The following is a 114,505-nucleotide window of genomic DNA, read 5'->3' on the forward strand; positions in this document are numbered from 1 at the left end:
AATCTTAAGTACGTCTCGAAAAGTGACGCTTGGATTCGGGCTTGCGATGGGCGTGTTTTCAATTTTATTGTTTTACTTAGGAATTAGCCTTGGGTTTGTGTATATGGCCATGGGCATTTTCGTCAGCGGAGCCGTTATTCCCGTTACGCTTGGACTAATGTGGAGAAAAGCGACGAACACAGGTGCATTTTACGGCGCTTTATTAGGGATGATTGGTGGCGTTGTTGCATGGAATACATCTGCTTACTTGATTAACGGCCACATTAATGTAGAAGCCCTTGGCGGACTGTATCCAATGCTTATTGGAAATTCTACTGTTTTTATCATCAGCGGGATTATATCAATCGGACACGGCTTACTTGCTAAAAAAGAATTTGACTTTGATGAACTAAAAGACAAATTCAAAAGCTTTGATGAACATGGAGATGAACCATTAAGAGAGGAAGTGGCTTATGGATCCACAACAACAGTTAAATAAAGACGCAAAGCTATGTACGCGCTGGGCGCTGGGACTTACATTCTTATTTGTCCTCTTGTTTCCAGGCGTCATGTTTTTAACAGGCTATCAATATACGCTTTCATTTTTTAAAGGCTGGACGTATCTTGCGTTTGGCTGGCTGATTATCGCAGGGATTTGTATTATTGTGGGGCCTGTGGTGGAGTTTGTGAGGGAGAAGAAGGATTCAGAGTAGCACATCAAAGGCAGTCCATTTGATTCGGACTGCCTTTTACATTTGCTTTACGATCTAATATCACGTGTACAGTGGTACGTCATTTTCATGAGCTGTCACAATATTTTTAGGGGAAGCAAATTCATCATAAATATGCCTTTCCTGTGAGCCGATATCTGTTCCATAAAGATGAATAGTAATAGCTGGTTCAGCAAATGGATTACGTACACTATGTATATCTGCATTTGGTGGATACACATACGAAATATCCTGAGCTTTGGCTGTCACTACCTCCACTTTCTCTAAGGTGTAGTCGCCTTGAGAGCCTTTAACTCTTCTATATCTGGTTTCCTCAATTGCTCCCTCATATATCCCAACCAATCCCCATACTAAATGATCGTGTATAGGAGCGGTTTGTCCAGATCCCCATACGAAACCAACGATTGAAAAAGCTTCATCCTCTGGTTTGTACAACAAGAACTGGCTATATTTATTTTTCTTAGGCTGTTTATATGTAGCGGGCAATAAATCTTTTGTTTTTAAAAATAAGTCAAAGTGAGGTTTGAGTTGCTTCACAATTTCTTTTTCTAAGCTTGTTTGCTGTAAGATGTTACGAATAGCAATTTCTAATTCTGTAATGTGTGTTGAAACAGTCATTGATCTTCCTCCAAGTCAAAATATTTTTTGTGATTTTGCAGCGTCCAGGTGCCAAGGCGTTGAATTTCATAATCGATAGGTGCGTGCAGAGATAGGGTTCTAATATTTCTCCAGAAGCGATCGTAGCGGTACGTGTTAGACGTTGCTCTGCTACCCATGACGTCAAAGATTCTTGAGGTAATATCTAATCCTGCTGTAGTAATAAATGCTTTAGCTATGCCTATAGAATTTTGAATGCTGGTTTTTTCTTTTTCTGTAATGCTCCAACCTTTTTCCCAAGCCTCTTGAAATGCAGTAGTAGTTTGGGAAATTAACGATTCAGCTGCTTTATATTGAATATGGAATTGTCCAAGGTGTCTTTGAATGTAAGGGTCATCTATGGCAGATGAATGTTGGGCAAAACGAGCTCTCGTCTTCGTTGAAATGTATTGAAGGGCTTCGTTGATGGCGCTTTTTGTAATCCCTAACATAATGTGTGTGATAAGAAAATTAGCGATGGTCGATCGAATGCTTAAAAATTCATCATTCGGTGGAACAGCTGCTAGAATATCTTCTTTATAAACAGGCACATCTTTAAATGTAATGGACCCACTGTCTGTTTGCCTCTGTCCAAAATGATCCCAATCATCGTTAATTTCAATGCCTTGACGGTTAGTTGGGATGACTGCAATTAATGGAACCTCGGCCTCTTCAAAAATACTAGATACAATTAAATAATCAGAATTTGCACTTCCGGAACAAAAGGTCTTTTTGCCGTTTAACATAATGCTTGAATTCTTTTTTAAAGCAAAAAGATTTAAATCAATGGGGTTAAAGGCATTGCCCCAAAAGAGATTTTGTTGAAGTGTTTGTTGGTAATAGAAATCTGATTGTTCGGGTGTTCCATAAAAATAAGGAGTTGTCAGGTTAAGAAAATGATATCCGTATACATGCGCTAACGAGCTGTCTGCTTGGGCAAAAATCTGTACAACTTCACACACATCTTCCCAAGTTTTCCCTATCCCGCCCAGTCTTTCGGGAATTAAGAGATTCAGCAGCCCACTTTTTCGAATAAGGTCTCGCTCCCACCTCGGATTTCCACCTTTTTTATCGCGCTGAATGGCCGTTTTCTTAAATTCAGCTGCTAATAAATAAGCTTGTTCTTGTATTGATCTTTTCATAGGGGAATGAATTGGCATATGTTATTCCTCCTTAAACTTTAATGAGTAGAAATGTGTCATGTGAAACCAAAAACTTAGTTAATATGATAAAGGGAAAAGAACCTTTTGTATAATTGAAAAAAAAGAATTGATTATTCAATAAAAATGAATTGTTTTATTTCAATACCTAATTCAAATGTAATTTTTATAGACATCAAAGGGGTTGGACTTATAAAGTAAATAGCTAAAGAAGTGATAAAACTTACTTGCTAGATAACTAGTAACGAAGTAGTTGCTGTAGGTTTTTGAGCTAGCTATAAAGGAGGAGGTAGCAAGTAAATGGATTTACGAACGATTAAAACATTCCAAACTATTGCGCGCTTAGGAAGTTTTCAAAAAGCAGCAGAAGAGCTGAAGTACGTACAATCAACGGTTACGATGCAAATACAAAAACTCGAAGCAGATTTGGGCGTAAAGCTCATTGAACGAGGAAAAAAAATACATTTAACAGAAGCTGGGAGGCTCTTTCATGAGAAAGCAGATCTTTTATTAAGAGATTTGGAGTACGTACAAAATACCATGCAGCAATGGCTTCATGGAGAGGCTGGTAAAGTACGGGTAGGAGCTATTGAGCCCATGGCAATTTTTCGTTTGCCGAGCATTTTACTGCCGTTTAACGAAAAATATCCGAACGTTCAGCTAAGCATCCAAATTGATAATACACAGAACTTAACGAAGATGATTAAAGAAGGGGAGCTTGATTTGGCTATCTGCAATACGCCTAATTTGGATCATACGACACTATTTGAACCGCTTTTTATTGAAGAAGTATCCTTGTTAGTGCCTAAAAACCATCCGTTAGCTGCGAAAAATCAAGTAGAGCTTGCTGATTTCAAAGGAGAACGCCTTCTTTTGAGCGGGTTTGTGTGCAATTACCGAATCAGCTTGGAGAAATCGTTGGTGGAAGCTGGTGTTAGTCCTGACATTCGGCTTGAAGTAAACAGCATGTCCGCATTAAAAGAATATGTACAAGCTGGATTTGGAATTGCTGTAGTACCTGATGTAATGGTGAGGATTCCGCCGCCAGAGACGACACTAAAAAAGGTTTGTGATCTAAAAATTGGTGTTACAACAGGTATTTTAAGAAAAATCAATACTGTAACCAATGGGACAGCCATTGAGAATTTAATTCGGCTCATAAAGAATAACTTTTAATGCCATCATTTTTTGTCAATTCATTTTTTTTGAATCAACTATTCGTTTTTATCAATTATACAAATCTAAAAAAGTGAGATATACTTTGTGAAAACATAGTAAGTTGATTGATTAAGTTGAATTAAAAAGCTAGTGAAATTATGAAAAGAAAGGAAAAGTGAAATGAATTTATCTAGTAACCAACCACTATCTGGTATACGCGTTCTCGAATTCGGTCAAATTGCAGCCGGTCCATATACTGGAATGCTGTTAGCTGATTTAGGGGCCGATGTTGTCAAGGTCGAAAATCCAAATGGAGGAGACGGCATGAGGCTTTGGCCACCATTTGTAAGTAGTGAAGAAGAAGCGTACAGTGCTAACTTTTCATCTCTAAACCGGAATAAAAGAAGTATATGCATTGACTTTAAAGATAAAGAGCAATTAGCAACTTTAAGGGAGCTTTGTTTACAATCTGATGTAATTGTAGAGAATTTTCGTCCAGGAGTATTAAAGAAGTTTCGGCTAGATTACGAGAGTTTATCCAGCGTTCATCACAAATTAATTTATTGCTCAATTTCAGGTTATGGACAAGAAGGTCCTTATGCTCATAAAGGGGCTTTTGATGTAACAGTTCAAGCAATAAGCGGGTTAATGAGCGTCACAGGTAAAGAAGACGGAGAAGCAGTTAAATGCGGTGTGCCGATAGCCGATTTTGCTGTTGGATTGTACGCTGCCTACACAATTACAGCAGCTGTTTTAAATGTTCAAAAAGGAGGAGAAGGTACTCATATTGATTGCTCCATGTTAGGAAGTGTGCTAGGTATTTCAGCTTTGCAAACGAGTGAATACTTTGGCAACAAGCAGCCGCCGAAACGGTTAGGAACTGCGCACCCTCGCAATGCTCCTTATCAAGGATTCTACGGAAGTGACAAACCATTTGTCATTGCGGCTGGTAATAATAAACTTTGGAAAGAAGTATGCGAAGCAACTGGATTAGAAGAGTTGTTTACGGATCCTAGATTTGTGAATCAAACCGCACGTGCTAAAAATCAAAAAGAGCTGGCAGCCCTCTTGCAAAAGGTATTCAGCACAAAGCCAGCTGAAGTGTGGATTGCTGAATTTGATCAAAGAGGCGTTCCATCAGCTCCGGTAAATGATTTTTCTGAAGCATTAGCTAGCCCTATGGCACAGTCATTGAATATCGTTAGAGATTTGCCTTTACCAAACGGTTCATCTATACCGACAGTAGGATTTCCCGTGAAAGTTAAAGGCTATGAATTTCATGTGTATCGAAAGCCACCTTTACTAGGTGAACACACAAATGAGGTCCTACAAGAATGGAAGAAAGTATCCGTAAAGGCCTAAATTTGTTTTAAAACACACTATTTTTATAGAAAAAATAAGATATTGGAGGAATAAAAATGGTTGAAATCCTTACAATGTCTCCTACAGCAGGAGACGGAAAATATGTTGGAGTGCCCTGGGACATTGAGCCTTCTTTTGAATACAATCATCAAATTGCTCAAATGGCCGAGCAGACAGGTTTTTCAGCGCTACTTCTCCCGGTAGGAGCAGAATGCTTAGATGCATCAATTGTAGCTTCATCTTTGATACAATCGACTGAAAATTTAAAATTCTTATATGCAGCAAGACCAGGCTTTATCAGCCCAACAGTCTTTGCAAAGCAATTTGCTACACTCGATTATTTATCGAATGGAAGAGCTATTATTAATGTGGTTACAGGAGGTTCGCAGGCTGATTTAGAAAGAGATGGAGATAGTCTTCCTCATCATTTACGCTACAAAAGAACCGAAGAATTTGTTCATATTTTAAAACGTTTATTTACCGAAGACGTGGTAAATCATCAAGGAGACTATTACTCCATTAAAAATGCATCTCTTTTTCCAAAGCCGGTCCAACACCCAAGACCTGAGATTTTTATGGGCGGAGCATCTGAAGCTGGTAAACAAGTAGCTGCTAAATTAGCAGATGTCTACATGATGTGGGGAGAAACATTGGAAAATACAAAGCTTCGAATTGAAGAAATGAAACACTTGGCAGCCAAAGAAGGAAGAACGCTGAAGTACTCAGTTTCTCTTCAAGTTATTACAGCAGATACGGAAGAGAAGGCATGGGAGAAAGCCCACAATCTAATTAGCAAAGTAAGTGAAAGTAGCTTAGAAAGTAAAAAGAAATTTAGATTAAAAGATGAATCTGTCGGTCATAAAAGGTTAGAAGATTTAATGCAAGAATCAAAAGAAAAAGATTTTATTATCGGACCCAATCTTTGGGCAGGATTAACCCAAGTTTTAAGCGGTAACTCTATTGCATTAGTTGGAACGTCAGAGCAAATAGCCGATCGCGTGGTAGAGTATGTAGATTTGGGGTTTGAAAAAGTATTGCTAAGAGGATTTCCTCATTTAGAAGTAATTGAAGCTATTGGGAAAGAAATTATTCCAAAAGTGAAAGGTCGATTAAAAGAAAAGCAAGCAAGTGTTCGCTTGTAAGATAGTAAAGCAAAGGAGGTCTAATTGTGAATAACAAGCAAGCAAACATTTATAGCAAACGAATAGCTCCTTGGGTTTTACCAATTCTATTAGTTGCATTCTGGGAACTATTTTCGGTTACAGGCATTGTATCAAAAGAAACACTTCCTTCTCCATTAGATATTTTATATAGTGCAATTCATCTAGTTCAAACTGGAGAGCTGTTTAATCATATCAAAGTAAGCTTTAGCAGAGCGTTTATTGGTTTTGCTATTGGAGGAAGTATTGGTCTTATTTTGGGAATTGTAAACGGAGTATATCCCGTTGCGGAAAAACATTTGGATACAACTATCCAAATGTTTCGGAATATTCCACATTTGGCTCTTATTCCACTCGTGATTTTATGGTTAGGAATTGGAGAAGAAGCGAAGATTTTTTTAGTAGCGATTGGCGTATTTTTCCCTATCTATGTAAATACGTACCATGGAATCATTTCAGTTGATAAATCGTTAATTGAAATGGGGAAAGTATATGGTTTAAGCAAAAACAAACTTCTAGTACGAGTGATTTTTAAAGGAGCTCTTCCATCCGTTTTAGTTGGTATTCGCTATTCGTTAGGGATTATGTGGCTGACATTAATTGTAGCAGAAACTGTAGCAGCTGATTCTGGCATTGGTTATATGGCGATGAACGCCCGCGAATTCATGCAAATTGATATTGTTATTGTTGCTATTTTGCTATATGCCATTTTAGGAAAAGTAGCTGATTCTTTAGCAAAGCTATTAGAAGTAAAGCTATTGAAATGGAATCCAAACTATCAAAAATCGTAAAGTAAGGAGTGAGCGAATATGAAATATAAAGGTGGAGGAATTCAATTACAAATACAGCATTTAAAAAAAGTTTTTGGAGATGTCGAAGTCTTGAAAGGGATTGATTTAGACATAGCGCCCGGTGAATTCGTCGCCATCGTCGGGCAAAGCGGTTGCGGAAAAAGCACGTTATTAAGACACATTGCAGGACTAGAAAAAGAAACAAGTGGGCAAATCACGCAAGATGGAGAAAGATTACATTCAATCAATCCCTATGCTCGGTTTATGTTCCAAGATTCAAGGCTGCTGCCGTGGGAGAAAATCGTCGCCAATGTAGGTGTTAGTTTAGGGTTAAAAGGCGAGTGGAAAGAGCAGGCGTTAACTTCTCTTAAGCAAGTGGGACTAGAAAGCAGAGCAAATGAGTGGCCATCTGTTTTATCCGGTGGGCAGCGTCAGCGAGTAGCACTCGCTCGAGCGTTAGCCACTCAGCCTAAGCTGCTGCTATTGGATGAGCCGCTAGGTGCATTAGATGCGTTAACGCGTATCGAAATGCAGGAATTAATCGAAGGAATTTGGCAAGAACAGCGCTTCACGGCTCTTTTAGTGACTCATGACGTTTCAGAAGCTATTACGCTGGCCGATCGAGTTATTTTAATTGAACAAGGAAAGATTGCGATGGATTTACGTATACCTCTTCCGAGACCTCGTGAAAGGGGTAGTCATTCGTTTGGAAAACTAGAAAGTAAAGTGCTAGCAAGAGTCATGAAAAAAGAAACGTCGTCGCTTTTAGAAGATGCTACGACCGTATAAAAGGAGAAGATTGTAATGCGAGTGGCCGTTGTATTAAACAGCAAGACAGAAAAAATTGTTCCTATTGTGGAAGGAGATATCATCCGGTTATACGATACGGAAACAGAAGAAACAGAAGATGTTACAAATCCCTCTATTCATTTAAGTGAAGGAAAGAGAGGAGCGGTTGTTAAATGGGCTGAAAGTCGAGGCATAACGGTTCTAGCGGCACCGCCTAGTATGCTGTGTGAATTATCTTATGACAGCGCCAAGTCAAAAGGTTTTCATTATTACCGAGTAAGTTCCGACACCGGTTTTGCAGAGTTTCAGCAGCATTTAAAAAACAAGAATATCGAGTTAGTCACAGACTTGCCATCAACTGAAATTGAACCTAGTGCAGTTGTGCTGCCCAGCGAGTAAAGGTTGAGAAGGAGAAGCTATGAAATATGTAAATATAACAGTTAATTGTCAGCTGTCATCTAAGAAAATCGTCACTCTATCCTTGCACGCACCTCATAACCTTAATGCTATTAATCAAGAATTATACGAAGAGCTCAAGCAATCCTTGCAGGATATTTCAAAGGATAAAGCAATAGGTGCACTGATTTTAAACAGTGAAGTATCTAAAGTTTTCAGTGCAGGCGTGGATTTACAGTTTATTCAAAGTTTAAGCAATGAAGAAGCGAGCGATTTTTTTACTAATCTATCGAGGCTGCTAGATACGCTTATCCATTTTCCAGTTCCCACGATTTCTTTCGTCAATAGATATGCCTTCGGAGCAGGAGCTGATCTTGCTATTTCATGCGATGTACGCATTGCCACTGAATCAGCATACTTTCGATTTCCCGGTCCGCAGTTTGGCTTGGTTTTAGGGACACAGCGGTTGGTTAACGAAATCGGTTCTTCCAGAGCTCGGTTTTTAGCATTGTCAGGTAAGAAGATAAATGGACAAACTGCTTTGGATTACGGTTTAGTTCATGAACTAAGTGCGAATGAAGAAGCTGGCCAAAAGAGTGCTTTGAAATGGGCGAGCATCTTAGCAAACGTTCCATCATATACGACTCAGACAATAAAAGAAGTTTGTCATCCAGGTGAGTCTTTTCATGAACTGACGCGTGCTTCAGTGCTAGAAGGAGATTTTATGAACCGATTCGGTCAGTATGTGCAAAGTAATAAGAAAAAAGTACGTCATTAGGCAAAATAAATGCTGAAAAAGCTAGAGGAGATTTAAGATGATTCGAAAAAAAAGGTTTTATGCAACAACCATTATTTTGCTGTTGCTCCTAGCTTTAAGCGGATGTGGAGGAAGTAAAGAGACAGCAGGCAATCAGTCAGTAGAAGGAAAAGGTGTCGTAAAAGTAGGATATCAAAAGTCTGCACCTATGCTGCTATTAAAGAAAAAGCAGCTGCTGGAAAAGAACTTAGGAAAATTAGGATATGAAGTAAAGTGGTATGAGTTCAATACAGGAATTGCAGTAGCAGAGGCGTTGAATGCAGGGGGTATCGATATTGGTGGTTTAGGTGATTCTCCTTCTTTATTTGGAAAAGCAAGAGGGCTTGATTTTGTATATATTGCAAGTGAACCTTCTGTACCTGAATCTGAAGGCATTTTAGTAAAGAAAGATTCGTCTATCAAAACTATTAAGGATCTTAAAGGTAAGAAAATTGCGTTTAATAAAGCTTCAATCTCCCAATACTTGCTGTTAAAAACGCTGAAGTCGGAAGGGTTGAAAGAGGATGATATAAAGCCAGTCTATCTTAATCCGCCGGAAGCAAGTGTTGCTTTTTCACAAGGGCAGGTAGATGCATGGGTTATATGGGAACCATACTTTACAACAACTGCAAATAAGGGGAACCGCGTGTTATCAGATGCTACTGGTCTTGTTTCCTTTCGTTCTTTCTATGTGGCTGGTGAAAAATTTGTGAAAGATAATCCGAAAGCAACAAAACAAATTGTATTAGAACTTCAAAAGGTTGGAAAAGAAATTAATAAAAATCCTCAGGAAGCAGCTGAATTAGTATCAGATGCTACCAAGATTCCAGTTGATACTTGGAAAGAGATCCTGAAGAAAAAGCCAGCTGACGTTCAATTTATGAATCAAAAAGCTGCAGATGACCTTCAAGAGCAGGCAAATGACCTCTTAGAAATGAAATTAATTACAAAACAAATTGACGTTCAAAACTCGTACTGGTCTCCTTAAAAATGAGAAGAGAATATGAAAGGAGCGTGTAAAAAGATATGAAGGTTAAGGGGTGGGCCAGTGGTCAAATGAAAAAACGAGCTTTTCGTCTTCGGTTCGTGCTTCTCTTACTTACTATAGTCATAGGATGCTTGATGACCGCTTGTGATCAAAAAAGCTCCGCTAGCGCACCAGAAAAAAGTGAGCTCTCTGATGTAACGCTACGAGTAGCGCAAACAGGATGGAGCAGTATTGAAGAAGAGTTAAAAGCAGCAGGGCTGGATAATACGCCATATAAGATTAATTATAGTGTATTTCAAGGTGGAAACCTTCAGCTTGAAGCGATGGCAGGAGGTCATATTGATTTTTCACTATCGAGCGAAATTCCTCCTATCTTTGCTAATTTATCTGAAGGCAATGGAAACTTCAAGGTAGTTGCGGTGCAAGAAGGTAATACATTAAATCAAGAAGTGGTTGTTCCCAAAAATTCTTCAATAAAAACCGTAGCCGACTTAAAAGGGAAAAAGGTTGCTTATGTGAAAAATACAACCGCTCATTATTTTTTGCTCAAGCTGCTAAAAGAAGCGGGATTAGAGTGGAAAGACATTAAGCCAGTGGAACTTTCTACATCCGATGGGCTCACAGCGCTTTTAGGAGGAAATGTGGATGCATTTGCAAGCTATGGTGTCTCTATTATATCTGCTCATGAAAAGGGGGCAAAAACGATAGCAAGCGGTAAAGACATTTTATCAGGAAACTTCCTCATTACCGTGCCGCCTAAGCTCCTTGAGGATAAAAACAAAAAAGCGGCATTGGTTGACTTGCTAAATCGATTGCAAAAAGCGCATAAATGGACACGAGAAAACCAAGAGCAGTGGGCGAAGGTTGTCGCAACGAATACACATCAGCCTGTTAGTCAGGCACTAACAACACTAAAAGAAGGTGAAGAACAGCGTCCAAGTATTATTACTCCTATTACCACTCAGCAAATTAAATCAGAGCAAGATGTGGCAGATACGTTTTATTCAGAATCACTTTTAAATGAAAAAATAGATGTCAAAAAGTTTTGGACAAAGGTATTAAATCGTGACGTAGAAAAAATAGTGCCAAAATAAAAAAACTGAATATTCGGAAAGGTAGATGAGATATGTCAACAAAAACAGCGTCTATTTATAAGGAGCCAACATTTCAAAACGTAGAGGAGGAACGTCAGCACCGTAAGGAAAGATTAGCAGGTGCATTTCGGATTTTTAATCAATTTGGATTTAATGAAGGGGTGGCGGGGCATATAACAGTTCGAGATCCTGAGAAAAAAGATCATTACTGGGTGAATCCGTTAGGTGTACATTTTGGACAAATGAAGGTCAGTGATTTGCATCTTGTTAATCACAGCGGAGATGTTGTCGTAGGGGATCGTCCGATTAATAAAGCGGCGATTGCGATTCACTCGCAAATTCATCAAGCAAGACCAGATGTAATCGCTGCTGCCCACTCTCACTCTCTTTATGGTAAAGCATGGTCATCTTTGGGAAGGTTGCTTGATCCGCTTACGCAAGACTCATGTGTATTCTATCAAGATCACGGCTTATTTGATGATTTTACGGGAGTAGTTTTAGAAAAAAGTGAAGGTGAACGCATTGCAGATGCACTTCAGCAATATAAAGGCGTTATTTTGAGAAATCATGGACTTCTCACCGTTGGAAATAGCGTAGACGAAGCGGCTTATTGGTTTATTGCCATGGACCGAGCTTGCCATGCTCAGCTTCTTGCTGAAGCAGCAGGAAGCCCTATTCCCATTGATCATAAAACGGCTGTTCTGACGCACTCACAAGTAAGCAGTCCATCGGGAGGCTGGTTCAACTTTCAACAGCTATGGTACAAGCTGCTTGACGAAGAGCCGGATGTTTTAAACTAAATAAAAAAGCTTAGGCATTGATACAAATGTATGAATGCCTAAGTAAATATGATGAAAAGGGGAATGTGTACATATGACAACCTTGCAAAAAGCTTCAGATTTTATGAAGAGGAACCTATGTAAGCGGATTTTAGTAGCAAGCATTCTTACTATAGGAAGTGCATCTATTTTATCCGGCTGCAGTGAGGCAAATGAAACAGCAGGAAAAGAGAAGGTAGATTTGTCCAAAGTAACGATTGTATTAGGAGATCAAGCTGGAATGACAAAGGCAAAAGTAGAGGCTTCTAAAGTACTTGAAGGTACGCCTTACAAAGTAAAATGGGCAAGCTTTCAGGGAGCAGCTCCTTTATTTGAAGCAGTAAAAGCAGGGTCAGTAGATACAGCTCCTGCCGGAGATACGCCTGTATTAGCCGCCGCTGCATCTGACGTACCAATAAAGATTATTGCCACGAGCGTTTCTTCTCCGAAAGCTGTTGGAATATTAGTTAAGAAAAATTCATCAATCAAAACAATAAAGGATTTAAAAGGAAAAACGGTCGTCGTTTCTTCTGCAAAAGGCAGTATTGCACAATATTTATTAATTGAAGCGTTAAAAGAAGAGGGGCTGTCCACGAAAGATGTTAATATTAGGTTTGTTCTCCCTACTGATGCCGCAGCAGCTTTCAAGGCAGGACAGCTAGAAGCATGGGCTACTTTTGATCCGTACTTAGCGATTGCTGAGAAGAACGGCGGAAGAGTATTGCGTACAGGCGAAGGAATTAATACGGGGTTAGGGTTTATCACGGCCTCAGAAAAAGCACTGCAGGATCCTGGGAAAAAAGCAGCGCTTCAAGACGTAATTAAAAGAATTTCTAAAGCATGGGAGTGGGAAAACCAAAATAAAGAAAAATATGTTAAATTATATTCCGATATCACCAGATTACCTAATGATGTTTCGAAAACAATTAATGGACGGGTAAATGCTGAGGTAAGACCTGTTAAAGAAAAAGATATACGTGCTGTACAGAAAGTAGCGGATGTATTTAAAGAAGAAAATGTATTGTCAAAAGAAGTGGATGTTGATAAGTTAGTGGATAAAGAAATTTTTACTGCTAAATAAGATGAAGAAGCCTTTATTCTCTAAAGGCTTTTTATTATTTTCCTCTCCAGCTTACACACCCACTTGTAATACTGCACCACCATCCAAAACAAAACTGGGTTTAAGAAAAGCGAATACCACCACGTCCACCATCCGTAGTGAAAATACCCCCAAGGAGCAGGAAGAAGAGCTATCATTTCGTAAAGTAAAACAGCAACCGACCAAAGTAAAATATAGGAAGCTTTTTTGGTGAGTGTCCCGGCGAAAGGATAATAGGTAATCAAAAGCATGTTCACCGGCGGAATGAGAACGGTATAAGCAAAAATACCTTGCCAGTCTGTATCAGGTGTAAAATACCAGTAGCCGTGAAGCTTGAAATTAATAAAGATGTCAAAGATATGCTGAGCAGCAATGGTGAACATCCAAATGTGAACAATTTGACTTGCTGTTAAGCGCTTGTTCATTTTAAAGGCAAGAACGTTAAATACTAAAATAGAAAGAATTAATCCAATCATAGTGTTGCTCCTTTTGGCTTCTTGACTATATTGGATAATTTCAGGAGATTAAAACCAATAGAGGAATTAAAATATTATGAATTTTCTGCGATGCTTTCCACAGTGATGGATTGTACATTCTTTCGATTTCTTAAAAATACGATTACGAGCAAAAGAGCAGGTATGACGATGTGAAACGGAAGGTGTACAGTAAGAGGCACGATTTTTAACCCTTCACATACCATGTTCCAAATAGTTTTGAGCAAGAGACAATGAATAAAACAAAACGATTAAGCCAATGAGAAACACTAGCGGTGATGGGTTTTTAAGCTTAAAAACGTGAGAAAGGCCCAGCACAGTGGCATAGAAAAACAGACCGACTTTAAAGAACCTTCCAATAATTAAAGCGAAAGCGTTGGTAAATAAATAGGAATATTTTGTTAAAAAATTAAGTGTGTTAGCCGAAGATATAAAAGAGAAGGACATAAAAGGAGAGAGCGTGTTGGATTTATTTGAAGTTATATTAAGTATACATATTGGGCTCGGCATGATTTGTTTGCTTTCAGGAGCGGTGTCTATGCTAGCGCCTAAGACAAAAGGACGGCATACAAAATGGGGAGAAGTGTATCATGGTGCTTATGCAGCCCTAGCCGCTACCGCTATCATCTTATCAATTTGGAAATGGAATGAAATTGCTTATTTATTTTATATCGCGGTGTTTTCATATGGATTAGCGATGTATGGCTATGCAGCACGTAAGAGAAAATGGAAAAGTTGGCTTCAACACCATATTCGCGGTATGCTGGGGTCTTATATCGGAGCGGTTACCGCACTGCTTGTGAATATTGGAGATAGTATTCCGCTGTTAAATAAGCTTCCGGCTCTTTCTTACTGGTTTTTGCCAACGATTATTGGCAGTCCGCTTATTTACATAGTTGGAAGACGCTATAGAAAAAAACCTTCAGTTTCTAAAAAAACATCATACTAGCCTAAAAGCCTTTTACCGCAAAAGGCTTTTTTCTGTTGCGAACATTTGTGCTATGATAGAGAAGCAAGGAGGGCACAGCATGAAAGAAAATCATCAGTTTACAATACATACAAATAAAGAAAAGCTTGATATAGATGTCGTTTACTCGTACCTTCATCATGAATCGTACTGGGCAAAAGGAATTCCATTGCACCTTGTTCAAACGTCCATCAAACACTCCGTTTGTTTTGGGGTGTATGATGATTGTGATAAGCAAGTAGGGTTCGGACGGATTATTTCAGATTTTGCGACGTTTGCTTATTTGGCGGATGTGTTTATTCTTCCGCATGCACGAGGCAATGGACTCGGAAAAGCGCTGATACAAGAAATGATTCGCTATCAGCCGATTCAAAACGTACGGAAAATTTTATTGGCGACAAAAGATGCCCATGGTTTGTACAGTCAGTACGGATTCAAAGAAGTCAAAAATAAGCAGCTGTTTATGCAAATTTTTAAAAAAGGCATGTACGAGCGAGCGCTTCATTTAGAAGAAAATAAAATGGTACCGGGAAAAGAGGGATAGATATGGCTGAAGAGTTACGTAAAAGCGTGTTTAATGAAGAATTGGTTACGCACTTGAGTGACGCTTTTTCACGTGAAATGAGCTCATTTGATAAAAAAGCGTTTCATGAGCTGGTTTTCCAACAAGATTGGGAAGACTTAGCTCTTAAGCAGCGCATGAGAAGGATTACACTTTCCATGCATGAAGTGCTGCCGGCGGATTATGAAGAAGCACTTCATATTTTATATAAAGCGGCTCCAACGGTAGGAGGACTTCAAGGCACTATTTTTCCAGATTACGTTGAACTTTACGGGTTGAATGCTTGGGAAGCTTCAATGAAAGCACTCGCTTTTTTTACGCCGTTTTCCACGTCAGAATTTGCAGTGCGTCCGTTTTTAATTCAAGATAAAAATCGAATGCTTGAGCAAATGATTGATTGGGCGGAGCATCAAAATCATCATATTCGAAGATTAGCAAGCGAAGGGAGTCGTCCTAGACTTCCATGGGGACAATCAGTACCTGAATTAAAGCAGGACCCGAAGCAAACGCTGCCGATTTTAGAACAGCTAAAACGCGATGAATCACTATATGTCCGCAAAAGCGTAGCCAATCACTTAAATGATATTTCATACATAGAGAAAAATTGGATGCTTGATGTTATGAAAAGATGGTACGGTGAAGACGTTAAAACTGACTGGATTGTCAAACATGCGTGTCGTTCACTGCTGAAAAAAGGAGATCCTGAAGCTCTGTCTCTTTTTGGCTATGGAGATGATCCGGGAGTGAATGTCACACAGCTTAGCTTGCAGCCGCATACTATTACGATTGGTGATAGCATTGACTTTTCCTTTGAATTATCGGTAGAAAAAAACATGCCGCTTCGAATAGAGTATGGAATTCATTACATAAAAGCAAAAGGAAATCGCAGTCAAAAAGTGTTTATGCTAAAAAATGTTCAAGCGAAAGCAGGCCAAACGCTTACAGTCACAAAAAAGCATGCGTTTAAAGATTTAAGTACAAGAAAACATTATAGGGGTACGCATACGCTTTCCGTTATTGTAAACGGAGTGGTAAAAGCAGAAGCGGACTTTGTTATAGAATAACTCTTTCCTCATGGAGAGAGTTTTTTTATAAAACCGCATTAGTATCACAAACTAAAAATAGTCAAAAAGGTTCAGCTCTCTCATCTTGAAGTTATTTCCTTAAACGGTATAATTATTTATGTAACATTTTAAATATTTAAAAAATTTAAAATGTCTAGCCAAGGGGATGGGGAGGAGTAAATGAATGAAAAAACGTGTAAAACGGACAGCCGTGCCGGCTCTTTTGTCGATTGGGTTATTGCTGTCGCCGCTTGCGGTACAAGCTGAGATGCCTTATTACGGAAAAGACTATAGCCAGCCGGAAAAAATTAAAGCGCTTTATCCAGAAATAAAGGTTGATGAAGAGACGCCGGCATTTATAAAAGGACAAGACGCATTTACGACTCAAGAAGAAATGATGAGCTATGTCCAAAAGCTTGCTCATAAAAGTCCTTACGTAAAGCTTAAGATCATCGGAAAGTCACAGCAAGGACGAGAAATTCCAGTACTGTACTTTTCGAAAGAAAAGAAATTTGCGGATGGAAAACCATCCAAAAAGCCAACGATTTGGCTTCAAAGTCAAATTCACGGAAATGAACCGGCAAGCGGTGAATCCGTACTAGCCATGGCGACGCGTTTGACAGAAGGCTTTGGAAAAGATGTGCTAAATAAAGTGAACATTGTCATTGTGCCGCGCATTAATCCAGACGGGTCTTATGCATTCAAGCGTCAGTTAGCGAATAATTTAGATGGCAACCGCGACTACATAAAGCTTGAAAGCCCGGAAGTGCAGAGCATACGAGCTGAATTTAACCGTTTTTCACCAGAAGTCGTCATTGACGCTCATGAATATACGCCTTACAGCAGCGGATTTAAAAATATCGGTAAAGAAGGCGTGTGGAAGTATCACGATATTTTACTGCAGTCCGGCCGAAACTTAAATATTCCGCAGCAAATTCGAGACGTGTCTGATGAGCTGTTTGTAAACAGCACGCTTCAGGCGATTGAAAAGCAAGGATATTCAGGAGAGGTATATTATACGTCTCAAGTGAATAAACAAGGACAGCTTGAAGTGGAAGAAGGCTCAGTTGAACCGCGGATCGGCCGAAATTCATTGGGCTTGTATCCATCGTTTTCGTTTTTAGTCGAAAGCAGGGGAATCGGTATTGGACGAGAAGATTTTTCGCGGCGAGTGAGTGCGCAAATTGCTACGCAAGAAAAGCTGATTACTCAAACAGCCGCTCACGCAAAACAAATTAAAGCGCTGATTGCGAAAGAAAAAGCTGCGCTTGTCCGAAAAGGAAAAAATGCAAATGATCATGATCCAATTGTTGTGAACAGTGAAAATAAAAAAATACCAAATTCCACGTTAGAAATGGTCGATGTGGAAAGCGCGTCTGTTAAAGAGATTCCTGTGACGTACTACAGTGCAAAGAAAGCAACGCCGACGCTTGTCCGCGAACGTCCGACTGCTTATATTTTAAAACCAGGACATGAAGATTTAGCAGAAAAACTGCAGAGACAAGGAGTAAAAGGCTTCAAGTTAACGAAAGAAACGGCTCTTTCAGTAGAGGCGTATAACGTCAGCAGCCGCATTGAAAATGAAGCCTACGAAAACAAACCCAATGTAGACGTACAAACAATCATCAAGCCAAAAACAGTGACGTTCCCAAAAGGAAGCTACGTCTTCTTAACGTCTCAACCGCAAAACAATTTATTGTCTCTATCGCTTGAACCGGAATCTGTGGATAGCTTCACGACGTTTGGGTATTTGTCTTCAGAAGTAGGACAAGAACTTGATGTTTACCGGTTTACCCGTTCAATTGAACAATCACCTTTGCAAAAAGAATCCCATAAATAATAAAAAAGCGTGGAGCCTGGCTTCACGCTTTTTTATATCCAGCTGCTTAAGAAGAAACCCACTCTCCGCCGTTTACATGCAGCGTTTGCCCTGTGACAAACCGTGAGTCGTCGCTTGCGAGATATACGTAGGTCGGAGCGAGTTCAAACGGCTGTCCTTGGCGTTCCATCGGATTGTCCACTTGTGTCACTTGGTCAGCTGAAAAGCTTGCTGGAATGAGCGGTGTCCAAATGCGGCCCGGCGCTACTGCGTTTACGCGAATGCCGTCTTTAATCACACTATTGGAAAGCGCTCGAGTGAAACCGACAATGGCTCCTTTGGTTGCCGTATAGTCAATTAACTGCTCATAGCCTTTATACGTCACAATTGAGGCGGTATTGATAATCGAACTGCCAGCTTTTAAATGCGGCAGAGCGGCACGCGTCGTGTAAAAGTGCGAGTAGATATTGACTTTGAACGTATGATCAAACTGTTCATCGGTGATGTCTAAAAGACTCAGCTGCTGAAACTGAATGCCTACGTTATTGCACAAAATATCAAGCTGGCCGAACGTTTCTACCGTTTTTTCTACGATGTCTTTGCAGTGCTGCTTTTCCCGCACGTCGCCTGGAAGCAGCATACATTTTTGACTGAGTTCTTCAATGCGTGCTTTCGTTCGATTCGCGTCTTCATGTTCATCTAAATAAGCAATGGCGACGTTTGCTCCTTCTTTAGCGAAGGCAATTGCAGCGGCAGCTCCGATTCCGCTGTCACCTCCTGTGATGAGAGCAACCTTTCCTTTTAATTTGCCGCTGCCTTTGTAATGCGGATTTTCGATAATGGGACGCGGAACCATCAAACTTTCTAACCCTGGCTGGCGAAGCTGTCGCTGTTCAGGAACCGTAATCGGCACGTCTTCATAGCGCGTAATTTTCCCGTAATTCGGCTGCATCGGATACCCTTGCTTGTCTTGATAAAATTCATTGTTTGGGCACATAAAAGAACCTCCTTAAAGAGCATCACTCTTTCACTCTATGACATAGATCTTTCTCTCATGCATACGTATAAAGAGTGTAGAATGCGAGAAAGAAGGTGAGTTCATGCGATATTACTACAGTGAAGAAGTGAAGCTATTGCTAATCGACGGGTCAAATCAGACGGTGGAAGTAATCTATAACTCTGATCCTCAACCTTTTATGCTGCCGCTTTTAGGACCTCGTCCGCCTTTTTATGTAAACCCTCGCTATGAGAAGTATCTGCCTGTTTTATAGTACAAAGAGCCCTTCTGCATGAAGGGCTTTTAAATTGACATTCTCTTTTATTTTCCGCGTGATTGCTCACGTGATTCCTGGCGGTTTTTTCTTCTTCTGGAGAGGAAATAAATGAAAAAGCCGATTAATACAAGAAACGTGATAAGCAAAATACTGGTAGGAAAGTAAAGAGAGCCTATCTGAATTCCCAAATAGTTTAACATCGTTATAACTTCCTTTCTTGATAGACAATGGTTTATTTTAATAAATACCCTTATAAACTAATAAAAAACGTTTCAGCTGTTTTAGTAGGGAATTGATTGACTCTGTGCGCCAATAACCACGATATGTCCTTGTTTCATTTCTTCTTTATACCGATTTGCTTCTTGATTGGATAAGCCGAGAGAAGCCATCTTTGAAAGAAGCTCATCTTCTCTTGAAAGAAGCATATTTACCGCCGTTTCAAAAATACCTTGCTCTGCCATTCTGTATTTTTTTGTATGTGTTGCCTCCGTTAAATCGTGAGCCCATTCTTTATCGTAGGCCAGCAGATAAATATCTTTGCTGGTAAATCCTTTCTCTAAAAAAGAACGGATGACGCAGGCTACCTCCTCTTGGTTTTCTGCTACTTGAATGTGTTTCATACACCAACCAAATCTCCTAATAAAAAGATATTTCTGAAATACATCTTCTACTCATCATGTAGCCTTTGTTTCCAACTTTAAACTTGTTTTCTATGGATTTTCCAAGATAATAAAAAAGAATAGAAATATAATAAATTTTAAAAAAGATGTTTGAACTTCCAAACAGAAGGCTAAACGTAGACTATACTAAAAAGTTCCATCAAAAATAGGAGGAGATTAAAATGAATTTACAAGAGCAACAAACACAAGGTCAGCCTGAACAAACGCAAGACCGCCAGCCGGGTATTGAAAGTGAGATGAATCCTCTCCCTATTTATGAGGATGACAATTACATTGGTACAGGAAAATTAAAAGGAAAAGTAGCGCTAGTTACCGGAGGAGACAGCGGAATTGGACGAGCTGTATCCATTGCTTATGCTAAAGAAGGAGCGGACGTAGCAATCGTTTACTTAAACGAACATAGCGATGCGGAGGAAACAAAAGCCCGTATTGAAGAAGAAGGTGTAAGATGCTTGCTGATTGCAGGAGACGTAGGAGACGAATCATTCTGTAATGAAGCGGTAGAAAAAACGGTGAGTGAGCTCGGAAAGCTTGATATCCTTGTGAACAATGCAGGAGAGCAGCATCCAAAAGAAAGCATTAAGGAAATTACGAGTGAACAGCTTGAACGAACGTTCAAAACGAACTTCTATTCATACTTTTATTTTACGAAAAAAGCACTTGATTACTTAGGAAAAGGCAGTGCGATCATTAATACAACGTCAATTAATCCTTACCGTGGAAATCCTCAGCTGATCGATTATACGGCGACAAAAGGAGCAATCAACGGCTTTACGCGTAGTATGGCGCAAGCGCTTGTCAAAGATGGCATTCGCGTTAACGCTGTAGCGCCGGGACCAATCTGGACACCGCTTATCCCGTCTACTTTCTCAAGTGATAAAGTAGGAGAATTCGGTACAGATACGCCGATGGGCAGACCTGGGCATCCTGTAGAACACGTAGGCTGCTATGTACTGCTAGCTTCAAATGATTCATCTTATATGACGGGTCAAACGCTTCATGTTAACGGCGGAGATTTCATGAACACATAATTGCTTCACCTATAGTAAAGGAGGAGAAAAGATGGGAGAACGCCAGAAAAGATCTATTTCAAATACACCAAAAAAAAGAGATGAAACGGAACAGCGTGTAACAGATCAAGATGAAACGTTATTTGAACGTTTCAAAGAAGAAGAAACGGTGGATCCTATGCCATTGGAAGACATAAGACTTGAACAAAAGGAAGAGAAAAATAAAGAGAAAACGAAAGATGAATCGGGTTCTGAAAACATTCATCATAGAAAATAAAAAACAGCCTTCTCGGGCTGTTTTTTGTCTGTATCAATATTAATGAGCACTAGAAGCAATCACAATTTTTGAATCATCTTCTAATGCTTGAGCAAGATTTGATTTAATACGTATATGATCAAATTTCAGCCCTAGCTGCATCGCAGTAGTGGCTAATTCAGGACGAATGCCCGATAAAATCGATTTAACGCCGATTAAATCAAGCGCATTTATCAGCTGAAACAGCTCGTGCGCGACCATTGTATCGATCATCACGACTCCTGATAAATCAATATACAAATGAGAGATTTGCTTCTCTGCACACTGTTTTAACGTGCTTTCTAGGATCATTTTGGCTCTTGCCGTATCAATATCGCCGACTAACGGTAAAAGAGCAACGTCTTTTTTAATCACAATAACAGGGGAACTTAATTCATGAATCATTTCCTGCTGAGAGCGGAGGCGGTTGGATGCATATTCCTGCGCTTCTGTGATGAATTTCAAAATAATAATATCAAATACCCTTACTACTTTTTCATTCCACATATCGATATGCTGCTGAGTAACGTCATCATGAAGTTCTGCAAATCGGCGAATATACTCACAGTATTGTTTGCGGACGTTCATAAATTCTTTAATAATACTTTGAATGGGAGTCCTGATATGCTGCTGGTCTTTGGCAACTTTATTTAGCCACGTGTTAAAAGATTCAAAAAAGCTTTTTTCGTCTTCTATAAAGACGTTGCTAATATATAAATGAAATTCATAGTTTTGCGCTTTTAAGTGTTTAATGACGTCGGGGTCACTAGAGGTGTATACGCCTTCAGAAGACTTTTTGTCCAAAGACTCATACCATTCTTCTGTCATATTTGGTGCATTTTCTAGCAGATAAGAACGTAAAGCGATATCTTTGTTCACTGTTATTCTCCTCTCAAACTGATAAAGCATCGCGCATGTGCACAACGTATTTATTATAGCACCTTTTTTATAAAGATAGATATGAAATGTATGTTTATTTTGCGTGTTAGGTTTTAAGTGATTGTATATAGGGAAAAATTCTAATAAAAGGGGAAAGAGGGAAAGTATGAATACCGTGACGAACGATCATTGGAAATGGTATCAGTTTGATTTAGAAAAAGCAGATGAAATAGCTGATGTCATCAAACACTATCAGTATCCAAGAAATGAATGGTTTTGCCATCAGCTGCAAAAGAAAAATTCTAATCATATACAAGTAGATGTAATAGGAGAAAGTGAGCTCATTTATGGTTCACTGATTTATCATAAAGAGTCGTTTGATCAAAAAAATTACGATTCGTTTCATTTTTATATCACCGAGGAGTTAATTATAACGGCGGGACTTGATTTAGAAATTCTACAAGACACTCATCATAAACAAATGATTGAACGCATGAAGCAGTCTTCTAACACGGCAGAAAGCTTTTTTATTCTTTTAGGTGAAATTATGAAAAAGCACTTAAATGGATTTGATCAGTTTGAAAGTCATTTCAGAGAGCTTCTGTGGGAAGTGCGTCATAACAACAACACGGATGTGTTAGATGATATTCATAAAGCGCGGTATGACCTGCTTATATGGACAAATTTAATCAGCTCTATTCGAGAAGTGACAATGGGGATAGAAGAAGCGTTTCATAAAAAAATTAACCAAACGCTTGAATATGAGCGGATGTGTAAAAAAATTAAAATCGGTCTAACGCTGATTGAACAGTACCAAAAAGAATTTGACGCGTTAATTAAATTAGAAGAAGTTGTGTCTACTCATAGAGGAAATGAGATTATGAAAGCTTTAACACTGCTAACAGCCATTAGTACGCCTTTAACGGCTTTTGGAGCACTGTGGGGAATGAACTTTAAAGGGATGCCCGAGCTTGACTGGAAGTTTGGCTATGTCTATGCGCTTATTTTAATTGTTCTGTCGACCGTTGCCATTTATCTTTATTTAAAAATGAAAGGCTGGACGGGTGACCTGTTAAAAGGAAAAAAAAAGAATTCATTTTTCAAATAAAAAAACCGCTTATAAAAGCGGCTTTTTTATTGCGTGTCATCCGCGCCTCCACGTCGTAGGTTCACCTGAACGAAGGCATCTTGGAAATAAATCATTTTCTTTTAGCTTTACTTGATTGCCGTTTTCGTCCGTATAGCGTCCGGTTTGCGGAACAAGTTCTCCTGTTGAAAAGGCTTCATCTACAGGTTTCCACGTCGTGGATTCACGCGTGTGAGGACATGGTGTAAAAAGGTCATCTTTTTGAAAAAGCTTAATTTCACCTTCTTCGCAAATGTAAGCACCGGATTCTGGTACAGCTTCACTCGTTCGATAAACGTTCTGTACAGTTTTCACTCGCATCCAACCTTTCGTTTTCCATCAGTTGTATTTTAGTGTTCCAGTCGTGGCATCCATGTACGTACGGTCTTCTATGATATCTGACTCATCTAGCTTTCTAAATGGGGCACAGTAGCATACAACACCCGTCTCGATTTCAATTTCTTGAAATCCGTACGTACGGCAAAGGTATTCACCAACATCTGCCGGAGCTGGATGCGTATCCAACTCATCTAACGCTTCATTAAACATCTCTAAAAATTCTTTTTTCGAAAACTTTTTTGTATGATGCAGTGTGACCGGGTCTCCAGAGTCTGTTCCTTGTGCTAACGCATAAAAATACATCATCTTCACTCCTTGCATATATATAGTCGTGCTTTTTCTAAAATGTATAAACAATGATTGTTAGTAAGTAAATTCCCTTAAATAAACAAAATAAACGCATCTAGAAGAAAACGGTTTCTTTATTATCATAATCTTAGCGAGAATTTAGGGCTATCAGCGTTTGATAGCAAGCTGCAACAGGGTGGTAATCGGTTTTAGGAGCCGGGCTTTTTTTCGAGCTGTAGCGTTCATTTTGCTGATTCAACAGCTGATACCAGCCTCCATATGTGTGATCGATAAAATGCTTTTGACAGTAGGAAAACAGCGCGTCGTATGCTTTCCAATATCCGCTGTCTCCGGTTTTAACGCCAAGCAGAGAAGCCGCAGAAATGGCTTCTGCCATCACCCAGTAGTTTTTATCCCTATCAATGACTTCTTCCTGAGGGGATAGCGCAAAGTAAAGACCTCCGTACTCAGCATCCCAGCCTCGGTTCCAGCCCTTATCAAATAAATATTTTGCACGCTCTGTCATCCAGTTTTCCGAACGGTGCCGGTCAAGCCATAAAAGCAGCTTGCTCCATTCAAACTGATGTCCTGGTATAAAGCCGTACGGGCGAAATTCATCTTTTGTATTGTTTTTATTGTAGTTCCAATCCGGCTGCCAGTCTGTATCATAGTGCTCCCAAATCATACCGCCAGATCGTTCAGCAAGCTGCTGGGTAACACCTTTTGCAAGCGTGTACGCTCGGTCTAAGTATTTTTTATCTCTGGTGGCTTCAAACGCAGAAAGCATCGCTTCACACATATGCATATTTGCATTTTGTCCGCGATATAAAGAAGAAGTTGACCATGACACGTCCCATTCGTCTCGGTAAAAGCCGTGCACGTCTTCCCAAAAGTACTCTTCCATCACGTCATATATTTGTTCAATGGTTTCTTTTGCTTCTTGAATGCCGGCTTGATACGCGATGGAAGAAGCTAAAAGAGCAAAAGCGTGTCCGTATGCTTGTTTGGAATCATCGTTGACTTTTCCGTCATCGGCTACTTCAAAAAAGTACCCGCCGTGATCTTTGTCATAGTGGTTGGTTTGTAAAAAACGAATGCCGTGCCAAGCTGCTTCTTTGCACCACTCAGGTCCGTCTAAAAGAGCACCTACACTAAAAATATAAATAAAGCGCGCCGTACTTACCAAGTGCTTTGAATGCGTGTTGTTAACGGTGCCGTCGTCGTAGTATTCATGGATATACCCGCCGTTTTTTTGGTCGATGCAAGCGGGGTAGTAAAAATGAAGAGTATCAAAAATATGCTGTTTTAATATATGAGGTTCTCGAAACGCGGTTGAGGGAAAATCCGTTGTCGTATCCATTTTATCACCATCTCCATCTTTGTTTTTAGTTATTTTTTACCCTAAGCAGTTGGGAATAAACGTAAGGGTTTTTTTGCTGTTTCTGCTCTATTATTCTATTTTTGTTGAAAATGTATCAGTTTGGAAACAAGTTTGATATAACTTTGAAATGATTATCCGGTATTCTAAAAGTACGTGCTAGTTGGAACGAAGGAATGGTACAAAGCCTCTAGACGTCGAATGATTTTATTTAATGTTGTTTGTTTAAGGTTTAGCTTAAACATCGGATCCTGTTTTTACTTAACCTATTAAACTAACAGCATGTATTTCTATTATATTTTGCAAATGAGGTATAAAAAATGACAGAAGTGAACAAACACACATTTTACAAAAAGTTAATGGTAACAGGCCTTGCTTTTACACTTGTAGGAGCAGGAACTCTAGGTCTTCATTCTTCAAAATTCATGAGTGAGCCGGCTGTAGCAAGCGCAGCGGCGGAAACGTATACAACAACGGCGAATTTAAACATTCGAAGCGGCCCATCCACGTCGAACGCGATTATTGCAACGGTCAAACAAGGCACACAGCTAACGGTAGTTGGACAAGCATCAAGCGGCTGGCTGAAAGTAAGCTATCAAGGCAAAACGGGCTACGTAAGCAGTCAGTATGTTAAAAAATCCGTAAGTTCAACTACAAAAACTTATGTAACTACGGCGAATTTAAACATTCGAAGCGGTCCCTCGACATCCAATGCAATTGTTGCAACGGTCAAGCAAGGCACGCAGCTAACAGCGGCGGGAGAACCAGCAAACGGCTGGTTAAAAGTGAGCTATCAAGGCAAGACGGGCTACGTAAGCACGCAGTACGTAAAGGAATCAACAGGTTCTTCTGAAACGGCTCCAGCACCTTCTGTGTATGTGGCGACAGCGAATTTAAATGTTCGAACAACTCCTTCAACTGCTGGTGCCGTTATGGCAACACTTAAAGCCGGAACACAGGTAGACGTGACGGCTAAAGCAGCAAACGGTTGGCTGAAAATTACCTATCAAGGTAAGATTGGCTATGTAAGTGGTCAATACGTACGAGCATTAGCGGGCATGAAAGTGGTTTCGAACCCTGAAAGTATACAAGTTGTCGTGAATAAACAAAACAAGCTTCCGGAAAACTATGTTCCGAAAGATTTAGTATATACAACGATTCCGTTTACATTCAAAGAACAAACGGAAAAGAAAAAAATGCGAAGTGAAGCTGCGGCTGCTATTGCACAGTTATTTGCGGGTGCCAAAAAACAAGGCGTTACGCTTCTTGGCGTATCGGCTTATCGTTCACATGCAACGCAAAGCGCGCTTTTTAGCTCGTATGTTCAAAGAGACGGGTATGATAAAGCGGCAACTTACAGCGCATTGCCAGGCACGAGTGAACATGAAACGGGTCTTGGAATTGATGTGACAAAAGGAGACGGTACATGTGCTGCTCAAGACTGCTTTGGCGGAACAAAAGAAGCAAATTGGCTCGATGCTCACGCAGCAGAATATGGATTTATTATTCGTTATCCAAAAGGAAAAGAAGCGGTAACCGGCTATAAATATGAGCCGTGGCATTTACGATATGTAGGCAAAACAGTGGCGCAGGCGATTAAGAGTAAAGGAATCACGCTTGAAGAATATTACGGCATCAACTAGTTTCTCAAAAAAAGCAAGCTCCGTACACGGAGCTTGCTTTTTTTATCATGTGTATCCTTATTCTTAATAGCGATGAAGCTATCTAGAAGAAGAGATCTCTAAAAAGCGACATTCAGCTTCTTTAGTCGTTTGTTGGAGAAGGAAATCTCGCTGCTTCAAAATGTGAACCATCTTCGGACGTGACGATTGTACCTGGTATACTGCTTTGAACAAAAACTTCAACTCGATCTCCAGCTTCTAAATTATAAATAGTAGACACGGATACCGCATTAACAAACGGTGTGTTCCCGCCAAAGAAATCGTTATCGATAGCTATAGCGGTTGTCCCATTTACACGTATTTCTATGCGAGTTCTATAATCTAGCATCTGGTCGTTAGGGGAGAATCCAACTGTAGCAATAAGGGAATATACGCCATCTTTTTTGGGGCGGAAGGTAGAAGTAATCGGGTTATATTCATTTGCTAAATCAAATTGTTCAGTTGGGAAAACTGCTTTTACAAACGTATCTGCAGGAACATTTTGAGGCATAGTTAAATTGAGTGCTCTAAATGCTGACTCCCGCGTGCTTCCTTTTTTGCCTTTATCTTCTTTATATTTACAAGCCCAATCGTGTGATTCCTCATAGAGATCTTCTTCGCGTCCATAAGTCCAAACATGTGATTCCTCAGAGCTATCTTCTTCGCGTCCATAAGCCCAGCCGCGTGATTCCTCAGGGTCATCTTCTTGATGTTGCTCTTTTTTATATTTAAGGAAATCATCGTGAGATTTCTTCTTGCAAGGATAAGCTTTTTCTACATAATATTTGTCATCTTTATCATTGTAATGGAAATAATACTTTTTTATAATAATCACCCTTTCTTTGAAGTACTCTATACTGTATTCATCCATAGAGGAAATGTTTGGATGCTTGTCTCACAACTTTAGAACTGTTTTTTAAAATAGATAATAATAATTAATTTTGGATGTAGATTTATTTGCATCATATACAAAAACACCTCTTTCGAACAAAAGTCGAAGAGGTGTTTTTGTATTCGAAGAGTATTTGATGGGATAGTCCACTCATAACTCTTTGTATGTGGAGTAATAAGCTGTAAGTAAATGGTCACTCTATCAGTCTACGGGGTGTACTTTTATAGCGCTGGGTCCTTTAGCGCCTTCTTGGATTTCAAACTCTACTTTTTGTCCTTCTGATAGATTTTTATATTCCTCACGTTCGATCGCATTAGAGTGAACGAACACTTCTTTTGATCCATCCTCGGGTGTGATAAATCCAGATCCTTTTGATTCGTTGAACGATTTAACGGTTCCTTTATGTTTACTCATTTAAAAATCCTCCTCATAAGTATAGAAATAAATTCATAGTAGTTTTTTACCCAAACGATAAAATTTCAATCATTTCTATGTTAGTTATACCTATTAGCAGAGTACCTATAACAGTAAATAGTGATGGCTTAACAATTTTTTCATTTCGGTTATATTTTTATATTGTATGTGATATAACTATTGTTATAAAATGTAATCGTTAATTCTGCTAACTAAAGGAGATAAAGAAAAAAATGAGGGATGAGTTGTTATATATAGGGAAGAAAATTATCGGTAATAAACGGGAATTAGCGATACAATTTTCTGATCTGATGGACTCTGAATATAAGCGGAAGCTTGTTTACCAAGAAGAAAGCGAAGTTTTAAAATGGAGAGCAGAACTCATTGAATATTTAGGCGAGTCGCTATTCGAAGAGCACTCGGTCGTTTTAAAGAAAATTGTCCAGTGGGGTACAGACATAGGGAAAGTGGCTGTGGAAAACGGACTCTCTTTGAGTCAAACGTTAAAATCACTCGCGCTGTTTCGAACAGTGATATGGGGTGTTTTTACAGAAGAGTTGCAGCAGAAGCAGTTTGCTCCTATTACGATGCTTGATGTAAGTAAAAAAATTGATCCGATGCTTGATCAGCTTAATCATATATTTGTCGAAATCTATGAAGAACATAACACGGATACAATAAAACGCGCCTATGCAGCGCTAGAAGAATTATCCGTTCCTATAGTTCCTCTTTCTGAAGGGATCGCTGTGATGCCAATCGTTGGACAAATTGATACGCATCGTTCACAGCTTATTATGGAAACGGCTTTAGAAAAAAGTGCTCAGCTGCAGTTGAGTTATTTAATATTTGATATTTCAGGTGTTCTTATCGTCGATACGATGGTAGCAGACAATATTTTTCAAATTGTAAAAGCCTTACAGCTTATCGGCACCAAAACGATGATTACAGGAATACGTCCGGAAATCGCACAAACCGTTGTTGATTTAGGCGTCGATTTTGGAACGATAAAAACAAGAGCGACGTTAGAAAAAGGTCTAGAAGAAATAGGTTTTAGTAAACTGCAAGAAAATCCACAAAGAAAAAAAGACAAATGGCGTTATCAATAAATAAAAAAGCCAAGCCGTGTCGTAAAGATACGGCTTGGCTTTTTTCGTGTATCTACAAGGTGAAAAGAAGGCTTCTATTGCGAGAAATTTAGGCACAAATCACAGCGTCATATGTTACATTTACTTTAAAGATGGGTATTGGTAAAAAGAAGCATTTTAAGCGCTTTTCAATCACATTAGCCGTTTAAAATTAATTAATTGTCAATTTTGAATAACATAAATTATTTAAATACTTAGACAAACAAAAGAGGAAAATATATACTTGTTAGTGTTGTCACGAAAAGATAAAGGGGAGAAATAAGGATGGATATAAAACGTCAGAACGTTGATTTTGGTAACTCAATTTTTCAAACGCTAGTGGATGGTTATTACTATGAAATTCCTACAAACGTAGTAGAAATAACAAAAGATCAGGCGGAGGGTCATTTTCCTTCAAGTGTACATGAACCTGAATTACTTCTTCAAAATTTACTAATCTCTACTGTAATTGAAGGCGTAGAAAAGTATTATTTAGTAGGAGACGCGGCAGAGAAGCACGTGCTAGGCAATATCCATATTAATAAGTTACATAATAAAACTGAATCTGACATTCCTTATGTGATGTTTTTAGCTTCGGTTGCTTATTACAATATACTTAAAGGAAAAGACAAAGAGGATAATAGTGTGACGATCAATTATTTCTCAACTATGCTTCCGATTTGGCTGCTTAAGAAAACAAATAAGTTCAGTGAAATGCAGCATAAGATGGCCGAACGTTTTCAAGGAGAGCACACGGTTACGGTATTGACTCCTGGTTTAGAAAAAACGGTAACTGTTAACGTTGAAACTAGTAAATGCCGCATTGAAAGCGAAGTTGCTCGCTGGGCGATCAAAAAAGATTTCGAATTACAAGATAAAGAAGAAGCAAATGCATTCAAAAATTTTGAAACATTAATTGTAGATTTGGGCGGAGGCACCGTTGACCTTGCACTGCTTCCTGCAGGACTTCAAGCTCCTAAAAGCAGAAATTCGTTGAAGTGTCTGACTGATATTTCATATTTGAAGCATATTGAAAAGCTAAGAAATGAAAAACTGCTTGAGTATTTTGATGATGTTCGCTCATTAGAAGAATTTATTATTACAAATATTCATAAAGCAAAAATGGAGCAAAGAGACGGCAATAGCGGGAAAAAAGTAGATCTCACGGAGCCTATTCACGCTTCGCTTAGAGAGTATACGCAAATTTTATTAACGAAAGTTGAAAATCTATTTCCATCGCCAAAAGATAAAGTCTATAAATATATTTATATTGGAGGACTAGCTCCTATCCTTAAACAGTTTATTCAAGAGCTGATTGATGACATGTACGGGGAAGAAATCAGAGAAGAAAATCATCTTTTCCTGCCAGATACAAGAAAATTAAATTTATACGGCCTTGAAATCTTAAGTAGACATGAAACAAACGCAGTTCACGTTTAAAAAGGGGGAGCATAAATGAGCAATCAAAACACTCGCCTTAAGGAAGCATTAGACGATTGGTACGGTCAGCTAAGTTCCCAAATGGCTGCACCATTTTACGTACTATCAAATGCATTTCTGACAGCTGGAAATCTATCAACAGATATGATAGGAGTAAGGAAACAGACCGTAAATAATGAAGATGAACGTGCAGGTTTTACGATTGAAACCTCTGACATTCCTTCAGAAGTGTCTTCATTTCTGGCGCAAAAACAGCAGGCAAACGAGCTGCAGGACTATATAGTAAGATTGATACAACAAGACTTGCAAAAAATGAGCAAAGAAGATGAAGTAGAGACGTTAGTTCATTCCCTTCGAAAAGAGCTGTTAGGCGAAATTGACTTACTAAAAAAAGAATTGGATTCACGTCTTGCTGCAAGCCGCCAAGAGCATGAATCCACACAGGCAAATGAACTTCAGGATTATGTAGCGAAACTTGTGCAGCAAAACGGGCAGAAAAATACCCAGGAAGAAGAGTTTCGAACGTTATTTAATTCCTTGAGAACCGAGCTGTTAGGCGAAATTAATTTGCTTAAGAAAGAACTTGGCTCTGCTTCAGCGCCTTCTTATAAGCAGCTGAAACCCGTTAGGAATGAGGAAGAAGAAACGTTTAAAGAAGGTCAATTAATTAAAAGTGAAAAAGTGATCGGAACTATTCAAGAAGAAATCGATGTAGATTTCTAAACAGAAAGTAGAGGCGTTATGCCTCTACTTTTATTTGTTTTCTATTTAAAATGAGGCTGGGGCAAAAGTATTTTACTTAAAGGAAGATCCGAACGATGAATCTAGATTCTTGATGGAAAATCAAACTCGTTGGGATTTTTTCATTGGTATGGTGAACGTAGGTTTCAGGTGTTTAGTTGCTTCTAGCTGTTGAGTGGAGGGCAAGGCGAAGAACCCTGCGGGAAAAGTGGAACAGGGGAGACCCGCAGGAGCGTAAGCGACGAGAAGGCTCACCGGCCGCCCGCGGCGGAAAGCGAAGTCTTGCACGGAAATCAGCAGCGGGCCAATGTAAAAGCTTTAGCGTATGAATCATAAAGCTCTTTTGTTTCTTTTTTGCTTTTTTCTAAAGTATAAGCAAAGGTCAAATGTAACGATGGTACAAATACTGCACTTTATCATAAACCAAAATAACGATTCGTTGATGCCAAATCCGCCAATCGAAGCTTTTAGTTCATTTAACTGTCGAAAAATTAAATTTATGTCATTTATAGATAATGCTTTTTTCTCAACTATATTTTAAGGATTCTTGTTCGAGAAGGTAAATGAGTAGGATGTAGTTACTACATAAAAAGAGGCTGGTTAGAAAACGTGATGCACCAATTTTCTAGCCAGCCTCTTGTAGTCAAAATCCATCTATTTACTTAGCATTTATTTTGAAAAAGCCTTCCAATACTGCATAACTCCTTGCTCATCTTTAATGTTCTTCAGCCAAGGCATTTGCTTTTGTCACATGAACCGTACCAAATGGATGGTTTGGGGGAGCATATATGGAGTAAAGTTTTAGCGGGGTGGTACCCGTATTTGTTACATCATGCCATGTTCCGGCAGGGATAAATATCGCATCATCATCGTAGACCTTTCGTTTAAAGGTTAGATTGTTTTTACTTTTGCCCATTTGAACAACGCCTTGCCCCTGTTCAATACGCAGGAATTGATCAACGTTAGGATGGATTTCTAAGCCAATATCTTCACCGGGCTTGAGACTCATTAACGTCACTTGTAAATGTGTTCCAGTCCATAAAGCAGTGCGGTAAGTATTGTTTTGCTTTGTCGCTTCATTAATGTTAATAACAAATGGCCTTGGCCCATAGTCCTTTAATTTACCGTTTCTTTGCTGAAAATGTTCGTTGGTGTGATAGTGATTCGGCAAATAATAACTATATGGCTGCCAACTATAGTATACTGGGTTCTGCCACTGATGATAATAAGGCGTATAGTGCATACTCATTCTCCTTTTATCGTTTAATTTTTCTTTTCATCCTATGCTTTTGTTAAAACGGTTGATACCATTTGCCTTTTTGTCCGCGGTCTTTATCCACTTATTTTTTGCTAAAATCGTATCATTAAAGAAGTGCTCAATGAGTGACATAAGAGCAAGAGTTGGAACGTGGAGATTCTGTGATTAACGATTTATCTGAGCCTTTTGATTGTTGTAAGATCATTAAAAAATAACGTTATCACTTTAATGCAATAATTCATTAGATTTATATCGTATGAAAACGTTTTATCTGATATAATTTTAGTAGATGAAAATTATTTTAAAGGGTGACGTTCATTGAAAGAAAAAAAACTTCAAGAATTAACTGAACATCTTAATAATTTATTCAACAGTTTAATTCATGGATCTATCACAGAAGGTGAATTTAATGAGCTGTCTGAAGAGCTTTATAGAAAGCAAACGAGACTGCGCTATGAAATAGAGTGTGAGAAAGGTTCGTATTACCGAGAACATTTTAGAGGCTAAGGATTTGCATGAGGATTATTTTATAAGTATAGTAATATATTTACTTCATAAAAAAACACAGCTGTTAAAGCGCTAAAACTCGCTATTCACCCCCAAAAACCTGTATGATAGGTTTAGGATTACCGCATATGAGCAATATGTATAGTAAAAAGGGGTGTTGAGCTGTGAAGTGGTATAAAGGCGTTGTCATGCAAGTCTTAATGACAGAAAACGAAACAGCAAGAGAGCATATGGTTATGTTAGGACTTACAGAAGGTTTTACAAGTCGTAATACAGTTCGAATCAGTCAAGCCCTTGATTATTTGTTAAATGAACTAAGTAAAGTAATGGCTGCAGATTAAATAGTATTTTCTATATAAAAATGAAAAGAGCTGCTGATTTCACGACAGCTCTTTATAAGTTGCTTTAACGTTTACTTTAATGTCTATAATACTATTAAAGCGAAATATACAGTTAAAATTTAGAAAATCAGTTGAAGGTGCCCGTGAAATGGGAAGCTGAGATACATAAAGAAAATGGCGTATCAAAAATAGCGATGGAGGGTATAGTGGAATGGAATATCATATTAAAGAGGCTGCTGCAAAGGTAGGGCTACCTACGCATACGCTTCGATACTACGAGCAGCAAGGGCTTTTACCTTTTATAAAAAGAGATGAGAATGGAAACCGTATTTTTAGTGAGTCCGATATAGAGTGGCTGGAATTTATTATTTGCTTACGAAAAACGGACATCGCTCTTTTAGAGTTACGTAAGATTGTTGAATTAACACAAGAAGGTGATGATACAATCGGTTTGCGCAAGCAAATATTTGAAAAGCATAGAGAGAAAATGATGGAAAAACAAAGAGAACTGGATGCAGCTTTTAGAAAAGTTGAAACCAAAATCCATTATTATGATAAATTAGAGCAAAAGTACCAAGAAGAACTTTCATCTAAAACCTAATTTATCGTTTGCTTTTTTTATGTTAAAGTATTGAGGTTCGATTTTATAAAGAAGCAAAAAGCGGGCAGCTAATGGAATTAGCGCCCGCTTTTCTCTAAACTTACAGTGTAGAAATGTCAATAACAAATCGATAGCGAACATCGCTGCGAAGAACGCGCTCGTACGCTTCATCTACTTGATTAGCATTGATAACTTCAATCATAGGAGCAACACCGTGTTCAGCTGCAAAATCAAGCATTTCTTGTGTTTCACGAATGCCACCTACAAGTGAACCAGCAATGCTGCGGCGGCCCATGATGAGGGAGAATACGCTGTATTGATCTGGGTTAGCCGGTGCGCCAACGTTAACAAGCGTTCCATCTACACGAAGTAAAGATAAATATTGATCTACGTTCAAATTAGCCGATACCGTGTTTAAGATAAGGTCAAAGCGACCGGCTAATTCAGTGAACGTCGTCTCATCACTTGTCGCAAAATAATGATCTGCGCCAAAGCTTAGAGCTTCTTCTTTTTTATTGTTAGAACGGCTCAATACCGTAACTTCAGCACCCATTGCATGCGCAAATTGAATGGCTACATGTCCAAGACCGCCCATTCCCACGATCGCAACTTTTTTGCCAGGACCAGCATTCCAGTGCTTTAATGGAGAAAATGTCGTAATCCCCGCACATAGAAGCGGACTTGCTGCATCCATACTTAAATTATCAGGAATACGAACAACAAACCCTTCTTTTACGACGATTTTTTGGCTGTAGCCGCCGTATGTAGGGTTTCCGTCGTAATCCAACGAATTATACGTTTGAACAACGCCTTTTGTACAGTATTGTTCGTCTCCGTTCAGGCAGTACTCGCACTCTCCGCAAGAGTCAACGAAACATCCAACGCCCACGCGATCACCAACCGCGTATTTTGTTACGTTTTCTCCAACTGCTTCAACTACTCCCGCGATTTCGTGACCAGGAACCATCGGGAACATTCCGCCGCCCCACTCATCAAATGCACTATGAATATCAGAGTGACAGATACCGCTAAACTTAATATCAATTAAAACGTCGTCTGCTCGCAGTTCTCTGTGTTCAATTGTCGTGTTCTCGAATTTTGCCTTTGCATGTGGCGCACTTAGAACACGTGATGTTGTTGTATGTTGATTACACATAATTAAAAACACATTCCTTTCGTACTAAATATAATCAGTTTGCTAATACAATAAAGTTCACCAACTATATTTGATGTATTTAAAAGATACAACATTAGCTTAAACGTTAAAGTCGACTTTAAAGCAAGCCCTTTCTTGAAAAAATTTTTTCTTTCTATGATTTTATTAAAAAGGAGAGTGAGGAATAGCAAAGCAGCTTCCTATCTATGTTTAGTTAAAAGAAATTTTTCAAGGGTGCGAGCGGCGGCCTGTTCATCAACTCCATCTGTCAGTAACGTCATTTCATCTCCTTTTTTAACTGCCAAAGCTATTACCTTCATGATGCTTTTTCCATTTGCAGATTTTCCATCTTTCGCAAGAAAAATTTCACTTTGAAACGAACAAGCTTCACGCGCAAATAAAGCTGTATGTCTAGCTTGAAGTCCGCCAGAAAGTTGCACCGTCATTCTTTTAATCAGCATACTGTTTCTCCTTTTTTTGGATTTTTAAAAGCTATACAACTAGCTTAAACGTTAAAGTTGACTTTAATGCAAGAGATAATTTTGATAAAAAGGGAAGAAAAGCTGAACTTGATGTCAATGTCCATAGTCATTCCACTGCCGGTATGAGAGGATGGGAAAAGAGCCTGATGCCGCTTTTAAAGAACAGCTTCCATAACTCCTTTTGCTGGATGAGCAAAGCGTGTGAGAAGAGATCCTGAAAAACAAAGAAAAATGATGAAATACTAAGCAAATGAGAATATTTGACTCTTTTAACAGACATGTGTACGTTTTCATGCTGAATGTTTGCGTTTCCACTGACTTTGTCAAATGCGAGACAATTGTTGATAATAGAACTATATAAGAGGCAAAGGGGACGATGAAGTGAAAAAGTCGATTTTAAAGGTAGAAAAATTCATAACTGAATTTAAAACGTCAATGACAAGCTACGGAGAAGCTATTATAAAAGTAAAAGGAAACTGATGATAAAAAGGTGTAGGCCATTCTTTTTATACATTTATTCCATAAAGTCATACTAAATAACGACACTATTAAAATAAGAAATATAACTTTGCTAATAAAAGCTTTATCTATTATTGGAATAACAGTGGATAAAGCTTTTTTGTGCGGTTATATAAGTGGATGTTATGGTTTCTATAGACTGCATTTTTAGAATCAATAAATTTTTAGGTAGACGCAGTATATAAAAGATTCTGAAATTTTAATATTGACTGAAAGCGTTTTTAATATTAATATTAATTCAAACTTAACCAATATTTAACCAACACATAACAAAAGAGTTCCTTTATCTACAAATGAAATCGATTTCATTTGTAGAGTTATACGATTGGTAAGTTTTATCACTATCTATTGCTAGTGAGGCAACATTACACAATAAGGGGAAAAGAGGAATCAAAATGGGAAACGAAAATATTCTGTGGGGAATTGCTCCAATCGGCTGGAGAAATGATGATATTCCTGAAATTGGTGCAGAAAACACATTGCAGCATCTTTTAAGCGATATCGTCGTAGCGGGCTTTCAAGGAACAGAGGTGGGAGGTTTTTTTCCTGAACCAAGCATATTAAACAAAGAGCTTAAGCTTCGAAATTTAAGAATTGCAGGGCAGTGGTTTAGTAGTTTTATCATTCGTGATGGCATACAGGAAACGTCAAGTTTATTTCATAAACATTGTCAGTATCTACAGGAAGTTCATGCTGATGTGGCGGTCGTATCAGAGCAAACTTATAGTGTTCAAGGAATTGAAAAGAATGTTTTTGCTGAAAAACCATATTTCAGTGATCAAGAATGGGAAGCATTATGTACAGGATTAAATGAGCTCGGAAAAATCGCAGCAGAATACGGTTTACATCTTGTCTACCATCACCATATGGGAACAGGTGTACAAACATTAGCTGAAATTGATCGGTTAATGGATGGAACGGACGCAAATCATGTTCATCTCCTATATGATACAGGACATATTTATGTTTCTGACGGAGATTATATGGAGCTATTACATAAACATATAGATCGTATCAAGCACGTTCACTTTAAGGATGCAAGAAGAAACGTACTGGAGCAATGCAAAAAAGAAGGAAAGTCATTTTTGCAATCGTTTCTAGCAGGTATGTTTACCGTGCCAGGTGATGGATGTGTAGATTTTACAAACGTGTATAAAGCGTTAGTTGATTATAACTACAAAGGATGGATTGTAGTTGAGGCTGAACAGGACCCTTCAATTGCGCATCCACTGGAATATGCTTTAATGGCCCGCAAGTACATTAACGAAAAGTTAGTTATTCATTCTTAAAATAAGACGGGGGAATTAGCATGGGTAAACAGGGAAATCAACATTCATTTTTACGTACGATTATTTTAGTCTCTACGTTTGGTGGACTGCTTTTTGGATATGACACGGGAGTTATTAACGGGGCATTGCCTTATATGTCTGAATCTGATCAATTGAATCTTAACTCTTTTACTCAAGGTCTTGTAACAAGCGCTCTTTTATTTGGTGCTGCATTTGGTGCGGTAGTAGGCGGCAGGTTAGCAGATTATAACGGGCGGCGTAAAACGATTCTGTATCTCGCGATTCTATTTTTTGTCTCCACAATTGGATGTGCGATTTCGCCAAACGCAGCCATTATGATTCTTTGCCGTTTTCTATTAGGACTTGCTGTAGGCGGCGCATCTGTTACCGTACCGACATATTTAGCTGAAATGTCACCAGCTGAAAGCCGAGGGAAAATGGTAACTCAAAATGAACTCATGATTGTTACTGGCCAGCTTCTAGCTTTTACGTTTAACGCGATTATCGGAAATATGCTAGGCGAAACCCCTCACGTTTGGCGTTATATGCTGCCAATTGCTGCAATTCCAGCTGTCTTTTTATTCTTTGGCATGCTTAGAGTACCAGAAAGTCCCCGCTGGCTTGTGTCAAAAGGGAAAAATAATGAAGCGCTAACGGTTCTTCAAAAGATAAGGGAAAGCAAAAGAGCCAAATCAGAGCTGCAGGAGATTGAGAGCGCTTACGAGCAAGAAGCAAAAGTGGAAAAAGCAACGTTTAAAGACTTAACAACTCCATGGGTGCGAAGAGTCGTTTTCCTTGGTATTGGAATTGCTGTGGTGCAGCAAATTACCGGCGTAAACTCCATTATGTATTACGGCACTGAAATTTTAAAAGATGCAGGTTTTCAAACAGAAGCTGCTCTTATTGGAAATATTGGAAATGGCGTGATATCTGTTTTAGCAACTTTTGTAGGGATTTGGCTGCTAGGTAAAGTTGGACGCAGGCCAATGCTTATAACGGGATTGGTGGGAACCACTACTGCCCTACTGCTGATTGGTATATTTTCTCTTGTATTTGAAGGATCTGCGGCACTTCCATATATCGTATTAGCATTAACGATTACGTTCCTCGCGTTTCAGCAAGGAGCTATATCTCCGGTAACGTGGCTAATGCTTTCAGAAATCTTCCCTTTACGACTAAGAGGCTTAGGGATGGGTGTTACCGTGTTTTGTCTGTGGGGAATCAACTTCCTTGTAGGCTTAACGTTTCCTGTTTTACTAGCCAGCATTGGCTTATCTACTACGTTCTTTGTCTTTGTTGTACTCGGAATCGGAGCGATTCTATTTGTTAAAAAGTTTTTACCGGAAACAAAAGGACTTACACTTGAAGAATTGGAGCAAAGATTCCGCAGCTATGATAACGAAGACTCTGACGTAATGAATGACAATAAAGTTATTTAAGTAAGGAATGGAGAGAATCAATATGAAACTATGTTTTAACGAAGCAACAACATTAGAAAATTCGAATCTGGCAAAAGACCTGGAGTATTGCAACAAGCACGGATATGACTATATTGAAATTCGTACAATGGATAAACTGCCTGAGTATTTAGAAAGTCACTCAATGGATGATTTAGCGCAGTTTTTTAATACAAATCATATTAAACCACTAGCGCTGAATGCTTTAGTCTTCTTTAATAACCGCAGTGAAAAAGAGTACAAGGAAGTTATAGAAGAGTTTAAGGGTATGCTAGAAACCGCTCAAAAGATAGGTGCTCAATATATCGTAGCCGTTCCTTTAGTAACGGAACAAAAAATAGTAAAAGCAGAGATTAAAGATAGCTGTGTACAAGTGCTGAATGAATTATCGGAATTGGCTGAACCTTACGGAGTTAAAATCGCGGTTGAATTTGTAGGGCATCCTCAGTGTACGGTTAATACGTTTGATCAAGCTTATGATATTGTACAAACTGTGAACCGAGATAACGTAGGTTTAGTCTTTGACTGCTTCCACTTCCATGCGATGGGCTCGAAATTAGAAGACTTAAAACAAGCGGATATTTCTAAAATATTTATCGTTCATATTGATGACACGGAAGATTTTCCTATTGGCTTCTTAACAGATGAAGATAGAGTATGGCCAGGTCTAGGAGCAATTGATTTAGATGCTATTTTCTCAACATTAAAAGAAAAAGGCTACAAAGACGCGGTATCTGTAGAGCTATTCCGACCTGAATATTATCAATTAAGTACGGAAGAAGCAATTAAGACAGCTAAAGAGACAACCATTAAGGCTATCTCAGAATACTACAGCTTTAAAACAACAAAATCATATTCATGATAAGGAGTGTCAGTCGGTGACGTTAGTATCTTCAAAACTAGTATCAATGAAAGATATGCTTCATGCTGCTAAAAAAGGAAACTATGCGGTTGGTCAGTATAATATTAACAGTCTGCAGTGGGCACAGGCTATTTTACAAGCTGCCGAAGAGGAAAAAGCGCCTGTCATTGCAGCCGTTTCAGACAGGCTTGTGGACTATTTAGGTGGATTTAAAACCATTGTAGGGATGATCGAAGGTTTGTTAGAGGAAATGAACATTACAGTTCCTGTTGCACTTCACTTAGATCATGGTATGAGTATAGAAAGATGTAAAAAAGCTATCGACGCTGGATTTAGCTCGGTCATGTTTGACGGTTCTCATTATCCAATTGATGAAAATATTGCAATGACTAAGCAAGTAGTAGACTATGCTGGTGCTCAATATGTTTCCGTTGAAGCTGAAGTCGGAACAGTCGGGGGCATGGAAGACGGGCTCATTGGCAACATCGTGTACGCAGACCCGGCCGAGTGCCTGCGTCTTGTAAAAGAAACGGGAGTAGATGCTTTAGCAGCTGCTTTAGGTTCAGTTCACGGACAGTACCAAGGGGAACCACAGTTAGGCTTTGATGAAATGAAAGAAATAGCTGATTTAACAGATGTGCCGCTAGTTTTACACGGAGGTTCCGGTATACCAAACTACCAAATTCAAAAAGCAATAGCTCTTGGACATGCTAAAATTAATGTGAATACTGAGTGCCTTCAGGCCTGGGCACGCGCTGTTCGTCAAACGTTGGAAAGCGACAGTGAAGTGTATGATCCGCGAACAATTCTTACACCGGGAAAAGAAGCGGTTATGGCGACTGTAAAAGAGAAAATGAGAGAGTTTCATACGAGTAATAAAGCTTAATAAAAAAGGGATATCTTATGTGGAGTGATAAGATATCCCTCTTTGTTTTAGCAGTTATCTCTCTAGAAAATGCCTTTTGCAAGGGTTATAATAGTAGGTAACGAAAAAAGATAAACGAGGGAGGTAGAAATGTTAAAAACGAAGAGAATTCAACAAATTCAAGAGTATGTTTTTGAACATGAATCTGTCTCATTAGATGATTTGGTTTCGGTGTTTGAAGTCTCTAAAAACACGATTCGACGCGATGTTCAAAAGTTAGTGGATGAAGGGCATATTAAAAAAGTATACGGCGGAGTAGCTGTTAACCATGTGAAGCTTGAATCATTTAATGAAAGACAAACAAGAAACCAGTTTCAAAAGCGTTTAATTGCCAAAACGGCAGCTCAGTATGTAGAAGACGGAGATGTCATCTTTATTGATTCAGGAACCACCACGTTAGGGATGATTGAATTTCTAAAAGACAAATCGATAACGATTGTTACCAATAGTTTAGATGTTATTATCAAAGCCCTGCCTTTTGATGCGTTAAAGGTAATTTCTACGGGTGGCTACCTTGAACGTGAAACTCAATCATTTTCTAGCTTTAACCATGTCAATCCTGTAAAAAACTATAACTTTGATAAAGTATTTATGGCTTCTACGGGTATTTCCATATCAAATGGCGTTACCAATTCATCGCCCGTTGAAAGTGAAATCAAAGAAACCGTGATAAAAAGAAGTACAAAAGTGTTTTTATTAGCAGATCATACGAAATTTGATAAGTATGCAATGATTACGTATTGTGAGCTGCATGAAGTTGATTATTTAATCACAGATAAAGTGGACGTTAGCTATCAGCACTATGCCCAAGAAAATGAGGTTAGCCTTATCCTTGCGGAAGAATAAGTGTTTTTGAGCTATTATACATATGCTTAGATCTAGAGCCAGTAGGCATACGAAGAGGTATGCCTTTTCTTTTTTCTTCACTCCGTGCACATCTATAAAGCGATTATGGTGAATAAAAATATAAACTAACAAAATTTTTAAAAAAGTGTTTACAAAGTAAACTGAATATTATAAACTAGGTTCATAGACAAGAAAGCGCTTTTAAAACTAGATGAAATCGATTTCATTAAACGAAGCTAAATGTATAATGAGAAAGGTTTTACAGGCAAGACAGAGAATGAAAAAATGATGGGGAAGTTAAGGATGAAGTTTGAAAAATATTTTTTTAACACCAAATGAAATCGATTTCATTTGAAAGTGGAATTTATGATGGATTTCCGACCTTTTTCCAACCTTCAAGCGTTAAAAAGTGCAGGAGATGAAAGTATTTGTCTCATCACTAAATGGCAGCTAGAATCAAGGAGAAAGCTAGGAAATAAGAGGGGTAGAACCTCATTTATCACATTGGATGAAATCGATTTCATCCTAAAATGAGAACATAGTGTAGAAAAATCAATCTGTTGGTGATTAATTTCAGAAGATAAGGTAGGAAGGTATATGAAAACGATAAGGTTAACAACTAGTCAAGCTATAGTTAAATTTCTAAATCAGCAATATGTAGAGTTTGATGGAAAAAAAGAGCGTTTCATCAAAGGAGTATTCACTATTTTTGGACATGGAAATGTGGTGGGTATCGGGCAAGCGCTGCAGGAAAACCCAGGGGAGCTTGAAGTATATCAAGGCAGAAACGAACAGGGAATGGCTCATGCTGCAGTAGCTTTTGCAAAACAAAAACATCGAAAACAGATCATGGCCTGCTCTTCTTCCGTTGGTCCAGGCTCAGCGAATATGGTTACATCGGCTGCTACAGCTACTGCAAACAATATTCCGGTACTGCTTTTGCCAAGCGATGTGTTTGCCACTCGCCAGCCGGACCCGGTTCTTCAACAAATTGAACAAACACATGATTTATCTCTTTCTACAAATGATGCCTTCCGGTCCGTCAGCAAGTATTGGGATCGAGTCAGCCGTCCAGAACAGCTGATGTCGGCTATGATCAATGCGATGCGTGTATTAACAGATCCGGCAGATACAGGAGCCGTTACAATCGCGCTGCCGCAGGATGTACAAGGAGAAGCGTGGGATTTTCCAGAAAGTTTCTTCCGTGAGCGTACCCACCTGATTGAACGCCGCGAGCCTTCGCAAGAAAGTATCAGAAATGCAGTTAAGCTGATTAAATCGAAGAAAAAGCCTCTTCTTATTTTAGGCGGCGGCGTTCGTTATTCAGAGGCTGCGGATGCATTTGCTGCATTTGCTGAAAAGTTTCATATTCCATTTAGCGAAACGCAAGCTGGAAAAAGCGGGCTTGAAAGCAATCATCCTTTAAATCTAGGAGGAGTTGGCGTAACGGGTAACAGCGCTGCTAATAAAATAGCGCAATCTGCGGATTTAATTATTGGTGTTGGTACACGCTTCACAGATTTTACGACTTCTTCAAAACTGTTTTACGCTGAAACGGATGTATTAACCATTAACATTTCTGAATTTCACGCATCAAAATTGGAGGCTACTAAAATTGTCGCGGATGCTAAAGTGGGTCTTGAAGCTCTTTCGTCTGCATTAGAAGGCTATAAATCAGGCTATGAAACTGAAATTGAACAAGCCAAATCAGAATGGAATCAAGAGCTGACTCGTTTAAAAAATATTGCATACACAGGCGAAGAATTTATTCCGGAAATTAAAGGACATTTTGATCAAAGCCTGTCGGAGTATAAAGATAGCCTAAGCACCGAACTTGTCCAAACGACTGTGCTTGGTAAAGTAAATGAACTAATTGCACCTGATTCTATTATTACATGTGCAGCGGGAAGCCTCCCGGGTGACCTTCAGCGTATGTGGATCTCAAATGAACGTAATACGTATCACCTTGAATACGGATATTCATGTATGGGCTATGAAATTGCCTCTGCCTTGGGTGCTAAGATGGCTGAGCCGAATAAAGAAGTGTATGCGATGGTAGGAGACGGAAGCTACTTAATGCTTCATAGTGAGCTGGTAACCAGCATTCAAGAAGGAATTAAAATAAATATTGTTCTTTTTGATAATTCCGGCTTTGGCTGCATCAATAACTTGCAAATGGATAATGGAATTGAAAGCTTTGGCACAGAATTCCGTGTTCGTAATCCACGGACGGGGCAGCTTGATGGAGATATTATGCGCATCAACTTTGCTCAATCTGCAGCTGCGTACGGAGCAAAAACATACGAAGTGTATACGATGGAAGAGCTTGAATATGCCATTGAAGATTCCAAAAAGCAAAGTGTTAGTACATTGATTGACATTAAAGTTCTTCCAAAAACAATGACGGACGGCTACGATTCTTGGTGGCATGTAGGAGTAGCATCCGTATCTGAAAGCTCAAAAGTTCAAACGGCATTTGAAGGAAAAGAAAGCCATTTACAAAAAGCAAGAAAATATTAATTTCTCAAAAAGATAGAAGCTTTAGCTCACTCGGCTAAAGGGTGTTTCTAGCATAAATACGTTAAAAAATAAGAAATAGAAAGGCGTGGAAACGAATGGCTGATTTAATCGTACCAACAAAAATAGCTGACAGTGATGGAAACGTACTAAGCATCACGCCGGAATCTGCGGGATGGGAGTACATTGGCTTTGAAGTTTATTCATTAAAAAAAGGGCAAACACTTAAAAAGAACACGGAAAATCAAGAGATTTGTATTGTGATCTTAACCGGTAAGTCCAACATTTCTACGAAAGAAGAGAAATGGGAAAACATCGGACAGCGAATGGATATTTTTGAAAAGATTCCGCCGTACTCCGTATATGTATCGAGTGATGATCACTATGAAGTAGAAGCTGTAACGGACTTGGAAATTGCGGTATGCGCAGCGCCTGGAAAAGGTACATATCCTGCTCGTTTAATTACGCCGCAGGATGTAGGCGTAGAACATCGCGGAGCAGGAAATATTGCGAGACAAGTCCATAATATTCTTCCTGAACAAAAGGCGGCCGATAGTCTGCTAGTAGTGGAAGTGTTTACGCCGGAAGGAAACTGGTCAAGCTATCCGCCTCATAAGCACGATCAAGATAACTTGCCGCATGAATCGTATTTAGAGGAGACGTATTATCATAAAGTCAACCCAGGACATGGATTTGCCGTTCAGCGGGTATATACGGACGATCAATCTCTAGATGAAACAATGATTATTAAAGATGGAGATGCAGTCTTGGTTCCTAAAGGCTATCACCCGGTATCAGCGCCTCCAGGTTATGAAGTTTATTATTTAAACGTCATGGCTGGTCCTGTGCGAACATGGAAATTTAACAATAGCAAAGACCATGAATGGATTATGGAAGAAAAATTAGCATTAAAGTAAGGAGACGACGTGACTATGAGTTATTTAACATTCGATTCGCAAAAGCGATTTGACCTTCTTGCAGTAGGAAGGCTTTGCATCGACTTAAATGCAAATGAATTTAATCGCCCGATGGAAGACACGATGACGTTTACAAAATACGTAGGAGGATCTCCTGCTAACATCGCTATCGGTCTTTCAAGGCTTGGAATGAAGACAGGCTTTATTGGAAAAGTGTCAGACGACCAAATGGGCCGCTTCAGCACCCGGTATTTAAATCAACATAACATTAACACGGAAGGCATTGTAGTTGATCAAACAGGAGCCGTAACGGGACTGGCCTTTACTGAAATTAAAAGTCCTGAAGAGTGCAGCATCCTGATGTACCGTGATAATGTGGCAGACTTAAAGCTTGATCCAACAGAAGTTTCTGAAGAGTATATCAAGCAATCAAAAGCGCTCCTTATCTCTGGAACGGCTCTTGCTAAAAGTCCTTCAAGAGAAGCCGTGTTTCTTGCTCTTGAATATGCGCGAAAACATAGAGTAGTTGTATTTTTTGACGTTGACTACCGTCCGTACACGTGGGAGTCAGAAGCTGAGACTGCCGTCTACTATAATTTAGCGGCAGAAAAATCAGACGTGATTATCGGTACGCGAGAAGAATTCGATATGATGGAAAAGCTTTTAAATTATGAAGAATCAAATGACCAAGTTACAGCTGAACGATGGTTTTCTCATCATGCTAAGATTGTTGTCATCAAGCACGGAGGAGAAGGATCGATTGCTTATACAAAAGACGGCCAGTCTCATCGAGGCGGCATCTTTAAAACGAAAGTGCTCAAAACATTTGGAGCTGGCGACTCCTACGCATCTGCCTTTATCTACGGGTTAATGCAAGGGTTTACAATTCCTGAAGCGATGAGATTTGGCGGTGCTTCTGCTTCCATCGTTATTTCAAAACACAGTTCTTCAGATGCAATGCCAACGGTAGAAGAAATTAAGCAGTTTATGGAGACAGCTGAAGAAGTTCTGCAACAAGCGTAATCAAAAATTGAGAGGAGAATGAACATGACACAAACAACAGTAAAAACAGTAAAAAACTATATTGGCGGCGAATGGGTGGATTCATCTACAAGTCTAACAGAACCAGTTTATAACCCTGCAACGGGTGAAGTCATTGCAGAGGTGCCTCTTTCAACAAAAGAAGATGTAGATCAAGCGGTACAAGCTGCGAATGAAGCATTCAAAGGATGGGCAAAAACTGCGGTGCCAAAACGTGCGCGTATTCTATTTAAATATCAGCAGCTATTAGTAGATAACTGGGACGAATTAGCGAAACTTGTGACGCTTGAAAACGGAAAGAGCTTTAATGAAGCGCGCGGAGAAGTGCAGCGCGGAATTGAATGCGTAGAATTTGCAGCAGGTGCTCCTACGTTAATGATGGGAAAACAGCTTCCTGATATCGCTACGGGCATTGAGTCTGGCATGTATCGCTATCCAATCGGTGTTATTGGCGGAATTACGCCGTTCAACTTCCCGATGATGGTTCCTTGCTGGATGTTCCCTCTTGCGATTGCTTGCGGTAATACGTTTGTATTAAAGCCGTCTGAGCGCACGCCGCTTTTAGCAGCAAGATTAGTAGAATTATTTGAAGAAGCTGGATTGCCAAAAGGCGTATTAAACATTGTAAACGGCGCGCATGATGTGGTAAATGGCCTTCTTGAACATAAATTAGTGAAAGCAATTTCGTTTGTAGGTTCACAGCCAGTAGCTGAGTATGTGTATAAAAAAGGTACAGAAAACTTAAAGCGTGTTCAAGCATTAGCGGGTGCTAAAAACCACTCAATCGTATTAAACGATGCGGACTTAAACGTAGCAACAAAACAAATTATCGGAGCTGCTTTCGGCTCAGCAGGTGAACGCTGCATGGCAGCATCTGTCGTAACGGTGCAAGAAGGCGTGGCAGATGAATTAATTTCACGACTCGTTCAAGAGTCAAACAACATCGTCATTGGAAACGGATTAGAAGAAGATGTTTTCTTAGGACCGGTTATTCGTGAAAACCATAAAGAACGTACGCTTAGCTATATTGAATCTGGCGTAGAAGAAGGAGCTCGCTTAGTTCGTGACGGCCGTGAAGATCATGCGGTAAAAGATAACGGCTATTTTGTTGGACCAACTATTTTTGATAACGTTACACAAGAAATGAAAATCTGGCAAGACGAAATCTTTGCACCGGTGCTTTCTATCGTGCGTGTAAAAACGTTAGAAGAAGCAATTGACGTTGCCAATAACTCTCGATTCGCAAACGGAGCTTGTATCTATACAGACAGCGGCGCAAGCGTACGTGAGTTCCGTGAAAATATTGAGTCAGGCATGCTAGGAGTGAACGTAGGGGTGCCAGCACCTATGGCGTTCTTCCCATTCTCAGGCTGGAAAGACTCTTTCTACGGCGATCTTCATGCCAACGGTACGGACGGCGTAGAGTTCTATACAAGAAAGAAAATGGTTACGGCACGCTACTAAGAATTCACTTATCGTACTATGTACTATGGGATACTAGCGCCATTTGCTAGTACCCTGTAGTACAATCGTATAAAAAAATAAAAGTCGGTTTTTTCACAGTAACAAAATGGAAGTGATTAGTTGAGTGCTATAAGTAGCGTCAAAGATAAGTATCTTTTTGCAGCTGTTTCGTTTATCTTTTGGTTCTCGCAGTTTATTTACGTACCTATTTTGTCTCCTTATATGGAAGGGCTAGGAGGCAAGTATGCCTTTATTGGTTTAGTGTTAAGCAGCTATGGACTCATGCAGCTATTATGTCGCCTTCCGCTCGGGATCTTTTCAGACTTCGTGAAAATGAGAAAACCGTTTGTTATCTTCGGCATGGTAGCCAGCATGTCAAGCTGCCTTCTATTTTCGTTGACCGATAGCTTAATAGGCGTGTTTATATCACGCTGTTTGGCTGGATTGGCAGCGGCAACGTGGGTTGCCTTTACGATTTTATATTCAAGCTACTTTGAACGTGAAAAAACAACTCGTGCTATGAACATTATTTCGTTTATAGTGGTTTTGGCCCAGCTTTTGGGCATGAGTTTAAGCGGTTACATTGTAAGTGAGTGGGGATGGCACGCTCCGTTTTGGATAGGGACGATTTTGAGTATAATAGGCGCCGTTCTTTCCTTTTTCATTTACGAACCTAAAGAGAGCGTAAGCCGCTCGCCTATAAAGCTTAAGGAATTAATCAGCGTAATGAAAGAGCCGTCGCTATTAAAAATTTCGCTGCTGTCTATTTTAGCACACAGCGTTATTTTCACTACCATGTTTGGTTTTACTCCTACGTACGCATTAAGCGCAGGATTTAAAGAGAGTGAGCTGAGTTTGATTGTCTTTTCCTTTATGATCCCTCATGCAGCTGCTTCTCTTATTATGGAGAAGCTATTTGTTTGGCGATTTGGAAAATGGACGATCTTGAAGGCGGCATTTTTTCTGGCTGCATTTTTTACCTGTATGATACCTATGACAGAAAATAAAATCTTGCTTTGTGTCATTCAAAGTTTGAACGGGTTTTCATTAGGATTAGTGTTTCCTCTTATGTTAGGAATGTCTATTGAAAAAATAGCTGTAGAAAAGAGAGCTACGGCGATGGGAGGCTACCAAGCGCTGTATGCGTTAGGAATATTCGGAGGTCCTTTTGCTGCAGGAATATTAAATTCTTGGGTGGGACTTAAAGCAGGCTTCTTTTTTGCAGCAGCATTAGGGTTAACCGCTACCGTTTTTGCAGCGGCATGGGACAAAAAAACAGCGTCATATAAAATGTTTAAAGCAAAATAAAACGTATGGCAGTAAGCATTTATTTCTATTTTTAAGCACTATTATTTAAGTTCAGATATTAAAGGAGGCCATAGATTATGGTGTTAAAAATTGGCGTTATTGGAACGGGAGCAATCGGACAAGATCATATTAGAAGAATTACAAATACATTATCAGGCGGCAAAATTGTTGCGGTTACGGATGTAAATCAAGAACAAGCAAAAGCAGTTGTAAAAAATCAAAACTTAGATGCCGTTATTTATGACGACGGACATGAGTTAATTAAGTCAGAAGGTGTAGATGCAGTTGTTGTTACTTCTTGGGGACCGACGCATGAAGAGTTTGTGCTAACAGCGATTCAAGCTGGAAAACCTGTATTTTGCGAAAAGCCGCTTGCTACAACAGCAGAAGGCTGCAAAAGAATCGTTGACGCTGAGATTACACACGGCAAGCCATTGGTGCAAGTCGGCTATATGCGCCGCTATGATACAGGGTATCGTGCTTTAAAGAAAGTGATTGAAAGCGGGCAAATTGGTGAAGCATTAATGGTTCACTGCGCACACAGAAACCCTACGGTACCTGATACATATACAGGTGATATGTCAATCGTTGATACATTCATCCACGAAATTGACGTTTTGCGCTGGTTATTAAATGACGATTATGTATCTGTTCAAATCGTGGCACCGAGAAAAACGAGCAAGGCACTTGAACATCTGCAAGATCCAATCATGGTGCTACTCGAAACGAAGCAAGGCGTTCGAATTGATGCTGAGGTCTTTGTAAACTGCCAGTACGGCTATGATATTCAATGTCAAGTAGTAGGAGAAGCAGGAATTGCCAACTTACCTGAACCTTCAAGCGTCGTTTTACGCAGCGAAGCAAAGAAATCTACTGAAATTTTAGTAGATTGGAAAGATCGATTCATCGACTCTTATGATACTGAACTTCAAGACTGGATTAATTCAACGCTTAAAGGCGAAGTGAATGGACCAACAGCATGGGATGGTTACGTTGCGGCCGTTACTTCAGATGCTTGCTTAGAAGCGAAAAAATCAGGAAACATTGTTCCTATTTCTTTAGGCGAACGTCCTGATTTCTATCATAAAACATTAAGCGCAGCAGGCAAAATGTAAGCGTAAGAACGCTCTGTTTATGAAACAGCTTACTCATAGATCACATTAAAATACTGGGGGATGGGCACGTCTAGTGTGCATAAAAGAAAGGGGAGCTTTAAATTGCGTTTAGCATATGATCCGTCACATTACCGTGATAATACAAGTTTAAAAGATACGATTGATACAGTTGCAAGATTAGGTTATGAATACGTAGAGTTATCTCCGCGCAAAGATTTTATTTGGTTTTATGAATACCCAAAAGTTGATAAACAGCGTATAAAAGACTTAAAAAGATATTGTGCCGATGCTGGTGTGAAAATTTCTTCTGTGCTTCCGGTACAGCAGTGGTCTTCACCAAATGAGCAGGAACGTGAAGCGGCAGTAAGGAACTGGAAGCGTACCATCGAAATTACTTCTGAGCTGGAAGTAGATTTAATGAACAGTGAATTCAGCGGTGACAAGAGCCGACCTGTTGAAAGCGAAGCGGCTTTTGTTAAATCAATGGAAGAGCTGATGCCGATTTTTGAAAGAGAAGGAATTAAGCTTAACCTACAATCGCATCCAAATGATTTTATCGAATTAAACACAGAAGCTATTGCAATGATTCGTGCGCTGGATAAAGACTGGATTAAATTAGTTTATTCTGTCCCTCATGCTTTCTTTTATGACGATGGCATTGGTGATGTAGCGAAGCATATCGATGAAGCAGGTGATTTGCTTGCACACGTTCTAATAGCCGATACGCTTAACCATAAAGCAGCGTTTGGACTGCGCTATATTGTAAATCCGCCTGATGCGAATGTAACGATTCACCAGCATTTAAATCCTGGTGAAGGAGAAATTGATTTTGATGCATTGTATCGCAAGTTAAGAGAAATTAAATTTGATGGCATCGTAACAAACTCTGTATTTGCCTACCCTGATCGACCAGAATGGTCAAACGAAGTAACGTTAAAGTCGATTAGAGAAGGATTAAATATTAAAGAAGGCCTAAACATTTAACGTGATCGACTGAAGTGATGCGAAACATAAAAAGATATGTTTTGCATCACTTTTCATGGTTTATGCTTGAAATAAGATCAGAACTTGTGGGCATAGCTAGTTTAAAATAGTCTTAATTGTTCTATTCAGACCCCCATCATGATGATAAAGAGAGGCTTTATTATGCTAGTAAGGTATAATAGAGATGGATGCAAAACGGATAGAACTTTTCATTATAAAATGTTAATTACTACAGATAAAGGTGAGTGAACGTATGTCAGTTAAAATGAGTGATGTGGCCAAACTAGCTAATGTAGCTCCAGCTACTGTCTCGCGAGTTCTTAGTCAGCCCCACCTAGTAAGCAAAGAAACGCAGGAAAAAGTCTTAAAGGCCATTGAAGAATTAAATTATCAGCCCCATATTATCGCTAGACAGTTCAGGAAAAAAGAAACAAAAACCATTTTAGTAGTTGTTCCGGATATTACCCACCCGTTTTTTTCGGAAGTTCTTAAAGGAATTCAGCATACGGCCATTAAAAGCGGCTACCGAGTGATTTTAGGAGATACAGAAAACGATATTGAGCGAGAAGGAGAGTTTGTTGATTTATTATTCCAAAAGCAAGCGGACGGCATGATCCTGTTAACAGCCCGCATGGATAAAGATAGAATTGAACAAGTCTCCAGACAGTTCCCTACGGTTCTTGCATGCGAATACATTGATGGCTTAGATATCTCTACCGTATCTATTGATAATATTAGCGGGGCGCGAAAAATAACGGAGCATTTAATAAGCCTTGGGCATACCAAAATCGCGCATATCACTGGTCCTATGAATGTTATCTTAAGCCGTGACCGATTAAAAGGGTACCGCCAAGCTATGATTAGTCACGATTTACCCGTGGATTCCGCTTTTATTCAAGAAGGAGATTTCAGCTTAGAGTCCGGTTATCATCAAATGATTCGCTTATTATCGTTAGAACAACGACCAACTTCCGTATTTGTTTTTAATGATGAAATGGCGATAGGAGCGATAAAAGCTGCAAAAGACAGCGGGTTAAAAGTGCCTGAAGATATAGCTGTAGTAGGGTTTGATAACTCAAAAATGTCGGATATCATTGAACCTCATATTACAACGATTGAGCAGCCTAAATATGAAATTGGAAAAAAAGCGATGGAATTATTACTTGGATTAATGAGCGGAAAAGCGTTAGAACGAAAAAAGTTTGTATTAAAAGATGAACTAATCGTACGCGAGTCTTGCGGAAGTAAATCTACAGTGAAAAATTTTATACAGCTTGAAGGCTCAGCTGCGAAACTTAAGAATTAAATAGTATGATTCAAGCGCTATGCTATGACGTTTTCTGCTGAGAAGTAAACAAGAGAAACAGTCATTTTTGCCTTCTCTTGTTTACAGCAAAGTGGAATTAATAACCTGATAGAAAAGAGAAGGTGGCTTTAGTGAGGATTACGGGAACGGTATTCAAAAAAAGGACATATCCAAAGCATCACTATAAAAGAATGGATCACCTCTCTTTTTTGGAGGTGAAAGATAACATCCAGTTTGATGGCGATGTGCTGAAGATCATTCCTGTTCTTAGTCAAAAAGCCATGGAATCTTGGAATATAGGAGATGAAATTGATGTGGAAGGTGAAATGAAGTATATTCGCATCATTACGTCATTAGGAAAGCTCAGCCTGCTGCCTGTCCCTGTGTTTATCGTAAAAACAATTAGGGAAATAAAACCTTCTTCTATAACTCGTTAAGCTGTTAGCCATTAAAAAGTTGTTGGTGGTCATAAACCGCATTTACATTTTAACGGGGATTAAATTCTGAAATTTCTTATAAATCACATATTCATTCAAGTCTATTTTTAAAAGGAATTTCTACGTTCTAACCAGAAAAATAATATATATCATTTTCTGGAGGAATACGATGAAAGAGCTAAAAAGAGTAGAGCCACTACAAGCAGCTAAACAATTTATTTTCACCCATTATCCTAATTGTCCAGGCGCATTACTCGCCGGGAGCGTGATTAGAGGAGAAGCTACGCACACGTCTGATCTTGATCTTGTTATTTTTGATGATAGTCTTACTTCTTCTTTTAGAGAGTCACTCATTGAATTTGGATGGGCAATAGAGGTTTTTGCCCATAATCTGACTTCATACCAAGCTTTTTTTAAAAGCGACTTCGAAAGGGCTAGACCTTCACTGCCGAGAATGATTTCCGAGGGAATTATTTTAGTGGATAATGGGATTGTCCAGTCTATAAAAAAAGAAGCGAAACAATTACTAGAAAAAGGCCCGGAAAAATGGACAGAAGAGACGATTACACTAAAAAGATATTTTATAAGTGATGCCTTGGATGATTTAATTGGTTCTTCAAATAAAAGTGAAGCACTTTTTATTGCCAGCACGCTCGCTTACATAACGCATGAATTTGTTTTAAGAACAAATGGTCACTGGATTGGGGATTCTAAATGGATTGTACGATCTTTGAATCACTATAATGAAAGCTTCAGTAAAGAGTTTGTAGAGGCATTTGATACCTTTTATAAAACAAGGAATAAAGATAAAGTGATTCAACTAGTTGATAAAGTGTTAGAACCATATGGAGGCCGGCTATTTGAAGGATTTTCACTTGGGAAAGAGCGATTAAATGAGTAGCATAGTGCTTGTTAGAAGCTAAGTTTATACATCGTAACCCCACTACTGTTTCTTGCTAGTAGTGGGGTTTGTTTTTTAGGAATATTCACGTATGCTACGTGTGATATTAAAGAGTTTGTCCGCTATCAATCGTGAACACTTGGCCCGTCACAGATTCTTGCTTTAGCTGAAACAAAATAGCATCTGCAATATCTTCAGGGGAAGAAATGCGCTGAAGAGGTAAATTTCCTGCAAGCTGATACATCTTATCTTCGTTGCCAGACCACCATCTTGTGTTGACTGCACCAGGAGAGATGCAGTTTACACGAATATCGGGTGCCAATGCAATTGCTAACGACTTAGTCATCGTATGAATCGCTGCTTTACTTGCTGCATAGGGAATAGATGACCCGATTCCAGTTGTACCCGCAACACTTCCTACATTAACAATCGCTCCTGACTTTTGCTTTTTCATATGTGGAACGACTGCTTTTACACAGTGAAACATGCCTTTTACGTTTACATCATATAACGAGTCCCATACGTCATCAGTTGCAGCCTCTAAGTCATCCATAGGAATTTGAGCTGTAATACTAGCGTTATTAACTAATCCATCTAACCGTCCGAATTGTGCAATCGTTTGATTGATCATTTCATTAACTTCATGCTCTATGGCTACATTCGCTTTAAAAGCAAATGCAATGCTTCCTTTTTCTAAAATTTCCTCAACAACATTTTTTGCTTCTTTTTCTGATTTACTGTAGTTTATAACAAGTTTTGCGCCTCTATCGGCTAACTTTAAAGTTGTTGCTTTACCAACACCAGTGCCGCCGCCGGTAATAATAAATACTTTATTTGTAAAATCATTCATTTCTCTAAACCTTCCTTTCTCTTAACATCTTTTATTATATATTCCATCAAAAAAAGGATATAATAGGTAATACTAAGAGAGGTATCATTTAAAATGATATCAACGGAGGAATTGAAATTGGAAAGCCCAGACTTACGAATTTTTAAATGTGTTGCAGAAACAAAATCACTCTCAAAAGCTGCAGAGGTATTAGGATATGTTCAGCCGCACATCAGCCAGCGAATGAAAAACTTAGAGGAAGAGTTAGGTACTAAATTATTGACACGTACGAATAGAGGCGTCACGTTAACAGATGAAGGGGAGGCTTTGTTTAACTATGCCCAGCGTATTTTACGTTTAATGGACGAAGCTAAAGCAGAAGTTAATCCAAATAAGTTTAGAAAATCTTTAATCATTGGTGCTTCGCAGACGGTCTCTGCTATTAAAGTTCCTTCTTTATTTTCGTCTTTTCTTAAAGAATATCAAAATATTGAGGTTAAGATAAAAACAGATAGAAAACAAGCTTTACAAGAAATGCTTTCGTACGGAGAAATTGATGGACTTTTTCTTAGCGGAACTTATAACGAGGCGCAGTTTGATTCGGTTTATCACTATGTAGAAAAGATGGTACTCATTTTACCTCCATATGAAGATAGAGAAGAAAACGATCAACCAACGCTACTCATCAATAGTGATGTGAACTGCATCTATAGAAACAGACTATTAGCGTTTTCTAGAGAACATCACATAAACAAGGGAAATATCATGGAATTTGATTCATTAGAAGCTATTTTACAAGGTGTCCGTGATGGACTTGGAATGAGTGTAGTGCCAGCTAGTATAGTAAATTCTCGTAGTGATATGCAAAGCATTCAATATCAAGAGCTTTCAGAAGACGTTCAAATTGATTTTGTGGTAAAGAAAGGAAAGCAGCGCTCGCAAAGTCTTAAAAAGTTTATTAGCTTTTTAGGCAGTCTATAAATCGAGTATTTATCTTAGGTTCAAATCGTATAGGATTTGAACTTTTATTTTTGTCTATATTTTGATTAAATGTACCTTCTTTTAGAATCTACTTTTATATATTGAATATATGTTTTTTATAGCCTGAATACTCGTCATGATTTGAAAGATAAATGGATGATACACCAAGGACTTGTATTTTAAAGACCGAAATAGTTTATATAAAAATAAAAGGAGTAGGTTCTATGAAGATTTCCCTTTCAAATTGTATAGAAAATGTTGAATGGTCGAGGATGAAAGAAATTTACCACTCCGTAGGGTGGAAGAAACATGATGAAGAAAAGATCAAAAAAGTATTTCAATCAAGCCATGCAGTAGCGATCGCTTATGAAGAAGATAACATAGTAGGGTTTGGCAGAGCTCTTTCAGACGGTGTTTTTAATGCTGCCATCTATGATGTTGTGGTTGAAGAGCATTATCAGAATAAAGGAATCGGACAGCAAATTATAAGAAACCTGCTTACTCAGCTTAAAGATATTTCCTGCATACATCTTGTTTCCACAGCAGGCAATGAAGAGTTTTATAGAAAAGCAGGGTTTCGTAAAATGAAAACTGGTATGGCTCGTTATTTAAATCGTACTTTAGCGGAAGAATATTTAGAATGAGTTATGTCTAAGAGTATCAACCAGGTGACATTTTAGAGTATGTACCAAATGAATAATAAAGAGGACGTAGAAAAATCTAGGTCCTCTTTTTCTTTTTGATGTTGAGACTTTGTAATCTGTGTATTTTAACTTAGTAATATATGGTATTATTTTCTTTAGTTAGGAGGTATTTGAAATGAGTATTCCAAAAGAAAATAAACCAATTTTATTAACGGTTATTTTGCTAGCGGCTGCGGTTGTTGTGTTTTTTGCGGATTGGCTATTTCCGCAAAATTCAACTTTCCCAAGTAGAAGGGGTGATTTGACCATTCCGCTGTGGCTGTTTTTTGCGATAGACGTTGGTTTTATTGTTGCATTAGTTTTAGGAGTCCGAACGAAGAAGCCGAGCGTTGTATGGTTTAGCATTATAGCTAACAGTATCTTTTTTGTTTTGCTTTCTGGCGTGATGATTTTATTGATGATTGCGAATGGAATTTCTGAGCAGTAAGCTGCTTTTTAAATAATCATTTTATAGATTGTGATAGTAAAAGCTTTCTTAATTAGGAGAGCTTTTTTATTTTTGTAAATAAAAACCACAACTTTTTTTTCTAGATTACGTCTAAGTAACGAATATTAGTTAAAAGGATGGTCAGGACATTGGAAAATACGAAAAAAGAAGAGATTGAGCGTTGGTATGACGAACATAGTGACGCTTTATTAAAATTTATTTTGATGCTCGTAAAAGATTATCAGCAAGCTGAAGATTTGACCCATGAAACATTCGTAAAAGCCTATCTTTCCTATGATTTATTTCAGCAAAACTCTAGTGAAAAGACGTGGTTATTTCGTATTGCTCATAATGTAACGATCGATTATTTTAGAAAACAGAAGCCTACTAGTCTTTTAAAAGACTTTCTTCTTTCGAAAAAGGATCAGGATCGTTTACCTCAAGAAATGATTGAGCTTAAAGAAACCTCTCTAGAACTGTATCAAGCGTTAGGAAAGCTAAAAGATTCACATCGTAAAGTTATTTTGCTGCGCAAAGTTCAAGGTTTTTCCGTTAAAGATACAGCTACTATTTTAGGCTGGTCTGAAAGCAAAGTGAAATCAGCGCAGTTCAGGGCAATTCCTGCTTTAAGAAAGCAGTTAGTAAAGGATGGATATGTATATGAAGAAACCGTTTAATTCTTATATAGATGACAGTTCACTAGAAAAATTGAATGAGGAGTTGATTTGGAAACCAACGAGGAAGCAAAAACATAAACAAAGGCTTTTAGAAACAATTAATCAATTAGAATCTGCACAACCAGTGAAATATAAAGGAAATCTATTTTCTATAAAACAAAATCGTCTTCTAAGAAATGTTGTATATTGTGGTATTGCACTTTTTATTTTGAGCGGTGCATTCATTAGTTTAGCATTTGTTTCTCCAGCAATGGCGCAAGTAGCTGCTAAAATCCCTTATTTAGGACAGCTTTTTAAGCAAAAGCCTGTATCCGATGTATTGTATCAAGAGCTTGAGAAAAAGGGATATAAAACGGCTAGTGTGGGGCAGACCTATTATGGAGGAAAAAAAGAATTAGTTGTATCGGTAGAAGGATCGGAGAAGTATTTTAATAAGGTACGAGAAGATATAACTGATATTGCAAGCAAAATTTTATCCAAAAGGCAATATGATGCCTATACTTTTAAGATTGAAAGAATGGAACCCTATGTATATACAGAGCCGAATGCGCAAGAGAAAAAAATTGAAAAAATTCAAACTGATATTTCTACAGAATTGGAGAAGCATCAATACAAATTTTTATTAGCTAACGTTAGTTTTGACTCTCCACCAAGAGTAGAGCTGGAAATTCCTAATACAGAAAAGAGAGTGGAAGAAATAAAAGCCGTTATTCATGCTGTTCTGGCTGAAAATAAGACAGAGAATGCTTCAATAAAAATAAAGAAAATAAACCTTAAGAAACGTGATCAAGACGGTCGATGGGGAAATATTGTTACTGATGTCGGTGAAGATTTATTAGGAAAAGAGAAGTATCATGTAAAGATGGTAGGCTATTCTGTTCATCCTGAACCACAAGTGCTTATCTACACTTCATTAAGCATTTCCGAGGACAATAAAAAATTTGCGAGTGAACTTGAAGAAATGATTAATGAATTTCTTGAAACAAAAGAAATGAAAAATAAGGTGAAAGATGATTCTTATCAAGTGTTGATTTACGGAAAGGGGAAGAAAAAGCTAAATTAAACACAGTATCTAAGTATCTTTCTCTATACGTTGATTAATAACAGATATCTTGAAAGGTTGATAGATTATGATGATTGGTGGGCCTTTACTTATTGCACTGCTACCAGGTGTATTTGTACTCGTATTAACTTGGCTGTTCAGAAGGATGAAATGGAACAAGGTCATTAGAATGCTTCCTTCAATGTTAACTGTTATCGCTGCCGTTGTTCTTTTTTATATTGGTTATGTAGAAGTAAGAGGTTTTGAAGGTGCTGGCTATTTGTTCTTATCCGTATGTTTACTTTTGTTCGCGATTGCATCCTTTATCATCGCTAAAAAGCCTGTAAGATAATTTTTATAAACTTTATAAATTCTTTATAAATCCCTTCTATACTACGTGTAGGAGGGATTTATATGAATAATATCATTTTAGATGTAAAGAGTGTTTCTAAAAAAGTAAAGCGTCGTCACTTAGTAAAAGAAGTATCTTTTCAAATTAACGAAGGAGAAATATGCGGACTATTAGGGCCAAACGGTGCTGGTAAAACAACATTAATTCGTTTGTTGACGGGGTTAATTAAGCCAACTGAGGGAGATATTTTCATTAATAACAAAACGATTCTTTCACAAAGAAAAGAAGCGTTGCAAAGCGTTGGCGCAATTGTGGAGTCTCCTATCTTTTTTCCTTATATGACGGGAAAAGAAAATCTAACAAATTTAGCTCGCCTGCATTCATTTCGCACAAAACAAGAAAGGCAACAAAGAGTAAAAGAAGTGCTTGAAATTGTGGGATTAACCGGCAGAGAAAACGATAAAGTTCGAACGTATTCTCTTGGGATGAAGCAAAGACTTGGCATTGCTCAAGCACTAATAGGTAACCCGGACTTATTAATATTAGATGAACCGGCCAACGGCTTAGATCCAATGGGCGTACGTGAACTGCGCGAACTGCTTTTTACCTTAAAACGTGACTATAACAAAACCATTCTTATCTCTAGCCATTTACTAGATGAATTACAAAGAGTATGTGATCAAATTGTCGTGATGAGAGAAGGAGAGCTAATGTGGGACGGGGCTTTGGATCAGCTGGCTTCTGGTAAAAATCTTGAAGATGCGTTTGTAGAGCTGGTGTCACAATGAAGGAGCTGTTACTAGCGGAGTGGGAAAGACTTTGGAAAAGAAAAGTGACGTGGCTGGCCTTTCTATTAGTGCCGGTGGTGCTGTTAGTCGCTTCTTCCTATCTCCAAAAACAAAATGGAGTAATTACAGTGGATTTACCTCAGTATACGTTTGCGGGAAACTTTCCTGTACTGAGCTTAGCCGAAATGTTATTCACCGTTTTTAATGCCATGTTCTTAATTTTTATTACGCTTGTCGTTACCGGAGAGTACCGATCGGGACAGCTACGAATGGTCATGATACGCTCGTATTCTTTTAAAGAAATCATCATAGCGAAAGCCGCAGTGCTTCTGCTGTTTAATTTACTGTTTTTTATTACGTATTTTTGCATGAGCTATGCGATAGGCTTTCTTATGTTTGAACACCCTCAAACATACTCTGTGTTCTACCAGAGTCATGCTTTCAACGCAAAAGAAGCATTCGTATATAATCTTTCATTTTACGGTTATGCCTATTTAACGACTATTGCGATATGCTGTGTTTTGTTTTTTATTTCTGTCATCAGCAAAACGACCACTACGGCTGTTGGAATTGGTGTTGCTTTTATACTGATCTCGTTTTCGTATCCTACTTTATTAACAGGATTTAAGCAGTGGATAAGTCAAGAGCTCTTTGGACAGCTGTTTTTCACTTCTGTACCAATGATTCAATGGCAAGGCATCACAGTAATGATGGCAGAAAAGCCGCAGTTTGTAGGTTGGAATTTCGGTGTTTTAGGTTTTTATATTTTACTTTTTGGCAGCCTGACGTTTTTAGCTGTTCGAAAAAAAGAATCATTTTTATAAAAAGGAGAGAAGAAATTATGACAGGACTTTTTATCAGTGAATTAGAGCGAACGTTTAAACGAAAAAAGACAGCGGTTGTATTAGCCGTGTACGCAGGGTTACTTGTTTTTATTTGGTTCTTTTTATTTCGAATGGGAGGCATTTCTTTTTTTGATGCAGACCATGCTGTGAAAATTGATTCCTTAAATTCGGCACCTTTGTTTCTTCGAGAGCTATCGTTTGTTATTACGTTTATTGTCATTCCTATGTTTACTGTAGATAGCTTTAATGGAGAGTACACGTCGGGAGCTCTACGCATGGTATTAATTCGATCACATCATCGTTTGACGCTGTTTTTCGTGAAATGGACAGTTCAATGTTTACTGATTTTTCTTATTCTTTGTATAACTTGGCTAGTGGGAACATGCCTTGGCAAGGTAGCTATGCCTCATGTAAACGAGACAACGTTTTTGGGAGGACAGACTGTAGGGACTGTAGAAGCATTTTTATATTCGCTAAAATTTTATGGCATTTGTTTTTGTATCTTCATAGCGGTTATTAGTATCGCCAGCATTATTAGTGTCCTAATGCCTAACTCTATTTTATCTTACGTTGCAACCATTGGTGCTTTAATTGGAAGTGTCTATGTTTCAGATAAACTAAGCTTCTTTTTTTCCATAACAGATTCTGTTTTCCATGAATTAAGCAGCTCAAACTCAGAATTTTTAGTAAACCTATTATTTCCAATTTTGTTCATTAGCCTTATAATAAACCTATTCGTATGGAAAAAGAAAGAATGGATAGGATGAGTTGGAGATGAACAAAAAAATTTTACTAGTGGATGATGAAAAAGACATTATTTCATTTATGAAAGATGCGCTGCATGATGAAGGATACGAGGTTTTGTTTGCTTACGAAGGGAAAGAGGCGTTAAAAAAGTTAAAAATAAATCCAGATTTAATTGTCCTAGATGTGATGATGCCTGGAATGGACGGCTTTGAACTTTGCGAACTTATCCGAAAAAGCATATCATGTCCTATCATCTTTTTAAGTGCAAAACAAACGGAGCAAGATCGAGTAAAAGGACTATTAGTGGGTGGAGATGATTATTTAGTTAAACCTTTTAGCATGAAAGAACTAAAAGCCCGAATTTATGCCCATCTGCGCCGAGAACAGAGAATCAGCAATAATTCGTACAACAGGCTTCATTTTGGACAGCTAACCATTGATTTAAACGGATATCAAATTCTACATAACAATGAAGTTATTCCGTTTACTTCGAGAGAATTCGAGATTATTCACTTTTTGGCTCTTCATCCAGGGCAAGTTTTCACACGTGAGCAGCTGTATGAAAAAGTTTGGGGCTACGACGCGGAAGGGGATTCATCTACCATTACAGAACACGTAAAGAAAATTAGAGCAAAACTATTAAAATATGACGCAACACCTTATATCTCGACCGTTTGGGGAATTGGCTACAAATGGGTAAAATAAAAAAATGGATGCACCGAGCAACGTTAAAGGCTCAGTTTGTTTTATCTTTTCATTTGATCTTGCTGTATAGCTTGCTTGCTACGCTTTTAACGTGGGGTATTGTCATAACAGTAAACTGGGTTCTTATGCCCGGAGCACTGAATCCAGCAAATTATTATGAAAAACAAATTCCCGATATTCTTCAGTTCGTTAAAGAAAAAGAAGATACGCTCCTTTCTACACGTGTTAAAAAACAAGTGGAATCTGTTATTCCGCTAGAAGGAATGGATTATCAAGTTATAAATAAAGAAGGGCAAATTCTTTATGGATCAATGGCTACTCAATACATTAAGAATAAACGTGATTTTTATTCTCAAGTCAATACAAATATACATGCAGGTAAATATATTATAAAGGTTTATCCTCTTTTTAATTCAAAAGACGAAGTAAATGGTGCAATTGCGTTAAGGTATCAATTAAATATGGCTTCTACTAATCCAAATATTAAATGGATTGTTGCGCTTGTAACGTTTTTATCGTTAGCCAGCCCTTTTCTTTACTTTTATTTGTTTGCTTATTTGTTTGGAAGACGATTTAGTAGAAGAATAGAAAGACCTTTTAACGAGCTTATGACAGCCGCAAAAAATATTCAAAATAATAATTTAGATTTTTCACTGTCAATGACCCAAGACGCAAAAGAATTAAGTCAGCTCTTACATGCATTTGAAGAAATGCGAAAAGAATTAAAGCAATCACTATCTAAACAATGGCAGCTAGAAGAAGACCGGAAAGAGATGACTGCTGCGATTGCTCATGATTTGAGGACTCCTCTTACTATTATTCATGGCCATACAGAAATTTTAGTAGAAGGGAGCAAAAAGGACCCAGAGAGGCTCAATAGATATTTACATACCATTTACACGAACACACTTCGGTCTATTCAACTATTAAACCAGCTGCAAGAAGTCTCGGTCATAGAAAATCCGGGATTTACTGTAAAACGAGAACCTATCGATATTAACACATTTGTTCATGAGAAAGCAGACGAACTTCAGCTTTTATGTCAAAAAAAAGAGATTACATTTTTATCTTCGGTTAGTGAATCACAAGCACCCATCCAATTTCATGGAGATCCTCAGCGCATTTCTCAAGTGTTAGATAATATCATCACAAACTGTATCCGCTACACGCCTGAAAGAGGAGAAATAGTTTGGAATACCGTGATTCATCACAAAGAAATAATTTTTGAAATACATGATACGGGTCCTGGCTTTGCGTTATCGAACAAAGAACAGTTATTTAAAAAGTTTTACAGAGAAGATACGTCAAGAACAGGCGGCCACGGAAACTTGGGACTAGGCCTTTATATTGCTCATTCCATTGTTAAAAACCATGGAGGAAGTATCATGGCCGATAATAAGGACACTGGAGGAGCTTTTATCAAGGTCGTTCTTCCAATGGGGGAAGAAGTAAACTCGTAAAAAAGAACTCTCCAAAAGGAGAGTTCTTTCACATAACCGTCTTTTAACATTTTACTCAACCTTTCTCTTTTAACGTTTACTATAGAGAAACTTTACTCCTTATTATTTGATGCATCAAATAATAAGGTTTTTTCACGTAATAAATGAGCTATAAAACCTTTTAAAAACCCTTATTTTGGTTATTGTTTGTGAAAAATAACCCCAGTCATATTTTAAATAATCGTAATCTATTAGAAAAACTTGGAATTTAAAAGAGTATGTAATAAGATAGTATATGATAAATATTTCCATATATAGGAGGAGACATATGCAAAAGAAAATTCTACATACGGTGCTTTCGCTTGCAGTAGGAGCTGGAATACTTTCCGTTGGTGGAGTTCCTACTCAAGCTAAGGGTCAAGATCAAAAGATAAGTAACACATACGCAATTGCTTTTAAAAATGGATTGCCAGACAACTATCAAGAGATCATTCAAAAAGCTGGTGGCAAAGTGACTAAAGCGCTTCCTGAAGTGGGAGGAATAGAAGCTCAATCTGAACAGGCTTCTTTTCTTAACAATTTAAAAGGAAATTCTTCAATCGAAGCTGCTAACAGAGAAATTCCTCTAACCTTGGACAAAACAGCAGTTAGTCCTTATAACTATCAATCTAGTATTAGCAGCTCACAGAATTCAGAGAATTATTGGGACTCTCAGTGGGATATTCAACGAGTGACAAATGACGGAAAATCTTATGAGGTAGAAACAGGCGGGTATAAAAATAAAGATGGTAGTACCACTCATAAAGCAGTGGTAGGAGTAATTGATACGGGTATTGATGAGTCTCATCCTGATTTAAAAGATAATATACTAGGTGGACGTAATCTTGTTCCTGCTGGAATGGATGAATCTGAAACAGGGGATCCTGCGGATATAAAAGATCGTAATGGACACGGTACGCATGTTGCCGGAATCATTGGAGCCAATGGAAAAGTAAAAGGAGTGGGACCGGAACTCGGAATACGTTCTTATCGCGTACTGTACTCAGAGCAAGCTCTTGGGCTGCCAGCTTGGATTATAGACGGAATTATTGCCGCAACAAATGATGATGTTGATGTTATTAATATGTCTCTTCGTTTCTATAATAATAACAAGATGACTATTGAAGGAGAAAGTTATAAATCAATCGCTGAAACGCTGCTTTGGAAAAGAGCCATTCAGTATGCTGTAAGAAATGGCGTAACAGTCGTAGCCGGTAGCGGGAATGAAAGTTTGAATTTGGATAATAAAAAAGAAGTAAACGACTTTTTAAATAACATGTATGAACCATATGGAATAAGTGTTAAAGGGCCTGCAACTGTCGTACCGGCACAAATGCCAGGAGTGATTAATGTGTCGGCTTCCACAAAATGGTCAACTCAGCAGCTTGCTTTCTATTCTAATTATGGAAACAGTGCCATTGACGTAGCGGCTCCAGGAGGGGATTTTGGAGAGAAATATGCTAAAACCAATGATCCTGCAGCGGCTGATCCAAGCAATTTAATCCTAAGTACATGGCCCACTTATTTAGGGACTTCTTATGAGCTGAACGCCGGTACTTCTATGGCCACTCCTCAAGTAGCTGGAATTGCAGGAGTTCTTAAAGCGGCTCACCCTGAATACAAACCTGCTCAAGTAACAGCCCGTATTAAGCAAACAGCTTTTGACTATGGAAAAAAAGGACACGACGCTTTATTTGGTTCAGGAGAAGCAAATGCCTATCGAGCGTTAAAAGATATAAAGAACTAGCGCTTGTAATGAATACAGCAAAAAAGCCTCTCTAAAAATTGCTTTTAGAGAGGCTTTTTTTAAAAATCACCGGCTTTGGCAATTCCTAAATTAGATTCGAAATCTGTAATGTAAATACAGGCATTTGTATACTTTTCAGATGCTTTATAGCTAAAGCCTCTACTTACACTATAATCTTCACCTATAGGTTTATAAGCTTGAATAGACTTAATTTGGTTGTCTAAAGACAAATCAAAATTATGAGTGGCTTTTTTTAACTGTTCGAGCTGCAGTTTTGTAAAACTGTCGCGATGTTTTTGAATTTCGTCTTGCATGAGTTCTATTTTATATTTAGACAGGGTGTTAATATGATCGATTGCAGGACCCATATCTTTTTTTATTTGTGCTTCAGAAGAACGCATATGTTTATTATCAAATAAGGCCAATTCGTTATTGTCTTCATCCCAATCTTTTGTTGCATTTATCATGTCATGCATATTGTTCATTAGCGTCACTTCATAGATGGTCTTGCTTGAATTAAATCTTTTATAGGATTTTACATACTCTTTTTCGGTTAAAGCATCTACATCTTTTTCTAATTGCGATATGCTTTCTTTTAGCTCGTTATTACTTTGTGTTTTTACTTTTGACATACTATTAATAGACGCAGACAGCAAGTTAAAATCATTTTTATAGCTTTGAAACGTTTTATCTTCTATCTTTGCGTCTTTATTGATTAAGCGTTCGGACTCGTTTTGCAGGAATTTCAGCTCTATGGCTAACTCTTTTTTTGCCTCACTTCCATCTATGCTTTCATTGCTTGAACGCGCGGGACTGCACCCCATTAATCCAAGCGCCAAGGCGATTGTAATAGTTCCTGTTGTTACCTTGCTTATGTTCCTCATGTTGAAACTCCATTTCTACTTGTTTATTACTTACATATAAAAGACTATATCATAAAAATGGAATATTTATCTTACTGTACTATTAAATGTTATATTTTGTGTGGATAAACTAAAAAAGTATTATAATGGAATTTATAAAAGTAATGCTAAAGATAATAGAAAATATACTTTTTTCATTATTAAGTTGACTTATAAAGGAGGAAATCAATATGGCTGGAATTGTCAAAACCCCCGAACCGCCTTATTATGCCGTTATTTTTGCTTCTGAAAGAACAGAAGGTGAGAAGGGATATGGAATAATGGCAGATAAAATGGTAGAGCTTGCATCTAAACAAAAAGGCTTTTTAGGAATAGAAAGTGCCAGAGATAAAGATTTAGGTATTACCGTTTCATACTGGGATTCTTTAGAATCAATAAGGATGTGGAAACAAAACTCAGCCCACCGCGCAGCACAGCACAAAGGGAAAACAGAATGGTATCAAAAGTTTTCGCTTAGAGTGTGCAAAGTGGAGAGGCATAGCTTTTTTGAGATGTAGGGAGTAATATATGATAAGCATTTTCTATCGGTGGCTGTTGGAGAAGATTTGACTTAGGAAGTTACACGTCGGAGCAATTAAAGAAAAAGAGCAGAATCTTTTGGACTACGTTTATTTTTAAACGAAGCGAAGGGCTAAAGAAAATAGTAGATGCTGCTTATCAAAGAAAACTGTTATAACATTCCATATTAGATTGGATGGGTTCGTATATGGTTGATTGTTTTAAAAAAGGGGAGAAGCCGTTATGTTTTTAGCTATTATAGAATTTATAGCCGTTTTTATCACTTTGTGTTCATTAGAAGCAAAGCTAAGAACGATCGTCCAACAAAATGAAAGAAGCAGTGCATTCAAAATGAAGTTTGCGATTTTTTCTTGCAGCGTTTAAAAACAGACTTAAAATAAATACTTCAAGATGTTTTTAAACAGAGAGATTTTAAAGAGGAAGGAGGCTAATTGAAGTGGCACGCATCATCAACTTCTGGTCATTTACGTTTGCATTACTGTGCGGGGGTTTGTTTTTTCTCGCTTTTAATCACCCTTCATTATTGTATATAAATTTTTGTTTAGCAATTATTCTATTTTTTATCGGTATCGCAGGGTTCTTTAGAATAAACAATTGGGCATCGGCTCTAAGAAGTGTGTTGACAGTGGTAATTGGTGGTATATTAATTCTAGTTACAAGATTTATTATCTTTATCCAAACGTTAAAAACAAGCAGATCCTTAGCAAGGATCCGGTTGTTTAACAATGAATTTAAAGTTAGCAGTACATATCTGACGTAGAAATCATGATAACCTTATGCAAGATTATTACCTTCTTACATTCCTTTTTGCTACTTATGATAAAAAACCCAAGTCTTTCTACTCCATCGTGGTTCCCGCAAATACAAACGTAATAATTCCTAACACAAAGAGTAGCTGAGAAACCACTCCTACTATACTGCAGATAAGTCCGGAAATAGCGAGCCCTTTACCGCCTTGATTGGTAGCGGCTATTTCATTTGATGCTTTCTTATAGAGAAAAATGCCAATAATACCTGTAATAAAACCGATGATAGGAATAAAAATGGACAGGACACCTAGAGTTAGAGAAACAATAGAGGTGGTATTTACTTGAGGTTTTGTATTAGTTTCCAATGTATTCACTCCCTATAAATTTTACTTTTTTGATTATACCATAAAAAGGAAATGGTGTTGTTGAGATAACAAAACCTTTTATAATTAGATTAAATGTGTAAAAATGTTATGTATTGTCATTTATTTTTTATGGATAGGAAAGGACGTAGTATGTTAAGACAATTTGTTTTAAGCCTGAGTAGCGGGCTTCTTGCATGTGGACTTACCGCATGCCAAAGTAACAATGAGACAGTAAAACTAAAAAAGGAACCAAAAACCATCTCTATTTCTCAATCGAAAGGATACAATGGTTTTTATGATGACTATTTCTACTCTTCACAAGATCAAAAGGTGACAGAAACGATAGAAAGAGCTATTGAATCGGCTGCTCCAACTAATAAAAATGTGATGATTCTAAGACCTATGTACGATATTTATATTGAATACAAAGATTCTTCCCATAAAGAAATGCATTTAACCTTAACAGACAGGGGAGAACAGGGCTATTTATCAACAAATAATTCAAACAAAGAAACACCAACAAAATTTTATAAACTGAGCAAACAAGATCTCAAAAATATAACCGATCTCATTGGCGATAAAGCTTAATTTATGAGGATTTTTACAAAAGTTAATTGTGTCCTCTATCTACATGTATTATAGTAAAAGATGCAGTTTTAAAATGAGAAAGGAGATTATATGGGGAATTTGTTTAAACATGCTTCAAACGTATCAAAAACCGCTTTTCTTGCTACACTGATTTTGTATATCATTATTATAGCGTCTTTTATTCCGTCAATTGTATTTGCGGGGAATGTATTTGCTATACTAATCAAAATAGCAGCAGCACTTGTAATCTTAGTGACAATCCTAGGGATGATTTATTCTTTCTTTATTAAAGGCGGCCAAAAATTTCTTTTTTTACTGTTACATGCCGCTTCTTTATTCATTGTCTTGTTTAGTATCTCTGCTTTTATGATAGCTAAAAGCGCTGAGTTGACATAGTGAAGAGGAATTACATATGCAAAAAGGCAGGAGGACTCCTGCTTTTTTATTTTTAGCTATATACATGCAATCGCTATGCTTTTATACTACCTGAGCTCAATGTTTACTACTCTATCTTCCTGTTCTTCTCACGGTTGCTTGGTCTTCATTCTGCCACGTTGATTTGATTAAGCTCTTTCCCATCCTTATTAATATTCTAACTTTTATAGCCGCGCCGGACTTGTTTAACAAGAAAAAAGAAGGAAAAGAAATAAATAGAAGATGTGATAATTTGGAAATAACCATAACCTTAGCAGCGGGTAGGTTTTTTTTATTTTTATCCTGTTATAAGAGAAAGGAGGATAATATGACGAAATGGTATAAGCATGCGCTGACCTCTTTTGCTGTAGGTGTTTTAAGCTTTGTATGTTTTATGATTTATAGTAAAGTAGCAGCAAATGCCAATCTTCAGTTGAGTCAGGCGTTGTTTATTTCAATTGGTATAGGCATTGGTTCAGTCCCAGTATCCTTTTTTGTAGCGTATCAAAAGAACAAAGAGAAGAGAAAGTTTCATAGCTAATTTGCTTATCAAATGCTTAAAAGTACTACTTTTAAGGATGTTTTATAGAGTTATCTTGCTTGCTATATTTATAAATAGGCAATATAGGTTTTACCTAGACTCATCTAAAAAAATAACTAAAAGAATAAATTATAATAATTTTTAAGAAAATTTTAATAACTAACTAAGAAAATTCTAATTTCCTCTTTATTTTTTTGTAAGTTGTCTCATTTAAGATAGAAGTAATCGAGTAGCCCACCTTATTTTGGATGGATTAAAGCTAGATAAGGTTGTATGACGAAAATACGAATGGGTAACCTCACTACTTAAAATGGAGGCTGATGTACACTTATGAATCTAGAGGTTTTTCGAAATTACTCCTTGCATCATTTGAAGAAAGATATACTATCAGGTATTGTTGTTGGCATTATAGCTATACCTTTAGGGTTAGGATTTGCGATAGCTTCTGGAATATCGCCTGTTACAGGACTTTATACAACGATTGTAGCGGGATTGTTAATTGCTATTTTAGGTGGATGTAGGTTTCAAATTGCAGGACCTACCGGTGCGTTTGTTCCAGTTTTATTAGGTATCGTATTGCAATATGGCTATGAAAATTTATTAATTGCGGGCTTTATGTCCGGAATTCTCCTCATTATCTTTGCGCTATGCAAAGTAGGAGTTTTAATCAAGTTTTTTCCGTCATCTATTATTGTAGGATTTCAGTCGGGGATTGCGCTGATTATCTTTAGTGGGCAGATCCCAAACTTTCTTGGATTACACGCTATTGAAAAATATCAGTATTTTCATTTGAATATAAAAGAGATTGTTGGTAATTTACACTTCATCAACATCTATAGCATCGCTACAGCGGTATTGTGCTTAGTTACAATTTTAGTTGTTCTTTACTTTTCACCTAAATCGCTGGGGCTGTCCTATTTACTTGGAATTATTGTATCAACTGGCTTGGCTTCTTATTTCTTTTCAAATCAGTTTGAAACCATTGGTTCCATTTATGGAAAGATACCTAGTCATTTTCCGGCGCCAACGTTTCCTGATATAACAATGGAGAGGGTTGTAACTCTTTTACCTTCTGCTTTTGTGATTGCTATACTTGTAGGGTTACAATCTTTACTGACAGCTCGCGTTGCAGATGAAATGACGAAATCAAAGCACAGCAGCAAAAAAGAACTGATCGGCCAAGGAATTGTAAATATGGTGACGCCGCTGTTTTCAGGTATTCCTGCAGCGGGGGAAATTGCAAGAACTGTTACCAATATTAAAAACGGCGCTTCGTCTCCAATTGCAGGAATCACGCATGCTATCTTTGTTTTGATTGTGCTGTTAGTACTCGCTCCATATGCTTCATACGTTGCACTTGCTAGTCTCGCCCCAGTTTTAATGGTCGTGGCATGGAACATAAGTAAGAAAGAACAGTTTTCAAAGGTGGTAAAAGAAAAATCATTTCATTCGCTGGTTTTACTCACGACCTTTTTGTTAACGGTTTTTACAAACTTGACGATAGGAATAGGCGTTGGATTGTGCTTATCTGGTGTACACTTTATGATAAAAAAGACCAAAGAAAAACAAAAATTATTAAGAAAAACTGGTTAACAGAACAGTTTGTAGGATTAAATTATATAAAGAGCCTCTAGAGTGAATATCATCTAGAGGCCTTTTTGATTTTTATCTCTGGAAAATTTTAAAGTTATTGACAATGATTATCACTCGAGTATAATGTATAGAGCAGAATTATTGATAAAGATTATCATTATCAATTAAATATAACCTAAAAGGAGAAGGTCAACCTGAAAAAGCTATTTTTTATCCCATTCCTACTTATATTAACCATTATTGTTAGTGCGTGTGGAAACAGCACCACGACAAATGGGAAGAATGATGGTAACACGGAAAATGAAACATTTACATACGAATCAGAAACTGGACCTGTTAAGGTTCCTAAAAATCCTAAAAGAATAGTGGCCCTCAGTAACGGCCCTAATGTAATGTCATTAGGAGGAAAGCTCGTTGGAATTGATGAGTGGAGCAGCATGAATCCGCTTTTTAAAGAAAAAGTAAAAGGAGTAGAAGTGGTATCAGAGGATGATTTGGAGAAGATCATGGAGCTGAAACCGGATTTGATTATAGCCGGATCTGAAATGAAAAACATTAAAAAACTAAATAAAATAGCTCCTACAGTTGTTTATACTTGGGGGAAATTAGATTATTTGAATCAGCAAATAGAAATTGGAAAGCTATTAAACAAAGAAAAAGAAGCAAAAGAGTGGGTGAATGATTTTCAAAAACGTGCAGCATCTGCAGGAGAAGCAATACGTAAAAAAATTGGTAAGGATGCCACTGTTTCTGTGATTGAAAGCGGCAATAAAGAGTTTTATGTATTTGGAAATAACTATGCGCGCGGAACAGAAGTATTGTATCAGGCAATGAAACTAAACATACCTAAAAAAGTAAAAGAGAAAGCACTTGCATCAGGTATCTATACGTTTTCTTCAGAATTACTTCCTGAGTTTGCAGGGGATTATATCATCTTGAGTAAAAGCACAGATGGCGATAATTCATTTTTAAAAACGAGTGTGTGGAAGAACATACCTGCGGTTAAAAACAACCGTGTATTGGAAATTAATACGAAAGCATCCACTTACAGTGATCCAATAACGTTAGAATATCTTTTAGGATATTTTGAAAAGTCATTTCTCAAAAAATAGTATGTAAGAATATCTCTTCCTGTTAACGTGCACCCTATATATAATATGGTGTTCGGTACCAACGCTTTCACAGGAGTTGTAAAAACAGATATAAGCTTTTACTCCCCTATAAATCTTTTGCTCGATTTATAGGGGAGTATTTATATAGTAACGGAAAAAATGTCTACATTATTTTCACTTTCCTTCAAACCAACAGCGAGCGTTATCGAAAAGCATGTGCTGAATCTGTTGTTCGGTTACGCCTTTTCTTTTTAATTCGGGCACGACTTCTTCTAATACAAAGCTCATCGACCATTTTGGAAAACGTTCCTCAATCACGCCCTCTGGAAACCAGTCCATTGTACAGCAGTAGTCTTGTGATAGGAACATGCGATTTGAATATCCTTGTTTAGCTAATTCCATGACCGTTTGATTTCTATTTTCGGTTGAACATTCTCTTGTTAGGCCGTAGCGGTCCATACCGATAAAGGCACCTTGATTTAATATGTTTAAAATATACTCGAGGTTATCCGTATCACCCGTATGTCCAATCAGAATTTGATTTGGATTAGCGCCTTCTTCCAGTAGGATGTCAAGCTGCTTTAAGCCTGTTCCGCTTGCAGGATGTGAATGCGTCATAATTGGCACTCCCGTTTTTTTATGAGCTCGTGCTACGGCGCGCATTACTTTTTCTACATCAGCTGTTACACCAGGTGCATCTGTGGCGCATTTTAAAAACCCAGCTTTAATAGATGTGTTTTGAATACCTACTTCTATATCTCTAACAAACAGCTCTGTCATATAGTCAATGCTTCGAGTTTGAAAGTGGGTAGGGATGTAGTTATACGTATAAATTCCTGTAGCTGCGATGATTTGAGTGTCCGTTTCACGGGCAATTCGTTCAATAAAGCGAATATCGCGCCCTTGTTCCATCACCGTAGAATCGCAGATTGTTTTAACTCCGAGCTTCTTCGCACGATTTACTTGTTCTGCTGCTTTTCCAACTTCTTGTTCCTCATCATATAAATGAGGAAACTGTGCATAAACAGATTCAGAACGAACGCGCATATGTTCATGGATTAATGTTAGCCCTAGTTCTGACGTATGGACTGGGCCTGTTACAGAATTGATAAATGTCATGTTACGCTTCCTTTCATGATATACCTGTAAATCAAATAGCGGGTGATTAGGTACAGTTTTAATTTAATCTGCTTTATTTATATAGAGACTACTGTTATAAAAAACACATATTGCGTTATACAACATATGTGTTGTCTTACACAACACGCGGGATTTTACTCACTATGACAAAAGATCCTTCTTTCCAAGCAGAAAGAAGGATCTTTTAGTCACAGGTAATATTCGTGATTATCCAGCATTTACGCTGTAGCTATCTCCGTTTAATTTACGGAATTTTAGATAGCTGCCAATTCTCCAAATAACAATATATATAAAAGCCAGTGTCATCGTTAAGACCGCGAAGTCTATGGAATCTAAGCCTTTGAAGTATTGGCTTAATGCCATTCTTATGAAGATAATAGCGATAATCACATATTTAAAATTTTTATTTGGCTTTGAATAAATGAAGCCATCTTCTCTTACTTCATAGTCTGTTTGGCTGAGCATAATGAGTCCAAATATAACACCTAATAAACCAGCAATCATCATTTCCCAGTAGGGAGGTAAGTGAAATGGTTGGCCCGGTATGTGCATCAGCTGACTTAGACTAAGTGAAAATGCAATCAATATGAAAAAAATAGGCGCTAATATACCAAGTCCATTCTTTTTAATGGGCTTATTTTTCTTTTTTAATTTTCTCCAAATAATAAATCCTATAAGAGCTACAACAAGTATATAAATAAGTAGCATTTCCATCGTAATTTTGCCTCCTTTTTTGTTTCTATGTTCGTACAATCCAATATTTAGTATAAACAATAAAGGGGAGAGGTAAAAGTGCATTATTTCATTTTTTACACATGAGAATTCTCACTATTTTTATCATTGTTTCTTTAAGGTCTTTGAACATGTAGATTTTAATACGCCTCATTAACTATTTATTTCTTATTTACCACAATATGTTAGAATTGTAGAAAACGAGAAAGCTTAAGGCAAGTAGATTCTATTTACACGTTGCCCTAGTTATAGAGGTGAATGAGTTGAAGTTAGGAAATCAGTTACAAAAATTAAGAGAAGAACAAAAGATGACTTTATCTGTTCCACATAATCAAGTTAGTAGCTAGCTTATCATGCACGGGCACCTAATACGCTCATTGGGTGCTCTTTTTATTGTTTCGAAGCAGGTATTAGCCTATACAAAGCTAAATAACTCTTATGACTGGTGTTACTAAATTTAATTTGTTCGGATTTCATTGAACGCAAAAGGGGAGAAATATATGTTTGAAGAAAAGGTAGGTATTATTACGGGTGGAACGTCGGGGATTGGTTTAGCTACAGCAGAATTACTCACAAAAGAAGGGATGTCTGTTGTTATTGCTTCTAGAAATAGTGAAAAAGGAGAAGAAGCTCTTTCTATATTAAGAAAGTGGTCACCTCAATCTATTTTTATCAAAACGGATGTAACGAATAGTCAAGATGTTAAAAATCTTGTTAGCCAAACATACTCTACATTTGGAAAGATCGATGTTGGCTTTAATAATGCGGCTAACACAGAGGCTTCCTCCAATGCTACACATCAGTTTAAAGAAGAAGACTTTGACCATTTAATTAACGTTACATTAAAAAGTGTATGGCTTTGTATGAAATATCAGCTGCAGGTAATGACCAAACAAAACAGCGGTGTCATTGTTAATACATCGTCAATGGACGCTATTTTATGTTCACCAGGGACTGGCGTATACGCCGCTGGGAAAAGTGGGGTTATCGCTTTAACGAAGTCAGTTGCTCAAGAATATGGCCATCAACATATAAGAATTAATTCTCTCTGCCCAGGTGCATTTCGTACATCTATGCTAGAAGAAAAATTTTCAACTCTATCTTCTGAGGAAAAAGTAAAGCTCAATGAATCCTATCAAAAGTTAAATGCGCTAGGCAGAATTGGTGATCCGCTTGAAGCCGCAAAAGCAGTAAAATGGCTCCTTTCTGATGACGCATCTTTTGTTACGGGTCAAAACATTATTGTAGACGGTGGAATTGGATTTAGGTTTGAATAAGTTAAGAAGGCATCGTCTCAGTGCGAGATGAGTTGATACTTCTTGAAAAAGACCCGCACGAAGTATCTATAGCAGCAGTTAACGATGTGAAATTTAAAGACCGGTTTAATAAAGAGAAGCTGGATAGAGTTCTGCAAGTAGATGCATTGTCGAATAGTTTAAGGAAGGTCTTGCTGAAGTAGGTTAGTTCTGAATAATATGTGAAGTTTTCGGTGGTGAAATCCTAGTGGAGCTACTGCTTCTTATATAAGTAAATTTGCTAAAAGATATGACTATAAAATAAAGTGATAAAGCTAACTGTACTAAGTTAGCTTTATCACTTCATGGCGTTTTTCAATACGCTTTTCAATTTTATCGATTGCTTTTTTGTCTTTTAGTAATTCTTGTTTATTTTCTTTTACTAGCTCTTCAAATGATTTTCTTTGTTTAAACAAACTAACACTTCTTTCTCACCATAGTGTTTTTGAATCATGAGGGTGAACGTACTGTTATTTGTCCTCGGTATTAAAATGAAAAGACTTCTCAGACTTTGCGATAACTACGGTAGCTAAAGAGTTTCCTACGACATTTAATGCTGAACGGCCCATATCTACAAAGAAATCAACTGCTAATAACAAAGCGACTCCTTCTGCCGGTAAGCCAATTTCTTTAGCGGCAGCTAACAGCACAACGATGACAGCTGAAGGAACGCCTGCTAATCCTTTGGTCATAAGCATTAATAAACCAATAATTACAATAATTTGTTCAAGACTAAGAGGTAAGTTATATACATTAGCAAGAAAGATAATAGCTACACTGATATAGATACTAGCTCCATCTAAATTAAAAGAGTAGCCAGTTGGTAATACAAAAGAGGTTACAGAACGTGAAACCCCGAACTTTTCTAATCGATGAATGAGCAGCGGCATAGAAGCCTCTGAACTGCGCGTTGTAAAAGTTAATAAAATTAAATCTGCCGTTCTTTTTAACAGTTCCTTGTAAGGTATACGGAAGATAATTGCAATAATAGGAAAAACAACAAATGCCGTGATGGCAAAAGATAAATACGTAATACTTACAAATTGACCTAAAGAAAGCAAGCTGCCAATCCCGTATTTAGCTACGCTAAAAGAGATAAATCCAAATACGCCAACTGGGGCAAATGATACCGCATATTCTACTACTTTAAACATGGCTTGTAACCAAGCCTCAAAGAATGTAATAACCGGTTTAGCCTTATCTTCAAGTGATGTAAGAGCTAACCCTACAAAAATGCCAAAGAAGATAATCGGTAACAGCTTTCCTTGCGCCATTGCTTCTACAATATTACTTGGAATAATACTTAAGAAAAACTCTCCAAAGTCGATGCCTTTTGCTAGGTTTCCTAATGAAGAAGTATCCACAGCACCTACATGCATATGTCCACCTACATTTGTTACTTTAGCAATGAGTATTCCTAATATAATCAATACTGTAGTCACAATCTCAAAATAGAGAAGGGTTTTAAACGCGACTCGTCCTAGCTTTTTTGTATCATGCATACCTGTTATTCCTAATACGATTAAGGGGAAAACAAGAGGGACAATAACCATTTGAATAAGCTGGATAAAAGCTTTTCCTAATATCTCTAACTTCAAACCAACTTCTTTACTAAAATAACCAACGATCAATCCAAGAATTAATCCAATAATCACTTGTAATCCTAAATTAAGTTTAAATCTATTTTTTGTAGCCATCTGTCTAATTCTCCTTGTAGTGTAGTATTGTTTGCGTTTTAGTAACCTTTAAGAATTAGACAAGTACAAATACTATTATTGCGCTTACTCACTATCGAAAGTGCATTCACCTTAACTACCTCCTTCAAATATCTTTTTACATACTAAAACAATTATTCCTATAAGTAAAGTATGAATTTTGTTTATCTTTCCTGTTTTTATCTAAAATTACTGGTTTAAATTCTAAAAAAAAGTAATATAAGCAAAGTCGAAAAAAGCATAAAAACCTTAGTTTACTAGGGTTTTTATGCTTTGATTAATGATCAATAAAGCGATTTGGAAATCATACCTTACAATTCTGATAAAAATACTATAAATTATATTTTATATATGGTATTATGTTTACAGAATTTAAAGGAGTGTGTATGATGCCGTTTAGTTATGTTTCTCACTTATATTGTCCTAAATGTAAAAAAGAATATAGTCCAAAAGAAAAACATCAATTATGTGAATGTGGCTCACCGTTATTGGTAGCGTACGATTTAGAGAGACTGAAAGCGAATCTAACTCCAGAAGCTGTTCAAAGCAGGGAGCCGAATTTATGGAGATATCATGAACTGCTTCCAGTAGAAGATCCCAAAAACGTAGTTTCCTTAGGCGAAGGGATGACTCCGCTTATAAAAATGCCTAAGCTAGGTAAAGAAATGGACATTCAAAACTTATATATGAAAGATGAAGGCATTATTCCAACCGGATCATTTAAAGCTAGAGGAGCCGCTGTAGGTGTGTCAAAAGCAAAAGAACTGGGCGTTGAACAGTTAGCGATGCCTACAAATGGCAACGCCGGAGCTGCTTGGTCGCTTTATTCGTCACGTGCTGAAATAAAAGCAACCGTTGTGATGCCAAAAGATGCGCCTGTTATTACAAGAAATGAATGTGCTGTCGCTGGAGCTGACCTTTACTTAGTAGATGGACTCATTAGTGATGCTGGTAAAATTGTCGGTGAGGCTATTAAAGCTTGGGGTCTTTATGATGCTTCTACGCTTAAAGAGCCATACCGAATAGAAGGTAAAAAAACAATGGGCCTAGAAATTGCTGAACAGTTTTCTTGGAATCTTCCTGATGTGATTTTATATCCAACAGGAGGAGGCGTTGGTTTAATAGGAATATATAAAGCGTTAAATGAATTAAAAGAGCTTGGCTGGATTAAAGGTGATCTTCCTCGTTTAGTTGCGGTACAAGCTGAAAACTGCGCGCCTATTGTAAAAGCATGGAATGAGAGAAAACAAGAATCTGAATTTTGGCCAGATTCTTCAACCATTGCCTTTGGTATCAACGTACCAAAAGCGATCGGGGACTTTCTTGTTTTAGAGGCAGTGTACAATACAAATGGATGCGCTATTGCGGTGGACGAAGATAAGATTGTTGAGGAACAGAAAAAAGTTGCTCAGCTTGAAGGTTCGTTCATTTGCCCTGAAGGTGCTGCTACATTCTTAGCTGCACGCCGTTTGCGAGAAGAAGGATGGATTAAAGAAAACGAAACGGTTGTTGCTTTAAATACAGGACTTGGGGTTAAATATCCAAACACAGTAGATATTGAAGTCCCTATTTTAGAGCGAAATGGCAGCCTTACTAAAAAATAAAGTAAGAAACACCTAAATAGATCTCCGACTTCAAACAGTCTAAGCGGAGATCTATTTTTTAATTTCATCTTCTTCCATATTATAAATAGTAAACTTAAAATTTATACTATTTTAAATATATTGACTTATATCTATTGGTGATTTATTATTCAATTAAACAAATTGATTTACTAGGAATTAAAGCTGTATGTAATGCTACCAGGCAACTGGGGCCGGACTATCGCTCAAGCGAATGGACTGGTCCTTTTTGCTTTTTAGGAATACGGCTATATTCGAGAAAATGAATTTGTCATAAAAAAATGAAAAGCTCTCTTTTTAGGGCACTTACGAGGAGGACGTATCATGAGTACAGTTAGCAAAAGCACAGCAAAAAAATCGGTTTTAGAAGTACAGCCTATCGCTGGTCACATTGGAGCAGAAATAAAAGGAGTGCATTTATCTTCGAATTTAGATGCCGAGACAGTCAGTGCCATTAAAAAAGCTCTGCTAAAGCATAAAGTAGTCTTTTTTAGAGGACAAGGGCATATTGACGATGCTGAACAAGAGGCTTTCGCTACGTTATTTGGTGAACCGGAAGCACATCCTACCGTTCCTATAAAAGAAGGCAGCAATTATTTATTCGAACTGGATTCTGAACGAGGAGGGCGAGCTAATTCTTGGCATACCGATGTAACGTTCATCGATACATATCCAAAGGCATCTATTCTTCGAGCCGTAGTTGTTCCAGAATCAGGAGGGGATACAGTTTGGGCAAATACAGCCGTTGCCTATCAAAACCTTCCTTCGGAACTGCGTCAGCTAGCTGATCAGCTTTGGGCGGTGCATACGAATGACTATGATTACGGTGGAAGACATCCTAATCGTTCACAAGAAGATTTAGAACGTCATCGCAAAGTATTCGCTTCTACTGTCTATGAAACAGAACATCCAGTTGTAAGAATTCACCCCGAAACGGGAGAGCGTACGTTAGTGTTAGGACATTTTGTGAAAAAAATCAAAGGGTTATCTTCTTCGGATTCCAATCATCTTTTTTCGGTTCTGCAAGATCATGTAACAAGGTTAGAAAACACGGTTCGCTGGCATTGGAAAGCTGGTGATATTGCTATCTGGGATAACCGTGCAACCCAGCATTATGCAATTAATGACTACGGGGAAAAGCACCGCGTTATGAGACGAGTTACCTTGGTTGGTGAAGTGCCGGTGAGTATCGATGGGCAAACGAGTGTGACTTATAAAAAAGAAGAATGAAATCGGGTTCTATTTTGTGTCAGTATGTTTCTTTGAAAGCAAAGGCAGGTGAGAAAAAAGTTTCACACTTATAATAAGAAGAGGCTGAGACAAAAGTCTTTTAGTTGAAGTGAAATCCGAACTGTTAATCGAAATTATTGATTAATACTTTGGGTTTTTTTTGTTGTCATGGTGAACTTAGATTTAATGTGTTCAGTTGCTTCTAGCCGTTGATTCGAGGGCAAGGCGAAGACTCCTGTGGGAAAAGCGGAATAGGTGAGACCCCGCAGGAGCGGAAGTGACGAGGAGGCTCACCGGCCGCCCGCGGAAAGCGAAGCCTTGCACGGAAATCAACCGCGGTGTAACAAGCGATTTATACTAAATCATTTGTTCGTCTTGAGATTGGATTGATGTAGTTATGTCTCAACCTCTTCTTATGAGTCTTTATACAAAGTGACAGGCTACAAAGTGATTAGAACCAACATCTTTATAGTCAGGTGGAATGTCTGCACATTTCTTCTGAGCTATCGGGCATCTTGTTCTAAATTTACACCCAGAGGGAGGGGTAATAGGACTTGGGATTTCACCTTTCAAAATGATTTTTTCTTTTTTGATGGTTGGGTCAGGTATCGGTATGGCAGATAACAGCGCTTTTGTATAAGGATGCAGTGGATTTGTGAATAATTCATCTCTTGATGCTTGCTCCACAATCTTTCCTAAATACATAATAGCAACCTTGTTACACAGGTGCTCGACGACGCTCAAATCATGTGAAATAAACAGATAAGACAAATTTTCTTTTTCTTGAAGTTCACTGAACAAATTAATAATTTGAGCTTGAATCGATACGTCCAGTGCAGATACTGGCTCATCCGTTACAATAAACTCAGGGTTTAAAGCCATGGCTCTGGCAATGACAATTCGCTGACGCTGTCCGCCTGAAAATTCGTGCGGGTATCTGTCTATATGGTGAGGAGATAAACCGCATTTTTCCATAATCGACAAGACGTGATCTCTTACGTTAATTCGGGAAGCTAACTTATGTTCAATCATAGCTTCTCCAATCGCTTCGCCTATTCTAATTCGAGGATTTAAAGAACTAAAGGGATCTTGAAAGACGAGCTGTGATTGCAAACGGTAATGAATCAGCTCTTTTTTAGACAGCTTAAAAACATTCTTTCCTTTAAAAAATACGTCTCCGCTTGTTTTATTATGAAGTCTTAAAATGGTTTTTCCTAAAGTAGATTTACCGCTTCCGGACTCACCAACTAATCCAAAAATGTCACCTTTTTTAATTGAAAATGTTACTCCATCTACCGCTTTTACCTGTTCGTTTGCTGATGTAAATAGTGTAGATTTAGAGGAGTAAAATTTTTTTAAGTTGTTTACTTCTAACAGCGTTTCACTCATTGATATGTACCTTCCTTATAAAGCCAGCAGGCTGTGTAGTGGTCATTTTCTGAAATGAAGGGAGGAGCTTGTGTTTTGCAAATATCCATACAGTGTTCACAGCGCTCGCTGAAATAACAACTTTCTGTAAGATCCGTAAGTTTTGGTACTTGCCCCGGTATTGAATGAAGCCGTTGTGTTCGTTTGCCGATAACTGGTTTTGAGCGAAGCAGGCCCTTGGTATAGGGGTGTTTTGGATTTTTAAATAGCTCAACTACCTGTGCTTGCTCTACGATTTTACCTGCATACATCACCATTACGGTATCAGCCATTTCAGCTACAACGCCGAGATCGTGTGTGATAAATAAGATAGACGTACGAAGATCCTGTTTTATAGTTTGTAATAGATCTAATATTTGAGCTTGAATCGTTACATCTAGAGCAGTAGTAGGTTCATCGGCAATTAATAGCTTAGGGTTACACCCGAGCGCAATAGCAATCATAATCCGCTGAAGCATACCTCCGCTTAGCTCGTGCGGATAACTTTTTACTATCTTTTTAGCATTAGGTATACCTAAAAGTGTAACAAGTTCAATGGCTTTATCATAGGCTTCAGTTTTACTGATAGATAGATGCTCTAATAGAGTCTCGGTAATTTGGTCTCCAATAGTGAATACTGGATTTAGAGATGTCATCGGCTCTTGAAAAATCATCCCAATGTCTTTTCCTCTAATTTTTCTCATCTCTTTTTTTGTTTTTTCTAATAGATTTGATCCATTAAATAAAATCTTACCATCTGTAATTTCCCCTGAATCAGAAAGCAGCTGCATAATGGATAGAGCCATTACGCTTTTCCCGCATCCCGATTCGCCAACGATACATACCGTTTCACCGGAATTAATGGAAAAGCTGACGTTGTTTACTGCTGTAACCGTACCTTCTTCCGTATGAAAAGAGGTGTGTAGATCTTTTAATTCTAGTAAGGGTGTATTCATCTATTCATTACCTACCTTTTCATTTTAGGATCAAGCGCATCTCTTAAACCGTCTCCAAGAAGGTTAATCGAAATGACCGTTAAAAAAATGGCAGCGCCTGGTGGAATCCACAGCCAAGGTCGCTTTTTAAAATCAACTAAATTATTAGCTGCATCAATCATATTTCCCCAAGAAGGTGTAGGTGGAGTCACACCTAGTCCCAAGTAGCTTAAAGCAGACTCGCTTAAAATAGCTCCTGCTACGTTCAAAGTAGAAACAACCAATAATAAAGGGAAAATATTAGGGATTAAATGATAAAAAATCTTTCTTTTATCGCTTAAACCTAATATTTGTGTTGCTTGAATAAAAGGCTGTTCACGCAATGAGAGAACTTGGCCGCGAACAAGTCTTGCAAGTCCAGGCCAGCCAATTAAACTGAGCATTAGCATAATAATATAAATACGGTATTCAGAAGGAGTTTTCCATTCTGATAAAATAGCTCCCATGATCAATAAAAGAGGGAGGCCAGGTATAGACATCAATATGTCAGCAAGTCGCATCAGCACTTGATCAGTGATGCCTCGATAAAAACCGGCAACGGCTCCTAAAACAGAGCCGATTAAAACGGATAGAACCATCGACGCAATTCCTACAGTGAGAGAAATTTGACCAGCAAGCATCAAACGGGTGAGTACATCTCTTCCATACTTATCTGTACCTAACCAATGCTCGGCGCTTGGGGGATGGTTCATTAAATTAACGTTTACAGTACTGTTAACATAAGGAGAAAACAAAGGACCAATAAAACTAAAAGCAACCATGGCAAGCAAAAAGAATAATCCACTGATTGCTAATTTATTTTTTCGCAGCCGCTTATACGTTTGTTTCCATAGTGATATTGGTTTTGAAACTGCGTCTTTTTGCGGCTGATCTGTTACTAATGAAGTTTCCATACAATAATCGCCTACTTTAACCGGATTCGCGGATCGACCGCTGCATATGTAATGTCTGCTAAAAAGTTACCTATAATCGTTAAGAAAGAAAGTAACATCGTAAAAGACATTAAGACTGGATAATCCCTAAAGCTTAATGCTTCGAGCTGAATTCTTCCCACTCCGGGCCAGTTGAAAATTTGTTCAGTTATAATCGCACCGGAAAATAGCCCGGGCAGTTCAAAAGCTAACAGTGTAATAGCAGGAAGCAACGCATTTTTTAACGCGTGCTTAAAAATAATAGAACGTTCTTTTAATCCTTTTGCACGCGCTGTTCGTATATAATCTTGCCGAATGACTTCAAGCATTCCCGTACGAAAATATCTGGTTAATGAACCTACGCTTAGAAGTGTCAAAATCGTCACCGGTAGCACCATATGTTTACTTACTTCTAGCAGGTAAGCTAGCTTTGTTGTATTACTGCCTGTATCAATCATTCCTCCAATTGGCAAAATTCCTAAATCAACAGCAAAAAATTTAATAAGCAATAAACCAATAAAGAAAGAAGGGAAGGACATAGCGGCAAAAACGCCAAGTGTAACAAAACCATCGAACCAAGAGTACTGTTTTACAGCTGAAATAACCCCTGTAAATAGAGCAATAGTCCACGTGAAAAATAGAGAAACGGCAGCTATAAGAAATGAGTTCCAAATAAATTTATTTAATAACGATGTCACAGGTTCTTGGTACTTCAATGAAAAACCAAAGTCTCCTTTTACTAAATCTATAAACCAATTTACGTAACGTTCTAAAACCGGCTTATTAAGTCCATATAATTCTCGTAATTCCTGGGCTCTTTCCGGAGTCAGTTTAGGGTTTGAGTCAATATAATCCCCCGGCAATAAAGCAAAAAGAACAAAAATAAGAAAAGATGTGCCAATTAAAATAGGAATCATTTGTAAAAACCGATAAAAAATATATTGTTTCATACGTGTTCCTCCCTAAAAGTGCCCGGCGGCTAGGACCAGGCACCATTTTTTACCTATACATGAAAGCAGACTTCACTCTTTAATTGAAAGGTTTGGAAGGCTCGAAGAAATTCCAGTGAAATTATCTGGATTAAGTCCACCAATGCGTGCATTATTAGCGTGAATAACTTTGCGGTAATTCAGCAATATGACCGGTGGATCATCAGATAATTCTTTATACAATTCATGGTAAATCTTTTCGCGCTCGTTAATATCCGTAGTGCTAACGCTTTCTTCTAACAATTTATCTACCTTAGGATTTGAATAGCCTGCCGAATTATCAGGATGAGTCGAAGCTAAATCAGCGACTGCATCGTCAGGGTCAGAAAGCATAGGGGTAGAAACGGCGGCTAAGTCGTAATCTTTTTTATTGAGTTTAGTCAAAAGCGTATTAAAGTCTAATACTTCTGGGTTAAATTGAATGCCGAGCGCCTTGTAATTTTCTTTTGCAATTGGAATAAAGTCATCATCATTTCTACTTGTTAAATAACTAATTTTCAGCTTCGTTCCACCTTTAACTCGTATCCCGTCTTTTCCAACTTTCCATCCCGCATCATCTAATAGCTGTTTAGCTTTTTTGACATCGTATTTATACTTGTTAATGCCATCCTCTGTGTATGCCCATGAAACAGGAGAAACAGGTACATTAGCAACAGTGCCGTATCCTTTATACGTAACATCCGTAATCTTTTGACGATCAAGTCCGTATATCAATGCTTGTCTGACGGCTTTATCTTTTAGATACGGCTTAGTATTGTTAATATACGCGTAGCTATAAGAGTTAGCGGTTGTCACTTTGATATTTGCAAAACCTAGCTCTTTAAGCTGCTCTACGCTTTCCGGTTCTGCTGGAAAACGGTCATAGTCCGTTTCGCCTGCTTCGAATAATTGAGAAGTTGTTTCTGGCGTGGTTACTTTATAAATGAAATTTTTCACTTTAGGCGTGCCGCCATAATAGTTTTCGTTTGCAACATAGCGTATTTCTTGACCGGGAATATATTTTTCCAGTTTGTAAGGCCCGGATCCTACGGGCTTAGAGTAAAGGTTCTTTAAATAATCCAAATGTCCGTACGTATAGTCTTTTCCATAATAATCTTTTGATAACACGATACCGCCTAGTAGTAAGAGGGCTTTTGCGTTTACTTTTTCCGTTGTGATTTTAATTGTTAAAGGATCAACCACTTTAATTCCTTCTATTGTTTTTGCTTTTCCATCTTTATAGTCTTTTCCACCTTTGATCGTAGCGGTTGCTAAGTCACCCCATCCGTCATAAGCTGGGTCGTGAAGAAGCGTTAATGTAAAAGCTACGTCATCGGCAGTGAGAGGGGAGCCGTTGCTGAATTTTAAATCATCTTTTAAGTGAAACGTATAAACAAGCTGATCATCTGAGATTTCCCAGCTTTTTGCTAAAATCGGAACGGGCTTTCCGTTTTTATCTAAATCTACTAAAGGACTAAAGATAGGACTTGTTGCGTTTCCATCCCAGCCGTTGTCGTAGAAATAAGGCAAAAAGACGCCTCCGGGAGCTGACATTCCAGCAATAAACATATCTTTTCTTTCTAGCGCTTTAGCTGGAATATTTCCTGTGTTAGAAGCTTTTATTACCTGATCTTTTATTTGTTTAATGTCTGCCGTCTGTACAGCAGAAGTCGTTTCCTTATTAGCTTTTTCTTCTGTGCTACTATTTAGTGCACATGCCGATAAAAAGCTAGCGAAAGTCATTGTTAACACTAAACCAGTCATTTTTTTCATCATTTTCCACCCCAAGTTATATTTTCTTTGTGCAAAACCAGTAAATTTTTTATCACTTCCAGTTCTATGTATAATAAAACATGTAATTTCTATCGAAAAAGTATGTTTTATTTTATGATATTTCTAATATATGGGAGAGTCAATAAGTATCAAGGTGACTTCAGTTAAAGAAATGTCACTTATCATAAAAAGTAATTTCTTAAAAATAAAAACCTGAATTTATTGTCATGGAGAATGTAATAAAGACGAAGAATATAGCCGTTAGTTTATGTATTTCTTTTTGAAAAGAAGCTAAACAAAATCGATAAATCCCAACAAAAAAAACAAGACTCAGCATATTATAGAACGTTCTCATTTTTCATGGGAAAAATGTAAAATATTAATAATATGTAAATTATTGTAACAAGTGTGAATCCTTATATTCAAAGCTATACAAATATATTTAGGTTTAAAGTTCGTCTCAGAGGGTATTCGAAAAAAGAAAGAGGGTATCTTTACAGTCGTAGAAACAGCTTGGTGAAGGAGTTGAGTTCGTTTACTATATTACTCCATTTGAAGAATATGCCAAAAGTCTCATTGTGGACCCGCTTGCTTTTACAGTAGAAGACCTACATGAAGCCACGAACGATTATACGGAGAAAGGAGTTGAATTTTTATCCCTAGAACCCCAGCCAACTCTTAAAGTTTTATTCTATGGACCGAATCATCCATTGTTCCACTTGTTAGAACGAGCTTTATATTTATTTTTAAGTTTACATAATTTTTGTAATAGAAACAGTGTATCTATTACAAAAATGAAGCTTATATCTAATGGATTGTAACAACAATTGTCAGATAATCTGAGTAGAAATTGCTACCGAGCACATTATAAACCAGAGGCGCTATCTTTAACGACAAGTTACTATTTCAACGACTGTAATTCCATCGAAAGCGATCCCTATTTTAGGCGAAAATCGTTTTTTTAGTAGCGATGAATTGTACGTTGAAATAAAAAAAGTTTATTTTGGTTTTAATTAATTTATTTGTTAGCGTTCCTTCCTCAACATTTTTGGCTTCAATCCCTTTAGCCATAACCTTTTTTAATATTTAACATCACATGAATAGTTTTCGTTTTTTACTGAAAAATAAGTAGTGTTCAAAAACATTTAAGTGTGGAATTCAGTAAGTCAAATTTGACTTTACTGCTCAGTCTTGTATAATCGTATACCGCGGAGGTGACGTAATGAAATGAAGTTTAACAAGAAAAAAATTAACGTCGTAGATATTGACAAAGCTAAAAAAAGCGTCTTTGCTACAGGGGTAGGAAACGCGATGGAATGGTTTGACTTTGGCTTGTATTCATATTTAGCCGTTATTATTAGTCAAAACTTTTTTAGCGCAGTTCAAAATGATCAACTCAAATTAGTGTTCACATTTGCCACATTTGCGATTGCCTTTTTAATGCGTCCATTAGGCGGTATTGTATTCGGTAAAATTGGAGACAAGTTAGGAAGGAAAGTCGTTTTAACCACCACTATTATTTTAATGGCCTTTTCCACATTACTCATTGGGTTATTACCTACATATGATCAAATCGGTATATGGGCACCCATCCTTTTATTAATTGCACGAATCATTCAAGGTTTTTCAACTGGTGGTGAATATGCTGGTGCGATGGTGTATATTGCAGAATCGTCTCCAGACAATAAGCGTAATGTGCTTGGAAGTGGACTAGAAATCGGTACACTTGTTGGTTATATTCTTGCTTCACTGCTAGCTAGCTTGCTGTTTCTTCTTCTATCGGATAAACAGATGGCCTCATGGGGCTGGAGAATTCCCTTCTTATTAGGATTGCCTTTAGGACTTATTGGTTTTTATTTACGAAGAAGTTTAGGGGAAACACCTATTTTTGAAAATGAACTTTCCAATGAAGATGAAGTTGAAGAAGAAAGCTTCCTCTCTATTTTAAAAAACCACAAAAAAGACGTGTTTGTTTGTTTCGTAGCCGTGGCTTTCTTTAACATTACAAACTACATGCTATTATCGTACATGCCTTCTTATTTAAATGAAATTATTGGTTTATCGAACACAGTTGGTACAGTATTAATTACAGCAGTTATGATTTTAATGGTGCCGCTTGCTCTTATGTTTGGAAAACTGAGTGACAAAATCGGAAACAAGAAAGTTTTCTTAATCGGTTTAGGCGGATTGAGCTTACTGTCAGCCTTTTCGTTCTATTTAATCAACTTAAATGGTTTAGTCTTTGTTTCAATCGGTATTCTTATTCTAGGTATCTTCCTTGCTACGTATGAAGGAACAATGCCAGGAACGTTACCAACAATGTTCTACACAGATATTCGCTATCGAACATTAGCGATCACGTTTAATGTTTCAGTTTCTATATTTGGAGGAACGACGCCATTAGTTGCGACATGGTTAGTTCACGCAACAGGCAATCACTTAGCTCCAGCGTTCTATCTAACCATCGTGAGCATCATCGGATTTTTCGTGATTTTATTCTTGTTTGCGAATACGGCAGGAAAATCACTTAAAGGTTCATACCCAACCGTTTCTTCTAAATCCGAATACAATGAAGCGGTTGAAAATCCAAAAGATTCATTATGGTGGCACACGGAGCAAACAGAAAAATAAAGTAAATAAAAAGCAGCTGCTAAATTAACTACTGCACAAAATATGAACACTTAAAAAGAGCCCTCTCTTTGTATAGATTTACATAGAGAAGGCTCTTTTTATCGTTTGAAGATTTATCCTATTCCCTGTATTTGCTATCTTTGGTTCTGTATGTTACGATTAAGTTAATTATTTTTGTTCGGTATAAGATTAAGAGAAGAGAAATCTCTTCCATAGAATTTTTTATCTTAAGATAGTATGGTTGGACAAGGGTAGTAATACAAGTGTGGAGGATTTCACACCAGGAGGCAATATTATGGAACAAGGTACAGTGAAATGGTTTAATGCAGACAAAGGCTTCGGCTTTATCGAAATTGAAGGCGGAGACGATGTATTCGTACATTTCAGCTCTATTCAAGGAGAAGGCTTTAAATCGCTAGAAGAAGGTCAAAAAGTAACGTTTGATATTGAACAAGGTCAACGTGGAGCACAAGCTGCTAACGTCCATAAAGTAGCATAATTCAAAGTAAAAAAGACTCCACATAGGGGTCTTTTTACTTTGAATTTTAATAATTTAAAAAGATTACTTGAAAAATAAGTAGAGACATTGGAGACAGAACGCTATTAAAGAAGAGTTACCTATATGTAAAATCCCGTGTCGCAAAAAAATAGAAAAAAACCCCTTATGGTTATAGAACTATATGCTTTAGGAGTACGTATACGCCTGAAGGTATCAAAAATAACTAACCTTCGCTGGATTAGCCATTGAGAGAGCTTGCTGACTACCAAAATGCTGATAAAGTAAAAAATTGTAAGATGCACATTATATTTCCCGATAAATAAAGTTAAAAATTTGATTATTTTTGATACAAGAGAGGATGAGGGATATGAGTGTAAGCTTATTTACTAATGGAGAAATAGTAAATATAAAAGCATCTAATGAAATAGTGATCATCTTAAAAAGTCATTATGTAAAAAACATGAAAAGATACTCTTATACAGTGGATAAATATCCAAGTACGTTTTTCTTTGAAGAAGAATTAATGAAACATGAATAAATATTGATTTATAGTTTGGATTTTGTCTATACTATGCTATACTGAATTTACCATTTGTATTACCGATTACTATTTTTGTATCAATATGCCCTATTCCTTAATGGATAGGGTTTTATTATTACATTTTCAAGGTAATGAAAAAGACAGACTCCATGGAGTCTGTCTTTTTCTATTTATGATGGATTACGCTTTTTGAACGTTAGTAGCTTGAGGGCCACGTTGACCTTGTTCTACGTCAAAAGTAACTGCTTGACCTTCGTCTAAAGATTTGAAGCCTTCGCTTTGGATTGCTGAGAAATGTACGAATACATCGTCTCCATTTTCGCGTTCGATGAATCCAAAACCTTTTTCTGCGTTAAACCATTTTACTTTACCTTGTTCCATAATTGTTGCCTCCTAGTGTGACACGCACACATTGTGTTACTATCCTTGCCCAAATCTACAGACGAAAGTTATTTAACTTATCAATCTTTACCGAACAAAAATAATTCTTCTTAAACTTAACAGAAATAGGGACTTATTGCAAGGATAGAGTCTGTACAGCTAGAAGTGTACTTTTATCTATGTTTGCATATAGATGATTGCACTATGTGAGCTAAAATACGATACGTAAGCCTCCTTAGTTCAAATAAAGAGAATGTTTGTGGTACACTTAAATAGTAAAAAACATTTAAAAGTGAGGAATTTTATGAACACAACTAAAAAACATCACAGGCCTAAGCGGCTAAAAATTGCTTTCCGAGCATTAATGGTCATTATCGGAGGGATTATTGCAGCTTACGGCTTAGAAACCGTCTTAATTCCAAACCATGTTTCAGATGGAGGGGTAACAGGCATTAGCATCGTTGCTTCAAACCTATTTGGCTTACCACTAGGGGTTCTAATTGCTGTTATCAACATTCCTTTTGTATGGTTAGGGTATCAACAAATTGGAAAAAGTTTTGCCATATTTTCAATCCTCGGAATCGTCTCATTAGCTGTCGGTACAAGCCTCATGCATCACACTCCAGCGATTATTGAAGGAGATACACTACTCGTAACCGTTGTCGGCGGTATTATCCTTGGTTTTGGAATGGGAATCGCGCTGCGTAATGGCGGCGCCTTAGATGGAATCGATATGCTGGCCGTACTGCTTTCTCGAAAATTGCCGTTTGGAACAAGTGATCTTATTTTGTTCTTAAATGCATTTGTATTTATTTTCGTTTCATTAGTATTTGGTCTGCAAGGCGCCATTCTTTCTGCGATTGCATATTTTATTGCATCCAAAGTTATTCACATCGTGGAAGTAGGGTTAAGCGGATCGAAAACCTTCCAGATTATCACTTCTCAGCCTGCATTAATGGTAGAGACAATACGTGATCGTTTAGGTCGAAGCGCTACATACAAAGAAGCTTACGGCGGTTATTCTCATGAAAAATTTAAGGAAATCACATGCGTAATCAACCGTTTAGAAGAAAGCAAAATGAAAGAAATTATCAATGAAATTGACCCGACGGCTTTTGTTACGGTATATGACGTTGCAGAAGTTAAAGGCGGTAATTTCAGAAAGAATAATATTCACTAAGTACACAAATCTATATATTTGTACGAACACTCTACAATAATCCTCTTTTAGTTTGGGGTGTAGAGATAAGAAAAAGCAGCGTGATGTTTTGCATCCGCTGCTTTTTTTATATTGTAAAATCCATTTGCTACAAGGCACCCGTTGTATAATTAACTTGCTTAGCGGAGGGTTTTAAAACCGGATATTTTGAAAAAGTAAAACGGTCAGAATTACGGTGGATAAGGTACCTGCGGACATTAAAGTGATGATTTTTTCTTTGTTTTTCTCTTTTGGAGATTTTACAATTTCTTGTGATACGCCACTCCATATTACAATAGATGCGATAGCTAGTATTAAAAGCCACATATTATTTCCTCCTGCTTAGTTAAGAAACTAAATTTATACAGTAAACTTAGATAGCCTAAGTGTATCATATGTTTCTGTATTAAAATTCCTTTTGTACTCAAATCCTTTATTGTAACTTCACACACAAAGCCAACAGAAAAAAATCTCTGAACGTAGAAGAACAGAGATTCAAACAGAATGATGGTTCTTATATAATACAAAGGATGACTTTTCCTGTCTCAGAAAGGTCATCTTTATCGTAACATCAGCAGGTGTTTGACGCTGTGAGTTTCCTCACAGCTAGGGAAGAAAAAGTCTGGTATTGTATAGAAGTCGGTGTAAACTTTCTTTATTATGTGCGTTTCTTTCATATGTATCGAACCTACTGACTGAGATCAGTAGGTTTTTTTATGTTCCTAGATAGTTATAACCTTCTCTATCAGGTAAGGGGAAAAGAATGGGAAATCTTTATAGACAAATAGACTTTATACCATTTTACCTATACGTAAAATAGGTTAAAATAAAGGGGTGAGGCGTGAAGAGAAAAGAAGAGAGTTAAATAAAAGGTATAAAACAACATAATCACAGTTCAGCTTACTGAGTTGTAGTGTATGATTGGATTAAATGGTGAACTTTGAAAGGGGATACATAGTTTTGAACACAAAATATCTAGATTTACTTGCACAAAAGTATGATACTGAAGAAAAAGTGGTAACCGAAATTATTAACCTTGAAGCTATTCTTCATCTTCCAAAGGGGACTGAACATTTTGTCAGTGATTTACACGGCGAGTATCAAGCTTTTCAGCACGTGCTGCGAAATGGTTCAGGGAATGTAAAAGAGAAAATCAAAGACCTTTTTAAAAATGTATTATCTGACCAAGAAATAAATGAATTTGCTACATTAGTGTATTATCCTGAGGAAAAATTACCGTTGATTAAAGCGCAGTTTCGAAACAAACGAGAACTATATGAATGGTATACAGAAATCATCGATCGTATGCTTAATCTCATTTCGTACGCTTCTTCTAAGTACACGCGCTCTAAACTGCGTAAAGCATTGCCAAATCAATTTGTGTACATTATTGAAGAGCTGCTATACAAAACGGATGAATTTACAAATAAAGAACAGTACTATACAAAGATTGTTCAGCAGATTATTTCTCTAGGACAGGCCGATAAGCTTATTGTAGGGCTTGCATATACGACGCAAAGGTTGGTTGTGGACCACCTGCACGTAGTAGGGGATATTTATGACCGTGGACCTGAACCGGATAAAATTATGGATACGCTGATTAACTATCACTCCGTTGATATTCAGTGGGGAAATCACGATGTACTATGGCTCGGCGCTTTTGCGGGTTCGAAAGTGTGTCTCGCCAATATTATTCGTATCTGCGCGAGATACGACAATCTAGATATTATTGAAGACGTATATGGAATTAACCTGAGACCTCTACTTAACTTGGCAGAGAAATACTATGATGATAATCCTGCTTTTAGACCAAAAGTAAGCTCGAGTGACAAACTATCCGATCATGAACGATTACAAATTACTAAAATTCATCAGGCCATTGCGATGATTCAGTTCAAGCTTGAAAGTCCGATTATAAAAAGACGTCCTTTCTTTAATATGTCAGAAAGGCTGTTACTTGAAAAAATTGATTATGATAAAAATGAAATTACGATATACGGAAACACGTATCAGCTAGAAAACAGCTGCTTTGCAACGGTTAATCCGGCGCAGCCTGATCAGTTATTAGAAGAAGAAGAGCATGTAATGGAAAGATTGCTACTTTCTGTACAGCATTCGGAAAAGCTGGCGAGACATATGAAGTTTCTTATGAAAAAAGGCAGCCTTTATTTGAAATACAACGGAAACTTATTAATACACGGCTGCATTCCTTTAGATGAAGAAGGAAACATGGAAAAAATGACGATTGAAGATAAAGCATATGCAGGACGTAACTTGCTTGATGTGTTTGAACATTATTTGCAAGAGGCTTTTGCACATCCTGAAGAAACGGATGATTTGGCAACAGATATGGTCTGGTACTTATGGACAGGAGAATATTCATCACTCTTTGGAAAACGCGCAATGACGACGTTTGAAAGATATTTTATCAGTGATAAAACAACGCATAAAGAGAAAAAGAATCCGTATTACTACTTACGGGAAAATGAGGAAGTCTGCCGAAACATTCTAGAAGAATTTAAGCTGAATCCTGATCATGGTCATATTATTAATGGTCATACACCAGTTAAAGAAATTGAAGGAGAAAACCCAGTCAAAGCAAATGGAAAGATGATTGTTATTGACGGCGGTTTTTCAAAAGCGTATCAATCCACAACAGGTATTGCTGGATACACATTATTATATAATTCTTACGGTATGCAGTTAGTCGCTCACAAACACTTTAATTCAAAAGAAGAGATTTTATTAGAAGGAACAGACGTCTTATCCGTAAAGCGATTAGTTGATAAAGAACTAGAAAGAAAAATGGTTCTAGAAACAAACGTCGGAGAAGAATTATTAAAAGAAATTTCTATTTTGAAAGATTTGAGAAAATATCGCTATAGTTAAAAATAAGAAAAGAGCATTATGCCCCAGGGGCTTCTGCTCTTTTTTATTTAGCTGTACTACATCGTCATTTCCCAGCTAGACATTTCCAGCCAGTTCTCTTGTTCACGATAATCGGGCATGATTTTCCCAACAAGACGCCAAAAGGACCGGTCATGATTCATGTGAACCATGTGGCACATTTCATGAACGACTACGTAATCAATTACGTGCCGCGGTGCCATTGCCAGTCGCCAGTTAAAGGTTAACTGCCGCTTGGAATCACATGTGCCCCACGCTTTTTTGCTATCGGAAATTGAGATGGAACGCGGCTTTGTCTTAAAATGCTTTTGATAGGAGGAGATACTCTTGGTTACTAGCGCTTTACATTGTTGATAGTAAAAGCGTTTGAGCGCTTGTTTTATCGCTTCATCGTCGTGCCGATTGACATAAATCTGCAGCGTGTCAGCTTCAAACACTACAGAATCCTTTGTAATGCTCGAATCGTGATGAATCTGTATCGGATAATTTTTTCCTAAATAAAAAAAGCTTTCTCCGTGTTCATAGACTTTTTTCTTTGGTCCATGCGTTCTATCTTTCATTGCATTTATTTTTTGCTGAACCAACGCCCAATTTTTCTCTAATAACGAAAGTACTTGTTCAACAGGCGTTCCTTTAGGCGCAAGGACTTCAACCGTTCCGTATCCGTCTACTTTTATCGCAAAAGAGCTTCGGTTTTTATATCGTATTTCGTAATGGATACTCTGATTGGAAAAGGTGTGTATCATTTTATCCTCTATATTGTACCGTTAAGCCTCTTAGGAATTTTCGTGCAAAATTCTCTTTGCACTCTTTATAATTTTTATGGCCTTTTTTCCTTAATAAAGCGCCTAATTCTGCTTTAGATACACGTATTCCACCGTCATCGAATATTTCTAACATCTCTTCACTTGTTAATGATAAAGCGATTTTCACTTTCTTTAATAAGACGTTATACATATTTTGATTGTGGTGAATAGGTGCTGGAGGCGTTTGTCCCGGTTTAGGGTCTTGTTTTCCTCTTTTAAACGTAATAAAGCCGTTTAAAAAGGAATCTAACATACTGTTCGTGCACGAGATATGTTCGTCGGCATGAGCTGAATCCTCGTCCTCTTCGTCCGGTGTTCTCGTAAGGATTTTTAATACGTCTTCTTTTGTTACTTCCACTCCGCCAAGATTAAAGATTTCTACCATCTCTGTATTTTTTAAATCTAAGGCATATCTTAATCTAATTAAAGTATCGTTATTATCCATTCTTGCTCCTCCTATAACTTGCTTGCTGTATGTAAAAATCGTGACTGCCACAATCTGAACGGACTTTATCAATATCAGTACAATGATAGTAACAGGTTCCGCTGGAATTCTAGGTTATTCCATTCACTTCTACAAACATATAACTTCTCATATTTCTCAATCTTCGTCAACTCTTGAAAAAGAACGATTTGCTCACAGTATGCCCTAACAGACTCTTCAGCATAACAAAAGTCAGAAGCCGCAGCATGCTAGAGGAAGGTCTATCTTTTTAAGAACGGATAGAGGTAATTTCTAGGTTTGTAGAGTCTGTATGCTGCTGGAATTCTATACCCTTATAAATAAATAGTTTTACGTATTTATTAAGTATGTAATTAAGAGTATGATAGTAGTAAAAAAAGAAAGAGGTTAACAGATGAATTCAACATACTCACCAAGAGAAACAACCAAAATCAAAGCTTTATCCATGCATGCGCTTTTTATCGCATTGACGTTTGTAGCTACAATGTTTATCAACATCAAGCTTCCCATCATGGGTAACGGAGGCCTCATACATTTAGGCAACGTTCCTCTTTTTATAGCAGCCTTTATTTACGGCAAAAAAACAGGAGCCATCGCAGGGGCTTTTGGAATGGGGTTATTCGATCTGATCTCCGGCTGGACAGCATGGGCACCGTTTACGTTTATTATCGTAGGTGCAATGGGCTTTTTAGCAGGTCTCATATCCGAAAAAGTACCTGGTAAAAGAGCACTTGTGAACACACTGGCAGTTGCCGCTGCGCTGATTGTAAAAATCGTGGGCTACTATTTTGCCGAAGTGATTCTTTACGGTAACTGGATACTTCCGCTTGGCTCTATACCAGGAAATGTGATGCAAGTTGTCATAGCAGGTATCATCGTAGTTTCGCTTGTAGGGCGCTTAAAGAACAGAGCTGTACAGATTTAATTGCTCAATCGTAAGTCGTTTTATCACTATCCTATCCTTAAGTGATATACTTGATAGATATTCATCAAGTGAAAGGAGCGGAAGACACCATGAAATATTTAAAATCACAGATGAAACAGCTCATTAAAGACAATCAAGAACTGCAAGTTAAGCTGAACGGACTGATGAAAGAGCACAGTCTTGAAAAAAACTTTGCTCTTAAAGCTCTGTACCATGCAGAAGTTGCTGAAGGCGGGAAATATCAGCTTGCCTACCAAGCATTGGACTTACCGAAAAAGTAATGGCCTTATTGCTCATTCGTATATTTTTTCATCCTAAAAAGGCAGCCAAATAGCGTATTTGGCTGCCTTTTTTATCAAATAGAATGACATAGGATCATCTTAGTGTTTGTACGACTTCTTTCTAACTGCTTAAATCTTGATAAATAGGGTATGTAAAAATAAATGTTAGCTATCGTTCTAATTATATAAGAAAAGAGGAAAATAGCGATGACCGTATCTGCTTTAGAACAAGCAAAAGTAGAATTACCAAATGGAGAAACAGTAAATTACCGAATGAAAAAGGGCGGAAAAGAGGTACTTTTGTTAATTCACGGAAATATGAATTCTTCCCTTAACTGGGATGTGTTAATGAACGAACTTCCAGAACATATCACAGCTTATGCGATCGATTTAAGAGGATTTGGAGACTCCACTTATCATACACCTATCCACACAATCAAAGATTTATCAGATGATGTCAAACTGTTTGTAGATGCTTTAAAGTTGTCTGCTTTTACAATAAGCGGATGGTCATTAGGAGGAGCAGTCGCTATGCAATATGTGATTGATCATCCTAATGATGCCAAAAATTTAATTCTCTTAAGCTCCGTCAACATCAAAGGATATCCCATTCCAAGAAGAACTTTTCTAGAACTCCCTATTCCTAACAACTTTATACAAACCAAAGAAGAAGTAAAAGAAGCATTTCGAATGGTAGAAAGCGCGAAAGAAACAAAAAACACATGGTTTTTAAAAATGATGCTGCGTCAATTTTTATATACAAAAAATAAGCCGTCTGCTGATCAATTTGAAAAATATTTAGAAGAAACGATCAAGCAGCGAAATTTAATTGATATAAATTACGCACTAATGAGATTTAATATTTCAAACGATTTTAATGGTGTTGTTCAAGGGACAGGAGAGGTGGAAAAAATCACGATTCCTACTATGGTTATTCAAGGAGATGAAGATAAGATGGTTTCTACAAGAGATGCATCTGACATCGCGAAAGGCATAGGGGAAAATGCAACGTTAAAAATTATGAAAGGCGTGGGCCACTGCCCGTTGTTAGATGATTTAAGTAGTTTAATGGACTTATACAACTCTAATTTAAGCAGGGCTTAGTAAAAGTGAGGTTTTTCCTAATAACAGGAGTTTTGCTATTGCTAGATGCAGCATGTTCTAAATTAACATGAGAAAAAATAAGCAGGTTGCAAAAGAGATGTTGTGAGATGAGAAAAGCATTCTAGCCAGCAGAGCAAACATCCATGGTTCTTACACATAACAGGCTTATGGAAAGTTAGCTACTATACCTTCTTTTGATGAAGCAGACCATTAGTAAGCAGAAACAATCACAAAAAACGTAAGGCCTTTTTGAAGAGGCTTACGTTTTTGCACTTACCATATTTAATTATGTTTTTCAAAATAAAGAAACAGATTGGTAATTCCTTTCGATAGCAGCATCACGCCGAGATAAAACACGAATAAATGGCCGTAAGTGACCCATTCATGTAATTGAAAAAAGCCTATCATTTCTAACAACGGTTTAAAAATAAAAGCGAGAAAAAGACAAAGGCCGGTTGCATATAAATAGTAATTTTTATGATGGTTGATTGTCCATTGATAAAGAAGCATAAAAGAGACAGGAATAAGCGAAGCATCTAGGCTAAAGCTTACGGGTATTAACGGTATTCATTTGATAAGGATACGTCCACAGCCCGTTATAAACTCCAGCGGTATCACTATAGTGAAACCAAACGTGTACGTTAAATCCATAAAGTCCCAAGTGGAATGCTTTTTTTCGATCAATTAAAAAATAGAGAATGACTAAAGGTAAAATGAAAGCACCTAAGGTAACCCAAAACTGCCAAGAGCCTGGACTGGAGTAGTGATGCCAATATTCAGCCCACGTTTTAGCTAGCTTTTCCTGTGTGTCGTTTATTTTTTCAAGATATTCCTTTTGATTGGTTGTCAACGTGATCCATCCTTTTTCAGTAAGAAAAGTTTTTTTATTTTTAAAATGCCCTTTTCTTAAGGTTTGGATACTTTTTCCTGTTGAGTTGTTAGTATCTTTCTGGTGAGAACTTGTGTTTTTAACACATTAAGTGTAAATTATTTAGTATTTCATTTTTTTATATGCACTCCTCGACTTTTCGCTATGCTAAAACAGTGGTTATAAAAAAGGAAAAAGCAGGGAGCGTATGAATAGTCATATTTTAAATATAGTGATAGCGGTTTTTTCTATTATGGTTGGTTTAATTATTCTTTCTTTATCTCGATCATTATCCGATGAATCAATGAAGCGGGTTCGGATTAAAGGTCTTCTTATCCCTATGTATTGGATAGCTAGAGGATGCTTTGGCGTATCGTTTGAACGATTTGCACGTAAATCGATGTATGTATTAGGGATTGTCTGGATGCTTTTATCAATTTGGCTATTAGGAGTTGCCGTTTATCAGCTCATCATTTAAAAAGCAGTTACGTAAAGTGAGTGCTTTTTTCCATTTTTATGAAACTTTTAGCGCGGTTTTTACGTATAAAAGGTATCAATAAAATGATAGGAAAAAGGAGCTGTTTTAAACGAGCTCTTTTTTTGTGTGCTCGCTAATTCTTTATTTAACCAATATGTATCTAGTTGCATCATGTGCTAAATAAATACATATAAAAAATCAGCGGTTTACATCACAGCAGTGTAGCATAAACTTCATAAAAAATCGATTTATAAATGGTTAAATGTTTGCTGACCTCCATAAAAAGTTCATAACTGACGCTGTTTCAAACACTTGTATTATTATATTCTTTACTAAATAAGAGATAAAGGAGAAGAGCTGATGTATATTCCAAAGTATTTTAAAGTGAATGATGAACAAATCATGTATGATTTTATTGAAGATAATGGATTCGCCACCGTGTTTTCGTATCATAACGAAAAGCCTTATGCTACTCATTTGCCTCTGATGTTAAACCGGAAAGAAAGAGCTTTATACGGGCATTTTGCTCGTCCGAATCAGCAGTGGAAAGATGCTGAAAATCAAGAAATTTTGGTTGTGTTTCAAGGGTCTCACTGCTATATTTCACCGTCTTGGTATGAAACGAATCAAGCTGTACCAACATGGAATTATGAAGCTGTTCATGTGTATGGAATCATGAAAGTGATTGAAAAACCAACAGAACTGCTTCAGCTGCTGAGTAAGATGGTGACGAAATATGAAAATCCGAATAGTACATATACATTAAATGACGTTGATCCTGCTTATATGAATGGTTTAAGCAAAGGAATCATTGGGTTTAAAATCGACATCAGCAAAATGGAAGGCAAACAAAAGATAAGTCAAAATCATTCAGTAGAGAGACAGCAGTTAGTCATAGAAAAGCTAGAGCAGACGTCTCGTGAGAATGAAAAGAAAATTGCAGAGCTGATGAAACAAAATGTGAAGCGTGTGCTTAAGAAGTAAGCGATGTTTGAAAAGATAATCTATTCGTTAGAGCAAAGCTAAAAAGAAACTGAATATGTTTTCAGGTTCTTTTTTATGTTCACAGTAATTTTCTTGTTATTGACAAACAGGCTGTACATCCTTTAAAATTATCTTTAATTAAAAATAATTAAATTAAAGATAATTTCAGTGGAATTTAAAAAGCGTATATATTATGAAAAGAGGCGAAGCAGATGGAATTGTTAGGGTTGCACCATGTATCTATTTTGACGGGAAAAGCTGAGAAAAACTATCAGTTCTTCACCAAAGTTTTAGGAATGCGATTAGTAAAAAAAACGGTGAATCAAGATAACACCCAGTCTTATCACTTGTTTTATGCAGATGGAGAAGGGACGCCAGGAACGGAAGTAACGTTTTTTGATATTCCAGGGCTTGGAAGAACACATCAAGGTATATCTGACATTTCGACTGTGTCGCTTCGCGTTAAAAGTACGGATTCTCTACACTTTTGGAAAGAACGCTTTGAGCAGTACGGAGTGGAATATGAAGAAATAGCTAAAAGAGCTAATCGTGATACATTAGCATTTAAAGATTTTGAAGGTACACGCTTGCTTCTTGTCGCAGACAATGGTGAAAAAGGCGTAAGAGCAGGCGTTCCGTGGAAACGTGAAGACATTCCGTTAGAACATGCGATTATCGGCTTAGGGCCGGTTACGCTAACGGTAGGCACGGCAGAACCAACTGTTGACGTACTGACAAACATTATGGGTTTTCGCTACGTGAGTTCTTATCCATCTTTTGCAGAAAATCAAGAGGACATTTTGGTTTATGCAACAGGTGAAGGAGGAAGCGGAGCAGAAGTTCATATTGAAACTAGACCTGATTTGCCGAGAGTTCGCTTAGGGCGAGGTGGAGTTCATCACGTTGCATTCCGTGTGCCAAATGAAGAAGAATACAATAAGTGGGCAAGTCGATTAAATGAAAACAGTCTACCGAATTCCGGTAAAGTAGAACGATACTATTTCAAAGCACTTTATTTCAGAGAACCAAACGGAATTTTATTTGAATTATCAACAGACACACCTGGATTTGCGACCGATGAACCGCTTGAAACGATGGGTCAAACATTGGCGCTGCCTCCATTTTTAGAGCCCAAGCGCAAAGAAATTGAAGAGAAGCTGAGACCACTAGATTTGGATGAAACACTATAGGATTTCCAAACGGATTGGTGGCTATTAAGACATGAAAAAACTCCAGTGTTTATACTGGAGTTTTTTAGATTAACACTCATCGTGACAGAAATTGAAACCACATGCACCAATAATAATGAGTAAAATAAACAGTACGATGATAATGGCGAAATTATTACATCTGTGGTGAGGAATCTCATATCCACATTCAGGAACCATATATCCATAGTCCGGCATTGTATATCCGCAGTGTGGAATCATATGCTCATAAGCAGGAGCTGTATAGCCGTGGTGAGACATAGCAGGTGAGAACGGCATATTTTCATTAGAACTAAACGGTGCGTTTACGTTATTATGCATTTTTATATCTTCCCTTCGTGTATAAAACTTTTATAAAGCTTTGATAAATTATTCATATGTTCCAAGACCCCTATATGAAGCTTATTCACAGCCCAATTATGGTTGATTGACTATGTTTTATGGTGAATGGAAATGACGTAATGAGTTTTACGATGAGGGTCATGTTAAAGCTTCACGCGGCTTGTGGCTGCTTAAATTGTTTCGGAAGGGAAAAGGGAAGGCTGTTCAATCTTTTTTAGTATATAACCGATGCTTCTAGAAACGATTATTATGAACGTTTTAATTAGGAAAGCAGCTGTTTCTTTTTTATATTCAGAATATATCCAAGAGGTAAAAATGCTACTGTAATGCCTGCAAGATTTTACATATTTGCGTATCAAACAGACGATCAATGTATTGTTGTTACAACGACTCTTTTAAGAGCTAGGAGAGGTGTAATGAAAAAAGCAGGCATATGCCTGCTTTTATTCATTATATATTATAGTTAATTACCAACTGGATACATGGTCGTTACACTGTAGTCGTAGTCCTTGCCTCTGTAGTCGGTATACACAACTCTGACGTACTGATTTAAAGAGCTAACATACTTTTCTTTGACGTAATTGCCAGATTTATTATTGGTACCGTCTTCACCTTCGTTGATGACTTCTTCGGCAATAGACATCGCTTGTTTTTCATTTAAATACTTGCTGAATTGGCTTTTACCGTGGTAATTGTCTGCGCCTGGTTTTTGCATATGAGCGAGAATGTGGCAATATCCGTATTTATCATTTCCTTCTTGTAAGACAAGCTCTTTACCGGTAAATAACCTGTCGCTTTGAGTCTCTGCAGAGCATTGGTTGCTTGATGTAGTACTCGATGTGCTGCTTGAATTTTCATACTGTTGAATGAGGGAAATGGGCGAGTTGTTGGTAAATACAGCGATGAGGGCAATAACAAGTGCTACAATGGTGTATACTATTTTGCTGTTTTTAAAAAAATCCATTACTTTATGCTTCTCCTTTTTGAATCAAAGCTAAAATCAAATCTACTTTCTTTTCTAGCTGATCAATTAAGTTTTGTTTTACTTGTTCTGATTGTAATAAAGCGCTTCTTAGTTCATCCATATCTTTTTGCATATACGCTCGATTTTCTTTTTCTTGCTGCAGCTCTTTTTGAAGAGCGTGTACCGTGGACAGCAATTCTTTATCTTGGTTCATTTCTACGTTCACCGCCTCTGTGTTGATAAAAAGCAACTTATGCCCACTATATAAAATACCACTATCCCGGCTGTAAATCGACTATTTGTATAGGAAATGAGTCCTCTCGGGGGATGTTTTAGCAGGATATTGCTAGTTGGGAGGAGTATAGTATGGTTTATGATGAATATAGGAGCTAGACAGAAAAGAGGGAAAAGAATGTTTCCGAAATTAGAGACACACCGGTTGCTGTTAAGGGAGATTGTAGAAGACGATGCGGGTGAGATTTTAAGTTGTTTTTCTCATCCGAGCGTGTTGCGCTATTACGGGCAAAAACCTTTGGAAACGATTGATCAAGTGAAGCAGATCATTAAGAATTTTTCCAGAGGCTACGAAGAAAAGCAATTGATCAAATGGGGAATTCAGCTAAAAGGAAAAGAAAAGCTGATTGGAACAATAGGGTTTCAAGAGTGGTCTTCCCAACATAAAAAAGCAAATGTAAGCTATGCTCTTTTTCCGGATTACTGGAACAAAGGGTACGCAATAGAAGCCGTTCATGAAGCGATTTCTTATGGGTTTAACGAACTTCACCTGAAGCGAATAGGAGCGGTTGTGTTTACGCAAAATAGTGGATCTATCACACTGTTAAGCAAAGTAGGATTTAAAAAAGAAGGTACGCTAAGAGAGTATATGTACCAAAACGATATCCCGTTTGACACATATATTTATTCTTTACTGCGCGGGGAAGCAAAGATATGATTTTAAGCACAAAAAGGAACATCGGCTAGATGTTCCTTTTTGCTTTTTTTATTAGAAAGTACGTGCAGCTTCTTTAGCGCGAGCAATACCGTCTTCTTTAATTTCTTGTGCTTTGTCTGGCATTGCAGCTTGTCCTTCTACAAATAGGCTTCCGATAGAAGGAACACCGAAGAAGTTCATCATAATGCGCATATAGCGGTGGCCCATTTCTAGTTCACCAGCAGGACCGCGAGAGTAGATACCGCCGTTTGCTTGAATATGATACGCCTTTTTATCTGTTAATAGACCAACAGAACCTTCTTCTGTATATTTAAATGATTTTCCAGCTACTGCTACAGCATCTAAGTAAGCTTTCATTACTGGTGGAAATGAGAAGTTCCACATTGGCGTAACAAATACATATTTGTCTGCTTGAGCAAATTGATCACTTAACTCGTTTAAACGAGCAACTTTGCGCTGTTCTTCAGGAGTAAGTGCGTCAAATTCTGCGCCGCTTCCAAGTTTGCCCCATCCGCTAAATACATCGCCGTCGATGTGAGGGATATGTTCATTGTATAAATTAACATGAACAACCTCATCCGTTGGGTTTACTTCTTTATACTCATTAATGAATGCATCTCCCGCAGCCATACCGAATGATTGCGTTGCATCGTTAGGGTTTGCTGTAATATATAATACTTTTGCCATAATTCTTTTCACCTTTCTGTCTTCAATATATAAAGTGTTGCTTAATGAATTAAAGATAACATGTTCGAAAACATCTACTACGTTATTAATAGTAACTTACGTGATAAATTTAGTCAAAGGTTTTTTATCGGCTTTTATCAAGTTTACAATTTTTTAAGGAGATTACGCTTTTTTGTTTTGTGATTAAATCCTTTATTAATAAGGGGATATTTGGTTTTGAAACGTAATTTTAAACATTATGTTTTTAGGGAAGGTAGATCATTAAAAAACGAAAAAAACATACATTTAGATAACCTACGTTATTAATAGTAACAAATAATAACAGCATTTAAGCTTTCGTTTAAGATGTATTTTCAGCATAAAACAAGCCGAAAGGTGATGATTATTTCAAGGGAAATATAAGGTAGTGAAGAGGAGAGAAAAGAAAAAGACCTCGGTCAGCTTCGAGGTCTTTTTAATATTTATTGAGTTTAAAACGTTTTGGCCATTGAATGCGCTTTTTGGATGGCGTCTTCTTTAATTTGGGGAATTTGATCTGGGAACTTTACTTGCCCTTCAATAATAATGCTTTCAAACGCTTCGATTCCAAAGAAGTCCATCATAATTTCTAAGTAGCGGTGACCCATTTCTCTTGCCATTTCAGGGCCTTCTGAATACACGTCTCCGCGGGATTGAATGTGAATTGCTTTTTTTCCTTTGAGCAATCCCTGTGCGCCTTCTTTTGTATATGTAAAGGTTTTACCTGACACGGTAATCGCATCAATGTACGTTTTCATAATCGCAGGAACAGAGAAATTCCACATTGGCGTGACAAAAATATATTTGTCCGCGAGTACGAACTGTCCGCCCAACTCAGCTAATCGTCCGACTTTTAATCGTTCATCTGTTGATAAATCCTGGATGGAAGAGTGAGAACGAAGCTTTTTCCATCCGTTAAATACGTCTGCATCTAAGTATGGAATATCTGCTTGATATAAATCTAAATGCACCACATCATCTTCTGGATGTGTTTGCTTATATACGTCAATAAATTCTTTCCCTACAGCCATGCTAAGCGATTCGTCTTCAGCTAAAGGGTGTGCAGTAATATAGAGAACATTTGCCATGATGCTCATCCTTTCTATGGAGTAATTTTAATAACACAAACTAATCTTGGACCCAGCTTTCTGCCCACTGGCTAATCGGTCCTAATATTTTACCTAACTCTGTTCCTTTTTGAGTCAGCGAATATTCAGAACGAATAGGGCGATCCGGAATGACATTTCGGACAACGATTCCGTGGTCTTCAAGCTCTTTAATCCGTTCTGTCAACAGCCTTCTGCTTAAGGCTGGTATACTTTCGTTTAATTCACTAAAGCGTTTAGGACCGCTCATAAGCACATAAATGATTAATCCTGTCCACTTCTTGCCAATCAGTTCGAAACTTTTTTCTACTTTAGGTTGAATATCTTTTGGTTCGTCCATATTACGTATCCTCCTTCAAACAATATGGATGAAAAATAACTTATGCATTTATTGTAACAGAAAAAGCGTAAAAACATGTGGAAACTTTGGATGAAGCAGGGTGAAATGAATAATTCCACTAGTATTTGTACCGTGCTGCTAGCTTATTAGAAATTTTTCACACATAGGCTTGTCACAACATACGATGTACGAATTTAGTTTAAGAAAAGGTGGTATGAGCATGTCAGGAGTTATTAACATCTGTAACACGAGAATTAATGGTATGGCAAGAAACGGATCGATGAATTTTGGAGAAGTTCTTCACAACGGACACACAGCGGATGTTAAATCTGTTGGAATCAACTCAACATATGGAGACATTTCAGCTGCTTGTGCGCGAATGAAAAACACAAATATGGATGCAGATATATTTGATCAAACGGCTGTTGCGAATATTGATGGGGTATATGGAAATCAGCTATAAAAGGGAGGCTGCTTATAACACATGAAGTTGTAAGCAGCTTTTTCATGTTGGTGAGTAGGACATTTATTTATGATAAGAGAATGTTTTGTTAATTAAATAGAACGACCTACAAAAGTTCGCGAATCTATTATATACGCCTTTTCTAAAACTTTTTATATATAATACAAGCACCTTGTCACTTATTGAATAGTATATAGGAGAAAAACAAAGAAAGGATGATTAAAATAGACTCGTATAAATACTACTACAACCCTGAAGATGGAAAGTATTATATTAGAAAGAAAAAAAATAGTCCACATTCCTTAAAAAAACTCAAAGACAAACTTAATAAGTCAAAGGATAAAAAGGATAGAAAAGATAAAACGCGTAAAGGGAATAAAGGGAATAGGTCAGGCGATGCAACTAATAAAGTGAATAAATCCCACGACAAAGCTAATACAGCGAATGAAGCGAATAAATCCCACGACAAAGCTAACACAGTGAATGAAATGAATAAATCCCACGACAGAGCTAACACAGTGAATGAAATGAATAAACCCCACGACAGAGCTAACACAGTGAATGAAATGAATAAACCCCACGACAGAGCTAACACAGCGAATGAAATGAATAAATTCCATGACAAAGCTGAAACAGCGAATGAAATGAATAAATTAGATGAAAAAATGAGTAAAGTTGATCAAACAGACCATTCATTATATAAAATGAGCATAAAAAATAATCACAAACATCCTATTAAAGTTAGTATCATTATGCCCACTTATAATAAATATCATCAAACTTCTCTTTCACTTTACGGTTTATCAAAACAAACGTTTTCCCACGCTGAGTATGAAGTCATTCTAATAGATGATGCTTCTTCTGATAACACTTCTGATATTTTAAAAGAAGTGGATGTCCCGTTCAAATTTAAATATATTCAAATGAAACAAAATAAAGGGCGTTCCTCAGTACGTAATATAGGAATTAATCATGCTGAAGGAGATCTTTTAATCTTTTTAGATGGAGAAATGCTAGCTCCTCCTTCTTTTATTGAAAATCATTATAAACATCATATGCACGAATCAAATCTTGTGGTTACCGGAGCCATGCATTATGAGGGAGTCTACACGTTTATTATGCCAGACTATAATGAAGATCAAATGGCTCATTTAAAAGAACTAGTAAATAACGATGCTGAGTATAGAAGATTGTATGAAAACTATGAGCAGACGAAGCAGCATTCAAATGGTCCTTGCCCTCTTGTAACAAAAGAAGATATTGATACAAACCGTTTTCAGCGTTTATCATTTCCTAATCGCTATTTCCTTAACAGCGGGCTAAAACATTTCGGAGAGCGACTTGAGGGATTTACGCTACCTTATATTGCATTTTTAAGTGGAAATGTATCAGTAAGAAAAGCGCAATTAAAGAAATCCGGCTATTTTGATGAGACTTTTGTCGGCTACGGGGCAGAAGACTGGGAACTTGGATATCGATTGTATAAAAATGGCGTGCAGTTTGTTTTAGATCCCTCTACAGTTGCTTATCATCAAGAACATGGGATATCTAAGCGGAAAGTGAAAGAACAATGGGGTAATCACTATCGTTTTGTGAAAAAACATCCAAATATAGACGTTCTTATTCTATCTCTTGAATGGAAAGAGCTTCCGTTTATGCATCTGCATCAAACACTAGTTGAATATAACCAACTGGAGGAACGTTTTCCTGACGAATATAATGAACTTAAACATGCTTTTCGCGTCATGCTTTTTAGAATTATTGAATATTTAAATAATGGACAGCCTGTGACGAAACTTTACGATCTTCCTGGAGGCTCAGAGGAAAGAATAAAAATTCATCAGCAGTTTGAAACGCTGCGTCCTCGCGGATTTGACTACTTGGCGAGTTCTTTTGAACAAATCTATTACCTTTAGTGGTTATTGCATTCAGAAGAAAGTATAACATTACCTCGTGAAAATTGTCTCGTCGTAAAACCCCTCAACTTACGCAAATCAATTGAGGGGTTTATTTCTATATCTATTTTATATAAGGGGAGAAAACATGAACCAAAATTCACCAAAGTATGTTGCGTTAACGTTTGATGATGGACCCTCAGCTTACACGGCTGCTATTTTAAAAATTCTAAAAAGATATAATGTACGTGCGACATTTTTTGTCGTAGGTTCAGAAGCGGAAAAATTTCCAAAGTTGATCCGACGTATTCATAGAGAAAAGCACGTAATTGGAAATCATACGTGGAGTCATCCTAATATCACAACGCTTTCTAAGCGTGAATTGTGGAAAGAAATTACTTCTACAAATGTTCAAATAGAGAAAATAATAGGTTATTCTCCAAAGCTATTTCGTCCACCTTACAGTTCAATAAATGATACAACTCTTGCTGCTATTAAGGAATTGGGAATGACGTCTGTTCTATGGAATGTAGATAGTCAGGATTGGCGTGAAGAAGATCCATTGGCCATCTATCAACATACTATTAAAAACCTAAAAGAAAAGAATCTTATTGTCATGCACGATGGGGACCGATACGGCAGCGGAGCGAGGGATCACATTGTTACTTCATTGCCGAAACTTATTAAGTATTTAATAAAGAACGATTATCGTTTTATAACGGTTCCTGAATTTCACCAAGTGGCATACAAGATCGAAGGATGGTCTTAAGCCAAAAATTATTCGTGAAATTGGTTATTAGCGAGGAAAAAGCCAAAAAGGGAATGGTTCTTAGCCATTCCTTTTTTATATTATGAAACGGAATAAAATCGACAAGGATTACGTGTGCTAAATTATAGAAAGACTAGATAGAGAAAAGTGTTTGAGAAATGAGGAGTTTGCGATGAGAGTAGTATGAAAGTATTTCATCTTATAGAGGGATTGGTTGTTAGAAGATGCTTTATCTACAGCATACGTTCAAAATAAATAAAATTGGTAAATAATGAATCTTTTTTGCCCATGGCTCGTAGTAGTAAGTAGATTCATTATTTTGATGAGGAAAAGAGGTAGTACATTGAAAAACAAAGGTTTGATCGCTACGCTCATTGGGGTAGCGATTGTTGTGATTTACGGAGTTAGCTCTTACAATAGCTTCGTTAGCGCAGAGGAAAATGTAGATAATAAATTTTCCCAAGTAGATAATCAATTAAAAAGACGCTCTGATTTAATTCCTAACTTAGTGGAAACTGTAAAAGGCTATGCTAAGCATGAGCAGGAAGCAATTGACTCAGTAACTCAGGCAAGAGCGCAGTTAGCTGGAGCTAAAACTCCTGAGGACAAAGCAGACGCTGATCAACAATTAAGCGGCGCATTAAACCGCTTGCTTGTAGTGGTCGAAAAGTACCCGGATTTAAAAGCTAACGAAAACTTCAGAAGTTTAATGGATAGCTTAGAAGGAACGGAAAACCGACTCGCTGTAGCGCGTAAAGACTATAACGATGAAGTCACACAATATAATAAATCCGTTAAGAGATTTCCTAAAAATATGTTAGCGCGTACGTTTGGCTTTGATAAAAAACCATATTTTGAAGTAACAAATGAAGAAAAAGAAGCGCCGAAAGTTGATTTTGGGAGCGATAAATGATGAAATTCCTAGCTTCGTTTGCTTTATTATTGTCTCTTTTATGTAATACAGTAAGCGTTGCTTTTGCTGCACCTGATATTCCGAATCCGGTAGGCGATATTTACGTTCAAGATTTTGCTCATCTGTTAAACGACCAGGAAAAAGCTGAAATGAATCAAATGGGCAAAAAGTTAGATGATGAAACCAAAGCTCAAGTAGCTATTCTTACCGTGAATTCATTAGGTGATTCAGATCTAGAAGAGTACGCAAATGAAGCTTTTCGAAAGTACAAACTCGGTGATAAAAAGCTGAATAATGGCGTTCTTATTTTACTTGCTAAAGAGGAACAGAAAATTCGGATTGAAGTAGGATACGGGTTAGAAGGAGCTATTACCGATATCAAATCTGGAGAAATTTTGGACTCTTATGCCATTCCTAACTTAAAAAATGACAAATACGATATGGCTCTAGAAAGTACATACAAAGCTGTTTATAACCAAGTCGTGAAAGAGTATGATTTAGGAAAAGATTTCGAACAAAAAGTGCCAAAAGCATCCGCTTCCTCTGATAGCGGTGTTCATTTAACAACACTTCAAACGCTGCTGATTGCAGCCGTTATTGTGGGCTTGCTTATAGTCGACTTCGTCTTTTTTAAAGGAGCGATTACTCAATTTCTGCTAAACTTCCTTGTAATGTTTGGAGGAAGAGGCGGAGGAGGCGGTAGCGGTCCTCGCGGAGGCGGTGGGGGAAGCTCTGGAGGCGGTGGAGCGAGCCGAGGCTAGTAATAAAATAACGCAAAGAACCAAGCTGGTATAGAACTAGCTTGGTTTTTATGTTTTTGTATTGGCTATATCTTAAAAAAATAGATTTTTTCCATTGTATAAGCATAATTAGAAAATTTAAGGGAACTAAGAAAAAAGTTAGAGATTTACAAATGAAAAGGAAGGTTTTGTATGAACGCATTTAGATGGATAGCTGCAAGGAAACAGCTTTCTCCTCGTGCTTTTAAAGATGAGTTAAATAGCCAAATATGGTTTAGTCCCTTAATTTATGCTCTTTTTTCTGTTCTTTTAGCTGCATTGACGCTGTTTCTTGACTATTATTGCAAAGTAGGAGAGAAGGTTCCTTCATTTTTTTCAATCAACATGAGTTTAACTAATACGTTAGTTAGTACCATTATGCCTGGAATTCTGTCAATTACGACGTTTACCTTTAATTTAATGCTTGTTGTGTTTACATCCTTTGCAGCTCAGTTTTCTCCTCGAGTGTTAAAAAACTTTGCTTCTTCTAAATCTACTCAGCGAATTCTAGGGATTTTTATAGGGAGTTTTTTGTATACACTTTTTGTCTTTCTCTTTTTGAACAGTTCACAAGTAGATGGGTATTTTGCTATTCCTTTTGTGACGACGGCGCTGTCGGTTTTTAGTGCAGGCACTTTTGTCTACTTTATTAATCATTCTGTTAAGTGGCTGCAAGTAAATCACATGACTCAATCGATGAAAACAGCGTCCATAAAAGCAATTGAGACGACAATCCGCGAAGAACTGGAGATTCATCGAACGCAATCTAGTCATAACGAACAGTTTTCCTTTCCTGAAGGAGAGAAAAACCCGGTATATATTCAAACATCTGGCTATATTCAAACGGTGAATTATAGCCGATTGATTCACTATGCCAAAGAGCATAATTTAGTCATAAAAATGGAGCGTGAAGTAGGGGATTATGTGCTCAGCGGAACCGTATTGTTTTATTATTGGTATAGAGATTCTATAGAGGATGATGAAATTGATCACACCATTTTTCACCAATATGTCCATGTAGGGAAATCTCAAACTGATATTCAAGATACTACGTATATTATTACGAAGTTTGTGGAGATGGCGATTAAATCGTTAGGAAATGATGACTTCAAAACGGCGGTTAACTCCATTCACCAAATTAGCGATATTCTTCGGGAAATTTGTGACGCTAGTCAATTCTCTTCTTATTTAGTTGATAATAGCGGTATCATACGAATGGTGATACCTGACAAAAAGTTTGAGGACTTTTTGTATGATGGATTTGCTAATATCCGGCACTATGCTAGACGTAATATTATCATTACAATGGAACTGCTCAAAACGCTTGGAAATCTAGCTGAGGCCATTGGACCAGCTTATTACGACGACATCTGGGAGTTTGCGGTATACATTTCTAAAGGCTTTGAAGAAGAGTATCTATTTGTTCAAGATAAAAAATATTTTTTACATATTCTTTGCGATTTAGCTATTTCTACAGAAAAAGAAGAACAATATGAACAAATGGCTAAACAAATTAACTAGTAAAAAAGCCGAAGTCAACGTGTGACTTCGGCTTTTTTTTTATTTATTTGAACGTTTTAAGATGCTTTTTGCATGTGAAAATGTATCAAAGCTTGCTTTTCCGTGATACGCACCCATTCCGCTGTCGCCCACTCCGCCAAATGGAAGGTAGTGAGATGTCATATGGTTAATCGTATCGTTAATAGAACCGCCGCCAAATGACACGCTGTTTAAAATATGATCTTGGACTGCTTCATCTTCAGAGAAAAGATAAAGTGCTAATGGTTTTGGACGTTTCACGATTGCCTCGATTACTTCTGAGATTTCATCGTATACCATTACTGGAAGAATGGGTCCAAAGATTTCATCTTGCATCACATCGTCTTCCCATGAGATGTTGTCAAGAACGGTTGGCTCAATAAACAGACGAGAGCGGTCCGTTTTGCCTCCCATCACTACGTTTCCGTTCGTTAAGAAATTGCTAAGGCGATCAAAATGCTTTTCGCTCACCACGTGAGGGAAATCTAGGTTTTGTGAAACATCTTCACCGTATGTGTTTGTTACCACTTCTTTTAACTTAGCTAGCAGCTCGTCTTTTACATTTCGTTGAACAAGAATGTAGTCTGGAGCTACACAAGTTTGACCAGCATTTGCAAATTTTCCGCGCGCAATACGTTTTGCTGCTTCTTCAATATTTGCATCTTCGTGTACAATTGTAGGGCTTTTTCCACCTAGTTCTAGTGTAACAGGAGTTAAATGTTTGGCTGCCGCTTCTGCCACAATTTTGCCGACCATTGTACTTCCTGTAAAGAAGATATAATCAAAGTTTTCTTTTAGTAAAGCAGTGCTTGTTTCTACTTCTCCTTCGACTACAGTCATGTATTCTTCAGAGAAGTTCTCGTTAATCATTGCAGCAAGAAGGCTTGACGTATGAGGTGTTAATTCAGAAGGTTTTAACACCACGCAGTTTCCTGCAGCAATTGCTCCTACTAACGGTGATACAGCAAGTTGGAACGGGTAGTTCCATGGTGCAACCACTAGAGCTAAACCGTACGGATCTTGATAAATATAGCTTTTTGCTCCCGCATGAGTAGATGGCGTTTCTACTTCTTTTGGCGCTGCCCATTCTACAAGGTTATTAAGCGCAAAGTCGATTTCGCTTAGCACAAGGCCAACTTCTGCACGTTTTGCTTCAAACTCTGGTTTATTAAGATCAGCTTTTACTGCTTTTAAAATGTCGTCTTCATGACGCACAACAAGTTCTCTTAATTTCTTTAGCGTCTCCATACGGAACACAACGTTTTTTGTTTTACCGCTGCGAAAGAATGAAAGTTGTTTTTTTGTAAGTTCTTGATAGTTATTCATCAGAGAGTCTCCTTTTAATTCACATTTTTAGCTCTTTATTCAATGAACAGAACTAGCTGCTGCTTATTTCCAAGTTGTAACTGTATTGACCGGTAAACGGTAAGAAGCATGGCCTTCGCTTGCTGCTTTTCCGATTGAGATAAGCATAATTGGAATATAACGTTCTTTATCCAGACCGAATGCTTCTGCGATTAATTCTTTTTCGTATCCGCCGATTGGATTTGTATCATATCCGTGAGCGCGAGCAACAAGCATAAGCTGCATAGACACAAGACCTGAATCAATCAAAACGATGTCCTTCATATCTGCTTTTGGCATGTTTTCATAAATCGGCTTGAAGAAATTCAGCTGCTGTTCTTTAATGTCTTGAGGCATATACCCAAGTTCTACTGCTTTACCGAAAATTTCGTCTGCATATTCGACGTTGTTCATATCACCAAATACGGCAATAACAGCTGAAGATGTATTAACTTGTTCGCTGTTAAACTTCGCAAGTTCAGCTAACTTTTCTTTTCCTTCTGGTGTTTCAATTACAACAAAGCGCCACGGCTGCATATTAACAGAAGAAGGAGCGCGCATAGCTTCTGTAAGGATTTCTTCCATTTCCTCACGGCTAATTTTTACTGAAGGGTCATATTTTTTAATTGAACGGCGCTTTAAAGCAATTTCATTAAAATCTTTTATAGGCATAGTAATTATTCCTTTCTCGTGTGGGTTTAAAAATATTTATTGTGCATTTTCATATTTTTAATTGCGGACAATTGTTTGATATATCAATAATTGATACATCAACAATATAATACATTGATTTGAGAATTGCAAGGGAAAAAGTTTAAACTTTTGAAAAGGTGTTAATTGGAAGTGTGAAGCCATATCCTAGGGGAACAAAGATGAAGAGAGTACGTGGTAAAAATAAATAATAAGAATGATAAAACAAAAAGTTTGACTACTTTATTTCTCTTGGTTACGATAAGTAACGAAAAGGAGTAAAAGTGAATTTGCTACTTTTTAAATGAATGACAGTTTGAGAAAGAAGAGATAGATAAATGTTTATTCTCTTTTTAAAACCTAAACTGTATTTGTAATTAGTACAGTATAGTAAGACATATTAAGCAGGAAAAGTAGGAGGACTTCAAGATGTATACAGATTTAAAAGATAAAGTAGTTGTTGTAACAGGCGGATCAAAAGGATTGGGACGAGCAATGGCCGTTCGTTTTGGTCAAGAACAGTCAAAAGTGGTTGTAAACTACCGCAGCAATGAAGACGAAGCGCTAGAAGTAAAAAAAGAAATTGAACAAGCTGGCGGTCAAGCGATTATTGTTCGAGGTGACGTAACAAAAGAAGAAGACGTTGTGAATCTTGTAGAGACAGCTGTTAAAGAATTTGGTACATTAGACGTTATGATTAATAACGCTGGTGTTGAAAATCCAGTTCCTTCTCATGAATTATCATTAGAAAACTGGAATCAAGTCATTGATACAAACTTAACAGGCGCGTTTTTAGGAAGCCGCGAAGCGATTAAATATTTCGTTGAAAATGATATTAAAGGAAACGTTATTAACATGTCTAGCGTTCACGAAATGATT

At 37.6% G+C, this 114,505-nt stretch carries 126 protein-coding genes (2 of these 126 cut by a window edge); 86 read left to right on the forward strand and 40 right to left on the reverse strand.

Annotation, left to right across the window (positions count from 1 at the left end; all coding sequences use genetic code 11):
- Both M3225_RS06880 and M3225_RS06885 read left to right on the forward strand, forming a co-directional pair.
- On the forward strand, positions 1-478 hold the 3' end of the coding sequence (locus M3225_RS06880; protein ID WP_251391989.1) for a sodium:solute symporter family protein. 1,091 nt of this gene lie to the left of the window's left edge; 478 of the gene's 1,569 nt are visible here — the last part of the coding sequence; its start codon lies beyond the left edge, outside the window; it ends in the stop codon at positions 476-478.
- Positions 453-692 carry a hypothetical protein gene (locus M3225_RS06885; protein WP_116077576.1) on the forward strand — a complete coding sequence of 80 codons (240 nt, stop codon included), beginning with the start codon at positions 453-455 and terminating at the stop codon, positions 690-692. Before M3225_RS06880 ends, M3225_RS06885 begins: the two co-directional genes overlap by 26 nt.
- Positions 693-752: 60 nt before the next feature.
- Here the strand turns inward: M3225_RS06885 and M3225_RS06890 are convergent, their stop codons facing one another.
- Positions 753-1,328 carry a cysteine dioxygenase family protein gene (locus M3225_RS06890; RefSeq protein ID WP_251391991.1) on the reverse strand — a complete coding sequence of 192 codons (576 nt, stop codon included), beginning with the start codon at positions 1,326-1,328 and terminating at the stop codon, positions 753-755.
- On the reverse strand, positions 1,325-2,506 hold the full coding sequence (locus M3225_RS06895; RefSeq protein WP_251391993.1) for an acyl-CoA dehydrogenase family protein: 1,182 nt from the start codon (positions 2,504-2,506) through the stop codon (positions 1,325-1,327). Before M3225_RS06895 ends, M3225_RS06890 begins: the two co-directional genes overlap by 4 nt.
- Before the next feature lie 300 nt (positions 2,507-2,806).
- Between M3225_RS06895 and M3225_RS06900 the strand changes: the two genes are divergently transcribed.
- From M3225_RS06900 to M3225_RS06950, 11 genes are all read left to right on the forward strand, one after another.
- Positions 2,807-3,682 (forward strand): LysR family transcriptional regulator, encoded by an 876-nt coding sequence (locus M3225_RS06900; protein ID WP_251391994.1) that lies wholly within the window; start codon positions 2,807-2,809, stop codon positions 3,680-3,682.
- Between the two features lie 162 nt (positions 3,683-3,844).
- Positions 3,845-5,026, forward strand: coding sequence for a CaiB/BaiF CoA transferase family protein (locus M3225_RS06905; RefSeq protein ID WP_251391995.1), 1,182 nt, complete (start codon positions 3,845-3,847; stop codon positions 5,024-5,026).
- A 56-nt stretch (positions 5,027-5,082) separates the two neighbouring features.
- Positions 5,083-6,168, forward strand: coding sequence for an LLM class flavin-dependent oxidoreductase (locus tag M3225_RS06910; RefSeq protein WP_251391996.1), 1,086 nt, complete (start codon positions 5,083-5,085; stop codon positions 6,166-6,168).
- Between the two features lie 26 nt (positions 6,169-6,194).
- Positions 6,195-6,977 (forward strand): ABC transporter permease subunit, encoded by a 783-nt coding sequence (locus M3225_RS06915; protein WP_251391997.1) that lies wholly within the window; start codon positions 6,195-6,197, stop codon positions 6,975-6,977.
- 18 nt (positions 6,978-6,995) lie between these two features.
- The gene (locus M3225_RS06920; RefSeq protein WP_251391998.1) at positions 6,996-7,766 is read left to right on the forward strand and encodes an ATP-binding cassette domain-containing protein; all 771 of its coding nucleotides are present in this window, start codon (positions 6,996-6,998) and stop codon (positions 7,764-7,766) included.
- A gap of 15 nt (positions 7,767-7,781) precedes the next feature.
- Positions 7,782-8,165 carry a hypothetical protein gene (locus M3225_RS06925; RefSeq protein ID WP_251392000.1) on the forward strand — a complete coding sequence of 128 codons (384 nt, stop codon included), beginning with the start codon at positions 7,782-7,784 and terminating at the stop codon, positions 8,163-8,165.
- A gap of 19 nt (positions 8,166-8,184) precedes the next feature.
- Positions 8,185-8,940 carry an enoyl-CoA hydratase/isomerase family protein gene (locus tag M3225_RS06930; protein ID WP_251392002.1) on the forward strand — a complete coding sequence of 252 codons (756 nt, stop codon included), beginning with the start codon at positions 8,185-8,187 and terminating at the stop codon, positions 8,938-8,940.
- Between the two features lie 37 nt (positions 8,941-8,977).
- Positions 8,978-9,946, forward strand: coding sequence for an aliphatic sulfonate ABC transporter substrate-binding protein (locus M3225_RS06935; protein ID WP_251392004.1), 969 nt, complete (start codon positions 8,978-8,980; stop codon positions 9,944-9,946).
- Positions 9,947-9,984: 38 nt separating this feature from the next.
- Entirely contained in the window at positions 9,985-11,040 is a 1,056-nt protein-coding gene (locus tag M3225_RS06940) for an ABC transporter substrate-binding protein (protein WP_251392006.1), read from the forward strand.
- Between the two features lie 32 nt (positions 11,041-11,072).
- Positions 11,073-11,840 (forward strand): class II aldolase/adducin family protein, encoded by a 768-nt coding sequence (locus M3225_RS06945; protein WP_195782427.1) that lies wholly within the window; start codon positions 11,073-11,075, stop codon positions 11,838-11,840.
- A 73-nt stretch (positions 11,841-11,913) separates the two neighbouring features.
- Positions 11,914-12,939 (forward strand): ABC transporter substrate-binding protein, encoded by a 1,026-nt coding sequence (locus tag M3225_RS06950; RefSeq protein WP_251392008.1) that lies wholly within the window; start codon positions 11,914-11,916, stop codon positions 12,937-12,939.
- A gap of 20 nt (positions 12,940-12,959) precedes the next feature.
- Here M3225_RS06950 and M3225_RS06955 read toward each other — a convergent pair whose 3' ends face one another.
- Positions 12,960-13,433 (reverse strand): hypothetical protein, encoded by a 474-nt coding sequence (locus M3225_RS06955; RefSeq protein ID WP_251392010.1) that lies wholly within the window; start codon positions 13,431-13,433, stop codon positions 12,960-12,962.
- A 213-nt stretch (positions 13,434-13,646) separates the two neighbouring features.
- Positions 13,647-13,961 carry a GerAB/ArcD/ProY family transporter gene (locus M3225_RS29890; protein WP_374109814.1) on the reverse strand — a complete coding sequence of 105 codons (315 nt, stop codon included), beginning with the start codon at positions 13,959-13,961 and terminating at the stop codon, positions 13,647-13,649.
- Between M3225_RS29890 and M3225_RS06960 the strand changes: the two genes are divergently transcribed.
- The 4 genes from M3225_RS06960 (at position 13,915) to M3225_RS06975 (ending at position 17,884) form a co-directional block, all read left to right on the forward strand.
- Positions 13,915-14,400, forward strand: coding sequence for a DUF2306 domain-containing protein (locus M3225_RS06960; protein ID WP_251392011.1), 486 nt, complete (start codon positions 13,915-13,917; stop codon positions 14,398-14,400). The two genes, M3225_RS29890 and M3225_RS06960, sit on opposite strands and share 47 nt — an antisense overlap.
- 79 nt (positions 14,401-14,479) lie before the next feature.
- Positions 14,480-14,962: a GNAT family N-acetyltransferase gene (locus M3225_RS06965; RefSeq protein ID WP_251392012.1), complete on the forward strand. Its 483-nt coding sequence runs from the start codon at positions 14,480-14,482 to the stop codon at positions 14,960-14,962.
- 2 nt (positions 14,963-14,964) lie between these two features.
- A complete protein-coding gene (locus tag M3225_RS06970) occupies positions 14,965-16,044 on the forward strand; it encodes a DNA alkylation repair protein (RefSeq protein WP_251392013.1) in 1,080 nt (359 codons plus the stop codon).
- Positions 16,045-16,228: 184 nt separating this feature from the next.
- Positions 16,229-17,884: a M14 family metallopeptidase gene (locus M3225_RS06975; protein ID WP_251392014.1), complete on the forward strand. Its 1,656-nt coding sequence runs from the start codon at positions 16,229-16,231 to the stop codon at positions 17,882-17,884.
- Between the two features lie 46 nt (positions 17,885-17,930).
- Here M3225_RS06975 and M3225_RS06980 read toward each other — a convergent pair whose 3' ends face one another.
- On the reverse strand, positions 17,931-18,860 hold the full coding sequence (locus M3225_RS06980) for an SDR family oxidoreductase (protein ID WP_251392015.1): 930 nt from the start codon (positions 18,858-18,860) through the stop codon (positions 17,931-17,933).
- A gap of 103 nt (positions 18,861-18,963) precedes the next feature.
- Here M3225_RS06980 and M3225_RS06985 point away from each other — a divergent pair, with 103 nt between their 5' ends.
- Positions 18,964-19,134 carry a hypothetical protein gene (locus M3225_RS06985; protein WP_251392016.1) on the forward strand — a complete coding sequence of 57 codons (171 nt, stop codon included), beginning with the start codon at positions 18,964-18,966 and terminating at the stop codon, positions 19,132-19,134.
- Positions 19,135-19,418: 284 nt separating this feature from the next.
- Here the strand turns inward: M3225_RS06985 and M3225_RS06990 are convergent, their stop codons facing one another.
- Entirely contained in the window at positions 19,419-19,757 is a 339-nt protein-coding gene (locus tag M3225_RS06990; RefSeq protein WP_251392017.1) for a general stress protein, read from the reverse strand.
- 221 nt (positions 19,758-19,978) lie between these two features.
- Here M3225_RS06990 and M3225_RS06995 point away from each other — a divergent pair, with 221 nt between their 5' ends.
- Complete coding sequence (locus tag M3225_RS06995) at positions 19,979-20,848, forward strand: SDR family oxidoreductase (RefSeq protein WP_251392019.1); 870 nt, start codon at positions 19,979-19,981, stop codon at positions 20,846-20,848.
- Between the two features lie 31 nt (positions 20,849-20,879).
- A complete protein-coding gene (locus tag M3225_RS07000; protein ID WP_251392021.1) occupies positions 20,880-21,104 on the forward strand; it encodes a hypothetical protein in 225 nt (74 codons plus the stop codon).
- Between the two features lie 39 nt (positions 21,105-21,143).
- Here the strand turns inward: M3225_RS07000 and M3225_RS07005 are convergent, their stop codons facing one another.
- On the reverse strand, positions 21,144-22,001 hold the full coding sequence (locus tag M3225_RS07005; protein WP_251392023.1) for an STAS domain-containing protein: 858 nt from the start codon (positions 21,999-22,001) through the stop codon (positions 21,144-21,146).
- A gap of 166 nt (positions 22,002-22,167) precedes the next feature.
- Between M3225_RS07005 and M3225_RS07010 the strand changes: the two genes are divergently transcribed.
- A complete protein-coding gene (locus M3225_RS07010; RefSeq protein ID WP_251392024.1) occupies positions 22,168-23,109 on the forward strand; it encodes a magnesium transporter CorA family protein in 942 nt (313 codons plus the stop codon).
- A 36-nt stretch (positions 23,110-23,145) separates the two neighbouring features.
- On the opposite strand, the gene M3225_RS07015 is transcribed toward M3225_RS07010, so the two are convergent.
- The 3 genes from M3225_RS07015 to M3225_RS07025 all read right to left on the reverse strand — a co-directional run bounded on the left by M3225_RS07015 (position 23,146) and on the right by M3225_RS07025 (position 25,114).
- The gene (locus M3225_RS07015) at positions 23,146-23,448 is read right to left on the reverse strand and encodes a hypothetical protein (RefSeq protein WP_251392025.1); all 303 of its coding nucleotides are present in this window, start codon (positions 23,446-23,448) and stop codon (positions 23,146-23,148) included.
- An 18-nt stretch (positions 23,449-23,466) separates the two neighbouring features.
- Positions 23,467-23,772: a hypothetical protein gene (locus M3225_RS07020; protein ID WP_251392026.1), complete on the reverse strand. Its 306-nt coding sequence runs from the start codon at positions 23,770-23,772 to the stop codon at positions 23,467-23,469.
- A 130-nt stretch (positions 23,773-23,902) separates the two neighbouring features.
- A complete protein-coding gene (locus tag M3225_RS07025; protein ID WP_251392027.1) occupies positions 23,903-25,114 on the reverse strand; it encodes an AGE family epimerase/isomerase in 1,212 nt (403 codons plus the stop codon).
- A gap of 338 nt (positions 25,115-25,452) precedes the next feature.
- Between M3225_RS07025 and M3225_RS07030 the strand changes: the two genes are divergently transcribed.
- The gene (locus tag M3225_RS07030; RefSeq protein WP_251392028.1) at positions 25,453-26,775 is read left to right on the forward strand and encodes an SH3 domain-containing protein; all 1,323 of its coding nucleotides are present in this window, start codon (positions 25,453-25,455) and stop codon (positions 26,773-26,775) included.
- 121 nt (positions 26,776-26,896) lie between these two features.
- Here the strand turns inward: M3225_RS07030 and M3225_RS29805 are convergent, their stop codons facing one another.
- Positions 26,897-27,628: a hypothetical protein gene (locus M3225_RS29805; RefSeq protein ID WP_251392029.1), complete on the reverse strand. Its 732-nt coding sequence runs from the start codon at positions 27,626-27,628 to the stop codon at positions 26,897-26,899.
- Between the two features lie 258 nt (positions 27,629-27,886).
- Positions 27,887-28,099, reverse strand: coding sequence for a cold-shock protein (locus tag M3225_RS07040; protein ID WP_251392031.1), 213 nt, complete (start codon positions 28,097-28,099; stop codon positions 27,887-27,889).
- A gap of 233 nt (positions 28,100-28,332) precedes the next feature.
- Here M3225_RS07040 and M3225_RS07045 point away from each other — a divergent pair, with 233 nt between their 5' ends.
- The 4 genes from M3225_RS07045 (at position 28,333) to M3225_RS07060 (ending at position 31,733) form a co-directional block, all read left to right on the forward strand.
- On the forward strand, positions 28,333-29,205 hold the full coding sequence (locus M3225_RS07045) for an STAS domain-containing protein (protein WP_251392033.1): 873 nt from the start codon (positions 28,333-28,335) through the stop codon (positions 29,203-29,205).
- 303 nt (positions 29,206-29,508) lie between these two features.
- Positions 29,509-30,663, forward strand: a complete 1,155-nt coding sequence (locus tag M3225_RS07050; RefSeq protein WP_251392035.1) for a ParM/StbA family protein — start codon at positions 29,509-29,511, stop codon at positions 30,661-30,663.
- A 15-nt stretch (positions 30,664-30,678) separates the two neighbouring features.
- Complete coding sequence (locus M3225_RS07055) at positions 30,679-31,386, forward strand: hypothetical protein (protein ID WP_251392036.1); 708 nt, start codon at positions 30,679-30,681, stop codon at positions 31,384-31,386.
- Between the two features lie 176 nt (positions 31,387-31,562).
- Positions 31,563-31,733 (forward strand): hypothetical protein, encoded by a 171-nt coding sequence (locus M3225_RS07060; protein WP_251392037.1) that lies wholly within the window; start codon positions 31,563-31,565, stop codon positions 31,731-31,733.
- A 386-nt stretch (positions 31,734-32,119) separates the two neighbouring features.
- Here the strand turns inward: M3225_RS07060 and M3225_RS07065 are convergent, their stop codons facing one another.
- Positions 32,120-32,647, reverse strand: coding sequence for a cupin domain-containing protein (locus tag M3225_RS07065; protein WP_251392038.1), 528 nt, complete (start codon positions 32,645-32,647; stop codon positions 32,120-32,122).
- Between the two features lie 333 nt (positions 32,648-32,980).
- On the opposite strand from M3225_RS07065, the gene M3225_RS07070 reads away from it, so the two are divergent.
- The 3 genes from M3225_RS07070 (at position 32,981) to M3225_RS07080 (ending at position 34,111) form a co-directional block, all read left to right on the forward strand.
- Positions 32,981-33,169 carry a hypothetical protein gene (locus tag M3225_RS07070; RefSeq protein WP_251392039.1) on the forward strand — a complete coding sequence of 63 codons (189 nt, stop codon included), beginning with the start codon at positions 32,981-32,983 and terminating at the stop codon, positions 33,167-33,169.
- 164 nt (positions 33,170-33,333) lie between these two features.
- A complete protein-coding gene (locus tag M3225_RS07075; RefSeq protein ID WP_251392040.1) occupies positions 33,334-33,510 on the forward strand; it encodes an aspartyl-phosphate phosphatase Spo0E family protein in 177 nt (58 codons plus the stop codon).
- Between the two features lie 211 nt (positions 33,511-33,721).
- Entirely contained in the window at positions 33,722-34,111 is a 390-nt protein-coding gene (locus M3225_RS07080) for a MerR family transcriptional regulator (RefSeq protein ID WP_251392041.1), read from the forward strand.
- Between the two features lie 100 nt (positions 34,112-34,211).
- On the opposite strand, the gene M3225_RS07085 is transcribed toward M3225_RS07080, so the two are convergent.
- Complete coding sequence (locus tag M3225_RS07085; protein ID WP_251392043.1) at positions 34,212-35,267, reverse strand: NAD(P)-dependent alcohol dehydrogenase; 1,056 nt, start codon at positions 35,265-35,267, stop codon at positions 34,212-34,214.
- Positions 35,268-35,467: 200 nt separating this feature from the next.
- Entirely contained in the window at positions 35,468-35,728 is a 261-nt protein-coding gene (locus M3225_RS07090) for an HPr family phosphocarrier protein (protein ID WP_251392045.1), read from the reverse strand.
- A gap of 935 nt (positions 35,729-36,663) precedes the next feature.
- Here M3225_RS07090 and iolE point away from each other — a divergent pair.
- From iolE to M3225_RS07165, 15 genes are all read left to right on the forward strand, one after another.
- Positions 36,664-37,557: a myo-inosose-2 dehydratase gene (gene iolE / locus M3225_RS07095; protein WP_251392047.1), complete on the forward strand. Its 894-nt coding sequence runs from the start codon at positions 36,664-36,666 to the stop codon at positions 37,555-37,557.
- Positions 37,558-37,577: 20 nt separating this feature from the next.
- On the forward strand, positions 37,578-38,996 hold the full coding sequence (locus M3225_RS07100) for a sugar porter family MFS transporter (RefSeq protein ID WP_251392049.1): 1,419 nt from the start codon (positions 37,578-37,580) through the stop codon (positions 38,994-38,996).
- Positions 38,997-39,018: 22 nt separating this feature from the next.
- Positions 39,019-39,876: a 2-keto-myo-inositol isomerase gene (iolI, locus tag M3225_RS07105; protein WP_251392051.1), complete on the forward strand. Its 858-nt coding sequence runs from the start codon at positions 39,019-39,021 to the stop codon at positions 39,874-39,876.
- Positions 39,877-39,922: 46 nt separating this feature from the next.
- Complete coding sequence (fba, locus tag M3225_RS07110) at positions 39,923-40,762, forward strand: class II fructose-1,6-bisphosphate aldolase (protein ID WP_251394350.1); 840 nt, start codon at positions 39,923-39,925, stop codon at positions 40,760-40,762.
- A 129-nt stretch (positions 40,763-40,891) separates the two neighbouring features.
- Positions 40,892-41,647 (forward strand): DeoR/GlpR family DNA-binding transcription regulator, encoded by a 756-nt coding sequence (locus tag M3225_RS07115; RefSeq protein ID WP_251392053.1) that lies wholly within the window; start codon positions 40,892-40,894, stop codon positions 41,645-41,647.
- A 597-nt stretch (positions 41,648-42,244) separates the two neighbouring features.
- Positions 42,245-44,167 (forward strand): 3D-(3,5/4)-trihydroxycyclohexane-1,2-dione acylhydrolase (decyclizing), encoded by a 1,923-nt coding sequence (iolD, locus tag M3225_RS07120; protein ID WP_251392055.1) that lies wholly within the window; start codon positions 42,245-42,247, stop codon positions 44,165-44,167.
- 95 nt (positions 44,168-44,262) lie between these two features.
- Positions 44,263-45,081 carry a 5-deoxy-glucuronate isomerase gene (gene iolB, locus M3225_RS07125; RefSeq protein WP_251392056.1) on the forward strand — a complete coding sequence of 273 codons (819 nt, stop codon included), beginning with the start codon at positions 44,263-44,265 and terminating at the stop codon, positions 45,079-45,081.
- Between the two features lie 15 nt (positions 45,082-45,096).
- Entirely contained in the window at positions 45,097-46,104 is a 1,008-nt protein-coding gene (gene iolC, locus M3225_RS07130; RefSeq protein WP_251392057.1) for a 5-dehydro-2-deoxygluconokinase, read from the forward strand.
- Between the two features lie 24 nt (positions 46,105-46,128).
- Positions 46,129-47,586, forward strand: coding sequence for a CoA-acylating methylmalonate-semialdehyde dehydrogenase (locus M3225_RS07135; protein WP_075421975.1), 1,458 nt, complete (start codon positions 46,129-46,131; stop codon positions 47,584-47,586).
- 120 nt (positions 47,587-47,706) lie between these two features.
- A complete protein-coding gene (locus M3225_RS07140) occupies positions 47,707-48,894 on the forward strand; it encodes an MFS transporter (protein WP_251392058.1) in 1,188 nt (395 codons plus the stop codon).
- A 77-nt stretch (positions 48,895-48,971) separates the two neighbouring features.
- Complete coding sequence (locus M3225_RS07145) at positions 48,972-50,009, forward strand: Gfo/Idh/MocA family protein (RefSeq protein WP_251392059.1); 1,038 nt, start codon at positions 48,972-48,974, stop codon at positions 50,007-50,009.
- 102 nt (positions 50,010-50,111) lie between these two features.
- Positions 50,112-50,993, forward strand: a complete 882-nt coding sequence (locus tag M3225_RS07150; RefSeq protein ID WP_251392060.1) for a sugar phosphate isomerase/epimerase family protein — start codon at positions 50,112-50,114, stop codon at positions 50,991-50,993.
- A gap of 253 nt (positions 50,994-51,246) precedes the next feature.
- Entirely contained in the window at positions 51,247-52,299 is a 1,053-nt protein-coding gene (locus M3225_RS07155) for a LacI family DNA-binding transcriptional regulator (RefSeq protein ID WP_251392061.1), read from the forward strand.
- A gap of 131 nt (positions 52,300-52,430) precedes the next feature.
- Positions 52,431-52,736, forward strand: a complete 306-nt coding sequence (locus tag M3225_RS07160) for a hypothetical protein (RefSeq protein ID WP_251392062.1) — start codon at positions 52,431-52,433, stop codon at positions 52,734-52,736.
- Positions 52,737-52,905: 169 nt separating this feature from the next.
- Entirely contained in the window at positions 52,906-53,637 is a 732-nt protein-coding gene (locus M3225_RS07165) for a nucleotidyltransferase domain-containing protein (protein ID WP_251392064.1), read from the forward strand.
- Positions 53,638-53,743: 106 nt separating this feature from the next.
- On the opposite strand, the gene M3225_RS07170 is transcribed toward M3225_RS07165, so the two are convergent.
- Positions 53,744-54,487 carry an SDR family NAD(P)-dependent oxidoreductase gene (locus M3225_RS07170; protein ID WP_251392066.1) on the reverse strand — a complete coding sequence of 248 codons (744 nt, stop codon included), beginning with the start codon at positions 54,485-54,487 and terminating at the stop codon, positions 53,744-53,746.
- 117 nt (positions 54,488-54,604) lie between these two features.
- On the opposite strand from M3225_RS07170, the gene M3225_RS07175 reads away from it, so the two are divergent.
- The 12 genes from M3225_RS07175 (at position 54,605) to M3225_RS07230 (ending at position 64,959) form a co-directional block, all read left to right on the forward strand.
- Positions 54,605-55,447: a LysR family transcriptional regulator gene (locus M3225_RS07175; RefSeq protein WP_251392068.1), complete on the forward strand. Its 843-nt coding sequence runs from the start codon at positions 54,605-54,607 to the stop codon at positions 55,445-55,447.
- A gap of 224 nt (positions 55,448-55,671) precedes the next feature.
- Positions 55,672-56,091: a GNAT family N-acetyltransferase gene (locus M3225_RS07180; protein ID WP_251392069.1), complete on the forward strand. Its 420-nt coding sequence runs from the start codon at positions 55,672-55,674 to the stop codon at positions 56,089-56,091.
- A gap of 175 nt (positions 56,092-56,266) precedes the next feature.
- Positions 56,267-56,578 (forward strand): hypothetical protein, encoded by a 312-nt coding sequence (locus tag M3225_RS07185; RefSeq protein ID WP_251392071.1) that lies wholly within the window; start codon positions 56,267-56,269, stop codon positions 56,576-56,578.
- A 149-nt stretch (positions 56,579-56,727) separates the two neighbouring features.
- A complete protein-coding gene (locus M3225_RS07190) occupies positions 56,728-57,255 on the forward strand; it encodes an RNA polymerase sigma factor (RefSeq protein WP_251392072.1) in 528 nt (175 codons plus the stop codon).
- On the forward strand, positions 57,239-58,318 hold the full coding sequence (locus M3225_RS07195; RefSeq protein ID WP_251392073.1) for a DUF4030 domain-containing protein: 1,080 nt from the start codon (positions 57,239-57,241) through the stop codon (positions 58,316-58,318). The genes M3225_RS07190 and M3225_RS07195 overlap by 17 nt, the downstream gene beginning before the upstream one ends.
- Before the next feature lie 67 nt (positions 58,319-58,385).
- On the forward strand, positions 58,386-58,649 hold the full coding sequence (locus tag M3225_RS07200; RefSeq protein WP_251392074.1) for a YesK family protein: 264 nt from the start codon (positions 58,386-58,388) through the stop codon (positions 58,647-58,649).
- Positions 58,650-58,711: 62 nt separating this feature from the next.
- Positions 58,712-59,437: an ABC transporter ATP-binding protein gene (locus tag M3225_RS07205; protein WP_251392075.1), complete on the forward strand. Its 726-nt coding sequence runs from the start codon at positions 58,712-58,714 to the stop codon at positions 59,435-59,437.
- A complete protein-coding gene (locus tag M3225_RS07210) occupies positions 59,434-60,261 on the forward strand; it encodes an ABC transporter permease (RefSeq protein WP_251392076.1) in 828 nt (275 codons plus the stop codon). Before M3225_RS07205 ends, M3225_RS07210 begins: the two co-directional genes overlap by 4 nt.
- 17 nt (positions 60,262-60,278) lie before the next feature.
- Positions 60,279-61,049, forward strand: coding sequence for an ABC transporter permease subunit (locus tag M3225_RS07215; RefSeq protein WP_251392077.1), 771 nt, complete (start codon positions 60,279-60,281; stop codon positions 61,047-61,049).
- Between the two features lie 7 nt (positions 61,050-61,056).
- Positions 61,057-61,734 carry a response regulator transcription factor gene (locus M3225_RS07220; RefSeq protein WP_251392078.1) on the forward strand — a complete coding sequence of 226 codons (678 nt, stop codon included), beginning with the start codon at positions 61,057-61,059 and terminating at the stop codon, positions 61,732-61,734.
- Positions 61,722-63,194, forward strand: coding sequence for a sensor histidine kinase (locus tag M3225_RS07225; RefSeq protein ID WP_251392080.1), 1,473 nt, complete (start codon positions 61,722-61,724; stop codon positions 63,192-63,194). Before M3225_RS07220 ends, M3225_RS07225 begins: the two co-directional genes overlap by 13 nt.
- Positions 63,195-63,501: 307 nt before the next feature.
- Complete coding sequence (locus tag M3225_RS07230) at positions 63,502-64,959, forward strand: S8 family serine peptidase (protein ID WP_251392082.1); 1,458 nt, start codon at positions 63,502-63,504, stop codon at positions 64,957-64,959.
- A gap of 59 nt (positions 64,960-65,018) precedes the next feature.
- On the opposite strand, the gene M3225_RS07235 is transcribed toward M3225_RS07230, so the two are convergent.
- Entirely contained in the window at positions 65,019-65,843 is an 825-nt protein-coding gene (locus tag M3225_RS07235; protein ID WP_251392084.1) for a hypothetical protein, read from the reverse strand.
- Between the two features lie 209 nt (positions 65,844-66,052).
- Between M3225_RS07235 and M3225_RS07240 the strand changes: the two genes are divergently transcribed.
- Together M3225_RS07240 and M3225_RS07245 are read left to right on the forward strand one after the other, a co-directional pair.
- Positions 66,053-66,379 carry an antibiotic biosynthesis monooxygenase family protein gene (locus tag M3225_RS07240; protein WP_251392086.1) on the forward strand — a complete coding sequence of 109 codons (327 nt, stop codon included), beginning with the start codon at positions 66,053-66,055 and terminating at the stop codon, positions 66,377-66,379.
- A gap of 244 nt (positions 66,380-66,623) precedes the next feature.
- On the forward strand, positions 66,624-66,764 hold the full coding sequence (locus M3225_RS07245) for a hypothetical protein (RefSeq protein WP_251392088.1): 141 nt from the start codon (positions 66,624-66,626) through the stop codon (positions 66,762-66,764).
- A gap of 475 nt (positions 66,765-67,239) precedes the next feature.
- Here M3225_RS07245 and M3225_RS07250 read toward each other — a convergent pair whose 3' ends face one another.
- Positions 67,240-67,515 (reverse strand): DUF4190 domain-containing protein, encoded by a 276-nt coding sequence (locus M3225_RS07250; protein ID WP_214986168.1) that lies wholly within the window; start codon positions 67,513-67,515, stop codon positions 67,240-67,242.
- 150 nt (positions 67,516-67,665) lie between these two features.
- On the opposite strand from M3225_RS07250, the gene M3225_RS07255 reads away from it, so the two are divergent.
- The 5 genes from M3225_RS07255 (at position 67,666) to M3225_RS07275 (ending at position 71,763) form a co-directional block, all read left to right on the forward strand.
- Positions 67,666-68,103 carry a hypothetical protein gene (locus tag M3225_RS07255; RefSeq protein WP_251392090.1) on the forward strand — a complete coding sequence of 146 codons (438 nt, stop codon included), beginning with the start codon at positions 67,666-67,668 and terminating at the stop codon, positions 68,101-68,103.
- A gap of 90 nt (positions 68,104-68,193) precedes the next feature.
- A complete protein-coding gene (locus M3225_RS07260; RefSeq protein WP_251392092.1) occupies positions 68,194-68,499 on the forward strand; it encodes a hypothetical protein in 306 nt (101 codons plus the stop codon).
- A gap of 346 nt (positions 68,500-68,845) precedes the next feature.
- Complete coding sequence (locus tag M3225_RS07265; protein WP_251392093.1) at positions 68,846-69,058, forward strand: hypothetical protein; 213 nt, start codon at positions 68,846-68,848, stop codon at positions 69,056-69,058.
- Between the two features lie 330 nt (positions 69,059-69,388).
- Positions 69,389-70,651, forward strand: a complete 1,263-nt coding sequence (locus tag M3225_RS07270; protein ID WP_251392094.1) for a SulP family inorganic anion transporter — start codon at positions 69,389-69,391, stop codon at positions 70,649-70,651.
- A gap of 194 nt (positions 70,652-70,845) precedes the next feature.
- Positions 70,846-71,763 carry an iron-hydroxamate ABC transporter substrate-binding protein gene (locus M3225_RS07275; RefSeq protein ID WP_251394352.1) on the forward strand — a complete coding sequence of 306 codons (918 nt, stop codon included), beginning with the start codon at positions 70,846-70,848 and terminating at the stop codon, positions 71,761-71,763.
- Between the two features lie 174 nt (positions 71,764-71,937).
- On the opposite strand, the gene M3225_RS07280 is transcribed toward M3225_RS07275, so the two are convergent.
- Both M3225_RS07280 and M3225_RS07285 read right to left on the reverse strand, forming a co-directional pair.
- Positions 71,938-72,882, reverse strand: coding sequence for a phosphotriesterase family protein (locus M3225_RS07280; protein ID WP_251392095.1), 945 nt, complete (start codon positions 72,880-72,882; stop codon positions 71,938-71,940).
- Positions 72,883-73,110: 228 nt separating this feature from the next.
- On the reverse strand, positions 73,111-73,617 hold the full coding sequence (locus M3225_RS07285; RefSeq protein ID WP_251392096.1) for a CcdC protein domain-containing protein: 507 nt from the start codon (positions 73,615-73,617) through the stop codon (positions 73,111-73,113).
- Between the two features lie 518 nt (positions 73,618-74,135).
- On the opposite strand from M3225_RS07285, the gene M3225_RS07290 reads away from it, so the two are divergent.
- Both M3225_RS07290 and M3225_RS29460 read left to right on the forward strand, forming a co-directional pair.
- Complete coding sequence (locus tag M3225_RS07290) at positions 74,136-74,912, forward strand: SDR family NAD(P)-dependent oxidoreductase (RefSeq protein WP_251392097.1); 777 nt, start codon at positions 74,136-74,138, stop codon at positions 74,910-74,912.
- A 20-nt stretch (positions 74,913-74,932) separates the two neighbouring features.
- Positions 74,933-75,094: a 3-alpha domain-containing protein gene (locus M3225_RS29460; RefSeq protein ID WP_308215728.1), complete on the forward strand. Its 162-nt coding sequence runs from the start codon at positions 74,933-74,935 to the stop codon at positions 75,092-75,094.
- A gap of 120 nt (positions 75,095-75,214) precedes the next feature.
- On the opposite strand, the gene M3225_RS07300 is transcribed toward M3225_RS29460, so the two are convergent.
- On the reverse strand, positions 75,215-75,346 hold the full coding sequence (locus M3225_RS07300) for an FbpB family small basic protein (protein WP_251392098.1): 132 nt from the start codon (positions 75,344-75,346) through the stop codon (positions 75,215-75,217).
- A 54-nt stretch (positions 75,347-75,400) separates the two neighbouring features.
- Positions 75,401-76,627, reverse strand: a complete 1,227-nt coding sequence (locus M3225_RS07305) for a dicarboxylate/amino acid:cation symporter (RefSeq protein ID WP_251392099.1) — start codon at positions 76,625-76,627, stop codon at positions 75,401-75,403.
- Between the two features lie 407 nt (positions 76,628-77,034).
- Here M3225_RS07305 and M3225_RS07310 point away from each other — a divergent pair, with 407 nt between their 5' ends.
- A complete protein-coding gene (locus tag M3225_RS07310; RefSeq protein ID WP_251392101.1) occupies positions 77,035-78,249 on the forward strand; it encodes a threonine synthase in 1,215 nt (404 codons plus the stop codon).
- A 342-nt stretch (positions 78,250-78,591) separates the two neighbouring features.
- Positions 78,592-79,497, forward strand: a complete 906-nt coding sequence (locus M3225_RS07315; protein ID WP_251392102.1) for a TauD/TfdA dioxygenase family protein — start codon at positions 78,592-78,594, stop codon at positions 79,495-79,497.
- A gap of 423 nt (positions 79,498-79,920) precedes the next feature.
- On the opposite strand, the gene M3225_RS07320 is transcribed toward M3225_RS07315, so the two are convergent.
- The 5 genes from M3225_RS07320 to M3225_RS07340 form a co-directional block, all read right to left on the reverse strand.
- Positions 79,921-80,886, reverse strand: a complete 966-nt coding sequence (locus M3225_RS07320) for an ABC transporter ATP-binding protein (RefSeq protein WP_251392104.1) — start codon at positions 80,884-80,886, stop codon at positions 79,921-79,923.
- Entirely contained in the window at positions 80,883-81,860 is a 978-nt protein-coding gene (locus M3225_RS07325; RefSeq protein WP_251392106.1) for an ABC transporter ATP-binding protein, read from the reverse strand. Before M3225_RS07325 ends, M3225_RS07320 begins: the two co-directional genes overlap by 4 nt.
- 11 nt (positions 81,861-81,871) lie before the next feature.
- Positions 81,872-82,792 (reverse strand): oligopeptide ABC transporter permease, encoded by a 921-nt coding sequence (opp4C, locus tag M3225_RS07330; protein ID WP_251392108.1) that lies wholly within the window; start codon positions 82,790-82,792, stop codon positions 81,872-81,874.
- A gap of 11 nt (positions 82,793-82,803) precedes the next feature.
- Entirely contained in the window at positions 82,804-83,760 is a 957-nt protein-coding gene (locus M3225_RS07335; RefSeq protein WP_251392110.1) for an ABC transporter permease, read from the reverse strand.
- Between the two features lie 72 nt (positions 83,761-83,832).
- Entirely contained in the window at positions 83,833-85,554 is a 1,722-nt protein-coding gene (locus M3225_RS07340; protein WP_251392112.1) for an ABC transporter substrate-binding protein, read from the reverse strand.
- Positions 85,555-86,778: 1,224 nt separating this feature from the next.
- On the opposite strand from M3225_RS07340, the gene M3225_RS07345 reads away from it, so the two are divergent.
- From M3225_RS07345 to M3225_RS07355, 3 genes are all read left to right on the forward strand, one after another.
- The gene (locus M3225_RS07345; RefSeq protein ID WP_251392114.1) at positions 86,779-88,182 is read left to right on the forward strand and encodes an MFS transporter; all 1,404 of its coding nucleotides are present in this window, start codon (positions 86,779-86,781) and stop codon (positions 88,180-88,182) included.
- Positions 88,183-88,477: 295 nt separating this feature from the next.
- Positions 88,478-88,681, forward strand: coding sequence for a cold-shock protein (locus M3225_RS07350; RefSeq protein ID WP_013056405.1), 204 nt, complete (start codon positions 88,478-88,480; stop codon positions 88,679-88,681).
- Between the two features lie 367 nt (positions 88,682-89,048).
- The gene (locus M3225_RS07355; protein ID WP_192885584.1) at positions 89,049-89,219 is read left to right on the forward strand and encodes a hypothetical protein; all 171 of its coding nucleotides are present in this window, start codon (positions 89,049-89,051) and stop codon (positions 89,217-89,219) included.
- A 183-nt stretch (positions 89,220-89,402) separates the two neighbouring features.
- On the opposite strand, the gene M3225_RS07360 is transcribed toward M3225_RS07355, so the two are convergent.
- The gene (locus tag M3225_RS07360) at positions 89,403-89,603 is read right to left on the reverse strand and encodes a cold-shock protein (RefSeq protein WP_116075267.1); all 201 of its coding nucleotides are present in this window, start codon (positions 89,601-89,603) and stop codon (positions 89,403-89,405) included.
- A gap of 304 nt (positions 89,604-89,907) precedes the next feature.
- On the opposite strand from M3225_RS07360, the gene M3225_RS07365 reads away from it, so the two are divergent.
- Positions 89,908-90,783 (forward strand): YitT family protein, encoded by an 876-nt coding sequence (locus M3225_RS07365; protein WP_013058095.1) that lies wholly within the window; start codon positions 89,908-89,910, stop codon positions 90,781-90,783.
- A 171-nt stretch (positions 90,784-90,954) separates the two neighbouring features.
- Here the strand turns inward: M3225_RS07365 and M3225_RS07370 are convergent, their stop codons facing one another.
- Positions 90,955-91,128, reverse strand: a complete 174-nt coding sequence (locus tag M3225_RS07370) for a hypothetical protein (protein ID WP_251392116.1) — start codon at positions 91,126-91,128, stop codon at positions 90,955-90,957.
- Positions 91,129-91,761: 633 nt separating this feature from the next.
- Here M3225_RS07370 and fbp point away from each other — a divergent pair.
- Entirely contained in the window at positions 91,762-93,690 is a 1,929-nt protein-coding gene (fbp, locus tag M3225_RS07375) for a fructose-1,6-bisphosphatase (RefSeq protein WP_251392119.1), read from the forward strand.
- Positions 93,691-93,746: 56 nt separating this feature from the next.
- Here the strand turns inward: fbp and M3225_RS07380 are convergent, their stop codons facing one another.
- Both M3225_RS07380 and M3225_RS07385 read right to left on the reverse strand, forming a co-directional pair.
- Positions 93,747-94,454: a M48 family metallopeptidase gene (locus tag M3225_RS07380; protein WP_251392121.1), complete on the reverse strand. Its 708-nt coding sequence runs from the start codon at positions 94,452-94,454 to the stop codon at positions 93,747-93,749.
- A 1-nt stretch (position 94,455) separates the two neighbouring features.
- Positions 94,456-94,959, reverse strand: coding sequence for a YehS family protein (locus M3225_RS07385; protein WP_251392123.1), 504 nt, complete (start codon positions 94,957-94,959; stop codon positions 94,456-94,458).
- 412 nt (positions 94,960-95,371) lie between these two features.
- Between M3225_RS07385 and M3225_RS07390 the strand changes: the two genes are divergently transcribed.
- From M3225_RS07390 to phaZ, 3 genes are all read left to right on the forward strand, one after another.
- The gene (locus M3225_RS07390; protein WP_251392124.1) at positions 95,372-95,902 is read left to right on the forward strand and encodes an ECF transporter S component; all 531 of its coding nucleotides are present in this window, start codon (positions 95,372-95,374) and stop codon (positions 95,900-95,902) included.
- An 89-nt stretch (positions 95,903-95,991) separates the two neighbouring features.
- Positions 95,992-96,183, forward strand: coding sequence for a hypothetical protein (locus tag M3225_RS07395; protein ID WP_251392125.1), 192 nt, complete (start codon positions 95,992-95,994; stop codon positions 96,181-96,183).
- A gap of 207 nt (positions 96,184-96,390) precedes the next feature.
- The gene (gene phaZ / locus M3225_RS07400) at positions 96,391-97,287 is read left to right on the forward strand and encodes an intracellular short-chain-length polyhydroxyalkanoate depolymerase (protein WP_251392126.1); all 897 of its coding nucleotides are present in this window, start codon (positions 96,391-96,393) and stop codon (positions 97,285-97,287) included.
- Between the two features lie 541 nt (positions 97,288-97,828).
- Here phaZ and M3225_RS07405 read toward each other — a convergent pair.
- Positions 97,829-98,137, reverse strand: coding sequence for a hypothetical protein (locus tag M3225_RS07405; RefSeq protein ID WP_251392127.1), 309 nt, complete (start codon positions 98,135-98,137; stop codon positions 97,829-97,831).
- Positions 98,138-98,363: 226 nt separating this feature from the next.
- On the opposite strand from M3225_RS07405, the gene M3225_RS07410 reads away from it, so the two are divergent.
- From M3225_RS07410 to M3225_RS07420, 3 genes are all read left to right on the forward strand, one after another.
- Positions 98,364-98,633, forward strand: coding sequence for a hypothetical protein (locus tag M3225_RS07410; protein ID WP_251392129.1), 270 nt, complete (start codon positions 98,364-98,366; stop codon positions 98,631-98,633).
- A gap of 360 nt (positions 98,634-98,993) precedes the next feature.
- Positions 98,994-99,617, forward strand: coding sequence for an FMN-binding negative transcriptional regulator (locus tag M3225_RS07415; protein ID WP_251392131.1), 624 nt, complete (start codon positions 98,994-98,996; stop codon positions 99,615-99,617).
- Positions 99,618-99,829: 212 nt separating this feature from the next.
- Positions 99,830-100,807 carry a ring-cleaving dioxygenase gene (locus M3225_RS07420; protein WP_251392133.1) on the forward strand — a complete coding sequence of 326 codons (978 nt, stop codon included), beginning with the start codon at positions 99,830-99,832 and terminating at the stop codon, positions 100,805-100,807.
- A gap of 69 nt (positions 100,808-100,876) precedes the next feature.
- Here M3225_RS07420 and M3225_RS07425 read toward each other — a convergent pair whose 3' ends face one another.
- From M3225_RS07425 to M3225_RS07435, 3 genes are all read right to left on the reverse strand, one after another.
- Positions 100,877-101,146: a YjcZ family sporulation protein gene (locus tag M3225_RS07425; protein WP_251392135.1), complete on the reverse strand. Its 270-nt coding sequence runs from the start codon at positions 101,144-101,146 to the stop codon at positions 100,877-100,879.
- Between the two features lie 484 nt (positions 101,147-101,630).
- Entirely contained in the window at positions 101,631-102,131 is a 501-nt protein-coding gene (locus M3225_RS07430) for a hypothetical protein (protein WP_251392137.1), read from the reverse strand.
- 4 nt (positions 102,132-102,135) lie between these two features.
- Positions 102,136-102,345 (reverse strand): hypothetical protein, encoded by a 210-nt coding sequence (locus tag M3225_RS07435; protein ID WP_251392139.1) that lies wholly within the window; start codon positions 102,343-102,345, stop codon positions 102,136-102,138.
- Positions 102,346-102,543: 198 nt separating this feature from the next.
- On the opposite strand from M3225_RS07435, the gene M3225_RS07440 reads away from it, so the two are divergent.
- A complete protein-coding gene (locus M3225_RS07440; protein ID WP_251392140.1) occupies positions 102,544-103,083 on the forward strand; it encodes a GNAT family N-acetyltransferase in 540 nt (179 codons plus the stop codon).
- A 51-nt stretch (positions 103,084-103,134) separates the two neighbouring features.
- Here the strand turns inward: M3225_RS07440 and M3225_RS07445 are convergent, their stop codons facing one another.
- The 3 genes from M3225_RS07445 to M3225_RS07455 form a co-directional block, all read right to left on the reverse strand.
- Positions 103,135-103,770 carry an FMN-dependent NADH-azoreductase gene (locus M3225_RS07445; RefSeq protein WP_251392141.1) on the reverse strand — a complete coding sequence of 212 codons (636 nt, stop codon included), beginning with the start codon at positions 103,768-103,770 and terminating at the stop codon, positions 103,135-103,137.
- A gap of 470 nt (positions 103,771-104,240) precedes the next feature.
- The gene (locus tag M3225_RS07450; RefSeq protein ID WP_251392142.1) at positions 104,241-104,876 is read right to left on the reverse strand and encodes an FMN-dependent NADH-azoreductase; all 636 of its coding nucleotides are present in this window, start codon (positions 104,874-104,876) and stop codon (positions 104,241-104,243) included.
- 40 nt (positions 104,877-104,916) lie between these two features.
- On the reverse strand, positions 104,917-105,234 hold the full coding sequence (locus M3225_RS07455; RefSeq protein WP_013058076.1) for a winged helix-turn-helix transcriptional regulator: 318 nt from the start codon (positions 105,232-105,234) through the stop codon (positions 104,917-104,919).
- Positions 105,235-105,454: 220 nt separating this feature from the next.
- Here M3225_RS07455 and M3225_RS07460 point away from each other — a divergent pair, with 220 nt between their 5' ends.
- The 6 genes from M3225_RS07460 (at position 105,455) to M3225_RS07485 (ending at position 111,574) form a co-directional block, all read left to right on the forward strand.
- On the forward strand, positions 105,455-105,697 hold the full coding sequence (locus M3225_RS07460; RefSeq protein WP_251392143.1) for a spore germination protein: 243 nt from the start codon (positions 105,455-105,457) through the stop codon (positions 105,695-105,697).
- A 215-nt stretch (positions 105,698-105,912) separates the two neighbouring features.
- The gene (locus M3225_RS07465; protein WP_251392144.1) at positions 105,913-107,613 is read left to right on the forward strand and encodes a glycosyltransferase family 2 protein; all 1,701 of its coding nucleotides are present in this window, start codon (positions 105,913-105,915) and stop codon (positions 107,611-107,613) included.
- A 127-nt stretch (positions 107,614-107,740) separates the two neighbouring features.
- Positions 107,741-108,361 (forward strand): polysaccharide deacetylase family protein, encoded by a 621-nt coding sequence (locus M3225_RS07470; protein ID WP_251392146.1) that lies wholly within the window; start codon positions 107,741-107,743, stop codon positions 108,359-108,361.
- A 343-nt stretch (positions 108,362-108,704) separates the two neighbouring features.
- Positions 108,705-109,274, forward strand: a complete 570-nt coding sequence (locus M3225_RS07475) for a LemA family protein (RefSeq protein WP_251392148.1) — start codon at positions 108,705-108,707, stop codon at positions 109,272-109,274.
- Entirely contained in the window at positions 109,274-110,035 is a 762-nt protein-coding gene (locus tag M3225_RS07480) for a TPM domain-containing protein (RefSeq protein WP_374109824.1), read from the forward strand. The genes M3225_RS07475 and M3225_RS07480 overlap by 1 nt, the downstream gene beginning before the upstream one ends.
- A 171-nt stretch (positions 110,036-110,206) precedes the next feature.
- The gene (locus M3225_RS07485) at positions 110,207-111,574 is read left to right on the forward strand and encodes a DUF2254 domain-containing protein (RefSeq protein ID WP_251392153.1); all 1,368 of its coding nucleotides are present in this window, start codon (positions 110,207-110,209) and stop codon (positions 111,572-111,574) included.
- Between the two features lie 39 nt (positions 111,575-111,613).
- Here M3225_RS07485 and M3225_RS07490 read toward each other — a convergent pair whose 3' ends face one another.
- On the reverse strand, positions 111,614-112,918 hold the full coding sequence (locus tag M3225_RS07490; RefSeq protein WP_251392156.1) for an aldehyde dehydrogenase: 1,305 nt from the start codon (positions 112,916-112,918) through the stop codon (positions 111,614-111,616).
- Positions 112,919-112,981: 63 nt separating this feature from the next.
- Positions 112,982-113,608, reverse strand: coding sequence for a nitroreductase family protein (locus M3225_RS07495; protein ID WP_251392158.1), 627 nt, complete (start codon positions 113,606-113,608; stop codon positions 112,982-112,984).
- 447 nt (positions 113,609-114,055) lie between these two features.
- Between M3225_RS07495 and gdh the strand changes: the two genes are divergently transcribed.
- On the forward strand, positions 114,056-114,505 hold the 5' portion of the coding sequence (gdh, locus tag M3225_RS07500; protein WP_034650269.1) for a glucose 1-dehydrogenase. Its footprint extends 336 nt past the window's final position; only the first 450 of its 786 coding nucleotides appear in the window; the start codon lies at positions 114,056-114,058; its stop codon lies beyond the right edge, outside the window.

The organism is Priestia aryabhattai (assembly GCF_023715685.1).
GTDB lineage: Bacteria > Bacillota > Bacilli > Bacillales > Bacillaceae_H > Priestia > Priestia aryabhattai_B.

Excerpts from the sequence above, each read along its gene's own strand:
- M3225_RS07310 (WP_251392101.1), top strand. The coding sequence starts at position 77,035 with ATGCCGTTTAGTTATGTTTCTCACTTATATTGTCCTAAATGTAAAAAA.
- M3225_RS07420 (WP_251392133.1), top strand. The coding sequence starts at position 99,830 with ATGGAATTGTTAGGGTTGCACCATGTATCTATTTTGACGGGAAAAGCT.
- M3225_RS07495 (WP_251392158.1), bottom strand. The coding sequence starts at position 113,608 with ATGCCTATAAAAGATTTTAATGAAATTGCTTTAAAGCGCCGTTCAATT.
- M3225_RS07235 (WP_251392084.1), bottom strand. The coding sequence starts at position 65,843 with ATGAGGAACATAAGCAAGGTAACAACAGGAACTATTACAATCGCCTTG.
- M3225_RS07135 (WP_075421975.1), top strand. The coding sequence starts at position 46,129 with ATGACACAAACAACAGTAAAAACAGTAAAAAACTATATTGGCGGCGAA.
- M3225_RS07000 (WP_251392021.1), top strand. The coding sequence starts at position 20,880 with ATGGGAGAACGCCAGAAAAGATCTATTTCAAATACACCAAAAAAAAGA.
- M3225_RS07425 (WP_251392135.1), bottom strand. The coding sequence starts at position 101,146 with ATGCATAATAACGTAAACGCACCGTTTAGTTCTAATGAAAATATGCCG.
- iolI (WP_251392051.1), top strand. The coding sequence starts at position 39,019 with ATGAAACTATGTTTTAACGAAGCAACAACATTAGAAAATTCGAATCTG.
- M3225_RS07480 (WP_374109824.1), top strand. The coding sequence starts at position 109,274 with ATGAAATTCCTAGCTTCGTTTGCTTTATTATTGTCTCTTTTATGTAAT.
- M3225_RS07025 (WP_251392027.1), bottom strand. The coding sequence starts at position 25,114 with ATGGATACGACAACGGATTTTCCCTCAACCGCGTTTCGAGAACCTCAT.
- M3225_RS07450 (WP_251392142.1), bottom strand. The coding sequence starts at position 104,876 with ATGGCAAATGTTCTCTATATTACTGCACACCCTTTAGCTGAAGACGAA.
- M3225_RS07210 (WP_251392076.1), top strand. The coding sequence starts at position 59,434 with ATGAAGGAGCTGTTACTAGCGGAGTGGGAAAGACTTTGGAAAAGAAAA.
- M3225_RS06900 (WP_251391994.1), top strand. The coding sequence starts at position 2,807 with ATGGATTTACGAACGATTAAAACATTCCAAACTATTGCGCGCTTAGGA.
- M3225_RS07445 (WP_251392141.1), bottom strand. The coding sequence starts at position 103,770 with ATGGCAAAAGTATTATATATTACAGCAAACCCTAACGATGCAACGCAA.
- M3225_RS06895 (WP_251391993.1), bottom strand. The coding sequence starts at position 2,506 with ATGCCAATTCATTCCCCTATGAAAAGATCAATACAAGAACAAGCTTAT.
- M3225_RS06910 (WP_251391996.1), top strand. The coding sequence starts at position 5,083 with ATGGTTGAAATCCTTACAATGTCTCCTACAGCAGGAGACGGAAAATAT.
- M3225_RS07470 (WP_251392146.1), top strand. The coding sequence starts at position 107,741 with ATGAACCAAAATTCACCAAAGTATGTTGCGTTAACGTTTGATGATGGA.
- M3225_RS06950 (WP_251392008.1), top strand. The coding sequence starts at position 11,914 with ATGACAACCTTGCAAAAAGCTTCAGATTTTATGAAGAGGAACCTATGT.
- M3225_RS07315 (WP_251392102.1), top strand. The coding sequence starts at position 78,592 with ATGAGTACAGTTAGCAAAAGCACAGCAAAAAAATCGGTTTTAGAAGTA.
- M3225_RS07115 (WP_251392053.1), top strand. The coding sequence starts at position 40,892 with ATGTTAAAAACGAAGAGAATTCAACAAATTCAAGAGTATGTTTTTGAA.
- M3225_RS07320 (WP_251392104.1), bottom strand. The coding sequence starts at position 80,886 with ATGAGTGAAACGCTGTTAGAAGTAAACAACTTAAAAAAATTTTACTCC.
- M3225_RS07435 (WP_251392139.1), bottom strand. The coding sequence starts at position 102,345 with ATGAACCAAGATAAAGAATTGCTGTCCACGGTACACGCTCTTCAAAAA.
- M3225_RS07380 (WP_251392121.1), bottom strand. The coding sequence starts at position 94,454 with ATGATACACACCTTTTCCAATCAGAGTATCCATTACGAAATACGATAT.
- M3225_RS07410 (WP_251392129.1), top strand. The coding sequence starts at position 98,364 with ATGAATAGTCATATTTTAAATATAGTGATAGCGGTTTTTTCTATTATG.
- M3225_RS07345 (WP_251392114.1), top strand. The coding sequence starts at position 86,779 with ATGAAGTTTAACAAGAAAAAAATTAACGTCGTAGATATTGACAAAGCT.
- M3225_RS07045 (WP_251392033.1), top strand. The coding sequence starts at position 28,333 with ATGAGGGATGAGTTGTTATATATAGGGAAGAAAATTATCGGTAATAAA.
- M3225_RS06885 (WP_116077576.1), top strand. The coding sequence starts at position 453 with ATGGATCCACAACAACAGTTAAATAAAGACGCAAAGCTATGTACGCGC.
- M3225_RS07270 (WP_251392094.1), top strand. The coding sequence starts at position 69,389 with ATGAATCTAGAGGTTTTTCGAAATTACTCCTTGCATCATTTGAAGAAA.
- M3225_RS06925 (WP_251392000.1), top strand. The coding sequence starts at position 7,782 with ATGCGAGTGGCCGTTGTATTAAACAGCAAGACAGAAAAAATTGTTCCT.
- M3225_RS07065 (WP_251392038.1), bottom strand. The coding sequence starts at position 32,647 with ATGCACTATACGCCTTATTATCATCAGTGGCAGAACCCAGTATACTAT.
- iolD (WP_251392055.1), top strand. The coding sequence starts at position 42,245 with ATGAAAACGATAAGGTTAACAACTAGTCAAGCTATAGTTAAATTTCTA.
- M3225_RS06930 (WP_251392002.1), top strand. The coding sequence starts at position 8,185 with ATGAAATATGTAAATATAACAGTTAATTGTCAGCTGTCATCTAAGAAA.
- M3225_RS07395 (WP_251392125.1), top strand. The coding sequence starts at position 95,992 with ATGAAATATTTAAAATCACAGATGAAACAGCTCATTAAAGACAATCAA.
- M3225_RS07030 (WP_251392028.1), top strand. The coding sequence starts at position 25,453 with ATGACAGAAGTGAACAAACACACATTTTACAAAAAGTTAATGGTAACA.
- fba (WP_251394350.1), top strand. The coding sequence starts at position 39,923 with ATGAAAGATATGCTTCATGCTGCTAAAAAAGGAAACTATGCGGTTGGT.
- M3225_RS07245 (WP_251392088.1), top strand. The coding sequence starts at position 66,624 with ATGTTTTTAGCTATTATAGAATTTATAGCCGTTTTTATCACTTTGTGT.
- M3225_RS07180 (WP_251392069.1), top strand. The coding sequence starts at position 55,672 with ATGAAGATTTCCCTTTCAAATTGTATAGAAAATGTTGAATGGTCGAGG.
- M3225_RS07080 (WP_251392041.1), top strand. The coding sequence starts at position 33,722 with ATGGAATATCATATTAAAGAGGCTGCTGCAAAGGTAGGGCTACCTACG.
- M3225_RS07465 (WP_251392144.1), top strand. The coding sequence starts at position 105,913 with ATGATTAAAATAGACTCGTATAAATACTACTACAACCCTGAAGATGGA.
- M3225_RS07360 (WP_116075267.1), bottom strand. The coding sequence starts at position 89,603 with ATGGAACAAGGTAAAGTAAAATGGTTTAACGCAGAAAAAGGTTTTGGA.
- iolE (WP_251392047.1), top strand. The coding sequence starts at position 36,664 with ATGGGAAACGAAAATATTCTGTGGGGAATTGCTCCAATCGGCTGGAGA.
- M3225_RS07205 (WP_251392075.1), top strand. The coding sequence starts at position 58,712 with ATGAATAATATCATTTTAGATGTAAAGAGTGTTTCTAAAAAAGTAAAG.
- M3225_RS06955 (WP_251392010.1), bottom strand. The coding sequence starts at position 13,433 with ATGATTGGATTAATTCTTTCTATTTTAGTATTTAACGTTCTTGCCTTT.
- M3225_RS06995 (WP_251392019.1), top strand. The coding sequence starts at position 19,979 with ATGAATTTACAAGAGCAACAAACACAAGGTCAGCCTGAACAAACGCAA.
- M3225_RS07145 (WP_251392059.1), top strand. The coding sequence starts at position 48,972 with ATGGTGTTAAAAATTGGCGTTATTGGAACGGGAGCAATCGGACAAGAT.
- M3225_RS07220 (WP_251392078.1), top strand. The coding sequence starts at position 61,057 with ATGAACAAAAAAATTTTACTAGTGGATGATGAAAAAGACATTATTTCA.
- M3225_RS07430 (WP_251392137.1), bottom strand. The coding sequence starts at position 102,131 with ATGGATTTTTTTAAAAACAGCAAAATAGTATACACCATTGTAGCACTT.
- M3225_RS06985 (WP_251392016.1), top strand. The coding sequence starts at position 18,964 with ATGCGATATTACTACAGTGAAGAAGTGAAGCTATTGCTAATCGACGGG.
- M3225_RS07055 (WP_251392036.1), top strand. The coding sequence starts at position 30,679 with ATGAGCAATCAAAACACTCGCCTTAAGGAAGCATTAGACGATTGGTAC.
- M3225_RS07285 (WP_251392096.1), bottom strand. The coding sequence starts at position 73,617 with ATGGAAATGCTACTTATTTATATACTTGTTGTAGCTCTTATAGGATTT.
- M3225_RS07280 (WP_251392095.1), bottom strand. The coding sequence starts at position 72,882 with ATGACATTTATCAATTCTGTAACAGGCCCAGTCCATACGTCAGAACTA.
- M3225_RS07085 (WP_251392043.1), bottom strand. The coding sequence starts at position 35,267 with ATGTGTAATCAACATACAACAACATCACGTGTTCTAAGTGCGCCACAT.
- M3225_RS07440 (WP_251392140.1), top strand. The coding sequence starts at position 102,544 with ATGTTTCCGAAATTAGAGACACACCGGTTGCTGTTAAGGGAGATTGTA.
- M3225_RS07255 (WP_251392090.1), top strand. The coding sequence starts at position 67,666 with ATGTTAAGACAATTTGTTTTAAGCCTGAGTAGCGGGCTTCTTGCATGT.
- M3225_RS07350 (WP_013056405.1), top strand. The coding sequence starts at position 88,478 with ATGGAACAAGGTACAGTGAAATGGTTTAATGCAGACAAAGGCTTCGGC.
- M3225_RS06980 (WP_251392015.1), bottom strand. The coding sequence starts at position 18,860 with ATGTGCCCAAACAATGAATTTTATCAAGACAAGCAAGGGTATCCGATG.
- M3225_RS06940 (WP_251392006.1), top strand. The coding sequence starts at position 9,985 with ATGAAGGTTAAGGGGTGGGCCAGTGGTCAAATGAAAAAACGAGCTTTT.
- M3225_RS07335 (WP_251392110.1), bottom strand. The coding sequence starts at position 83,760 with ATGAAACAATATATTTTTTATCGGTTTTTACAAATGATTCCTATTTTA.
- M3225_RS07365 (WP_013058095.1), top strand. The coding sequence starts at position 89,908 with ATGAACACAACTAAAAAACATCACAGGCCTAAGCGGCTAAAAATTGCT.
- iolB (WP_251392056.1), top strand. The coding sequence starts at position 44,263 with ATGGCTGATTTAATCGTACCAACAAAAATAGCTGACAGTGATGGAAAC.
- M3225_RS07100 (WP_251392049.1), top strand. The coding sequence starts at position 37,578 with ATGGGTAAACAGGGAAATCAACATTCATTTTTACGTACGATTATTTTA.
- M3225_RS06935 (WP_251392004.1), top strand. The coding sequence starts at position 8,978 with ATGATTCGAAAAAAAAGGTTTTATGCAACAACCATTATTTTGCTGTTG.
- M3225_RS06990 (WP_251392017.1), bottom strand. The coding sequence starts at position 19,757 with ATGAAACACATTCAAGTAGCAGAAAACCAAGAGGAGGTAGCCTGCGTC.
- M3225_RS07040 (WP_251392031.1), bottom strand. The coding sequence starts at position 28,099 with ATGAGTAAACATAAAGGAACCGTTAAATCGTTCAACGAATCAAAAGGA.
- M3225_RS07370 (WP_251392116.1), bottom strand. The coding sequence starts at position 91,128 with ATGTGGCTTTTAATACTAGCTATCGCATCTATTGTAATATGGAGTGGC.
- M3225_RS07290 (WP_251392097.1), top strand. The coding sequence starts at position 74,136 with ATGTTTGAAGAAAAGGTAGGTATTATTACGGGTGGAACGTCGGGGATT.
- M3225_RS07215 (WP_251392077.1), top strand. The coding sequence starts at position 60,279 with ATGACAGGACTTTTTATCAGTGAATTAGAGCGAACGTTTAAACGAAAA.
- M3225_RS07165 (WP_251392064.1), top strand. The coding sequence starts at position 52,906 with ATGAAAGAGCTAAAAAGAGTAGAGCCACTACAAGCAGCTAAACAATTT.
- M3225_RS07225 (WP_251392080.1), top strand. The coding sequence starts at position 61,722 with ATGGGTAAAATAAAAAAATGGATGCACCGAGCAACGTTAAAGGCTCAG.
- M3225_RS07185 (WP_251392071.1), top strand. The coding sequence starts at position 56,267 with ATGAGTATTCCAAAAGAAAATAAACCAATTTTATTAACGGTTATTTTG.
- M3225_RS07240 (WP_251392086.1), top strand. The coding sequence starts at position 66,053 with ATGGCTGGAATTGTCAAAACCCCCGAACCGCCTTATTATGCCGTTATT.
- M3225_RS07305 (WP_251392099.1), bottom strand. The coding sequence starts at position 76,627 with ATGGCTACAAAAAATAGATTTAAACTTAATTTAGGATTACAAGTGATT.
- M3225_RS07090 (WP_251392045.1), bottom strand. The coding sequence starts at position 35,728 with ATGCTGATTAAAAGAATGACGGTGCAACTTTCTGGCGGACTTCAAGCT.
- opp4C (WP_251392108.1), bottom strand. The coding sequence starts at position 82,792 with ATGGAAACTTCATTAGTAACAGATCAGCCGCAAAAAGACGCAGTTTCA.
- M3225_RS07325 (WP_251392106.1), bottom strand. The coding sequence starts at position 81,860 with ATGAATACACCCTTACTAGAATTAAAAGATCTACACACCTCTTTTCAT.
- iolC (WP_251392057.1), top strand. The coding sequence starts at position 45,097 with ATGAGTTATTTAACATTCGATTCGCAAAAGCGATTTGACCTTCTTGCA.
- M3225_RS07170 (WP_251392066.1), bottom strand. The coding sequence starts at position 54,487 with ATGAATGATTTTACAAATAAAGTATTTATTATTACCGGCGGCGGCACT.
- M3225_RS07050 (WP_251392035.1), top strand. The coding sequence starts at position 29,509 with ATGGATATAAAACGTCAGAACGTTGATTTTGGTAACTCAATTTTTCAA.
- M3225_RS07355 (WP_192885584.1), top strand. The coding sequence starts at position 89,049 with ATGAGTGTAAGCTTATTTACTAATGGAGAAATAGTAAATATAAAAGCA.
- M3225_RS07265 (WP_251392093.1), top strand. The coding sequence starts at position 68,846 with ATGACGAAATGGTATAAGCATGCGCTGACCTCTTTTGCTGTAGGTGTT.
- M3225_RS06905 (WP_251391995.1), top strand. The coding sequence starts at position 3,845 with ATGAATTTATCTAGTAACCAACCACTATCTGGTATACGCGTTCTCGAA.
- M3225_RS07155 (WP_251392061.1), top strand. The coding sequence starts at position 51,247 with ATGTCAGTTAAAATGAGTGATGTGGCCAAACTAGCTAATGTAGCTCCA.
- M3225_RS07385 (WP_251392123.1), bottom strand. The coding sequence starts at position 94,959 with ATGGATAATAACGATACTTTAATTAGATTAAGATATGCCTTAGATTTA.
- M3225_RS07010 (WP_251392024.1), top strand. The coding sequence starts at position 22,168 with ATGAATACCGTGACGAACGATCATTGGAAATGGTATCAGTTTGATTTA.
- M3225_RS06975 (WP_251392014.1), top strand. The coding sequence starts at position 16,229 with ATGAAAAAACGTGTAAAACGGACAGCCGTGCCGGCTCTTTTGTCGATT.
- M3225_RS06965 (WP_251392012.1), top strand. The coding sequence starts at position 14,480 with ATGAAAGAAAATCATCAGTTTACAATACATACAAATAAAGAAAAGCTT.
- M3225_RS07020 (WP_251392026.1), bottom strand. The coding sequence starts at position 23,772 with ATGATGTATTTTTATGCGTTAGCACAAGGAACAGACTCTGGAGACCCG.
- M3225_RS07230 (WP_251392082.1), top strand. The coding sequence starts at position 63,502 with ATGCAAAAGAAAATTCTACATACGGTGCTTTCGCTTGCAGTAGGAGCT.
- M3225_RS07015 (WP_251392025.1), bottom strand. The coding sequence starts at position 23,448 with ATGCGAGTGAAAACTGTACAGAACGTTTATCGAACGAGTGAAGCTGTA.
- M3225_RS07200 (WP_251392074.1), top strand. The coding sequence starts at position 58,386 with ATGATGATTGGTGGGCCTTTACTTATTGCACTGCTACCAGGTGTATTT.
- M3225_RS07485 (WP_251392153.1), top strand. The coding sequence starts at position 110,207 with ATGAACGCATTTAGATGGATAGCTGCAAGGAAACAGCTTTCTCCTCGT.
- M3225_RS07415 (WP_251392131.1), top strand. The coding sequence starts at position 98,994 with ATGTATATTCCAAAGTATTTTAAAGTGAATGATGAACAAATCATGTAT.
- M3225_RS07260 (WP_251392092.1), top strand. The coding sequence starts at position 68,194 with ATGGGGAATTTGTTTAAACATGCTTCAAACGTATCAAAAACCGCTTTT.
- phaZ (WP_251392126.1), top strand. The coding sequence starts at position 96,391 with ATGACCGTATCTGCTTTAGAACAAGCAAAAGTAGAATTACCAAATGGA.
- M3225_RS06945 (WP_195782427.1), top strand. The coding sequence starts at position 11,073 with ATGTCAACAAAAACAGCGTCTATTTATAAGGAGCCAACATTTCAAAAC.
- M3225_RS07390 (WP_251392124.1), top strand. The coding sequence starts at position 95,372 with ATGAATTCAACATACTCACCAAGAGAAACAACCAAAATCAAAGCTTTA.
- M3225_RS07455 (WP_013058076.1), bottom strand. The coding sequence starts at position 105,234 with ATGGACGAACCAAAAGATATTCAACCTAAAGTAGAAAAAAGTTTCGAA.
- M3225_RS07460 (WP_251392143.1), top strand. The coding sequence starts at position 105,455 with ATGTCAGGAGTTATTAACATCTGTAACACGAGAATTAATGGTATGGCA.
- M3225_RS07490 (WP_251392156.1), bottom strand. The coding sequence starts at position 112,918 with ATGAATAACTATCAAGAACTTACAAAAAAACAACTTTCATTCTTTCGC.
- M3225_RS07195 (WP_251392073.1), top strand. The coding sequence starts at position 57,239 with ATGAAGAAACCGTTTAATTCTTATATAGATGACAGTTCACTAGAAAAA.
- M3225_RS06920 (WP_251391998.1), top strand. The coding sequence starts at position 6,996 with ATGAAATATAAAGGTGGAGGAATTCAATTACAAATACAGCATTTAAAA.
- M3225_RS07340 (WP_251392112.1), bottom strand. The coding sequence starts at position 85,554 with ATGATGAAAAAAATGACTGGTTTAGTGTTAACAATGACTTTCGCTAGC.
- M3225_RS06890 (WP_251391991.1), bottom strand. The coding sequence starts at position 1,328 with ATGACTGTTTCAACACACATTACAGAATTAGAAATTGCTATTCGTAAC.
- M3225_RS29890 (WP_374109814.1), bottom strand. The coding sequence starts at position 13,961 with ATGCCGAGCCCAATATGTATACTTAATATAACTTCAAATAAATCCAAC.
- M3225_RS06970 (WP_251392013.1), top strand. The coding sequence starts at position 14,965 with ATGGCTGAAGAGTTACGTAAAAGCGTGTTTAATGAAGAATTGGTTACG.